Origin of the sequence: Micromonospora sp. DH13 (assembly GCF_020873825.1) — a bacterium.
Lineage (GTDB): Bacteria > Actinomycetota > Actinomycetes > Mycobacteriales > Micromonosporaceae > Micromonospora > Micromonospora haikouensis.
Map to the genome: position 1 here is coordinate 1 of NZ_JAHWGR010000020.1, position 115,343 is coordinate 115,343.

The following is a 115,343-nucleotide window of genomic DNA, read 5'->3' on the forward strand; positions in this document are numbered from 1 at the left end:
GGGGACGTGGACCCGGCCGGACGGCACCATCCTGCTCGTCACCGCCGGCGGCGACAGGGTAGTGCGGCTGTGGGACCCCAACAGCCTGCAACCCGCCGGCGAGCTCCACGGCCACACCGACGCCGTGAGCGCAGCGGCTACCTGGACCCGGCCGGACGGCATCACCCTGCTCGTCACCGCCGGCAACGACGCGTGCGCCCTGACATGGACGTCCGCATTCAACAAGGGCGTCTCTGTTTGACCGCTGGGGCTACCGGGCTTTACCCTCCGACGCATGCATACCTGTTTCGGCAGGTATGCGGGGTATGGGGGTTCAGATCCCCCCGGCGACACATCACCGGCCTGCTCAGCCAGGGTCCACCCGTTCTTGCGGGCCAAGCCCGAGACCAGCCCACACAGGTACTGCCGTGCCCGCCGACACGGCTCCGACCGGCGAAACCGCACCCCGATCCGAGCATGGAGCTGGTCCGACACCGCATGCCAACGATCGATACCAACGTCCGTCACGAGCTGACCAACGAACCCAACCCGAAGGGGATTCGCCTACTGCCGTTGCAGTACTAGGCCGCCGACCTCGCGGTGCGAGCAGGTCATCGATCCGGGGAGTCGGCTTCACAACCAAGCCGGCGGATCGCGGTAGGCACTTCAGCCATCCGAGCACCTGGGGCGCGGGGGCAGGGCCGATCGAGGGAACAGTCAGTCTGCCTGGGCGCGACCGCCTAGGGCTGCGGAGAGTCGTAGCGATATGGCAGATTGCCTGAGTGCTAAGAGTTGCGGTGCTTCGCTGTAGCCAGGTGATGTACGACCGCCTGTTCCGGGAACGTCCTTCACCTGACGCGGCGATGCGATCGTTCGCGTACCGGATCTTTCCCTGGGAGTCGAATCGCTGGCACGTCGGCGTTCTCTTGGCCGAGAGCGGGAACGAGCTGACCGTGGTAGGCGTCGGCTTGGTGCACCGGGGTCGCCAGGCCGCGACCTACGAACGGAATGTCGACGTCGAGGACGTCACCGCGACCAGCGCACAGATCCACGTAACCCGAATCAAAGACAGGCTCGGCGGGTTCGCCGATGCGGTGTCGCAGGACGGCCCGATCACCGAAGCCCGGGGACGACGGCTGCTTGACGCGCTTGTCGCTGAGTCACCGGACTTGAAGCCGGTCATCGCTCGGCTCGTACGTCGCATCTCTGACAGTGTCACCGCAGGCACGGCCGGGGAGCTGCAGGGTCTCCAGAAGGACGGCACCGGCGTATTGCTTATGGCGCGCGGCATGGACCGCAGCGAGTTACGCCAGTACGTACCTCAGCCGGCCGGCACCCCGTTCATCGCAGGTGTCTCTGGCGCTTCGATGATCGAACCAGGTCCCGATCAAGTGGTGCTGCCGTCGATCGAGACGTTGAGATATCAGAAGCTCCGAACTGACCCGGAACCGGAACTGAACCCGGAAGATCCTAGGGAAGAATCGCTCCAGCTCGGAAAGATCACCGAGGACCAGCTGATCAACCACGACGCTGATCGCGTGCCGTTTCAGGACTGGTTCCGGCTCCATGACCAGCGAGTTGGATGGCGCACCTTCACCGACGGCTTCAAGCGGATGGAGATCTTCAACGCCAACCGCAGCGACGCCGAGCACGAGATGGGCATTGACCTTATCTACCACAACGTCGCCCATGACAGCTTTGTGATGATTCAATACAAGCGAATGCGGCCAGAGGCCGACCTGGTATATCGACCAGACCACAACCTGTCCAGCGAGCTCGAGCGCATGGCGCAGGTCGATGAGGAATGCCGCAAGCACGACATTGATCCCAGCGACGATGTGCGGCTACTGTCCACGCCTTGCATGGTTAAGCTTTGCGCGCCCCAGACCGTGGTCCAAGACTCGATCGAATTGATCACGGGCATGTACCTCAGCCGGGAGCACTTCGAGACACTGCTATCCTCACCATTGTGCCAGGGACCACGCGGCGGCGTCTGCATGACCTTTGGAAACGTGCCCCGTTACCTGAACAACACTACGTTCGCCGAACTTCTCGGTGCCGGCTGGATCGGCAGTCGGGGGCGCGGAAGCGACTACGTCGGGCAACAGATTGCCGCGAGTCTCGAAGCCGGACGCTCGGTGGTTGCGGGAATCGACCGCACACCACGAATAGCCAGGAATCGCCGATCTCGATCACGGAAGCAATGAGCCTTTTCCAACCTGATCCCGCAGGTCAGGGATGGCGTTCGTAGCCCGGGGTCGATGAGGGCGAGGCCCCAGGTAAGACAGCAAATCGACCAAAACCCGATGCCCCGACCGGGAGCCTCGCCTGTGCTGTCTTACCCGTCCACGATCTCGTTGTCCAGCCGGACCCTGAACCACCTGGCCGACCGCATCCGAAGCCACCGCCACCAGCGCCGATCCAGGTGGCGGCGCCTCGACGCGGGACGGCAGGCACTGCTCGCCCTGGCTCACCTGCGCAACGGTGACACCTACACCCGCCTCGCTGCCGGATTCACCGTCGGCGTGAGCACCGCCTGGCGGTATGTCCAGGAAGCGATAGCCCTGCTCGCGACGACCGCCGATGACCTGGCCACCGCCATGGACCGGATCCGCCGACTGGCGTACGCGATCCTGGACGGCACCCTGATTCCGATCGACCGGGTCGCCGACCAGAAGCCGTACTACTCCGGGAAACACAAGCACCACGGCATGAACGTTCAGGTCATCGCCGACGCCGCCGGCCGCCTCATCTGGGCTTCGCCGGCACTGCCCGGCTCGGTCCACGACCTGACCGCAGCCCGAACCCACGGCATAATCGACGTGCTGAGCAGCGCGAACGTGATGGCCTTCGCCGACAAGGGCTACCAGGGCGCCCGCGGCAGCGTGCGCACGCCGTTCAAGCGGCGCCGCTTCCGGCCGAAGCTGTCACGCCGGCAGAAGGCCGTCAACCGCGCCCACGCGACGATCCGCGCCCGGGGCGAACGCGCGATCGCCACCCTCAAGACCTGGAAGATCCTGGCCAAGCTGCGCTGCTGCCCACGACGAGCGACCACGATCGTGTAGGCCATCCTCGTTCTGCACCACGTCGAAGCCAACCGCTACCCAGGATGAAAAGGCTGTGAAGGTAGGTGTTGGCTGGCCTGGGGCTGGCTGGCAGGGTCAGCGTCATGATCGCGGCTGGGTGTGGCTCATGAAAATGGTGGCCCCACGAGGTGCTCTCAGTGAGATCTGCCCATCCGGTCTGCGGTCGGGCGCCGGCCCTGTCCCTCTCGGTGGCTTGATCAGAAGCTTGCCCGGTCCGTTGCAGCGGATCGTGGCTCATCACAGTCCTGCCGCGAGAGCACACAGCCCGGGCCGACGCCGTCACGACGTCTTCCGGGAAGGCAGTACGCCGCAATGGCCATCGTTGCAGACCAGTACGACTTCGTCATCGGTGTGGACACCCACGCCGCCTCCCACACGCTCGCCTTGATCACCGCTGGCACCGGCGCGGTCGGGCAGCAGGCTCAGTTCCCGACCAGCCCGTCAGGGCTGCGCCGTGCCGTCGACTGGATCGAACGCCACACCCACCAGTCGCCGACGCTGATCGTCATCGACGGCGCCGGTTCCTACGGCGCCACCTTCACCGAGCAGCTTTCTGCAGCCGGCTTGACCGTCGCCGAGGCCCCCGACGTTGCGGCCACCACCCGGCGTCGCCGTGGCAAGAGCGACGCCGTGGACGCCGTCGCGATGGCTCAAGCAGCTCGCAGCCTCGACATCAACGAACTGTGCTGGCCACGCGCCGGCGGCGATCGCACAGCCCTGCGCGTCCTGACAGTGGCTCGCGAACAGATGAGCGGCGAACGCACCCGCGCGGTCAACGCGCTGACCGCGCTGCTACGCACCGTCGACCTCGGCATCGACGCCCGCCGCGCCCTGACCACCACGACGATCGCCACCGTCGCGGCCTGGCGCACCCGCAGCGACAACGCCACCCTGGCCGTCTGCCGCGTCGAGGCGATCCGGCTGGCGCGTCGCATCCGCGCTCTCGACGCAGAACTCGCCGCCAACCACACCGCGCTGCACGAAGCTGTCACCGCGCAAGCGCCACAACTGCTCGCCCTGCCAGGTGTCGGCGCCGTCGTCGCCGCCACCGTTCTGCTGGCCTGGTCCCACCCCGGCCGCGTTCGCTCCGAAGCCGCGTTCGCTGCCCTGGCCGGCGCGTCACCGCTACCGGCTTCATCAGGCAATACCACCCGCTACCGGCTCAACCGCGGCGGCGACCGACGCCTCAACCGAGCGCTCTACACCGTCGCGCTGGTCCGCATGGGCCACGACCCTCGCACCCGCGACTACGTGAACCGCCGCACCCGCGAAGGACGCACCAAACGCGAGATCATGCGCAGCCTCAAGCGCTACATCAGCCGGCAACTCTTCCGCACCCTGAACGGCGCCCACCCAGCCACCAGCACCACTTGACAGCTATAGAAGCATCTCAATGTTGCCGGTGCAGATCATTGAGGCGCTTGAGAAGTCGCAGCCCTACCAGTCCCCATGGGGCCCTGAGAGCAATCTGACCTGGTGGGTCAACGAGCTGGCCCGGAAGGACCGCCACCGAGTGCTCCACGTCGGGCTCGGCCGTGTTGACGAGCACCGCATCCGGGTTGCACCGCCAAGCGGCGTCACCATTCAGTTCGACGAGACCGTCGAGCCGTACAGCCACATCGAGCGGGAACTGGTGGTCGGGCGCTTCACTGTCGTGCGCGCAGCGGCCCGGACGTGGCAGCAGCGCAACCTCGGCAAGCATGGGTATCGACCCACCCGCGACTTGGCGGGTCTGCTGCACCGATAGGTGACAGGTGCAGCAGACCCGAGCCGCGCCGGCAGGCGCTGAGTTCTGGTTGGGGTTGCTGCTGCTACTGGCGAGCAAGGACAACCGCCCCCTGGCCGAGGCCGCCGGCGACACCACGCCGGACCGGATGCAACGGCTCCTCAACACGTCCGCGTGGTCATCGGTGATCACGATGGCGACGTCGGCACTAGCACCGCGCCAGAACAGCCTACTGCCAGCGAAGACACCGAATCTCCCAGCCACCACTGGAGTAGCCGCGCAGCCCGACGGGTCGGCCACTCAACAGCCGAATGGAATAATCTGGGGTGTGCGTACGCGGTGCTAGACGTAGTACTCTAACTGGGTCACCTGGGGCGGGAGTGGTAGGGTGCTCCGAGGATCGGGCCAATGTGGGGGTGGTGGATGGACGGGGATGTAGCCGCTCAGCCGACCATGCTCGTGTTGGCCCGGGAGTCGCGTGGCATGACGCAGGCCGAAGTGGCGGGCCGGATGAGTGGCCTCGCGGACGGTATGCAGGTCTCGCAGGGGTATGTCAGCAAGGCCGAGGCTGGACGGCTGGCGGTGACGGGCCAGAGGTTGGAGTTGTACGCGCAGGCGGTGCGGTACCCGGTGACCGTCTTGTGCGCCGACCCCGATGTGCACGGTGTCGGGGTCGGCCTGGTTCACCACCGCAAGCGCGCCTCACTCGGCGCCCCGACTTTGAGGCGTGTTCACGCGGAGCTGGCCTTCTCTCGGATGCAGGTACGGGCGCTGTGGAGCGCGGCCGACGTGCCACAGGACCATTCGTTTCGGCGCATCGAGCTGGATGACTTCAATACCCCTGCCGACGCGGCGATTACTGTCCGCAAGGAGTGGGGAGTCGCGGGCGGGCCGGTTACTCGACTCGTCGAGCTGATCGAGGAGGCGGGCGGGCTGGTACTCGTTCGGGACCTTGGGACTCGCGAGTTGGACGCGGTGACCCAGTGGGCGGACGGTGAAGCGCCGTTGTTCCTGTTTAACGCGCAGGCGCCCGCTGATCGATTTAGGTGGAGCTTGGCTCACGAGCTGGGTCACGTGTTCATGCATGACCAGCCTGGTGCTACCTCCCTTCAGGAGCGCCAGGCCGACGAGTTCGCCAGCGAGTTCCTCCTTCCGGCTGCCAACGTCAGGACGGAGCTGAAGGGCCGCTTGGACCTGAACCGGTTGGTCGAGCTGAAGAACCAGTGGGGTGTGTCGATGGCGGCTATCGCGCGTCGCGCCGCCGGGCTGGGCGTGATCACTGACTGGCAGTACCGCAATGTCATGGTCGAGATGTCCGCGCTGGGGTACCGCACTCAGGAGCCTGGGGATGTCGAGCGTGAGTACCCGTACATGGTGTCTAACGTCGTTACCCGCTTGAAGAAGGACGTCGGCCTGAGTGTCGACAAGATCTCGGCCCTCGCTGGGCTTCTGCCTGAGGAGTTCGAGGTCCTGTACCAGGCGGGTGACGTCGATACATATCGTGAGGTGAATCGATGACCCAACCTCCCGTCTGGTCGTCCCCCGCGCCTGCCCAGCCGGCTGCTGCGGCCCAGGCTGTATACGGTCGCGTCCTGCTGTTCGCGTCGCCACGGCACGGCGGGACCGTTCCTCAGTACCTGCATGAGACCCGTAGTGGTTACGGGCTATGCGGGCCAAAGGCCGGCCTCGTCGCCGCGAAGGTTCGACGCGATGGATACGAAGGGCTGCTGCTGGCTGATCCGGGTGCCTATCGCACCCAGGCGGCGACCGAGGAGGAGCCGTTCGATCTGCCGACGGGCCAGTTGTTCGGCGGCGACCTCGACACCGTTCTGCAGGACCAGTTCGATCGGGGAGCCAGTCTTGCCGTTGCGCCCTCGCGGTTCATCCACGCTGGGGATATGAGCGCCTTCAATGGGTTGGTGAGGGCGGCGCAGGCCGTCGAGCGGGATGACGTGATCATTCCGGTGGCTGTCGACGCCGCCTGGCTTCGCCCGGAGTTCCTCGGCAAGCTCACCGCTGGACTGCGTCGGATCCAGGCCGTCAAGGCCATCGCGCTCGGCGGCCAGGGCAACCCCATGGCGAGCTTCGCGAAGGCGACCGAGAACCTCCGGGCCCTCGTGGGTGAGGTGCCGAATCTTGGGTTGTGGTTGGGGGATCAGCTCACGGCGTTCGACTGTATGGCGTTCGGGGCCGCGTTCGCGGTGATCGGTGCGGGTGGTTCGCTGCGGCACGTCGTTCCGCCGTCTGAGGAGCCGGAGGCGAGGCGGCCGTTCAACCACACCCCGTCGGTGTTCATCCCCGAGATGTTGCGTTACAGCGTGGGCGAGTACATCGCGGAGAGGTACGCAAACTGCGCTGCTCCCCGCTGCTACTGCGCGGCGTGTGGCGACCGCAGCTTGGATTCGTTCAACAGCCGTCGTGGCGAGGTCCGAGCCGCCGCTCAGGCCCACAACGGTGCCGTGTGGACCAGCACGCTCGATGATCTCTTCGACCACGCGACAGCCGATGAGCGCCAGGTCTGGTGGAAGGGCCACTGCAGGGCAGCAGTTGAGGCGCAGAAGCGCGAGAGTCGGCGCATTGAGCAGCCGGGCGCCTTCAAGCCATCGAAGCCTCTCGCCAAGATGGCCGAGCTGCCGTTGTCGTCCGAGGTCTCGTCCACCGGCGGCTGAAAGTTCATACCACCTGGTGGTAAGCCCTCTCAAGGAACTGCCAGCCCGCAGCAGTGAACCGCTGACGGCGGAACTTTGCCGGCTCCGCTAGAACCTCGGTCCCGGCTTGATCCACTACTACGACACCAATGCCATAGAAGTTGGCCTGTAGCCGCACCTCGTCCGGGTCTGCGGGTCGCCGGTTCAGCACCATCGCACGGGCGCAGAAAGGCGCGAACCGGCCCGCTATCTCTAGCCCGACGCGCCAGGCCCGCGCGGCGACGGAGACCAAGGCGAGGTCGACCGCTACTGGAGGTACGGCCTCCCGGACGATCTCGCCGTTGACGATTGATACTGCCCCTCGCGGCGCACGCCGGAGGGCTGCTCGTTCCCACCGGGTCAGGGACGTGATCGGCACCGGCATGTGCAGCGGCAGGTCCAGCAGCAGATTCAGCACGTCCGGCGAGGAGATGGCGCCCATCTGCCTCGTTGCCCGTCTGTCGACTTCTTGCTGGTCTAGGCGATGCACGAGCAGGGCTTGCGTACGGAGGATTGGCACGAGCTTGCAGCAGAGGTCGGCTTTCGGTTCCCCGGTCGAAGCAGCCTTGACCGCATCTGCCAGAGCCTCTGCTGTGCCGATCATGATCTTCACCCTGCCTCACGTCGTTGACACGGAAGCCGCTGGGCCCCGCGTTTGTGATGTTGCCGGTACAAAGTCCCGCAAACTATGAACGAGTGAACCGATGGCAGCCCACACCTGTTCGCTACCGCACCGTTGGTACCACTGCCGGCGGTCCCCGGGAACCCTTGCGATGCGATCAAGCAGTCCAAGGCCCATCAGGTCCTTGACCGGCGCGTAGTACACGGCCGGCGCCACCCCGTGGATTCTCGCCACCTCGGTGAGGTTGATCCGGCCGTCCACCGCGCTGGCCAGGGCGCCGAGCAGCTCAAGCTTGTGCTGATTCCCGAACAGACACGCCGACAACCAGCGCTCGTTGCGTGGCCGCAGCTGACGCATGTAGGCAGATTACAGATTATGTATTTCATAATCCAGTCCCAGGTCCATTCATACAGGCAGCCCCGGCTTACATCCATGTATGCAGGTTTTCGCCCACTATGCCCGACTCGCCGTTGAAGGCTGCCCAAGAGGTGGGTTGGGAACGAAGAAGTGCCTCCTGATCAGGCAGGATAGAACCTGCCAAGGGTCCGATGTTCCTGCCGCGGAAGTCACTTGCTGGGTGACCCGTACCGCAACACATCCGAGGATCACGGTGACCAGAGGCGAACGAGGCGTGGTAGGTCACACCCGCACCCGACTACTCACCGATCTTGTCGCCGGCACGACCGGCCTGGCCAGTGCACTCAGCCGCTTCCTGGCCGGGCTGCGGCATCGCCGGGGCGGTCCTGACCCGGTCAGGGATTGCGGTCGATGTGGCGGCGATGCTCGCTGACGGCGGCGAAGCCATCTCCGATCCTGCGGTACTGCGCAACCAGGCCGGCCTGTTCGGGGTCGGTCGCGTCTGACCCGAATGCATGGCGGCTGTTGTCACAGCTCGACGAACGATGCTGGACGATCCGAGAGCTGCTGGGGCCCAAGCGCGTGAGATCGCCTGCGCCCAGCGCGCCGAGGTCCACGGCGACCTGCCCACGGTGACCGTGGCAGGCCGGCACGTCGCTGGTCTGGTCCTGGACATCGACGCCACTACCGCGCTCTGCCACTTCGAGAAGAATCCGCAACTCGGAACCTGGAAGAGGAGTTGTCCTCACTCCATGCGACGGCCGAGCACGCCGTACGCCCACGCTACGGCCTCGATGGTTCCCGCTGGCTCTGGTCACTGCCGCAGGGTTCCCCGGGCAGCGATGGGTGACGGTAGAGTCGCGTACCTCCGGGTGCTCCTTCCGGCGGGCGGACGGCCCGCCGACAACTGTGACGGGATTCGAAGCGCAGTGACGACGACCACGACCGTGCACGACGTCATCAAGGCGATCCGCGACCGCTCATCGAGCAATCGTGATCGTGGCACCGGTTTTGAGGAGTTGATGCTTCAGTACCTGAGCACCGACCCGCAGTGGACCGAGCAGTTCAGCCGGGTGTGGATGTGGGCCGACTGGCCGGGGACGGCACACGACAAGCGGGATGTCGGCATCGACCTGGTCGCGCAGGACCGGGAGACGGGTGGTTACTGCGCCATCCAGTGCAAGTTCTACGAGCCGCACCACACCGTCGAGAAGGCAGACATCGACTCCTTCTTCACCGCCTCCGGGAAGGGTGGCTTCACCCGCCGCTTGATCATCTCGACGACCGACAAGTGGAACGTTCACGCTGAGGCGGCGCTCGCCGATCAGCAGGTTCCGGTCACGCGGATCGGACTCGACGAGATCGCGCAGAGCCCGGTGCAGTGGCACATGCCTACCCTCGGTGACCGCGTCGAGATGACGCTGCGACAGAAGCACGATATCCGCCCCCATCAGCGTGAAGCGATTGACGATGTCTTCGCCCGCTTCGCCAAACACAGCCGTGGCAAGCTGATCATGGCGTGCGGCACCGGCAAGACGTTCACTAGCCTGAAGATCGCCGAACGGCTGCAGCGCGAGCGGGCGGTCGCTGGAGAGGCGAAGCACACCTCCGTGCTCTTCCTGGTGCCCTCCATCGCCTTGTTGTCGCAGAGCCTGCGGGAATGGTCGTACGAGTCCGAGGTGCCGCTGCGGGCGTTCGCGGTGTGCTCGGACACGAAGGTCGGAAAGCAGCGGGCCGCCACGGGCGACGACAACGACATGGCCACCTACGACCTGGCCCTGCCTGCCACCACCGACCCCGATCGCCTGATCGAACAAATGGCCAGCGTTGAGGCTGAGCCAGGGCTGACCGTGGTCTTCTCCACCTACCAGTCCATCGGCACCGTGGCGGCGGCCCAGCGCAGGGGTCTGTCCCGCTTTGACCTGGTCCTGTGCGACGAGGCCCATCGCACAACCGGTGTCACGCTGGCCGGCCACGACGAGTCGTCGTTCGTCCGGGTCCACGACGACACCTACCTCGGCGGCGACCGCCGCCTCTACATGACCGCAACCCCGCGGATCTACAACGAGGACACCAAGTCCGAGGCGCGCAACGCCGACGCGCTGCTGGCCTCGATGGACGACGAAGCCACGTACGGCCCTGAGTTCCATCGGCTAGGCTTCGGAAAAGCCGTCGAGCAGGGTCTGCTCACCGATTACAGGGTTCTCATCCTCACCGTGGACGAGGGCAGGGTCGCCAAGACGCTGCAGCAGGGCCTTGCCGGCGGGGGCTCCGAGCTGAGGCTAGACGACGCCGCGAAGATCATCGGCTGCTGGAACGCGATGGCGAAACGCACCGGCACGTTCGCCGACGGCTCCGGGTTCGCCGAGGGTGAGGCGCCCATGAAACGGGCTGTCGCGTTCGCCCGCTCAATTGCAGACTCCACGGCGATCGCCAAGCGTTTCACCGAGGTGGTCGATGCCTACGACGACGCCGACGACGAGGTGCTGCGCTGCGAGGTCGAGCACGTCGACGGCACGTTTAACACGCTGCGGCGTAACAAGCTGCTCGACTGGCTGAAGCAGGACCCGGGCCCGGCCAACGCGCGCATCCTCTCCAACGCCCGCTGCCTCTCGGAGGGCGTGGACGTCCCGAGCCTGGACGCCGTCCTCTTCCTTCACCCCCGCAACTCGGTGGTGGACGTCGTTCAATCCGTCGGGCGGGTCATGCGCCTTGCGCCAGGCAAGAACTACGGCTACATCATCCTGCCGGTCGCCATCCCCGCCGGTATGGCCCCGGAGAAGGCGCTCGCCGACAACCAACGCTTCAAGACGGTGTGGCAGGTACTCCAGGCGCTACGCGCCCACGACGACCGCTTCAACGCAACGGTCAACCAGATCGAGCTGAACAAGAACAAGCCCGACAACAAGATCGGCATCGGCAGCATCGGCCCAGGTGACGAGTCGTTCGGCGACCGCGACGGATCGAGCACAGCCGACAGCGCCGAAGCCGCCAAGGCAAAGGAAGCCCAGAGCGCCAAGCACATCCAGGAAGCGCTCTTCTCCGTCACCGACTGGCGAGAGGCGATCTACGCCCGTATCGTCGACAAGGTCGGCCAGCGGCAGTACTGGGAAGACTGGGCGAGGGACATCGCCCAAATCGCCGACCGTCACGTCACCCGGATCAAGGCCGCGCTGACTCTTCCAGAGAAGCGGAGCGCCTTCGAGGAGTTCCTCGGCGAACTCCGCGTCAACATCAACCCCGGCGTCAACGAGAGCGACGCTATCGACATGCTGGCCCAGCATATCGTCACCAAGCCGGTCTTCGACGCGTTGTTCAAGGACTACGGCTTCGCCGAGCACAACCCGGTCTCCAAGGCCATGCAGCGGATGCTCGATATCCTCGACGATCAAGGGCTTGACGCCGAGAGCAAGAAGCTCGAGGAGTTCTACCAGTCGGTGCGAGTCCGCGCCGAGGGCATCGACAACCACGAGGGCCGCCAGCGCGTTATCGTCGAATTGTACGACAAGTTCTTCAAGACCGCCCTGCCGAAGACCGCTGACGCCCTCGGTATCGTCTACACCCCCGTCGAGGTGGTCGACTTCATCATCCGCTCGACCGAGCAGGCGCTGAACAAGCACTTCGGTCGCTCGCTGTCGGACGAGGGCGTCCAGATCATCGACCCGTTCGTCGGCACCGGCACATTCCCGGTCCGCCTTCTCCAGTCCGGCTTCATCAAGCCAGAAGACTTGCTCCGCAAATACGCGAGCGAGCTGCATGCCAACGAGATCGTGCTGCTTGCCTACTACATCGCTGCCGTCAACATCGAGGCTGCCTTCCATGAACTGGCCGGCGGCGACTATCGCCCCTTCGAAGGCATCGTCCTGACGGACACCTTCCAGCTCGCCGAGGGTATTGCGAAGCTGGACGGGATGGACGTCCTCGAAGGCAACAGCGAACGCGCCAAGAGACAACAGAAGCAGAACATCACCGTCGTCATCGGCAACCCGCCTTACTCGAAGGGCCAGGAAAATCAGAACGACAACAACCAGAATCTGAAATACGAGGCCCTTGACGGGCGCATCAAGCAAACGTACGCGGCGCTCTCGACTGCCACCAACAAAAACTCTCTCTACGACTCCTACATTCGAGCGATTCGATGGGCGTCCGATCGACTAAAAGACGAGGGAGTCATCGCTTACGTCTCCAACGGTGGCTACATTGACGGCAATACGGCAGACGGCCTGCGAAAGTCCTTGGTTGACGAGTTCGATGAGATCTACTGCTATAATTTGCGCGGAAATCAGCGCACTGCCGGTGAGTTGTCTCGCAAAGAAGGCGGCAAGATCTTCGACTCAGGGAGCCGCAACACCGTTGCCATCCTGGTCTTAATCAAGGGCGGCAACGGCGGCGATGCAAACCTGGGATGCGCGTTGCACTACCGGGATATCGGCAACTACCTTAGTCGCCAGGAAAAGCTGCGGATCCTCGGCTCCCAAAGCCTGCACACGGTTGATTGGCAACGACTGACGCCGAACACGAATGGGGACTGGATCAATCAACGCGACGAGAGATTCGCAAAGTTCCAGGCAATCGGCGATAAGGCCGCAAAGGGCAAAAATATGCCGATCTTTGACCTCTACTCTCCTGGGCTCCAGACTAACCGCGATGCATGGGTCTATAACTACTCTCAAGAGCGGCTGGCGGAGAACGTAAAGTCGATGATCGGCTTCTACAACGAACAGGTCGTCGGCTTTACGCAGCACTGCAGATCAGCCGGAATCGTCGCGCCGAAGGCTGCGGATGCAGAATCGTACATAAACCGTGACCCTCGGCGGATAAGCTGGTCCTCAAGCCTGATCCTCAAGCTAGCTCAGCGCAAGCGAATCGAATACGATGCGGAGCGTTTGACTGTCGGCGCGTATCGCCCTTTTAGTCGCCAGGCAGTTTACTTCGATCAGGACCTCAATCATCGACCTGGCCGCCTTCCTCAAATTTTCCCCACGATGAAGCACGACAACTTGGGCTTCTACACCACGGGCACAGGATCAGATGAGCCATTCTCAGTGCTGATGTTTGACGCTGTTCCCGATTTGCATGCCGTTGGCACTAAGAGCGTCGGGCCGCACTTTCCCCGCTACTCCTATCAGAGACTTGGCGATGGGGACGGCCTCTTCGCCGTAGCCGAATACGTGCGTATCGACAACGTTAACGATGGTGCACTGCGCGACTATCAGGCGCATTACAACAATCCGGGCATCACGAAGGACGCCATCTTCTATTACGTCTACGGCCTGCTGCACTCGCCTGCGTACCGGGAGCGATTCGCGGCCGATCTAAAGAAGTCGCTGCCGCGGATCCCGAAGGTGGCCGACTTCAGCGGCTTCGCGGAGGCCGGCCGCAAGCTTGCCGATCTTCACGTCGGCTACGAGCGTGTGGAGCCATACAAGGGTGTTGTTGAGACGGTTGCGGGCGACGCATCTACCACTCCACTTAACGAGCTGTACCGAGTTGGCAAGATGAAGTTTGCCAGGACCAAAGGTGTGGTGGATCGGTCGACGATCCTTTACAACCACCGCGTGACCCTCAGCAACATCCCCGAGGATGCGTACCGCTACCAACTCGGCGCCCGTGCGGCCATTGAATGGATCATCGACCGGTACCAGGTCAAGACCGACAAGGACTCGGGGATCGTCAACGACCCGAACGATTGGTCTGACGATGCGCGTTACGTGGTGGACCTGATCAAGAGAGTCGTGACCGTCAGCCTAGAAACCATGAAGATAGTAGACACTTTACCCGATTTGGATGTCTTGGATTAGCGGTAGCGATGCTGAGCCAACCATGCTCACCCCGGCGTTGCGGGAGATCTACACCGCCCCCACCGTCGCGGCCGCCGAAGCCCGGCTCGAGGCGTTCGCCGCCGAGTTCGGCGACCAGTACCCGGCCGTCATCCGACTCTGGCGCACCTCGTGGCCGCAGTTCGTGCCGTTCCTCGACTACGACCACGAGGTCCGCAAGGTCCTCTACACCACCAACATCATCGAAAGCCTCAACGCCCGGTTCCGGCAGGCCGCCCGCCGACGCGGGCACTTCCCCACCGAGCAGGCCGCGATGAAAGTCCTCTACCTCGTCGTCCAGCAGAAACGGCCGGGCGGCAGCAGCATCACCCGCCGGGTCTACGGTTGGGCCAAAGCCCTCAACGCCCTGATCCTCGCCTACGGCGACCGAAGCACCATCTAACCATCTCGATCACACCCAACGGTCAAACACGGAAAACGCGGCTCTGTCTCACATTCGGTGGTGACGGTGAGTGCCGGTTAGCCGAGCAGGATGCGGTGTCGTAGAAGGTCGAACCCGGCGCGTCCGTACATTTGTCGCTTGATCAGTTTGGTTTTGGTGTTGACGCCTTCGGTGCCGCCGTTGTGGAACGGACGGGTCAGGGCGGCGTTGACAGCGGCGCGGTCCAGGCCGAGGCCGCGGGTGAAGGTGTGCAGGTAGGGCAGGTCGGTGGCCTTGACCTCGGCGATCCACGAGTCGAGACGGTCGTCGTTGCCGACTGCGGGCGTGAGGAGCGCGGCGAACGAGCCGATGAAGCCGGTCAGCGCGGTCATCTCCGGGCAGGCGGCGGTGAGGGCGTCGACGAGCGTCCGCGGGTGTTCTGTGAGCTGGTCAGGGTCGGTGAGGAGGTAGCGGGTCAGACGCCTGGGCGACAGAGCTGGGCGGTCGGCTTCGACCCGGCCTTGGGTGATGTAGCGGTAGAGCAGGTTCAGGCTGCCGGTGTAGCCCATTTCTCTGACCTCGGTCAGGAGTTGGGTGGCGCCGACGGCGGGATCTTGTTGGCGGCGGCGCCGTAGGTGCTCGCGGTAGGGGTCGACGAGGGTTGGCCGGTACTACGGTGCGCGGACCAGGCGTTCGGGTTCGCTGATCCGGGCGTAGCGTTTGACGGTGTTGAGGCCAAGGTTGAGCCGGCGGGCGCATTCGAGCAGGCCGACTCTTTTGTCGAGCAGGTCGTGGACCTGCTGCCACCGCTGCCGGGTGGTCACCGCCCGCTTACCCTCCTGAGGCGGCAGGCCGGCGGCGGCCCAGCACATGCTGTGCGCGGTGACCTCTTTGCGGACGGCCTCGGCGAGGTTGTGCCACAGATGCCAGCGGTCGGCTACCTGCACCGCTGCGGGCAGGGCGCGGCGGATCGCCTCGACGTAGGCGCCGCAGGAGTCCCAACACACCACCTCGACACCGGGATGCTCCCGCAGCCACGTCTGCAACGTGTGGGCCTTGCGGTCGGGCAGCACGTCGACGCGCTGACGGGTGACCGCGTCGATCAGGACGGTGGCGTAACGACGACGCCGGCACAGCGCGAAGTCGTCGACCCCGAGCACGCGGGGAACTCTCCGGTCGGGCAGCGGAACGCGTAGCAGCGACCGCAGGGCGGTGTGTCGGGACATGACGACCATCGCCAGGACCGACATCAGGCGAGCGCCGCCCCGGCCGGCCAGATGACGCCCCACCGCAGCGACCTGGGAGATCAGTCGGGGTGTGCGGCGCTGGTAACGCTCCAGAACACCCGGAAGCTGTTCGCGGAACGTGCGGCGGCAGCCCCGCGTCGGGCAGACCAGACGGCGCACGCATACCCGCAGCACCACCGGCCGGGCATCGACCGACACGTCCGCGAGAGTCCGCTGGTGATACCCGTGCACCCGGCCCGTCACCGCATCGCAGCCCGGACAGGCCACAGGCGTCTCAGAGGTCCGAGCCGCACCAGAATCCGCTCGCCCTCGTCCGTGACGTCATCGATCACCAGCGGGGACAACCCCGAGAACACCATCTTCATAAGATCATCGATCTCGCACACATGGTCTCAACGACATCAACCACCCTCGGTCACCACCGAATGTGAGACAGAGCCGAAAACGCCACACTCCCAAGCAACAACAAGTTGAGAGAGGAAGGATAGTTGGTGCCAACATATCTAAAGAATCTTCCCATCGCCGATCGCGACCGGGAACTCCAGACATTTATCCAGATGCAGGAAATAGCGAGTCTCGGCTGGCCAGAAGACGTGGTCAGGCAGTGGCTCTACGACCACGGCGGCCATCCCGACTTCCTCGTTGACTACAAAGCCCTCGACCTGAGCCGAATTCAGTGGACTCTTGAGGACGTGGCCGTCGCTGAACTTGAGACGATACCTACCGGGAGTAGCGAATAGGACACCCTCGATGAATTTGCAGGTAACCATCAGCGTTGGCTGAGCCTGCGTCCAAATAGAATCCGGGACGCTTGGGAGTTTCAGGGAACCTGGCTCGTTCCTCCAATCCTGATTTCTCGCGATCTTCTTCACCCCGCGCGGCGCGGCTTGCAGGTCATCGAGGGTCGGATGCGGATTGGCTTCCTCCAGGGCCGACGAGTCGACGGCTTCAACGTCGCTGATCGACACAAGGTATGGGTAGGGCGCGCTGGCCGCTCATCGTGAGCTGCGAGGGTTGCGCGGAGTTGGCTGTGGTCGTGGAGGTAACGTCGTCCGCGTCCATGATCAACGGGTCGACGGGGCTTTCGGCGCTGAGCCGGTAGCCGCCTTCGCGGCCGGCGACGGACTCGATGGGCAGCCCGGCGGTGTTGAGTTCTTCGATGTCGCTGTCGATGGTGCGGACGCTGACGTGGGTCTTCTACCAGTCGATCGGCCTGCCGTTGGCGAACAGGCCGCCAGTCGGCCCGTCGGGCGGCAGGGTAGCGAGCCACACGGGTGTGTCGGCACCTTCCTCAGGCGTCCGGTCGGTCTCGCCGTACGCCATCCTGGTGTTCATGCGTCCCGGTGAGCATGCGTTGACCAGGATGCCGGTGCCGGCGAGTTCGGCCGCGAGGACCCGGGTCAGCGCGTTGAGGGCCGCCTTGGACACGCGGTAGGAGACGTTTGTGTCGCCCATGGTGGCGAGCGAAGCGAGGTGGCTGCTGATGTTGACGATGCGGCCGTAGCCGTTCTTTTTCATCTCCGGCACGGCGGCGGCGCAGCAGCGCCAGGCGCCCAGCAGGTTGGTGTCCAAGGCGCTGCGGACCCGCTCGAAGTCGGGGCTCGCTGCGGTCTGGCCGCGGTCGATCGCGATGCCAGCGTTGTTCACCAACACGTCCAGCCGGCCGTGTCGCTTGGCGGTGTCGGCGAAGGCCCGAGCCACGCTGGCCGGGTCGTTGATGTCGAGTTGGTGGCCGCTGGCGGACAGTCCGCGCTTCGTCAGCTCGGACACCACGCGGTCGACGGAATACTCGTTCCGGCCGGCCAGCACCACATGCAACCCTTGCTCCGCCAGCCCACGAGCAATGGCTGAGCCGAGCCCACGGTTGGCGCCGGTCACTACGGCGACCTTAATGTCGTCAGCCATGATCAGACCCCCAGGGTAGCGAGCTGGTCATCGAGGGCGCGAGCGCGCGGGTCGGCCTTGGTGAACGGGAGCCGTTGCCGCACTCGAACGACGCGGCGCATGTTCCGTTCCGATGGCGCCTCACGGATCAGCGGTATCGCCTCCGCGACGAGCGACGCGGCGTGATCGGCCTCTCCGAGTTGGGTCTGCACCGACGCGCGGCGGATCACGTACGTGGCCCGGTCGCGGACTTTGGTGGCTGGGACCACCCGCAGCGTATGACTGAGGTACGCGTCAGCCTCTTTCGTTCGCCCCAGATCCAGGTAGCAGGTTCCGACCTGGGCGTTGAACTCGGATTCGTCGAAGTATCCGAGGAAGGCGGGCTCTGTGTCGGTCGACGTTACGCGATCAAACTCGGCGTCGGCTTGTTTGAGGAGGCGTTCGCATGCCTTGCTGTCGCCGATCGCTGCGTGAGCCCTGGCCTCCCGTAGCGCCAGCATCGCGGCGGCGCGTGGGGTCACCCCTTTAGCGCCCTCGTGGGCGCTTCGCGCCAGCTCCAGCGCCTCTCGGGGGCGGCCGAAGTCGTAGCACTGAAGGCTCATCGATTTGAGGATGTTGGCTCCCAGCAGTTGGTCGGCGGCGGCGTGTGCGGCGTGTAGTGCGGCGATCCAGTAGCGCTGCGCCGCTGCGTGCAGGCCAGCGTCGAACGATGCCCAGCCGGCCATCCGGCCGAGTTCTGCCGCCAAGGCGTACAGTCGTTGACCTACCACAGCCGTGTAGGCGGATCGGTCAAGGACATCCACCACCATGCCGAGTTCGGCGTGGATGAGGGTCCGGGCTTGGTCACCGCCTCGGGTCGCCTCCAGGAAGCGTAGTCGCGGAAGGCCCTCTTCCATCCGTTCGACCAGGTCGGCGGTGACCTGGCCGCCTCGTAGGACGGCGACGAGTTCTCGGGGTTCGATGGTCAGCCACGCTTCGGCGATGCCGGTCAGGGGCACGCCTGTGATCTTCATGAAGGCACGGCGGTCCACGTGTGCGTACTCCAATGCGTTGACGAGTGCCTGTAGTCCGCCCGACTGGGTCCATGCGAAGGAGATCGGGATCGGGTCACCGGCGGGGAGCCACTGCGGCCATGGTGCCTCCCGTACGCGATCCTGCGGAATGTCGAGTTCTGCGGCGAGAGCGAGCTGGCTTTCGAGATCGGGGACCACTCCCCAGTGCTCCCACCGCCACGCCTTCTCTCGTCGGGCGGCCATGTTCCGGCTGCGCTTCGCGATCGCAGTGACCACGTCCTGGTACGTCCACCCTCGTGCGGCACGCACGACGCTGAGCGGGTGAATGAGCCGATCCCGATCTAATGCCGGTAGCTGCGACGCCATCGATGCCTCCTCAATGCGTAAGCACTGTAATGCGCGCCCGCTTATCCGCTGAGGATCAACGGCCAAGGCCCGTTGAGAGACAACGGCGAGACTACGCCCCGGACCTGGTCAACCGCGTCACAGCGCGGTTGGCTGTGGTTGCCGGATCGCGTTCGTCTGGCGCTCCTGAGACGCCTGCTCGTCGTCACTGCCGGGGAGGGCGTGACGGCGGGCAGGACAAGACGCAGTGCTGGTAGCTGCGGGGGCTACCTGCCCACCCATCATCCCAATCCCATTGGAGGTTGCCATGAACAGCCTGCTCGCCGTTAGCAACGACCCGTTCGAGCTCGACGTGCAGATCGTCACGGAGGGTCCGGTCGCCGCCGCCCTGCTGGCCGACACGGACGACGGCTGCGACACCGTGAAGGGCAGCGACTGCTGACCAACACCCCCGCTGGTTCCGGCAGGCGATCCCCGATGCCTGCCGGAACCAGCACCCCACATCCAGCCATGTCCCCGAAGAAGCGCGTCGTGACGGTAGGAGGACGACTCATGTTTCGGTCGGTCGATGCCGCGACGATCCGCATTGCCGCTCACTCATGGCCCGACAGCCCGGCGCCTTGGCCGGACCGGAGCGACGCCTCCGGTATCGCGGACTGGTTGCAAGCAACGTGGCGGAAGGTCGGCCTGGCCGAGGCTGTCTGGTCCGCCAGCCCTGAGTTCGCTGCTCGCGTAGAAGCGGTCCTCCCCGCAGGAGGCACTACTCCGGACCGCGGGTGGCGGATGGCGTTGGCGTTGGCGCGGTACCTGATCCGTGCGCAGCGGCGTGCGACGCCCTTTGGGTTGTTCTCAGGGGTGGCGACCCTGCGGTTCGACACGGTGCCTGCGGTGGTGCCGGCAGGGCCGCCGGCGATCCGGGTACGTCCGGACGCGAGTTGGCTCGCGTCCTTGATTGCGCGCCTTGAAGCTGAGCCCGACTTGCGTCGCCGTCTGCCTGTGCAGGCGAACAATCTGGCGCTGGTGAACGGGCCTCGGATCGCCGTGGTGCGCCGGCCGCACGCCTCTGCACGTGCGGATTCGACCTCGGTGAGGAACACCGCAGCGGTGCGGCTAGCGGTGTCACTCGCCCGTGTCCCCTTGCCGTGGGATGAGCTGGTCGACACGGTCGCTGCTGCCTTTCCAGGCTTCCCACGCGCGTCCGCTGACGCAATGGTTGCCGGCCTCGTGGACCACGGCGTGTTGATCTCAGCTCTCCGACCACCATCGACGTGCACAGACCCGATCAGGCATGTCCTGGACACCCTCGATGCGGTGTTCGACGGTGCTCCTGAGGGACAGCGAGCCCTTCGGGTCGAGCTGCGCTCGCTGCACGGTCGTCTAGGTGGTACCAGCGCGGGGAGCGCGACGTACCTTCGTGGGCTCGCCGACCACATGCGCAGCGTGGCAACGGCCACCCAGCCGCTCGCGGTGGATCTTCAGCTCGCGGATCAGATCGCCCTGCCGGCGCAGGTGGCCGCCGAGATCGCGGCATCAGTGGAGGTGCTACGACGGCTGACACCAGATCCGGAGGGGCGGCCCGAATGGCGTGCGTACCGTGCCCGGTTCGTCGACCGCTACGGAATGACGGCGGTAGTGCCGCTCGCACGGCTGGTAGATCCGCTCGTCGGGTTGGGCTTCCCCGATCACTTCGGCACTGTGGCCGACGCGCCTGCCGCACCACTGTCCGGCCGTGACGAGCGCCTGCTCGCGATGGCTCAGCAGGTGGTGATCGACGGTGCTCGTGAGATGGTTCTCGACGACACGGTCGTCGAATGGCTCGCCGGCCCCAGCCGAGCCACGGGGCCTGTCAGCCCTCACGTCGACGTCTCGGCAGAGGTCCGCGCGGTCTCGCTGGAGGCGCTGACACAGGGATTGTTCACTGTCGCGTTGACCGGCATGGGCCGCTCGGCGATGGCGACGAGCGGGCGCTTCCTCGACGGGCTGCCCTACGCCGACCGGGAGTTGATGTGCCGGGAGTTCGCACACCTTCCGGTCGCGGTGGCCGGGGCCATGCCGGCGCAGCTGAGCTTCCCGCCGCGCAAGCTGCACGCCCAGAACGTGCTCAGCTCCCGGCAGGTACTCCCGTGGCTGGTCAGCCTGGCCGAGCACCGACCCGTGGCCGAGAACGTGCTGGGCCTCGACGACCTCGGTGTGACCGCCGGACGCGATCGGCTGGTGCTGGTGTCGATGTCGCGGCGGCGGGTGGTGGAGCCGACAGTGGCACATGCCGCCGCCGTACACACGATGCCGCTGCTCGGCCGGTTTCTCCTGGAGCTGCCGCGCGCCACGGATGCCCGGCTGCAACCGTTCGACTGGGGTCCGGCTTCCTGCTTGCCGTTTCGACCCGCGCTGAGGTACGGCCGGGTCCTCCTGGCAGCGGCCCGGTGGCGCGTCGACCCGACGTCCCTGCCCCGTGCGGACGCAGGCGATGACGAATGGTTGACCGCCTGGGAGGCGCTGCGCACGAGGCTGCGGCTGCCAGCATGGGTGCAGGTCGGCAACGGTGACCAGCGGCTTCGGCTCAACCTCGATCAGTCCATGGATCGTGCCCTGCTTCGTGCCCACCTGGATGCCAGCGCTGGACCGGTAACCGTGGTGGACGCAGCGAGCCCGGAGGACTTCGGTTGGCTCTCCGGCCGCGCCCACGAGATCGTCGTGCCCGTCGCCTCGAGGGCGGCGCCCGCTGCCGCGCCGGCTGCGGTTACCGCGCGAGGCGCATGGCCGCCGCCCGCTCCCCCCGAGCCGGTCATACCGGGTGCCGGCGGCCTGCTGTCCGCTTCTGTGGCCGTCGAGCCCTCAACGATGGAGTTGGTGGTGATGCGAGGGCTGCCAGCGCTGTTCGCCGACTGGCCCGAGCCGCCGCTGTGGTGGTTCGTGCGCATGCAACGCCCCACTCCGCATCTTCGACTACGACTGCACACCGATGACTATGGCGACACGGCGGTACGGGTCGGACGGTGGGTCGCCGGGCTCCGACAGCAGCGCCTTGCCGGCGATTGGAGCCTGGACACCTACCATCCCGAGTCCGGTCGCTACGGCTGCGGCACCGCGCTGGCAGCAGCCGAGAAGTTGTTCGCCGCCGACTCCACCGCAGCCCTGGCACAGCTGGTAGCGCAGCCCGAGTCTGGGATCGATCGGCGGGCACTGACCGCCCTGAGCATGGTCGACCTGGCCGCCTCGATGCTCGGCAGCCGCACCGACGGATGCGAGTGGCTGGTGGCGCGCCCCGAGCAGACCGGGCAGGCACCGGTCCAGCGGGACGTGCTGCATCAAGCGGTCGCCCTCGACCCGAGCGAACTTCCCGAGCCCATCCAGCGTGCATGGCAGGAACGCTCCAGGGCCGCAAACCGGTACGCCGCCGAACTGTCCGCCGTCGCCGGCCCGCTCACTCCAGCCTCGGTGCTCGCGTCGCTGATACACCTGCATGTTGTTCGCGCCCTCGGCCCCGACGAAAACGCCGAACAGCTCACGTATCGGTTGGCACGCCATGTCGCGCTGGCGGCGGTGCGCCGCCGGGTTCGCGCCGTAGGAGCATCCCGATGACCGAAACATCGCTGAGGACACCGTTGCTACGGGCGACAGAGGCGATGGCCGCATGCATCACCGACGCCCTGACCGAGCCGCCGCCTCCGGATTTCGCAGCGGACGACTACGGGCCACGCAGTACCCGCTGGTACGCCCAGTCGCTGTCCCGGGGTGCTGCCGGGGTGGCACTCCTGCACGGGGTACGAGCGCAAACGGGACACGGTGGGTGGGAACCGGTCCATGCCTGGCTACGACGCGCTACCGCTGACACGCTGAACAGCGGCAGCGGAGCCGGGCTCTGGTTCGGCGCACCCGCTGTCACCCACGCGCTGATCATGGCCATGCCGCGCTCCCGCCCAGCAGCGCTGGACGCGCTTGATCATGCCCTTGATGACCTGGTGGAACGCCGCCTGGCCACTGCCACGGCACGGCTCGCAGCGCGGGCCCGGCCCTCGCTGTCGGAGTTCGACCTCGTCCGTGGGCTGACCGGCCTGGGAGCCCACCTTCTGCGCCGCGCCCCGCATGGACCTCTGCTTCGGCGGGTGCTGGCGTACCTGGTCCGACTCACCGAGCCGGTGCAGAGCGACGACGAGGCGGGCCGGCTCGCGCCGGGTTGGTGGAGCGCAGACCCCGCCGATCGCGAAGGTTCGGAGCAGGGCGGGCATGCCAACGTTGGCATGGCGCACGGCATCGCCGGCCCGTTGGCTCTCCTGGCCTTGGCGATGCGGCACGACATTCGGGTGCCGGGGCACGCGGAGGCGATCCGCCGGATCTGCACATGGCTCGACCGCTGGCAGCAGGCGAGCCCTGGGGGCCCGTGGTGGCCAGAGAAGATCACCGTCGCCGAGTTGCACGCAGGAAAGCCCTCCATGAGCGGACCGGCGCGGCCGTCCTGGTGCTACGGCACCCCTGGAGTCGCCCGCGCCCAGCAGCTAGCGGGAATCGCTCTCGGCGACGCCGCCCGGCAAGAGGCGGCAGAAGAGACGCTGACCCGCTGCTTGGCCGACCCCCTCCAGCTCAGCCGGATCGTCGATCCGTCGCTGTGTCACGGCTGGGCAGGACTTGCCGCTACGGCCTGGTACGCCGCCGCCGACGCCCGGACCGCCAGCCTCCAGAACCAGCTGCCCCAGATCGTGCGCCTGCTGATCCAGCACGCCACGGACACCACCCCGGCACGATCCGGCTTGATCGCAGGCCCCGCCGGAATCGCCCTCACCTTGCACACCGTCGCGACCGGCACCGACGTCCGCTGGGCCACCAGCCTGCTGATCAACTAGACAAGGAGAGCGTCGTGGATCTCGATGCTGAACCCGACACCGAGCCACCAGGCGTGGCACCGGTGAGCCGATGGCGCCAGTTGAACCTGACGTTCTCGGACTGGCAGACCGCTGAGGACTTCGCCGCAACACGGCTCGCCGCTGAGCTCACCGCTGCAGAAGACCACCGGGCGATCACCGCCTTCTGGTTCATCCGCAAGAGCGAGACGTGGCGGCTGCGGCTCCTGCCCGGCGACCGGCTCGCCCAGGTCTACGCCCTCCTCGCCGCCATCACCGACGACGACCGCATCCGCAGTGTCACCGAGCCCGTCTACCGGCCCGAGGCGTACGCCTTCGGCGGGGACCAGGCAATGACAATTGCCCACACCCTCTTCCACGCGGACAGCCGCCACATCCTCGGCCACCTCGCCACCGCCGGCGGCACCCACCGGCGTGAACTCGCCGTCCTGCTCGCCACACGCCTCATGCGCGCCGCCGGACTGGAGTTCTCCGAGCAGGGCGACGTCTGGCGGCTTCTCGCCTCGCGCCGGCACCAGCCGAGCGCCCCCGCACCGAGTCCACGACTCATCGCGGCGGTGCAGCGCCTGATCACCGCGGCCGACGACACAGCCGAAAGCCCGCTGGCCGTCACCCCACGATGGCCACAAGCCCACAAGCAGGCGGGCGCGGACCTCGGCTTCCTCGACCGGCACGGCGCTCTGACCCGCGACCTACGCGAGGTGCTGACCCACCACCTTCTGTTCCTGTTCAACCAGCTCGGCATCTCCGCCGCCGACACCTGGCTGCTCGCGACGGCGGCCGTGACCGTCACCTTCCGCCACCCGTTCAACACCCAATCCGGCTATCAGCCCACCGCCAAGATCGACAGTAGGGTCAACGCAGTGAACACATCCCCCACCGCACCGGGACCATCGAGTGCCGCGACGCTGCGTGAACAGCTCGTCAGCACGCTCGAACAGCGCGAACACATCCGCTCCGCCGCCGTCGCGCACGCATTCCGTACGGTCCCCCGCGAGCAGTTCCTCCCCGGCGTCGACCTGGAGACTGTCTATACGCGCCGTCAGATCGTCACGAAACGAGACCCCAGCGGTGCGGCGTTGTCATCAGCGTCGAGCCCCAGCCTCGTCGCGGACATGCTTGAACAACTCGCCCCACAACCCGGCCACCGCGTCCTGGAGATTGGCGCAGCCACCGGCATCAACGCCGCACTGCTCGCCGAGCTGACCAGCCCCGGCGGCAAGGTCGTCACCATCGAACTCGACCAGGACCTCGCCGACGGCGCCCGCGCCGGCCTCGACCGCGCCGGCTACGACACCGTGAGGGTGATCTGCGGCGACGGAGCCCTCGGCGACCCCGATCACGCGCCCTACGACAGGATCATCATCACCGCCGGAGCCTGGGACATCTCCGCCGCCTGGTGGGAACAACTCGCCGACCACGGCCGCATCGTCGTGCCCCTGCGCGTGCACGAGAGCGGCCTGACCCGATGCTTCGCCTTCGACCGCACCAGCCCCCACCAGCTCGTCAGCACCACGACGCCGCTGGTCTGCGGATTCGTCCCCATGCGCGGCAGCACCGAACACACCGACCACCACGTACGCCTCGACGCCGACGTGGTCCTCAAACTCGACGCCACCGACCAGCCCGATCGCGCCGCCCTCGCCAGCGCCCTCAGTCACCCCCGGCTCGAACGCTGGACCGGCATCCAGGTCAGCGACGCCGACCCCATCGGCCACCTCGACCTGTGGCTCCTCGTCCACGCCAACACGCCGTTCGGCCGCCTCGGCGTCGGCGACACCGCCCGCACCAGCGGACTTGTCACCCCCGCCTACCGATGGGCCGGGGCCGCCATCTACCACGGCGGCACCATCGCCTACCTCGCCTTCCAAGAAGGCGGCGACGGCCACCACGAACTCGGCGCGATCGCCCACGGACCGGACGCCAACGCGCTCGCCACCGACCTGACCAACCTGCTCGACCAATGGGACGCCGCAGGCCGCCCCAACCAGCCCACCGTCACCGCCCACCGCGCAGGAAGCCAGCCCGCCGGACGCGGCGACATCAGCCGATCCGACACCATCCTCACGATTTCCTTCTGACCGCATCCACGCCGGGGCGGTGCCCTGTCCTGTCCCGCCCCGGCACCCCAGGGACGAGCGCAGCTGAGACGTCACGCACGACCTGGACCCACCTCGTTGCCATTACGCGGCCCTTCCGCAGCAGATGAGGACACCATGACTCCGTCTCTTGCCGCCACCATCGCCGCCCGCTTCCCTCTCGTCGCCCGCAAACGACCGCCCGCCAAACCACTGGATGCTCGGGTAGACCGGCTCGTCAGGCTCGCCGAAACCGCACACCGCGAATGTGACCCGGACAAGGCGTCCATGGTGTTCAACGGGGCCGCCCTCCTCGCCTCCGACTGCGGAGACCCCAACCTTGCCCGCGCCTGGTGCCGCCGTCACGCAAGCCTCTACCTCAACCAAGCCCCGCTGAACGGCTACACGGCCCGCTTCGCTCTCGAACCAGTCGTCAACCTCGCTCGCCTCCGCATTCGTGAAGGCGACGGCGACGGCGCGTACCGCCTACTCACCGAGCTGTACGCGGCAATCGTCAGCGGCACTCCCGCCCTCTTGGACGACCTGGAGATACACCCTCGGCAACTTCCCGCTGACCCCGAAGAACTCCGCCAGATCATCAGTTGGCTGCGCGGCACACTGCTCTCCGACGGAACCCGCGCTCTCACCCTCGCCGGACGGTGGGACGACGCCGTGGCCCATGTGCGCCGACACGACGGGATCGGACCTACCCTCCTTGACGGACGACAGGTCACGATCGTTGCCCACCTACTGCAGGACGAAGGGCCGGCAGCAGCAGCTCTCCTCACGACCACCAAGGTCGAAACGCCGTGGGAGCACGCGGTGCATGGACTCCTCACGACCTGGCTGGAACTGGCTGCGGGTCGCACCCCCGTCGACCACGCTGACCTCATCGATCGAGTGTCGGCCACACCACAAACCACCGGTCTCACCGTATTCCGCGTTCGCCTCGGACTGACGGCCCTGGACCTCGCGATGAGCGTGCCAACCGGTGTCGCAGACAGCCTGACCAAACGGTTGATTGCAGATGCGACCCACGACGAGGACGCCAATGCGGCGCGCGACCTCATCAATCATCCGGCCGTCACCTGCGAAAACCAAGGGACGCTGCGGGCTCTGATCAAGGCAAGCGGTTTAGGCCAAGGCCGTCTGCCAGCAGCAGCGGTTGATCGACTTTCCTCAGCGCTTGATATGGCGGAAACGGCAATAGATCACGGCGTCCATGCCCGCTAGGAGCACCGATTCACGCCACGGCAACCCAGTCGATCTTGCGATAGCCGGGCCTACCTAATTCTCGGAGCTGCAGTAAGCACAGAAGTCGCCGCTAAAGCAAGGGTGAAGACACTCCGCGCTTACGGAAGCTGGCGCCCGCCAGCAGATCTTTATCCTTCGCGGTGGTCTGATTTTGAAAGGGCATTGATAGTGAACGGCGCACCGGGTGCTCGAACGAGGGCTCCACGCAGTCCGAACGACTTGCTGCGGCACGCACGGCTGGCCATGCAGTCGCCGACGGGGTCAGGTCGTGCGATGTCGCGCCAGGAGGTTGCCGAGGCGATCAACGCGTGGATCTGGAAGCACCAGAGACGACGTACGTGCCTTGACAGCAGGTACGTCGGCAAGCTTGAGCGCGGCGAGTCCCGCTGGCCGAGATCGCCCATCCGGGCGGGGCTACGAGGGGTCTTCGGCGTGGACAACGACGCCGCGATCGGGCTACACGTCATCTACGGCTCCGGACGGCCGGCCGAGGCCGCGAAGACAGTGCCGGCTCCGGCATGGGAGAGGGAGCCGGAACCCAAACCGCTCACGTCGCCAAACGACCTTGCGGATGTAACGCCCACTGTTCATCTCGGCGTCGCGGCGGGCACGGCGGTCGTGGTCACGGTCGACAGCGGACATGGTGGGCTGGTCCGCGTCGCACTGACCGCGATACCCGAGGGCTTTTCCGACCTCTCGGTGCCACCGCTGCCTGCCAGCGGTGGCGCACGGGTGTACTCACTCGCCGAAAGACGCAGGAGAGCCTGATGGGGCAGCAGCCGGCCGAGTTGAGGCCCCACGCGTCCGCCCGCCACTTTCTCGGCGCGGAGCTGCGATGTTGGAGTCAGCAGCGCGGGCTATCGCTGGCACGGCTCGCGGCGCTGGTGTACGTGAGCCCGGACCTGCTCGGCAAGATTGAGAAAGCCGAGCGCGCGGCCAGCCTGGATGTCATGAGCCGCTGTGACCAGGCGTTGGAGACGGGCGGAGCGCTGGCCCGCTTGCGGCGATTCATGGACCAATCGGTGACGCAGCCACGAACGGATGCATCGGCGACGATGCCGACACGGTTCATGGTGACCATGGAGACCCTGCCTCTCGGGCCAGTCGACTCCGACGCCGCTCCTCTCGTGAACAGTGGCGGCCGATCGCGCTTGTACGCACTTCGCGGCGGACGGCACGGATGATCACTATGGATACCGTCCCGGAACCCGTCACTCCTGAACAGATTCGCGACCTGCAGAAGGCGCTGGGGCGGCAGTTGGCCCACTGGCGCAAGGCGGCCGGCATGACCCAGACCGCCCTCGCCAAACGGACGGCCTACTCCCGCAGTTCGGTAGCGAACGTGGAGATCGGGCGAAACACCACCACCCGTGGCTTCTGGGAGCGCGCCGACCGCGAACTCCGGGCGCAAGGTTCGCTGGTGGACGCGTTCGACACGCTCCAGGAACTGATCACCATGCTGCGGGCCCATAAAGCCTGGGTAGCCGAACACGAACGACTACTACGCCATCAGGCAGCCGTACCGCCGAAGCCACTACCCAGCCTACTGATCACGACTCCCGGCTGCGGATGCACGGTCACGGTTACTCGTTGGAGAGAGCGGGAAGTCCTTGCGTTGCGGGAGGCACTGCGGCTCAGCCTTGGGGCGTTCGCCGAACGGCTCCGCGTCGCCCTCTCGATCATCGTCGACTGGGAGGACCGCAGACAGCATGAACCGCCGAGTCTGGCGATGCAGGCAGCCCTCGACGACCTTCTCAAACTCGCCGACCAGGACGCTCGGACCCGCTTCGCACGGATTCTTCAAGTGCTGCCGATGAGGTCCACCGACCATGCCTGGGTGCCTCGAACCGGTCGTCCTGCGACGGTGACCGCACTTCAACGAAGCGAGGGACTACAGGCCGCGCGGTGAAGGGAAAACAATGGGCGGGCCGTTGACAGTCATCCCGGGACTGCGCCAGTCGGTCATGTTCGACGTGGCGGTGGCCCTCTACCGACGGCACACCATCGGGAGCCAGCCCAGGGTCTGCAAGGCGTGTGGACGGGCGGCACCGTGCCCGGTTCGGCTTCACGCCGAACTCGTCATAGCGACCACAGGCGTTGATCTGCAGCGATTCGAGGACGTTCCACAGCCGGGACACACCGGCTTCCGAGTCGGCGGTCGCGGCCGTCCCATCGATGATGATGCCCTCATGTACGAGCGTGATGGCGACTGATCCCGTCGTCACGCGTCACGGCAGCATCCTGCCCCGCCCGCGCCAACTGACCGGTGACGCTATGCGGCAATCACCACGGCCAGAGCCCAACCGGCCGCGAGGGCTGGCCCCATAGGAATCGACGGGTTCTTAACGTCGTTCGATCGTCGGATTCTGGCGACGGAAGCGATGGTGCCGTGCAGGAGCAGCCCAGCAAGGAAACCGAGCATCGCCGTATGCCAGCCCAGCCAGCCGAGGTTGAACGCGATGACGCCAACGAACACGACATCACCGAGGCCGAGCTGGCCGGGCAACGCCAAGGCGATGGTAAGCATGATCGCCGCTGCGGCGATACCCGCGCATGCAGCTCGAAGAAGCGGCCCGACATCGCTTCCGGCAAGGGAGGCAATGATGAAGAGCAGGCCAGACGCCACCCACAGCGAGCCGGTGAGGCGATGGGGCAGCCGCCGGCACCGCACGTCGATGATTGCCAGACCTACGCCCACCACCGCGAAGAGCCAGTAGGCCAGCAGTGTGACACCGAGAGGTATGACCACCCCGGTGACGGCGGCGGCGGTGGCGGCAAGAAGGGCGGTAACGATCACCTCTGTGGGGCGAGCGGGACTGCCGGTCCACCAGCCTGCGGATAGACGTACCGGCCCGGACTCGCCCGTTCCATACGCGACTGCAGCGATCGGCACACCGGCCATCGCGCCCGCGAGGCCGAGGCCGATCGCGGTTACGCCGTTGGTCATGGGTGTCAGGTCCGCTCGCCGCTCGCGCGGTGCTCCCGACTCCACCGATCGATCTCGCCGAGGAGGTCGAGCAGCTCGACGCCCCCATGAGTCAGCCGGTAGTCGGCACCGTCGTCGCCCTGGTGGTGCTCAACAAGGTCGTGGGCACGGAGGTAGGCCAGGGTGTCGGTCAGCGTGCGGGCGTGCACGACATCGGGACTGGCCTGAGACACCGCGTGATGAAGCTTCGAGTAGCGCAGTGGGCCTTCGTGGAGGGCGGTCAGTACCGCAACCGACAGCTTCCGTTTAGCCAGGTTGAGTAGGTGTTCGAGATCGTTCGTCAGCGCAACTCACCTCCCCCGAATCGAGCGCGCCAGCTCAAGACGACAGTCTATGAGGCCGCATAACTGTTCGGCGAGGGTTAAACGTGAGGAAAGTTTAGTCCATTATGGAATTCATTCGGGAGGATACGGATCTTTCCGGATGATCTTCGCAATCAATGCATCTCGAGTGGTGGGTCAGGTACCGGCCGGCCTCGGGTCCGAGGCTGTGCGCGATGCCAGCCAATGACGTAGCCGAAGGAGGTGGCCGAGGATGGCCGCCCCCCTGCTGGTCAGACAGAAGTGAGTGTCGGCGAGCGGCTCGCTGTCCAACGAGCCGGCGTGAGGGCCGGCCACGAAGCCGTCTGCCGCCATTGCCCTCAACAGGGCTGCAGGCTGGGGGGACTCAGCCGCGATCTGGGCAAAGTTGGCGACGCCGCCGCGACGGTGCATCGCTAGCAGCAACCCTAAGGCACCATGCCGGGCCAGCAGGGACAGCGTTTGCTCTGTTCCACTGTGATCGCCCATTGACCCTCCCCACCCTCCCGGCACAGTTATTTTCAGCCAATCGTGGTCACAATTGCCGTCTACTTATCTGTCGGGTAGGCGACAGCCATTTTGGATCGATTTGTAGCTATCTGGAGACCAATTTACCCATAGCGCGTATCTCCGGGTGCGCGAGTCCAGCCCTACTTGAAGCGCGTAGCCGCAGGTACGCACGTAGACATCACTGCGGGGTCAGGGTGTAGACACGACTCGTGACCTTGAGCGAGTCGGCCACCGACGGGCGGCGATCGCGGTCGCAGGCCGGCTTGCAGCCGGTCCGTTCACGAGATTTGGGAGGTATTGGCCGGTGCTGACCCGTCCGCTCGTGGCTTGTCTCGTCGGTGCGGCGGTGCTGTTCACCGCTGCTTGCAACTCCGACGACTCTGACCGGCCAGAACCGACTGCTCCAGCGACATCGCCAAGCCCTACGACCGTTGAGCCGAGCGCCACCGCTGGGAGTGACGCTATCGCCGCGTACCGGGGCATGTGGGATGCCTTCGTGGAGGCGGGCAAAGTGTCGGACCCTGACGCCCCCGACTTGCGCAAGTACGCCTCGGGCCAAGCGCTCAGGTTGATCGTCAATGCCCTCTACACCAATCGGGAGCAGAAGGAAGTGATCCTCGGCCAACTGGTGATTGACCCGAAGGTCACTGCTGTGACGCCCGCCGTGGACCCCGCGGAGGCCACGATCTTGGACTGCGTGAACGACGAGAAGTGGCTGGAGCACAAGGCGTCCGGCGGTCTGGCCAACGACGAGGCTGGCGGTCGGCACCGCACGACGGCGACCGTCGACCGGACGGCCGAGGGCTGGCGGGTCAGCTCGTTCCTCCTGGAGGAGGCGGGCACATGCTGACGGGAACACGACGATTCGCTGCTCTGGCCACCGTCGCGGCGGCTGTCCTCTTGGTGGGTCCAGCAGTCGCCTACGCCGGTGGCGGTACCGGTGGTGTGGAGTGCAGCAAGGACGACCCCCGACCGGTCTGTGACGTCAACGCCGGCACCCCCGGCCAGCCGAGCAACCCTGGAGGCGGCGGCAATGGTGGCGGAGGCCAGGGTGGGGATGGCAAGTGCCGCAACCCTGCCGGCAAGGAGATTCCGTGTGAGCGGGACGGTGCGTGGGCGGGGTCGGATGGTTGTTACTACGCGCCCACCGACCCGTCGCCGTTGACGATCGCGGCTCTCGGGGGTCAGCCTACGGGCGAGGGTGGTTGGTACATGCGGACCTGCTACGGCGACGGCAGTGCGCTCGGAGGTGTGGTGTGGATGGCGGGTGATCCGCCGGTGGTGTCTCCGGCGGTGTTGGCGCGGCAGGCGCGGGCGCGTCTTGACTTGCCGAGTGTCGTCATTCGGATGAATCCGCCTGGTGATCAGCTCGTCAACTTGCCGGCCTGGCTGGCGCTCGACCGGGGGTCGTGGGGAACGCGCTCGGCGACCGCCTCCGTTCCGGGTGTCAGCGTCACGGCGACGGCGCGGCCGGTGAAGGCGAGCTGGTCGATGGGTGACGGAGTGACGGTGACGTGCGGTGGACCGGGGACGCCGTGGGCCTCGGGTACCGATCCGGCGAAGGCGTCGCCTGACTGCGGGCATGTATACCGGCGGTCCTCGGCTGGCTCACCGGGTGGGCGCTACGTCGTGACGGTGACGGTCACGTGGGAGGTGAGCTGGGCTGGTGCTGGGCAGTCCGGCACGGTGCCGGGGTTGACCACGACCGGGCAGGTGCAGACGCGGGTCCAGGAGTCGCAGGCCGTCGTGCGTTAGGCCAACAAGTCAGTTCGTTCGAGCGCCGTTTCCCGAGGAGGACAAGTCATGGCGCTGGATTCCGTGCGCCCAAAATCACGTCTGGGCGATCGTGCGGCGGCTGCTGCCAGCAGTGCGGGACGTGGGTCGTGGCGGGCCGCTCGTCGGCGTCGCCGGTTGCCGTTCGTCGCGTTGGGCGGCCTGCTGGTGATCGTGTGTGTGCTGGCATATGCGTACGGCGCGGCGCAGCTCGGTGACCGGATGCAGGTACTCGCGGTAGCGCGCCCGGTGGCTGCCGGGCAGCCGATCACCGCTGCCGACCTCAAGCAGGTCTCCGCCGCCCGTGACCCTGGAGTTCGGTTGGTTCCGGCCGCGCAGGCGGTGGAGGTGGTTGGTCGCACGGCGGTGGTGCCGTTGGTGGCCGGCATGTTGCTGACGCCGGAGTTGCTCGGGGATGCCGCGTTTCCGCCGGACGGTCAGGTAACCGCCTCGGTGGCGGTGAAGCCGGGTCAGTATCCGCAAGGGCTCACGGCCGGTGCGAAGGTGTCCGTCTACGTCTCGGCCGCGCGAGACAGTGGTCAGCCCGCTCCGGCTGCCAGCTCGACGGCGAGCGGTTCGACCCCGGCGCGGTTGTCGGCCGTGGTGCTGGGGGTTGACCTCGCCGGGGACGGCCAAGGCTCGACGGTCATCACGCTTCTGCTGGCTGCCTCGGACGCGCCGCAGTTGGCGGCGGCTTCGTCCGGCGGGGTGGTGCTGATGCAGACCTCGCCGCTGGGGAGCTGACATGCCTGTGGTGGCGGTGACCTATGTGAAGGGTCGTCCGGGTTCGACAACGACGGCACTCGGGTTGGCCGCGGTCGCGCCCGAGTGGGCGCGGCCGGTGGTGGTGGAGTGCGATCCCGCAGGTGGGGACCTGATGCGCCGGCACCGGTTGGCGGCGGTGCCGAGCGTGGTGGACCTGGCCGCCGTCGCCCGAGGCGCGGCGAGTTCCGCAGACGTGTTCGCCGCTGTGTCGCAGCCGGTGTCGGTGGCCGAGGTGGTGGTGGCGGTGGTGGTCGCCCCGGCGGGTGGGGCGCAGACCCGCGCGGCGTTGCCGGAGTTGACCGGGAGCGGTCGGGCGGTGCTGGCTGCGCCGGATCGGGTGGTGGTGGCGGACTGCGGCCGGTTGGGGCCGGGCTCGCCGATGTGGCCGTTGCTGCGGCTCGCGGATGTGGTGGTGGTGCTGGCGCGGGCGAACGCCGACGAGATGGCCCATCTGCGGGAGCACCTGGGCGACCTCGTCGATGCGGGCGCTGGCCGCTTGGTGGTGCTGCTCGGCGCGGGCGGCGTGTATTCGGCGGCGGACGTGGCGGATGTCCTGTCGACTCACGTCGGGCAGGAGTTGGCCCGTGATCCGGAGGCGGTGAGCGTGCTCGGTCCGTTGCCGGACGACCGTCGGGCAGCAGGAGTGCTCGGCGGGGACCTCGTGGCCGGGCGGCGCTGGCGTCGTCTGCCGCTGATGGCCGCCTACGCGCGGCTGTGGACGGACCTCGGCCCGTACCTGCCCGTCGCGGCCCCGCAGGCGAGCGACGTACCCACGGAGGCGACGTCGTGACCGGCCTCTTCCTGTCGGCCCCGGGTGCCGGGGAGTCTGGCGAGGTCACGGTGGTGCGGCGGGTCCGTCGGGAGGTCGCCGAGCGGCTGACCCGGGCCACGCGGGCGCACGAGACGGCCACCGGTTCGTCAATGCCAGTCGACGAGCGCGCGGCGACGACCGGCCGGTTGATCAGTGAGGTTCTGGACGGGTACGCGACGGAGGAGATGAACGCCGGGCGGGCGCCGCTGCGCCCGGAGGTGGAGTCGCGGGTGGGTCGGGCGGTGGCGGACATGCTGCTCGGCGCGGGCGGCCTGCAACCGTTGCTCAACGACGAGCGGATCGAGGAGGTCAATGCCAACGGCTGTGACCAGGTGTTCGTTCGCTACAGCGACGGCAGGCGCGCTCAGGTCGGGCCGATCGCCGACTCGGATGCGGAGATGGTGGAGCTGATCCGCCGCCTGGCGGCTGATGCCGGGCGCGCGGAGACCGGCGGCGAGGGTGGCGAGGAGCGCCGCTGGGACCGGGCCGCCCCGGTGTTGAATCTGCAACTCGCGGACGGCTCGCGGTTGCACGCGATCATGTCGGTGACGCGGCGTCCGGCTTTGTCGATCCGTCGGCACGGCTACGTGAAGGTCACCCTGGCCGATCTGGAGCAGCTCGGCACCGTCAACCCGGTGTTGCGGGAGCTGTTGGCCGCTGCGGTGCGTGCGCGGTTGAACGTGCTGATCGCGGGGCGTACCGGTGCGGGTAAGACCACCCTCCTGCGTGCTCTCGCCTCGGCGATCCCACCGAGCGAGCGGATCGTCACGATCGAGGACACCTATGAGCTGGCACTCGACGCGGACAAGGCCGTGCATCCGGATGTGGTGGCGTTGCAGTCGCGGGAGGCCAACGTCGAGGGTGAGGGCGCGCTCGACATGAGCATGTTGTTCCGCTCGGGGCTGCGGATGTCGCCGGACCGAGTCATCGTCGGGGAGATCCGCGGGCACGAGGTCATCCCGATGCTCAACGCGATGTCGCAGGGTAACGACGGCTCGTTGGGCACCATTCACGCCTCGTCGTCGGCCGGGGCGTTTCACAAGCTCATGCTCTACGCCGCGCAGGCGCCGGAACGCCTGGATCCCGCCACCACCAATCCACTGGTGTCCGAGGCGGTTCACCTGGTCGTGCACCTGGGGTTCACCGGTGACAACGGGGTGCGGGCGGTGACGTCGGTGCGGGAGGTGGTCGGCGCTGACGGGCTGGCCGTGTCCAGCAACGAGATCTTTCGCCCTGACCCGGATGGGCGAGCGGTCCCGGGTGCGCCGCCATCGACCGGGCTGCTGTCGGCGCTGGTCCGGTGCGGCTTCGACCCGGGGTTGCTCGATGAGGCCCGCACCGCCCCGGGTGGGGGGTGGGCGTAATGGTGTTGACGGTGCCGCTGGCTGCCCTGCTGGGGGCCGGAACAGCGTTCGGGCTGCTGCTGGTCGTGGTCGGCCTGTCGCCCCCGGACAACGGGCCCGGCGACTCGAACACGGAGTCGTGGATGTCGAGGCTCGCCTCGAAGCGTGGGCCGGTCGACCGGCGTCGGGTAGCCCTGTTCCTGGCTGTGGGCGTGGTTGTCGGTGTGGTGACCCGCTGGCCGGTTGCAGCCGGCCTGGCAGCGGCCGGGGCGTGGATGCTGCCGCAGGTCATCGGCCCGGACCGCGACCACGCCCGCCGGGTGGCCCGGATCGAGGCCATCGCCACCTGGACGGAGGCGTTGCGGGACAATCTGTCCGGCGCGGCCGGGCTGGAACAGGCGATCACCGCCAGCGCGATCGAAGCCCCGGAGCCGATCCGTGAGGAGGTGACCCGCCTCGCGGTGCGCCTGCAGCGCAGTTGGCGGCTGCGTGACGCGTTGCGCGGGTTCGCCGCCGAGCTGGCCGACCCGACCGCCGATCTGGTGGTCGCCGGGCTGGTGATGGCCGCGCGGGGCAGCGCCGGGCAGCTCGGTGACGTGCTGGGAGAGCTGGCGGCGTCCGCGCGGGCGAAGGTCGCATCCCGGCACCGCATCGCCGCCGCCCGCAAACGCAACCGCACCTCCGCACGGGTGATCGTCGGTGCCACTCTGACCATGGCCGGACTGTTGGCGCTACTCAACCGGGGCTACCTGGCCCCGTTCGACACGGCGACCGGTCAGCTCGTGCTCCTGGCCGCTGGTGGGTGCTTCGCTGCCGCGTTCGTCTGGCTCGGCCGGCTCATGCGCGACCGCGATACCGCCCGTGTCCTGGCCGGTGTCGCCGCGCCAGTCGACGGCGAGGTGGTGCCGACATGACCGGGCTGGTGTTGCTGACCGGACTCGGCACTGGTCTCGGGTTGTGGTTGATGGTGGTGGGCTGGTTCCCCCGCCCGCCTCGGCTGGACAAGGCCCTTGACGCCCCGTACGGGATCGGCCGCGTTGGTGACGCCGCCGCCGAGACTCACTCGCTGGGGTGGTCGGGGCGGTGGGGTCGCCCGGCGGTGCGGTGGCTGCGTCGCACGGGTCTTCCCCTGGCCAGTATCCGCCGCGACCTCGCCACCGTCGACAAGCCGGTCGACGTGCACCTCGCCGAGCAGGCGACCGCGATGGTGTTCGGGCTGCTCCTGCCTCCCGTCGCCGCGACGCTGCTCGTCCTCGCCGGAGTGGATACCGGCGTGACGGTGCCCGTCGCCGCGTCGCTAGCGCTCGGCATCGCTGGGTTCCTCGCCCCGGAACTGTCGGTGCGCTCGGAGGCCGCAAAGCACCGTACGGCGTTCCGTGACGCCCTGTCGTCCTTCCTGGATCTGGTCGTCATCAGCCTCGCGTCCGGGGCCGGGGTGGACCAGGCGCTCGACGACGCGGCGAAGGTCGGCTCCGGCCCCGCCTACACCGAACTGCGGTACGCGTTGACCGAGGCGCGGTTGGCTCGGGTGCCGCCGTGGGACATCCTCGCCGCCCTCGGCCGCCGGGTCGCCGTCGCCGAGCTACAGCAGCTCGCCGCCACCGTCGGGCTGGCCGGCACCGAAGGAGCGAAGGTCCGCGCGTCCCTGCGCTCGCGTGCCATCGCTCTGCGCGCCCGGCAACTCACCGACGCCGAGGGCGAGGCGAACGCCGCGACCGAGCGGATGGCGCTGCCCATCGTCGCCCTGTTCGCCGGGTTCCTGATCTTCCTCGGCTATCCGGCGATGGCCGCCGTACTCGGCGGGCTGTAGGAGGCACCCCCAGTTCACAAATCCGGAACAGCCACGAGATTCCTTACCCGACTCTGGAGGAGCACGCCATGTCCGCTCTTGTCACCTACCTCGCCGCCGAGCTGCGGCACCGCTGGCAGGCGGTGCGCGACACCAAAGACGGCGGCTACTCCACCGAAGCCGTCCTCGTCACCGCCGTGCTCGTGACGCTGGCGATCGTGGTCCTCGGCATCATCGCGGTCAAGGTCACCAGCAAGGCCAACAGCATCGACCTCGGCTGACCGATGCCGCCGACCATCCGGGAACACCGCGCCGAGCGCCCGCCCTCCCCGGCGCTCGGCGCGGCCCGACGGCTGCGCGCCCGGTGGGGGCGCGTGACCGCTTACTCCGACGCGGGCGCCGCGACCGCCGAGTTGGCCATCGCTATGCCGCTGCTGCTGCTCATCGTCATGTTCGCCATCCAGGCCGGGGTGTTCATGCACGCCACCCACGTTGCCCAGAGCGCCGCGACCCGTTCGGCCAACGCCGCCGCCGGCTACCAATCCAGCGCTGCCGTCGGCCGAGACGCGGGCGAGCAGACCCTCGCCGCGATCGGCAACGGCGTACTCAAGGATCCGTCGGTGTCGGTAGCCCGCACCGCCACCGAGGTCCGCACCGAGATCACCGGCACCGCCGCGACCGTGGTCCCCGGGGTGCGGTGGACCGTCCGCGCCACCGTCGTACGACCCGTCGAACGCTTCGTGCCAGATGGAGCCACGCCATGACCTGGGCCGCTGCGTCAACCGGACTCCTCCGACTGCGGCAGGTCACCGCCCTCGGTGACCGGGGAGCGAGCACCACCGAAGCGGCCCTCGTTACCCCGCTGCTGGTGGCCGTCATGCTGTTCGTAGTGCTGTGCGGGAGGTTGGTCTCGGCACAGATGGACCTCGACGCCGCCGCTAGCACCGCGGCCCGGTCCGCCTCCCTCGCCCGCACCGACGCCGCCGCACGCGCCGAGGCAGACCGCGCCGCCCGGGAGACCCTCGCCGCCCGCTCTGTCACCTGCCGACAGGTCACCGTCACGGTCGCCACCAAAGGGCTCCGACCAGGCGGGGCGGTCACCGTGACCGTGGGATGCACCGTCCCGCTGTCCGACCTCGCCTTGCTCTCCGTCCCTGGTTCCCGCGTCGTGATGGCCACGGCGACCTCTCCCATCGATGTGTGGCGCGGAGGCCCTTCATGACCCCACCCGATGCCCGCTACTGGCAACGGCTACGCGAGCGTGCCGGAGACGACTCCGGCCAGGTGACCGCGTTCGCGGTCCTGATGATGGTCGCCCTGCTCGCCGTGGCCGGGCTGGTCCTCGACGCCGGCCTGGCCCTCACGCAGAAGGTCCGTGCCCTCGACATCGCCCAGGCTGCGGCCAGGGCCGGTGCGCAGGAACTCGACCTGTATCAGTACCGCACCCGCAACGTCGCGGTACTCGACCCGGCCCGAGCCGCGTCGGCCGCACGGGCGTGGCTGGCCTCGGCGGGCGCCACGGGCGAGGCCAGCGCGACCACGACCACGGTCACGGTGACCGTTCGGCGGACCAGCCGCACCCAGCTCCTGCAGATCGTCGGCGTGCGGCAGCTCGACGTGTCCGCCTCCGCGAGCGCCACCGCCGTGCAGGGCGTTACCGGCCCCAACACCTGAGCCGCACCTTGGGAGAGGACGACCGCGCATGTCCCGCACCATCGCCGCCATCGCCCGGACCGTGCTTGCCCTGCTCGCGCTCGCCGTGCTGGCCGGCTTCACCGCCGGGGTGCCATGGCTGCTGATCGTCGCGGCCGGCTGGCCCCTCGACTGGATCGGCTGGCCGCAGCCCGACGCGGTGCCCACGCTGACCGACCTACACGCCGCGATCACGAGCCCATGGTCGGACACCACGGTCTTCGCGCTGCTGGCCACGATCGGCTGGGTGCTGTGGGCGCAGTTCCTGCGCGACACCACCATCGAGATCATCGAGACGTCCGCCGCCACGAGAGCCAGCCGGCGCGGCCAGCCCCGCCCCCCGGCGAGTGGACGCGGCCCGATCCGCTGGGTCGCCGCTGTCCTCGTCGGCGCGATCGTCGGAGCCGTGCTGTTCGACGCCGCCCGCGCCGTCACCACCCCCACCGCTGGTGCGGCTGCCGCCGACGCCGCCGCACGCCGCCCGGCCGTTGCCGTCGCCCCGGCACACCCCGCCGCCCTGCCAACCGTGGAACACGGCCCACGCCCGGCGCTCACCATCGGCGTGTCCGCCACCAACGCCACCGGCCCGCTCACCACCCACCGAGACAGCCCTGCCACCGTTCCGTCCTGGGCACGAGACGCCCCGGGCGGCACACACCGCGTCGTCGCCGGAGACAACTTGTGGGACCTCGCCGCCAAGCACCTCGACGACCCGCACCGCTGGCGAGAGATCTACAAACTCAACCGAGGACACGAACAGGCCAACGGCTACGCCCTCACCGACCCCGACGAGATCCACGTCGGCTGGATCCTCGCACTCCCCGCCCACAAGGCCGCACCAGCAGCCACCCCGCCCCACACCCAGGACCCACCGCCCGACAGCCCCGACACCACCGCGCCCGAGGCCAACGAAACAGCCCCGGCCATCCCACCACCTGCGCCGCCGGCCAGCGCCACCACCCCGGAGCCGAGCCCTTCACCGCCTACCGCCGAACCAAGCGCACCCGCCGACTCGGCCGATGCCGCCACCCCCGCGCCGGACACCGACCCCTCCGACGACCAGCCGACCGACGCAGCCGGAATCACGCTGCCAGCGCAGGGCTGGATCAGCCTCGGCCTGGCCGCCGCCATCGCCGCCCTAGCCGCTCTGCTGCGCCTGCAACGACGCCGCCGCGCCCGGCTCACCTTCCCCGCACCGGTACGCACCGCGCCGCAACGCTCCCCTATGCCACCGTTTCTGGCCCCCGTCGACATCATCGGCAGCCGCCACCTCGGCCTCAGCAGCGACCACCGCCCCGCCAGCCCCGCCATTGCGGCACCAATCGGCGTCAACTCCGACGGCGCTGAGATGAGCCTGTTCCACCTGCCCGGTCCCGGCGTCGCCCTACACGGCAACGGAGCCGTACCAGCAGCCCGCGCCATCCTCGCGTCCGTCCTGACCAGCGGCGCGGTCGAGACCGCCAGCACCCGCCCGGTCGTGGTCACCACCGCCGACCTACTCGCCCAGCTCCTGCCCGAGGACGCCCCGACGGTCGGGCTGGACCCCGACGGCACCGCCTACGACGGAGAACGCCTCATCGTGCTCGCCGACACCGCTGCCGCGATCACCCACGCCGAGGAAGAGATGATCAGCCGCCGCCGGCTGCTGGACACCTTCGACGCCGAGACGATCACCGACCTCAACGCCCGCACCGACCACGCCGAGACGCAACCGCCGTACGTGCCGCTCATCGACTCCAGCCCTCGGCACGCCGCCCGTCTCCAAGCCATCGCCACCCACCGCGCCACCCTGAACCTGCACCCCGTCATCCTCGGCCCGCACGACGGCATCCCCACCATCGAGATCAACGCCGAGGGCGTCACCAGCAGCGACGACGAACCCTGCACGGTGGGACGGCTGTCCACCCTCGGCGCGGATGAACTCGCCGCCATCCTCTCCATGCTCACCGACGCGATAGCCCGCCCCGAAGCCGGCGCTGACGTCGACGACCCGCCCACCGAGACCTCGCCGGCCGCGGTGACCGTCGAGCCGCACGAGGCCGTACCGGCCCAGGCCGACGACGCGGCGGCCCTGGTCCGCCTCCGAGTGCTCGGCCCGGTCACCGTCGCCACCGACGCCGGTCCGATCGCCACCGGAATGCGCACCGGCTCCTACACCGCGCTCGCCGTCCTCGCCGCCCACCCCGCCGGCCGCACCCTCGACCAACTCGCCGCCGACCTACACCCCAACGCCGACCCGACCGCCGCCGTCAAACGCGTCCGCACCGACATCACCTCCGCCCGGCGAGTGCTCCGCGCCGCCACCGGCCACGACGAGCCCATGTTCATCGTCTACGACCCCGCCACGGGCCGATACCAGCTCGACCCGCAGACCGTCACCGTGGACCTCTGGCAGATGCTCACTGCCATCGACCAAGCCACCACCACCGACGACGACACGGCGATGCTCACCGCGCTACGCCGAGCCACCGAGCTGTATGGAGGTGACTTCGCCGAAGGCCACGACCACCCATGGGCCACCGACTACGCCACCAGCTACCGCCACCAGATCCTCACCGCCTACGCCCGCATCGCCGAAATCCTCGAACCCGACCACCCCGGCCAGGCCGTTGCCGCCCTCGAACGCGCCGCCGACCTTGACCCGGTCAACGAGGAGCTGTACCAGCGGATCATGCGCATCCACGGCCGGCAGCAGCGGCCCGACGCCGTGCGGCGCACCCTGCGCCGGCTGGAGGAACGCCTAGCAGACCTCGGCGACGCCGAGCCGTCCCAGGCCACTCGCCGCGTCGCCGAACGCCAACTCCGACCCGCCGGCACCGTTCCCGGAGGACGGCCATGACCGCCACGCGGCTCCAGCGAATGCAATGGGCCGTGCGGGCGACGCTGGCCCTCGGCGTAGCCGCCTCGGTCACCGCGAACATCCTGCACGCCCAACCCAACCCGATCTCCCAAGCCATCGCGGCATGGCCACCCATGGCACTGCTGATCACCGTCGAGTTGGTCACCCGGGTGCCCGTGCACCGGCGCTCACTTGGCGTCATCCGAGTCGCCGCCGCCTCGGCCATCGCCGCCATCGCCGCGTGGATCAGCTACCACCACATGGTCGGAGTCGTCGCCCGATACGGCGAGACCGGCACCGTGCCGTACCTCCTACCACTCTCGGTGGACGGGCTGATCATCGTCGCGTCAGTCTCCCTGGTGGAACTGGCCGCCCGCCGCCGCGAAGCCGAACCTCAACCGCACACCGTGCCAGCCGAGGCATCAGCGGCACCACCTCCAGGCCAGCCCATCGCATCGGCACCCGCCAAGCCCACGCCTGGGACCAGCGACACCAGCCCGCCCCGCCAGAGTCCACTGTCCGAACCACCTCCCCGTGAGGTCGACGAGTCAGCTCACGGCAGGACTCCTGGCTTTGCCGGCTCTCAGGACGACGCTCAGGAAGCGGAGGGCAGCGAGACTGATTCTGACCTTGACGCGGAACCTGACGATGACAACCCATTCGACGAGACCGACGGCATCGACGTCGACCTCGCCCCGGACCTAGTGCCGCTACTGCCCGCCGCCCGCACGGCCCGTGACGAGTTGACCCGCGAAGGCCGAACTGTCAGCCGGGATGCCCTCGCCCGACGGCTACGCCAGAACGGCCACTCCATCCGCAACAGCGCCGTCTCACAACTGCTCGCCACGCTGCGCCAGGAGACGCAGCCGGTCAACGGCGCCCGGCCCACGGCATCGGTCTAATCTGCCGACCTCAGCTCACCGCAGGATCAGACACGCGAGGATGCCACCCGTGGCCGAGCCTGCCAGAGCGGCCAGCGCCGCCCGCCCCACCCATCACGACTCCGGGTATTGATGTCCACACAAGCGAGGCGTACCCCTTCATAGCGTGTCTCGATTCGTGGACAGCTGCGCGTTCCGGTGGCTCGGGCGGGCTGTAGGTGTCGAGTCGGTCGGCGTACTGCGGCGGTGGCGGACTGCGCTGCCCTAAGGGCACGCGCGTGGACGCCCTACAAGTGCGATCTGGTAGTTGATCAGGCTAGCCCACAGGTGGTGCACCACCGATGCGTCCAAGACAGTGGCCGCACGCCGTTCAAGCGGTGCCGCTTCCGGCCGAAGCTGTCTGGTTGACAGTACGGCCGAACGGGCGCACGCGAAGCTTCGAGCCTGCGGAATGCACCGTTGTCACGCTCAAGGCCTGGAAATCATGAACAAAGCCGCCATGGCGTGCCACCGCCGCTGCCCTCGCTCTACATTATGTCAAAATCAACCGCCAATCACGCTAAAAGGTGGCGCAATGATCACGAACCCGATGCCTGCCTTGCTATGCACCCCAACCGGCCACAACCGACCTGCCACACGACTCCGACACTTATAGACGCCCTACACATCGGCTAGCTGACCTCGACGCCGATTACACAAAGTTCTGCTTGACGGAGATCCTGGAACGTTCGTACTGTGATCTTTCCATTGGCACTGGGACGGGAGAACTTAGTCGATGACTCCTGCACGCAAGCAGAAATTAGGAACAATCAGCAGATGTGCGAGAGTGAGAACTACCCGGTGGGGCAAGATATTCACCGCTGGAGTCGCTGTCGCAATGGCGGCGACCGCCGCAAACCAGATCCCTGCACGAAAGGCAGAGGCGGCACCGCAAAGCGCGCCTGACCGAGTTCTAGAGCGGCCGGACGAAATGGCCGCTCTGATCACTGCCCGACTGACAGGCAGCCGGGTTCGGATTACGAACATGACCACCGAGTCGGCCGAATACATCGCCTATCCGAATGGGCAGGTCGAGGCGACCGTGCATGCTGGCCCGGTCCGCATAATGCGCGACAACCGCTGGGTGCCGGTTGATCTTACTCTCACACCGGCTGCGGACGGTTCGGTGCGAGCGATCGCGCACCCGCTCGATCTGTGGATTTCAGGTGCTCGCTCGACCGCCGGGGAACTTGCGGCAGTCGGCAAGGGAGACAAGCGGCTCGCCTTAGGCTGGCCGGGCGCCCTACCAGCGCCTGCCCTCGAACGCAATCGGGCCATCTACCGGGACGTCGTGCCCGGCATTGACTTGGTCGTCGAGGCCACCCGGACCGGATTCTCCGAGTATCTGACCGTCAAAAATCAGGCGGCCGTCGACCGAATTCCGTCACTGACCCTGCCGGTAACAGGCAAAGGGCTGTCGTCGTTCACGCAGGATCGCTCCGGTGGGCTGACTCTGAAAGACGTCAAGGGCAAACCTATGGCGACCGTTCCGGCGCCAGAAATGTGGGACGCCCGCCGAGCGCCGGGATCCGACGAGCCAACCCGTAGGACGGTAATTGCCACTCGAGCCGATCGGCCCGGCCGAGATGCCAAATCCGCCGGCGACGGTCTAACCATGCGGCTTAGTCCAGACCTGAAATGGCTAAAGGACTCCGCGACCCAGTACCCGGTGACCATCGATCCGCAAATCAACCCACTCTACACCTCCTTTGATACGTATGTAAAGGAGGGCGACACGGTTGATCGCGGCGGGGCGAACGACCTGCAGTTGGGTTTGCAGGCAAGCTCTCCGGCTGTCAAGGCCCGAGCTTTCGTTCACTGGCCGACCTCAGCGCTGGCTGGGAAGCAGATCAACTCGGCTACGGTTTACTTCTGGAATTTCTGGTCGAACAGTTGCACGGCGACCTCCTGGGAGATCTGGACTACCGGGGCGGCCTCCTCGGCGACGCGGTGGGACACCCAACCAGCCTGGATTCAGAAGGAAGCGACCTCAACCGAGACCAAGGGCTTCTCGTCGGCCTGTGACGATGGCTGGGTGAGTATCAGCGGCACCAACTTCTTCCAAAGGGCGGCAACGGCGGGCCAGTCCACCGCCTACATGGGTGTGCGGGGCACGAACGAGAGCATCGCCAACAGCTTCAAACAGTTGCGCTCCCGCAACGCGGTTGACACCTCCCAGGTGCCGTACTCGGTGGTCGTATATAACTCCTACCCCACCGTCGGCACGCGTTCGACGGTGCCCGAATCCGCCTGTGAGACCGGCAGCAGCCGGCCGCAGATCAATAGCGTGACCCCGGAACTGAGGGCTGTCGTCACCGATGGTGATGCCTCATCGGTGAAGGCAGAGTTTGAGTGGTGGACCTTGAACGGGGCCACGAAGCTCGGTAGTGCGATTACGAGCACTGCAGCGTCTGGCACCACGCTCAGCGCCACAATCCCCACGGGTGTTCTGACCAACGGTTCCTCTTATAAGTGGCGAGTGCGGGGCAACGACGGAATCGTTGACGGCGCGTGGTCGTCATTCTGCGAGTTCACCACTGACACGACGCACGCCAGTCTGCCGATCATTAGTTCAACAACCTATCCGAAGAATGAGTGGGGTGGCGACGCAGGGGTTCCGGGCACTTTCACCCTTGACCCTAACGGTGGCAGCGATGTGGCGGCGTATGAGTACGGGCTTGACGTCAACCCGCCCGACAAAGTAATCAACGCGCCCAGTCTCGGCGCAGCGGCCTCAGTCACGCTGACTCCCGCGACCGCCGGCTGGCACACTCTCTACGTTCGCAGCCGGGACGCGGCAGGGAATCTGTCCAACATTCGCGGATACCCTTTCAAGGTAGGATCCGCTGCCGTCACATCACCGGAAACCGGCGACGTAACGGCAGCGAAGGTTTCTATCACCTCAGTCATTTCCCCAACCATCACGGGTGTCCGCTACCAGTGGCGGCGCGCTGGCGCCGACGCCTGGACAATCGTCCCGAAAGCTCACGTGACCTACGCCGTGGGTGGCGGAACCGTCGCCGCGTGGCCGATTTCCGCCTCAAGCGGTAGCATCCCGAAGGTTAACTGGGACGTGGCCGCCACACTTGCTGCTGCTGACCCGGAGGGAGTCCCTCGTGACGGGCCGCTTGAGTTCCGCGGCCAGTACGACAACGTGGGCGAGCCTGCCATCCGCATCACCTTCGATCGCAACCTTGCTAGCGCCGACACTAGTCAGGTCGGGCCCGGCTCGGTCAACCTCATGACAGGCAACTACCAGCTCACTCAATCTGACATTTCGATTGCAGGCCTTTCCGTATCACGCACGATGAACACCCGGCAGCCAGACGTCGTCGACCCTTTGTTCGGCCCAGGCTGGGTCTCTGGCGTCTTACTTAGCGACGCGGATTCGCCTTATACAAAGCTAGCGACCTACGACACCCTGATACAGATCACTCTACCGGACGGTTCGACCATAGGCTTTACCAAAGTCGACAGCACCGGTGCCGCCTACCAGCCGCAGGTCGGGGCGGAACAATACCGCTTGACCTACGACTCAACCAACAGCAGTTACACGTTGAACGACGGTGCCGGAAACACTGTGACCTTTACCCGCGCTTCCACCGATCCGGCCGGCATCTACATGCCGGCCTCGATCAGCACGCCAGGGTCAGGAAACACATCGACCTATTCCTGGGAGAAGGTCACCCTTGGAACTCAAGACACGATGCGGCCGACCCAGCTGTTAGCACCCGTTCCGGCCGGAGTCAGCTGTACCGCACTGGTACGCGGATGTAGGGCTCTCAACTTCAGCTACGCCACGACCACCACCGCCACGGGTACGTCGTCCAGCGCCTGGGGTGACTACGTCGGGCGAGTCAGGGAGATCTCCTACACCGCATGGGATCCGGACCTAAGTACGCCAGCGATGCGGACCGTTGTGGTGGCCCGGTACACCTACGACAACGCAGGCCGCCTTCGCGCCTTCTGGGACCCCCGACTGGACTACACCGATGGCGGAAGCACGCACACTCTGCGATCGACCTACGACTACAACGTCGACGGCATCGTCACCAAGATGACCCCTCCCGGTGAGGAGCCATGGGAGTTCACATACACCACCCTGCCGGCAGATCCAGGTAAGGGCAGGCTGTACAAGGTGGCCCGGTCCGCTCTAACCGCTGGTACGGCGGTAAGTTCGGTCGTCTATCGAGTGCCAACTTCTGGCAGCGGAGCACCCTACGACTTGTCCAGCACGCAGACGGCCCGTTGGGCCCAGTCGGAGCCACCGACCGACGCGACGGCAGTGTTTCCAGCAACCCAGGTACCAACCGGGGACCCCGCTAGCGGCGCGCTGCCCACCTCCTATGAGCGGGCCACGGTGAACTACCTGGACGCCAATGCACGAAGGGTCAACACAGCTCTACCAGGCGGCTACATCAGCACCACCTGGTTTGACGGCTACGGCAACCTGATCGGTGAACTGACCGCCGGCAACCGTCAACGTGCGCTCGACGCCTCAGCGACGGACACCGCGACGGATGAAGCGACCATCGCGATGAAACTCACCGATAGCACCATCTACTCAGCGGACGGCAAGCAGGTTCTGGAAACCTTCGGACCTGAGCATGATGTGATCCTGCCCTCCGGCGCGCTGGTTCGCGGTCGCACTCACACCAGGTACAGCTACGACGAGGGAGCGCCTACTACGGGTGGACCGTTCGATCTGCCCACGACCGAACGCGTCTCGGTCAGTTACATTGCTGGCGGGGAAACCGTCGACGGTGACACCAGAACCACCACCAGGCAGTACGACTGGAACCTGAAGCAGGTCACGCGAGTCACCGTGGATCCAGGAGGACTGGATCAGGTGACCCGGACTAGTTACGACTCCGCAGGTCGAGTCACCGCCAACACCACCGCTGGGGGCGGTAGCGTCGACAGCACACCAGCCACTCGAGTCAGCGTCTATTACACTGCTGTCGCCAATGCCACGCACCCCGAGTGCGGTGACCGAGCAGAGTGGTCAGGGATGATGTGCCGCAGTCACGTCGGTGGTCAACCTGAGATCGGTCCCGAGCTGCCAGCCACGATCACCACGTACGACATATACCAACTGCCACGCTCCAAGGTCGAGAGAACGGCAGCCGGCGAACTTCGCCGGACAGAATCAACCTACGACGCTGCGGGCCGGCTAGCGGAAGTCACGGTAACCGCTCCAGGCATGGGCCAGCCTGTAGAGAAACGTCGCAACGTCTACGCCCAAGCCAGCCCTCACCTGATCCGATCCCAGTCGGTTGACGCTACGGGAACGGTGACTGCTGAAGTTGTTCGCGACTATGACGCCCTTGGCCGCCTGGTGGCATATACCGACGCGGATGGGAGCATTACTACAACCACCTACGACATTGCCGGGCGCCCCGCATCGGCAAACGATGGAAAGGGCACTCGGACCTTCAGTTACGACGGCGGCAACGAACGCAGAGGCTTGCCTACCTCTCTCACCGACTCTCAGGTCGGCAATTTCGTTGGAAGCTACAATGCCGACAGTCAAGTGGTAAGCCAAACAATGCCCAACGGATTGGTCGTCACCGTCACCTCGGACGAACGAGGAATACCCACCGGCCTCAACTACGTCCAGACTGGCTGCGGTCAACCCGACTGCACGATCTTTACGGAGGCGGCTTCCTTCAACGCCCACGATCAGTGGCAACAACGGACCTCTTCTTTGTCTGGCCAGGTCTATCAGTACGACAACGCTGGAAGAATGACCAGAGTTGAAGACACCGTAGCTGGACAGTGCACTACTCGTAGCTACGGCTTCGACACCGCCACTAACCGGACCGAACTAGCAGAGTTTGGCCCGAGCCTTGGCGGCACATGCCAGACAACGGCAGCCAGCAGCACGCGCACCTGGACATACGATAGCGCTGACCGGGCCAACGGGACGGGATACAGCCTAGACGCCCTAGGGCGTACCCTTGTCCAACCTGCCGCCGACTCGGTTGAGCCTAGCGCTGGAGACAGCCAACTCACCTACTATGTCAATGACATGGTTCGCACCATCAGTCACGGTGGTCGCACCGCAACCTATGACCTCGACGTGATCAACAACCGTATTCGCTCATGGACTGACACCGCCGACGGCACTGTTAAACGCAATCATTACGCTGGCGACGGCGATAGCCCCGTATGGACAAGCGAAGGAAACAACAATTATTCACGCCCAATCGCTGGGCTCATGGGCATGGCCGGAATATTCCGCAACACCACCGGCGCCACCTGGACGATCCTGAATTTGCACGGCGACAACGTGGCTGGCGTGGCAGAGACTGAAGGCGGCCTGACTTACACCTCCGAACAGACCGAGTACGGCCAGCCCAGAGACCTCTCTGACGTCGGAACACGTCGGTATGGATGGCTCGCAAACGATCAACGAGCTGCAGACACGCCAAATGGTTTCGTATTGATGGGAGCACGGATCTACAGCCCAACCACAGGTCGGTTCTTGTCCGAAGATGCAATATACGGCGGGAACGCGAATCCCTACGAGTACTGCGTCGGCGATCCACTGGGCTGCTCGGATGTCAGTGGACTTAAGAGACTTTCCGTCAGCTGCTATAAATCTCGGTACCCAAACTGGTATTGCAACTTCACAGTCTCCTATACCCGCTGGGAGTCACAGACTATGAAGTGGTACTGGAGAATTTCGAGCGGCGTGGCAGGCATCTTGGGCATCGTAGCCGGATCAATCCTGCGCGGCCTCCCGGGAATCGCCATCGGCGCTCTCATTTGGGCCATCGGCAAGGCTGACGATTGGCTGGGAGGAAAGATCTCCGACCACCGCTGCGTTACGGTGAGTGGCGCCTATGGAGCAAGCTGGTGGGTCCCGTGGGCTTGGGCATACCCATACACACGCCGCTGCTGAAAAGGGGTGAATAGTTGACTCATCGATACCGCAAAACAAACAGCGCCTTATTCTTTGGGCTCGCATTTCTATGGATTGGTAGCGGAATCTACACTCTCGCCACGCGAAAAGGAGACGCATTTGCCGTCTTCTTGGGAATTCTGCAGATTGCGGCAGGAATTGCGACATCCTATTCGGGCGCGAGAGAACTTCGGCAAGGTCGGTCAACCGACAATCAACGGTAGGGTCTTCGAGCTGCGTTTAGGCTGACCACGATGAGATAGGCGGTGGGTGTGAGTTCGGAAGAACTCGCACCCACCGTTTCGTCGACTGGTTGCCGCGCAACCAGGCCAGCCTGTGTAGGCCCCAGCACCTCATGGCCTGACTCAGATGGCGACGACGCCGACGCCAGCCCCGGACGCGTGCCTGTCAGTCGCAACCCTGGCCTGGCACTGGCGGCGGTCTTGATCGCGTCGTCGAGGTCAGCGTGGATAGGCACGGTTGCCCGAATGGGCACCGCGCCGAACGCTGCCAGAAGGGATCACAGATGACCGATGCAACGCCCGGCCTCCGTACGATCGAGGTCGCTGACGATGTGTACGACGTGCTGAAGCGCACTGCCGACAGCCGAGACACCGACATCAACGGCGCGCTGCGCTACCTGATCGAGGTTCCGACGCCTCTGCCTGCCGCGAACGACGACGAAGACTGAACCACTCGTACGACAGGTGCCACCGGGACCGGGCTGACCCAACTCGGCGGCACCTGTCGCAATTAGGCCGTTTACTCGGAAGAGGTGCTGCTTGCCGCAGGCGCGGCGGCAAGCAGTCGCTGTGCTGTGCGCTCAGTGATGCCGAGCTGCTGAGCCAGCGCGACACCGAGGCCGCGCCGGTCACGCCCGGTGCGGTCGGCCTCGGCCAGGAGCGCGGTGGCGGCGGAGAGTCGAGGGTCGTCGGCGTAGGGGTGCGGTTTGCGGGCACCGGTGGTGCCGGGGGTGCGGCCGGTGGACTGCCGGCCCGTACGGACGTCGGCCACGGCCCACACGGTGCGCCGGAACCACAAGCGACGCACTCGCCCGTCCGGCAGTGTCTCGACTCGGTCGGGGTGGTCGTACAGGGTGTCGGGCAGGTTGCGGTACGAGCCGTAGCCGAGGACCCTCGCCGCCGTGCCCGAGCCGATGAGGTCGTTGGAGTCGCCGCGGCGGTCGACCCTCGTCAGCTCGGCGCGTTTCGCGGCCTGGTGCGCGGCGTGGAATGCCTCGATGTCGTCGAGCCAGAACCACTCCCGCCCGTCGTGCTGGAAGCCTTCAGGAAAGCCGAACCGGGCGCGGTGGCGGTGCCAGTGGTTGACCGTGGAGTACGCCGCGCCGGTGTGGGCGGCGACTCCGGCTCGGTCGAGGGCGGGCCGTCCGTCGATCATGCGTCGTGCCACGCCCCCATTCTCCCTCCGGTGGTGGCTCGCTGCCGGTGCCGTGCCTTCGACGGGTACGGCTCGCCGTAGGATCGGCGGCACGCCCCGGCTCGGGTAGAGGCGGCGTTGTGTCCGTAGGCGGCCCGGAGTGGGCGAGGTGGCCGGTCGGGGTTGCGCGCACCCTCGGGTGTGCCCGCCGGCCACCGACTCACCCCGGCTACTTCGGTGGGCGCAGCACCTTCCAGGCGACCTGCGCCATGCGGTCGATGCGCAGCGCGGCGAGTTTCGCCTGGGTGGCGGGTTTGAGCGCGTCATAGACGGTCAGGATCGCCGCGGCGGTGGTCGCGTCCACCACCACCCCGTCGATCTTGCGGAAGTTGCCGCCCTTCGCCTCCCGCAACAGCTCGATCACGCGGGGGTCGCCAGCGGTCGCGTCGTCGGGAAGCGCATCGATCTCGGCCAGAGACTCGCAGTCCGGGCAGGTGACGAGGTGCGGGTCCTCGGTCACGCGGCTCAACGGCACGTCGACTGCGCCACACACCGGCCCCGTCCGGCGGCGGCCCTTCGCGTGCGTGAAGGCAGGCCATCCGTTCCGCCCTGTGGTGTCGGTCATGGTGCCTCCCCCGTCGGGTGGGTCCAGATGCCGAGGGGGTGCCCCGGCGCGATGCGGCCTCGGCTGGGGGCGAGGGTGTCGAACACGTCGGAGTACCGCTCGTGGAGCTGTCCTCGGGTACGCATGAGGTGTTTGCCTCGGGTGAGCTTCGCGGGCAGGGATTCGACCACCCGGCCGATCAGCCCATACAGGTCCCGGGCCTCGATGAAGTCGGCGCATCCGTCGCACGCCGACCAGCCTTCGCCCCACGCCTGGGTGAAGGCGTGTTCGGTGTCGGTGCGGCGTACTCGTGCCGCGTGGTGCTGAGACTGGTAGTCGCCTGCGGCGATGACCTGTGCGGTGACTCGGCGGGCGTCGGTGATCTGGTTGGCGCACCGGTAGATCCAGGCGGCGTCGGGTGTGGAGCAGAAGTCGCACTCGATGATCGGGTCGGGGATCTCGGTGATGGGTACGGGCTCGGGCCGGTGGTCGCTGCGCTGGCCGCGCTGTTCGGCCGCGTGCAGGTACTCGACGATCATGCCGAGGTTGTTGAAGCGGATGTTGAGCGCGCGGCGGCAGCGGCGGCAGTAGAGCGACTCCGGGACCGGCGCCATGCCCGCGTCCGGCGCTGCCGGCTCGGGGCGGCAGCCGGCTTCCTCCGGGTGCGGAGGGCGCGGTGGCATTACTGGTCGCCTCCGTTCTGGTTGCGGGTGCGCTGCGGCCATGCGGGGTTGGCGGGGTCGAGGGTCAGCCCGAGGCGCAGGCTCGCGAGGTCGACCAGCCGCCGCAGCAGGCTCGCGCTTCCGGAGCTGAGGTCGGCGTCGTAGTCATGGGCAATGCGGCAGGCGAAGCGCAGCGCCACGCACGCGGCGGTAAGCGCGGACTCCAAGGCGGCGCGGTCGTCGGCCCGCGTGGCTCGCCTGACGTTCGCGGCTGGGTAGGTGCGCTCGTCGCCGTTGGGGAAGCGGAGGGTGTAGCTGCGGGCGTGGGTGGTGTGCGGGGTGGAATAGCGGACGTCGGTGACGGTGCCGAGGCGGTATTCGACCGGGTCGGTCGGCTTGATCACCCGGGCGGTGTCGCCGTACTCCATGGATCGGTACATCGGTACTCCGTGGTGAGTCAGAGGGGATGTCGGATGGTGTGCCGTGCGGCCCAGGGGTCGGACCCTGGCCGCGCGGCACACCGGCAACGGTCAGGACCGGGCGAGCGGTTGACCGGCGGAACCGTCCGGGGTGGCCGGTTAAGCGGCGGCTCCGGGCGGGGCGAACGGCGGGGCGGCCTTCACGTACGGCAGGCCGGGATCGAGCTTTTGCCCGATTCGGTCGAGGCTGACCGCCCCGTTGGCGGTCAGGTGCGCGCCCACGGCGAGGGCCTGCGCGCCGGTGAGCAGCACGACGAGGCGGCGGTCCGAGGTGTCGTGCACGTGCAGCTCGACGTGACCGTTGGTCAGTGGCCGGACCGGCATGAACCGCTCGACGTGCACCGCGCGGGGCAGTCCCGCGCGGATCGCCTTGACCAGCTCCCGCCAACGCTCGTCGACGAGTGCGTCGAATCGGGCGGCGCGTTCGGTCAGAGTGGCGTGTTCGGCGTGGCTGGTGGAATGTTCGGCCAGCGCGCGGGCGACCTCAGCCCGCGCGAACTGAGCGCACACTTCGTTGGCCAGCGCGATCACGGCCGTGTCGGTGGGCACCGAGGCGGGCGGTGGCGCGACGACCGGCTCTGTGCGGACTTTCGCCGTGCCGGTAGCGCTGTGCGCCCCGATGGCGGGGCCGGTCTGGGACTTCTTCTTACGGCGGAACCATGGCCAGCGCATGTCAGACCGCCAGCAGCTCGAACGCCCGGGCCTTGAGGTCGGCACCGGCACCGGTCAGCGCCCGGCTCGCCCGGACGAGGTCGGTCTTGGCGGGGGCGAAGTGGTCGACGTACTCGGTGATGGCCTGGTAGCCGGCCCACCGGGTGCCCTTGATCGCCTTCTGCGTGTCCGCGTCACGGATCAAGTACCGCAACGTGTTCGTGCGCTGCTTCGCGTTGTTGCGCGCCGTGTCGGAGGCGTCGTCCGCGAGGGGCCACACCTGCGCGACGATCTTTTCGAACTCGCCCATGGTCAACGACTCGTTGATCATCTTCTCGGCCTCGGCCTCGAACGCGTCGAACGCCTCCCACATCAGCCCGAGGGCCTGCCGCGCCTCGGAAATCTTGCTGGTCACGTTCGAGGTGTGCCGAAACGTGTACGAGCTACGCGACCGCTGGTAGGCGAGGGCCTGGGTGTTCGCGCACACGATCCGCACCGGAGTCGCGTCCAGACGAAGCGCGGCGGTGCCATCGTGAGAGGTGGTGGCCGCGAGGTACAGGTCCATGTCGTCCACCCCGGCAATGCGCATCGCCGTCGGCAGCTTCATAGTGACGAACACCGACCGGCCCTTGCGCATCGAGCCGGCGGTCTCGAAGTGCGCGCCGGAGGCGTCGACCAGAAGGTTGAGGGTCTCGGCGACCTGCTCGTTCTGCACCACCGAGTAGTCCTCGCCGACCACCCCGAGGTACTCGGTCTCGCCGGTGACCGGGTTGGTGCGCACGGTCATGTACTTGTCGGGGCAGTCGACCTTCGTCACCCCACGCTCAGTGACCTCGATGCCCTGAAGGGCGATCTTGCGGACCTCCCAGCCGCCGAGCCACGCCTTGCTCATGACCTCCTGAGCGGTCATGCATGAGTCGGTGACGGTGCCGAGTTGGTGCCAGGCGGTCAGCCGTGCGGAGGCGAAGGCCGTCTGGCCGTTGGCGAGGGTTTCCAGTTCGTGTGCCACGGCGGCACCCTTTCCAGGTTGTGTTTTGGCGGGCGGCGGGCCGGGGGTTGCCACCCGGCCCCGCCGTCACTAACAATGTTTCCTACCTCTATCGGCGGATCAAGACGATCGGTTCGAGTCGATGAAGGTTTCTGCGGCGAATCTGACGCCCGCCGCGCGGCGTGGCCTACCGGGTGTCGGGGGCCGGGCGTAGCCGCCCGTCCGGCCCATACAGGTACGCACGGACGGTTTTGAACGGGGCCGGTAGGTACACGGTGAACCCGTGTTCGGGGATGAACCGGGTCCGGTAGGCGCGGGTGACGCCCAACAGGTACCGGTCGGGTTTGTCGCCGTGCGACCCCGGCGGGATGATGCCCGCCCCGGGCCGGTCGGCACGGGCGCGGCGGTGCCGACCGAGCGCGATGTGCGGGCACAGCGACAGGGCGGCGGTCATGCACTCGGGGTGCCCCGGCGGGTCCGCGTAGCGCATCAACTCGGCCGCGCGAGGGCCGCCGAGGAACGCCACCCAATAGCCCATCGGCTCACCGCACAGCGAGCACCTTCGTTCGACCGCGAGGCGGGTGGAGACGCTGGCGTTGATCGTGGTGAAGTCCACGTGTGACCCGCCGCCGGTCGAGTCGGGGTGGATGTTGACCGGCGGGATGGGCAGGCCGCGCCGCGCGTCGTACGGGCGCGCGGCAAGCGACGCGGGGATATCGGGCCGGTCGGTGGCCGGGCCGGTGTCCGATGGGCCGGTCACGACGCACCGGCCGCACGGCGGGGCCGGGCGTCGGTCACGGTGATGTGCGGTTGCTGTGACCGCAATACGGCGTGCGCCTGTTCCCATTGCGCCTCGGTCAGGGCAGGGTGACCGGTTCGAGGTTCGCGGCGGTCATCGTCAGGGCCATGATGTCGGCCTCTTGCGCCGAGTCGAACACGGCCACCATGTCGCCCCCCGGCAACCATGTAGACGCGGGGGTCATCGGCGGGCCGGGGCACTGGGGCGGAACGGCGGTGTTCGGTCAGCCATCGGCCGACCACCTCGTCCGGGTCGCCGGTCAGGGTGCCGGTGTCGTAGCCCTCTCCATCGAGCCACGCGAGGTGATCGGCGACAGTCCAGTCAGGGTGGATGAGCCACGATTGCCGTACGGCCTGCCGCATGGTCAGGCGCGCCGGAGCGCCGACCGGGTCCGCCGGTTGTGAGCCGTTCGGGCCGGGCACCGGGCATAGCGGGGTGCCGTCGTGGTGGGACGTGGCCGGACGTGAGGCGAACCCGTCGAGGGGCCAGTCACGCGGCGGCATGGTCCGGGCCGGTTCCCCGCATTCGGGGCAGCGCAGCGACCCCGGCGCGGACGTCGGGCCGTGGGCGGCGTGGTCGTGGTCGGGGTAGCCGTGGGGGGTGGTCACGGTCTGTTCCTTTCGTGACGCGTGTAGATGGGCGTGCGGGTGCCGGGGCCGGGCGTGGTGCCCGGCCCCGGCGGGGCGGTAGGTCAGGCCGCTACCGGCGCGGCGGCGGCCTCGTCGGTGCCGGCCTCGTCGTCGGCGGCGGTGTCGTCGGTCTGCGGCGGGGCCATGAACGCGCGGACCTCGGCGGGCGGGGCGGGCGGGTTGTCCGCGAGGGCGTAGGTTTCCGGGGCCTCACGGGTCAGGATCAGCACACCGGCCCCGGCGAGCTTGGACATGGCGTTGCGGACCGCGCCGGGGCTACGCCCGCCGATCTCACGGGCGCCGGTGCCCGGGGTCACGTCGTGGCCGGTGCCGAGGTCACGCATGAACGCCTCGACCCGGTTGCGCAACTCGTTCTTGCCCAGCTTCACCGACCCGTCGCTGTTGATCTCACCCGTGGTGCGGCCGGTGCCGTTGGCGCGGCGGGCCGAGGGGCGGCGGATCTTGCGGGTGTGACCGCACGTCGGGCACGTGGTGTGCGTCGGGGCGTTGGCCGGGTCCACGGTGGCGAGGTCGCCGTCCCCGATGACCCACAGCTCGTTACCGTCGTCGTCAACGGGCAGGCGACGGGCGGCCCCGGCAACCTCCATCGCGGCGAGGATCGTGTCGCCCATCGCGACCGACAGACCGCTCTCGTTGATCGCCTCGTCGGCGGTGATGCCGTCGGGGTGCCCACCCAGCACACCGGCCATGATCAGCACCTTGAGGTCAGGCTGACGCGGGGCGACCGGCACCCCCGACACCGGCGCACCGGACACGGGGGCCTCCGGTAGCGCGGACTCGTCCGCCCCGCCGCCCCCGTTCGCGTCGTCGGCGGGGGCCGCCCCGTCGGTGGCATCCGGGGTCGCGTCGGTGGCGTCGTCGCCCTGGGTCGCCTCGTCGGTCGCGGAGGTCGCCTCGTCGGTCGCGTCCGGGGTCGCGTCGTCGCCCTGGGTCGCCTCGGTGGCGTTGTCGGCCGGAGTCGGCTCGTCGGTCGCGTCGGTGGTGACGGGCTGCCAGATGTCGGCGCTCTTGCGGTTGCCGTTGGTCGGGCCGGGGGTGCGGGTGGCGGTACCGTCGGCCTCCATCGCGGCGAGGGCCTTGGCGGCGGTGGACTGACCCACCCCGGCCTCGGCCGCGAGGTCACGGACGGTGATGCCGTCGGGGTGGTTGGCGAGGGTCCGGGCAACGGTGGCGGCGGTGGTCGGGGCGGTGTTGGCGTTGGTGGACATGGCGAATAAACCTCCGTGCAATAGGGGTCGGCAATAGTGATGCCGCGTGCGTGTGGTGCGCATTGTTTGCGGTTTCGCCGGGGCGGTTTTTGTTGCCCACGTCCATGGACCCTCTGCACGCGACGATTGTCAACCCCGTTGCGCAAGACTCTTTACGGGGACCACCCCGGGCCGCTTCCGTTCTCGATGCAGGAACCGCCACTGCCACCCGAAACACCATTTGACGGCCCCGTGTCCAACGCTGTGGCACGTTCGGCGCGGCTCCCTAGTGCCGCATAGGGCGGGCGGCGCGGGGGCTGCTCACACCGTCTTACGGGGTCGCGGTTTCCGGGTCGGAGCGACTACGCCGCGCGCCCGGCGGACCGGACGCGCGGCACTCACGGCAACCCACGGGGGCCTTCTTTGAATGTGCGAAAAATCACTTCATGAGTTTACAGTGCCACGCCTTTTCCGCGCATGAAAGGAACCGGGTCAACGGCATTGTCCTCGGCGGCGGGATAGCCTTCGTGGATTTCGTAGTGCAAATGCGGACCGGAAGAGTTTCCGGAACTCCCGACGTGGCCGATAGGCTGCCCCGCTATCACCGTCTGCCCTATCCGCACCATGGGCTGTCGCACCATGTGGCAGTACCGCGAAACGATGTTCCCCGCGTGCTGGATCTCCATATACCAGCCGCACCCGCCGAGCCCGGGGTAGCCGTCACGGTCGCACGGCATCGGGTCCCCGGTGGGTTCCCATGAGTCGCCCCCGACGTTGCACCGCACGCGTACTACGACGCCGCCGGACGCGGCCCGGATGACGGTGCCCTTCCCGGCCATGATGTCAACGCCGTCATGGCCGGGCCGCTCACCGGTGCGGAACCCGGAACCCGCCGTGCCCACCACCGGGCGCGTCCACCCGGCGGCACTGACCGGCGCACCGTCGCAGACGGGCAGCGTTCCGCCGGTGTACGCCGCAACGATCTCGGTTGCCCGCGTCTCGTGTTTGGCGTACGCGTCCGGGTACGCCGACCGTTGCACCTTCTGTGCGGCCTCGGTGAGCGGTAGCCGTTCCCATCCGGGCACCCGTAGCAACGCCTCGAAGAACGTCGCAGCGGCGTACTCGGGGTTCATGATCTGTTCCGGGGTGCCCCATCCTTGCGACGGTCGCTGTTGGAACAGCCCCAACGAGTCATGATCGTTGTTCGGGCCGAGGTCACCGTGATTGATCAACGACGACTCTTGCAACGAGGTGGCAACGGCGATCACCCACCCGCGCACCGGTACCCGCATCCGCTCACCCACGGCCACGATCACCCCGGCGTTACGGGCCTGTTCCGCCGTCAACCCCGCCGGGGTGGCACCCGGCACGGTTACCGCCCCGACGCAACTACCGCCGCCCCCGCCCCCGCCGAACACCGAGGAGACGACCCCGGCAGTAGCCGCCGTGAGCAACAGCAGCAACCCGGCGACCCCGACCGCGACCCACACGGCTAGCCGTCCCACGACCCACCGTCCCCGCCCGGTGCGGGCAGCCCGGCCAGCTTCACCCGGTTGGGATGCCCCACCATCCGCCACACCGGCCCCGCCGGGCCGCCGGACGCGGCGGCGTGGTCGGCGGCGGCGGTTGCCACGGTCACCCCGTCCGGCACCCCGGCCCGCCGGAGGTGGGCATGGAGGTTGGTCTCACGGGCGGTGGTGGGTAGCCAGAACAGCACCGGATACGCGCGGCGGGGCGGTAGGGCGGCGTAGTCGGTCAGCTTGCCCACGACCCGGGAAAGGGTTTCGGTGCCGAGGTCGGCCTCGATCCAGAACGGCACCGCCGGGCCGTTGTCGGACCACACGCCGTGTCCGTCCGGGCGGACCAGGTTGCCGCACGCCTCGCGGCAGCGTGCCTCGTTCCACCACCGCACCAACCGCGCCCCGGGGTGCGTGCGGGCGTGAGCCGTGAGCGCGACGAAGAACCCGTTCACCGTGAGCAGGTGCGCCAGTGTCGGGGACATGGCGAGTCGGGCGGTGGCGTCGCGTACGACGGCGGGACGGGGCAGCGTCTCGCCTCGTCCGGCCGCGATGAGGGCCGCGCCGACCGGGCCGAGGGTCCACCTCCACGCTTGCGAGCCGGGCCGCTGGTAGTGGCGGAACCGGTCGAGGATGTCTCGATCGTGAAGGGTGTTGAGGCGGTTGCGGGCACGGCCGACGGAACCGAAGGCGAGGTCGACGAGCTGGTCGGTGGTGAAGGTCCGGTGCTGGTCGAGCAGGTCCAGGAGGTGCCGGTCTCGGGGGGTGAGTCGGCCGAGTTCGGCGGCCACGACGGACGCCGTGAGGCGGGAGCTGCCGGTGGCAGATGTGCGGGTAGGAGGGATATCTCTTATCAGTCGGTTCCGGTCCACCGGTCCTCCTCACCCCCGTCCGCGTGCGCGTATGGCGTGTTCAAGGGGGTGTGTTCACCCGGCTGTTCGTGGTCGTTGGGTTGCTCGTTGGATCGCTCGTTAGAGGTCTCGTTAGACCACTCGGGGTGAGAAGCGAAGGTGTTGCGGCCTACCAGTTCCACCGCCGCTCCCTCGACGGGTGTCGACCGCTCGGCCGGTGCGGCAGCGGTCGCGGTCTCGCCGAGCAGCCGGCGACGTTCCTCGGCGGTGAGGCCGGTGTGGTCGCGGGCGGCGCGGCGCAGCTCGCCGGCTCGGCTCGGCAGAGGAGGTGACGGGGGCTCGGTGTCGGCGGTGACCGGTGGCACCACTCGGCCACGGGCGACCGGCCGCAGGACGACTTCGTAGCCGCCGAGGCGGATCAGGTCCCCGTCATCGAGGTACGGCCGTAGGTGCCGGGCCTGGTCGATGGCATCGCGGGGCGCGAGGGCGAAGTACACCTTGTTGCGGGCGTTGGCGTCGATCGCCTCCACCATGTCCCCGGACAGTTGGCCGAGGTACTGGTGGGCGAGGACGAACGAGGTGTGCAGACCACGGGCCTCGGCAAGCGCGTCATCGATCCCGATGGGCAGGTGCAAGAAGTTGTGGCACTCGTCCAGGACGATCATCGCGTCGGGACGGTCGTCCTCGGGGATGCGGGCGCGGGCGGTGGTGGCCTGCCACAAGCCCGCCAGGAGCAGCGAGCCGACCAGGCGGGTGCCGTCTTCGCCGATGACGCCCTTGGGCAGGCGCGCGAGCATGATGCCGCCGTCGAGGATGTCAGCGAAGGAGAACGTGGTCGCCGGCACCCCGAACAGGCTGTTCGCCATGGGGTGCGCCAGCACGAGACGCAGCCGGGACAACAGCGGGGCCACGAGCCCGGAGCGCGACGCGGCCGGCAGCTCGTTGAACCCCTCCCAGAACTCCCCGAGGGTGTTGCCTTCCCACGCGTTCAACCTGTTGGTGACGGCGTTGACCCGGCTGGTCCGCCACGTCGAGTCGGACAGCAGCCGCGGTAGCTGGGCGAGGGTGGCGCCTTCGAGGTGGGCGAGGGTGAGTAGACCGTGGTAGCAGATGTCGGCGGTCCGGTGCCCCCACCACCGCGACCACACTTTCGCCATCACCGCCGTGAGGTTCGCGGCCACGTCGTGCGCGCTGCCGCCGTGCACGCTCGGGTCGAGCAGGTTGATCGCCGGTGGCGCGGCCCGCTCGTCCGGGTCGATGAGGACCAGCCGGTCACCGCACGACTTCGGCAGCCGGGCCAACAGATCACGAATGAGGTCACCCTTGGCCGGGTCGAACGCCGCCACACCACGCCCGGCCTCGACATCGTCCAGGATCATCCGCATCAGCAGCGTCGTTTTGCCCGTGCCGGTCGGCCCGAGCGCGTGGACGTGGTACCGACAATCGGCCAGCGAGATCCCGACCCGCATCGGTGCCCCGGCGTTGGCGATGCCGATGACCTTGCCGCCCAGGCCATGCCGCTGATCGAGCGGTACCAGGTTGAGCCTGCGACCCTCGGCGCGGGTGTTCGACGCGGCCGCCTTGCTCTTGATCTTGTTCAAGGTGTGCTCCAAACGGTCGGCGGATCGTCGCGCTGTTCCGACTCGGCTGGTGGATCGGCGAGCGGCCGGCGGCGCGGGGCCGGGGTAGCGCGGAAGACCTCGCGGGTGGCGGCCCGACGCCGCGACGCCGCGCCGGGCAGGCCGTAGGCGGCCGGTTCGGCGGGCAGCCCGGCGAAGGCGGCGGCTTCTGCGACGGAGACGAGGCTCATGCGGGCCTCGGGCACCCATCGGTCGGCCGCCGCGCCCGCGCCGGAACGTAGCCGACGGCGGGTGAAGTGCGCTGACAGCAGCCCGAACCCCGAGCTGACATCGGCCGCCGCCGCGACAGCGGCGGCCTTGGCCGGGCCAGCGGCCACCGCGTGTACGGCGACGAGGAGGTGTGGTGCGTCGGCGTACTTCGCCCGTGCCTGCCGGGCCAGTTCGGCGGTGTACGGGTCGGTCGCGCCGGTGCGCCGCCTCGTACTCGGCGAGCCGCCGGGAGTGAAGATATCCAACACGCCGAGGATCAGCGCTCGCAGCCCGTCGGCGAGCAGCCCGGCAGCGCGGGCGGTTCCTCGGGCTCGGCGGGCGCGTTGGGGGTTGGTCATCGCGCGGCGGAGCAGCCGCAAGCGGTGAGCTGGTGCGCGGCCGAGGTGGACTTGCAGGAGCGCGCCGCCGGTGCGTCCGGCCGAGGCGAGCCCGCCGTAGACGGCCCGTAGCCGGTCCTCCTCGGGGGCGCCCGCGTCCACGCCTCGGCGCGGGACCGGTGCGGCGTCCTCGACCAAGGGCAGCCACTCTGGCTGGGTGGGCCAGACCGCGAGGACGGCCACGGCCCCGGTCGTCGGGACGGCCGGTGGGCTGGTCTGTTCGGCGCGGACGCCGGGCCAGCCGCGTTGCAGCAGCCGCACGACGGCGGTCGGGTTGACGCCCGGTGGCAGCCACAGCCCACACCGCATCCCGTCCGGGTCGGCGACGACCTCCCAGACGAGCCGGGCCGGGCGCAGCGCCCAGCGGCGCGGCGCGGGCAACACGGTGGCGAGCAGCCGCCAAAGTCCGATCGTCGCGGCGGAAGTGGCGGTCGCCGGTGGGGTGATCTGCAGCCACCGTGCTCCGGCGGCGTGCCGCTGCCAGACGCGCCGCCGCCACACCGTCCACAGGACTCGGATGGTGATGAGCGCGACCAGGGCGGCGAGGAGCATCGGCCACCGGTCGCGAACGAGATGCCACACAGCGCCGGTGGCGTCGTCGCCCCACGAGCCGCACAGCAGCTCACCCACGAAGGAGCCGGGCACGCCACCCTGACCAGGCACACACCCGGCAGGCTCCGGAGGCGGCGACGGCGGGGATAGGGACAGGACAGGGACGGGGACCATCGGAGACTCCGATCGGCAGGAGGAAAGAGGCTCAGCGGCGGCGGACCGGCAGGCCGGTGACCGGGCCGGTAACGATCAGCTCGTGCTCGGTGGCCGAGGCATGGCTGTGGAAGGCCACCCGCGCCGACCCGGCCGTGAGCAGAGCGTCTCCGCGCTGACAGGACAGCAGGAACGCCCGTTCGCCGTCGGTGAGCCCGAACGCCTCGGCGACGGCGTCGATCGCCTGGGGTGCCTGCCGCAGCAGCACCTGCGTGGCCGCGTTGCTGACCACGGCGCGGCCGGTCTTGGTGGCGAGCACGTCAGCGGCGTCCTGAGTCACGACGGTCAGGCCCACGCCGTACTTGCGGGCGGACTTGGCCAGGGTCTCCAGGAACACGCCGCCGCGACCGCCGGAGAGCAGTTTCCATGCCTCGTCTACCAGCACCATCCGCAGCACGTCCGGTCGAGCGCCGGAGGCGGTCGCGCCGCGTACGGTGCGCCAGATCGTGTCCAGGGTGAGCAGCGTGCCGACCGGGTGAAGTTGCTCGGGGAGGTCCTTGATGGCGAAGACCACGAGGTGCCCTCGGGCGGCGGTGGTGGTGGGGCCGTCGAACAGGCCCTTCATGCTGCCGGCGACGTAGGGGTGCAGGCGGGCGGCGACGCGGCGGCCGGCGTCGTCGGTGTCCTCCAGCGCGGCCATCACATCAGCGAGGAGCGGCGGCGGTCGCCTCCAGGTGCGCGGGTCGGTGGTGATGCCCTTGCCCCGGTACGCGGCCAGCACGGCGACGTCCAGCGAGCGGGCCTCGTCGCCGGGCAGGGGTGCGCTGACGGCGGTGTCACCGCTGCCCATCACGGTCACGAGCGTGTGCAGGAACCGTGCCCGGTCGTTGAGGGCGTCGTCGTCATCGGCCGGCAGGTCGAGAGGGTTGATCTTCACGCCGGCCGCGCCGAGGCGGATGACGGTACCGCCGACCGCGTCGGCCAGCCGGAGGTATTCGTCTTCGGGGTCGATGACGAACGCCTCCACCCCGAGGCACAGGTTGCGCAACAGGTCGAGCTTGGCCAGGTACGACTTGCCTTCCCCGGAGCGGGCCAGGATGACGGCGTTGTAGTTGGACTGCGCCCACCGGTCCCAGACGACGACCCCGGCCGAGTGCAGGTTGAACCCGAACAGCACGCCCATGCCGCTGTCTCCGGCGGTGTCGGGCAGGTCGGGGCTGGTGAACGGAAAGGCTGCGGCGAGGGCGTCGGTGTCGAAGACCCGCTTCATCCCGAGCGCGTCGAACGCCAGCGGTAGGCCACTGATCCAGCCCTGCAATTGCCGCCAGGTCACCGGCGCGGTGTCGAGCAGCAGGGAGGCGGCCAGGGACCGCACCTCGGCCACCCGGTCGGCGAGGTCGGCGGCGCTGGTGCCGTGCACGGTCAGGTACAGGCCGAGCCGGAACAACCTCGCCTCACCGCGCGCGAGACGGCCGGCCAACTCGGCGGCGTCAACCGCGGCGGCGTCGAGTTCCGGATCGTCCAGGCGGCCCTTCGCCGCGTCCTGCCGGCGCGAGGACTCGAACCGGCCGCGCTGCTTGCGCAGCCGCTCGGAGGCCACCGCCGGCGGGACCGGCTCGATGTGGAAGGCGGCGTCGACCAGGCCCGGGTAGGACAGGATCGGCTCGGCCCACCCGGGGCCGACCTCGGCCGGGTAGCCGACCACCGCCAGGGTCGCGCTGTAGCCGTCCCCTACCCGGACGTGCCGGCCGTCGACCTCGACGGCATCCGGCACCCCGGGCAGGACCGTGGTCGACTCTGGCAGGGAACGCCGCCGCTTCGGCAGCAGCGTGGAGAACGGGCTCACAGCTCGTCACCTCCGACAGATGTGGCGTAGGGCGTGACGGTCGGAGCGGTGGGGTCGAGGCTGGCCGCCAACCGCACCCCGGCGTCCGACCCATCGAGGACCCGGGCGGGAACCTCGCAGCCGCCGAGGGCGCGAACCACCTCGGCCGCGTGGTGCGCGGCGTGGTGCGCGCCGCGCCGACTCCGAACGGCGACGGTGACCTGCCGGTGCAGCAGCTCGCGCTGCCCGGCCAGGTCATCGAGAAACTGGACGTGCGCGCGGGCGGCGTCCTCCAACGCCGGGTGCGGCAGCCCTGGCGCGGCGGCGAGAAACCGATCGGCCAGGTAGGTCAGGTCCACCCGCTGTGCCCGCACCACGATCTGCGCCGGCCCGTCGAGGCTGTGCAGCCACCGCGCGAACCCGGCCACCAAGCCGTTCTGCTCTCCGGGTGTTCGCAGCCCGAAGGCGACCGTCGAGGCGGCGACCAGGCCTGTGGTGCCGTCCGGCCCGAGATCGATCAGCCCGTCGCCGGTGATACCTCGCGCGGGCAGCCGCAGCGGTGCGGGCAGCGGTAGCCGGTCACCCGGCCCGGCGGTGGTGGCAACCCACGCCGGGGCCGGGGTGACCGGTCCCTCGGCCGGCACGAGCCGGCGAGGGCTGCGGCGGTGCCGCAGCGCTGCGAGGACCCAGGCGTCGAGCGGGATGCCGTCCCGGCGGCCGACCGCGAGCAGGAACGCCCCGGCGGCGATCGGCGTCGCCGCCACGAGGAACACCAGCGGATGCACGAGCGTCGCCACCGCCGTCCACGCCGCGTAGAGCAGCAGTCCCGTGACGGTCAGGATCACCAACTGCCGTCCCGACATGCCGAACGCGATCCTGTCCGGCCGCTCGATGTCTGCGGGCACTCGAGCCCGCATCGGAGCCTCGTCGCTGCGGCGGTTCATCGCTGATCACTCCTCGGTTTCGGTGACGGGCGCCGTACCGGAGCGGACGACCGAGCCGGCGACGGGCCGGTACGGACGGTGGTCGGACCCATCGAGGGCGCACCGGTTGCCGGGGACGGCCTGGCCGCCGGGGACCGGGACGGGCGCGGCGGCGGGGACGGAACCACCGACCGGCGGCCGTCCGGGGACGGCGGTACGGACGGGGCCGGTGGACGGGGCCGGGCCGTGCTGGTGGTCGGTGCCCGCCGGGCGGCGGCGGTGTTCACAACCGCCGGGGTGCCCGCGTTCGTGGCCGCTTGCCCGCTGGGGGTGGCACGCCTTGCCGCTGTGGGCCGCGTTGCCGGGGTTGAGGCCCGTCGCGGCCTCCCGGCTGCCGGTGCGGCCGGAGCTGCGGAGAATACCGGTGTGACCGGGGCAGGTGGCCGGCGCGGGGCGGTCTGCGGCGCTGGTGCGGCCGAGAACGTCACCGCTGGTGCCGGGCCGCCGCGCGGGAGTTTCGGTGCCGTGGTGGTGGCGTCGCTGAAGGCGACCCGTGCCGGTGGCGCGGCTGGGGCAGGCGGACTCGGCTGAGGTGGGGACGGGTGGGAGAACGTCGCGGCCGGGACGCCGCCGGACGGCGGTGCGGATGGTGTGGACGGGGCCGTCGGATGGCTGAACGTGGGGGCCGCGTTCGTCCCGGACGGCGCGGGCAACGGCGTATGGGTGACGGGGGCGTGGCTGAAGACCACTGGTCCCGGTGGGGGCGGTGGGACGGGCATCGGCCCCGGACGGGGCGGGCGCGGTGGACGGGGGCCGCCCCAGGACGGACGGGGGCCGGATGGACGAGGGGCCGTCCGTCCGCCGGTCCGGGACGGGCTCGCGCCGAGGATGCCGGCCGCCGCACCCAAGGTTTTGATCATGATGAAGGCGTGGACGAGTTGCCCGAGCAGTCCTCGCCCGTTCTGGCCGAGTGGGCCGAGGACGAACTGTCGCATCCAACCCGGCAGCTTGATCAGCAGCCACAGCATCGTCAGGCACACCACGATGCCGAGGAGCCCTTGCCCGGTCGCGGGCACGCCCATCACGGTCGGTCCGGCGGGAGTGAGGAACACCTTGACGGCGGCCATAACGACGATGGCCTGACCGAGTTGCAGGCCAAGGCAGGCCAGCACGCAGCGCCACCACAGGTGGGCCAGGCCCTCGGTGAGCGGGCTGGCGTGGCAGAGCAACGCCGCCGGGCCGACACCGACCAGGATGACCAGCGCCGCCAGACGCACCACGAACGTGAACTCCAGGACGAGGCACATCACGATCACGGCGATGGCCAGCAACGCCATCAGGAACCCGCCGCCTTGCAGGGCGTCGTCCACGACCTGCCCGATCGCGGTCGCGGCGGTCGGCCCGTCGATCGTGTTCCCGGCGATGGCCACGGTCAGCGCGTTGGTCAGTTCGATGGCCTTCTGACCGATGATCAGGCTGCAATTGGCCAGCACCACGCCGACGGCGATGCGGGGTAGCACCTGCTTGAGGCCATACTGGGTTTGCAGGGTCTCGCGGGCGCTGACCAGAAAGCCTCCGGCGACGATGAACAGCACGATGACGCCGTTGGCGACGACCAGGCTGGTCGTCCAGATCGCCTTCACGTGCTCGTTGCTGGTGAGGTCGGGGGTCGACAGCCACGACGCGCCGAGGGCTTCCATCACGGGCTGGAGGGCCTGCTCGACGGCCCACACGACCAGGTCCACGACCGCCTTGCGGATCTGGCCTCCGATGTCGTACCAGGCCGGATCATCGCTGACAGAGGACTGACCGGGACTCGGGGCCGGGCCGGGCGTGGGCACCGGTGTTGCCGGAGGGGACGGCTCCACGCCCGGGGGGCGGACGCCGGGGTCAGGCACGCCGGGCATCGGCGGCGTGCCGGGTGCGGTGGAAGGCGGGCCGGGGGCCGGGCTGGGCTCGGCGTGCGCCGGCCCGGCCCAGGCGAGGGTCACGGTAAGTCCGGCGAGGATCACCAGGCCGAGCAGCAGCAACGCCACGGGTCGGACCGTGCGGCGGGGTCGGATCGCGAGGGTAGTCATCAGGCCACCCACGCGCCGACGATGGTCACGAACAGCGGCGCGAGCAGCGCGAGGGCGTAGCCGATCGCGGCGGACCGCAGCGCGAGCTTGGCCTTCTCGACCTCGCCGGGATCGCCATTGGCGGCCATGTAGCGCAGCCCGCCGACGGTCAAGAAGAGGGTGGCAACGGCGACGAGGATGCCGATCAGCCAGGTACGGATGTTGTTGGCGACCTGTTCGATCGACTCGACGGCCAGCACCACCGGGGCGGACTCGGCCGCGTACGCCACGTGGGGCACGGCGACGAGGACTGCGGTCACCGCGGCGGTGTTGAGGAGGACCAGCGCAGGGCGGACAGTTCGAGGACGGTGTCGACGCAGGCGGCGGACGAATGGCCGTCCGCGCCTGCCGGCCCCGAGACGGCGGCGGGCCGCCGCCTCGGGGCACGGGAAGGGGACGTGGTTCATGGGGTTGGGCACCTCCGGTGCGCGCGCCTGAGCAGCCCGCAGCGGGGCGTGGGTGCGCGAGTGGGCTTGGCGAAGGCGGGACCGGACGATGCGCTTGGTGAGGTGACCTGTGATACCGACCGGCGCGGCCGTCCTCCTCACTGGGAAGGCGGGTGAGCCGGGACCGTACGGGTGTCAGCGCCGTCAACGGGTCCGGTCGGAGAAGGTCACCTGCGCGGAAGAGTCCCGCACTAGGGGATTACAAATCCGGGCCTCGGATTGGAAACCCGCAGTTCAGATGGCCTGCTTCCGGGCGGCCGGGGAGCCGACCACCAGGGTCGAGGTGGCCTCGTTGACCGCATCGATGTACGGGTCGGACAGCTCACCGGACTCGATCGCGGCCTTGAGCCGGGCGACGGCGGCCGTGCGCCGCTTGTAGAGATTCCAGCGAGGCTGACCGGTCCGCTCGGCGTACTCGGTGAGGCTGACCTCTTCCAGGTACGTCGCGCCGATCAGCTCCGCCTCCTGGACGGTGATGGCCCCGGCGTTGACCGCGCGGGCGAGCACGAGATCCGGGTGCCCGTACGGGGCCGGCGGCAGCACCGCCCCGGGGGCGTGGTTCGGTGCCCCGGACGAGGTCGGCTCCAGGTCACGCAACTCCGTGCGGGCCTTCGAGAACGCGGCCGACAGCAGGTTCCCGACCAAGCCCGGCTTGGCCACATCGACCGTGCCGAGAGCCCGAAGGAAGTGCTCGACGATGGCGGCCTGCACGTCGCCGGTGAACAGCTTCGCCAGCAGGTACGCCTTGAACCGCAAGCCCGGCAGCGCGACTCCAACCGCCCCGGCACGCCACGCCGGGTCACCAGTCCGGGCCTGCCGCACCAGCAGCCGCCACGCGGCGTCTCGGGCGGCGTAACCGCAGGACGGGTGCATGAGGATCGCCGACAGCTCGGGCAGGGCGATGACCCGGCGGGGCAGGCCGTGACCCAGGCTGCGGCCGTCCACCGACAGCGGGCTCGGTCCCTGCCCCATCAGCCGGAACCGGTACTCGATGTCGTTGAGCAACGTCTCGCCACGCGGTCCGACAGCCGAACCGGAGAGGGGGGTACGACGGTCCATGGTGGTGCTCCCTCGTGATGACCGTGTGCCGTCCGGCGGGAGTGCCGGTCGGCGCTGTGCCACCACGCCACCAGGGCCTTTGAACAGATCATGAACACTGCTGATCTTGTTCAAGCGGGCTCGACACGTGTTCAACCCGGCCGTCGCCGATGCCCGTCGATGCGCCTCGGCGGCAGCCGGCCGAGACCCCGAGTCAGGCTGTTCAACCCGTGGTCAGGCTGTTCAAGCACTCCGCGCCGGCCGCAGCCGCTTCGAGACAGCAGACTTGAACACGCCCGCAACATATCCACCTTTACGAATAAAGCCGGAGGGCCGGGAGAGGCCACGAAACGCGCCCCGGGGCGATCTTGTTCAAGCCCGGAGGCGGGTCAGCCCGTCGGTGTTCAGGCAGACGAGGATCTTGTTCAACCCCTCGGGCTCGGGCAGGGTGGCGAGGTCAGCGCGCGGCAGGGCTTCCAATTCGGGGCTCGGATTTGTAATCCCCTAGTGTCAGCGCTCGTCGGCGGACGTGGCCCACACGCCCATGCCGAAGCCCAGTTCCACTGCCCCCGGTGCCCGGCCGCAGCCGGCACCGGTCGGGCTGCTCCTTCCCCGCACCCGCGTCCCGCGCACGCCTCGTCCGGCAGTGCCGGACTGGCACGGACTATCCCCGAACCACCTCGCCTACCTCATCCGCCGCTACACCCACGTCGGCGACGTGGTACTCGACATTGGAGGGCACCCCGCCGCCATCGCGGCGACCGCCTACCTGGACCGGGTACCGGCCCGGCTGTTCACCGGTCGCCACGGCGTGCACGTGCGGCTCCTCACGTCGGCCCCCGAACGCCGCGCCATGCGACGTCCCGGCCCAGGTGTCGACCTGGTCCTGGCGGCCCTGCCGCAGGGCGCACAGGGCCTCGCCGGAGACGGCATCGCCACCGCAATGAGCACGTGGCGGCCTCTGCTCCGCCCCGGCGGGTTCCTGCTGGTCGGACTTACCGCCTCGCAGCCTCAGCCGGGCGAGGTCAGCCGCCGCACCACGGTCATCGCCGCCGCCCGCGCGGCCGGGCTCTTCTACCACCAGCACATACCCGCCGTCCTCGTCCCGCTGCCCGAACACGAGCCACGCACCGCCCCGGAATACCCCGACGAGGCCGACGACGGCCGGCGTCTGCTCGCCGGCCGTCACCTGCCGACTTTCCGGGATCTGGTCGTGTTCGCCACCACCGCCACCGGTGAGGAGAACGCCCGTGACTGAGTCCCGTCCGCCGCTCCACACCGCCGGCCACCCCGGGTCCGAACCGCCATACCCCGATGCGTCCGACCTGGCATCCCTGCTTGCCGAGGGCTACCTCGGCTCGGTCTGGCTCACCGGTCAACACCCGTCTCGCGACTTGCGGCGCGGCCGATACACCCCGCAGTCGTTGACGCACCCCGGCAAGATGCTGCCGACCATTCCCCGGTACGCCATCCGCACCTACACCAACCCCGGCGAGGTGGTCCTCGACCCCATGGCCGGCATCGGCACCACCGTCATCGAGGCCATGCGCCTCGGTCGCCATGGCGTCGGCGTCGAGTACGAAGCCGAATGGGTCGCCCAAGCGGCGGACAACATCCGCCACACCCTCCAGGCCGGGGCATCGGGCCGGGGCGAGATCTACCACGGTGACTCGACCGCGCTGCCGTCCCTGCTGCCGGCCAGCCTGCACGGGCGGGTCTCCTTGGTGATCACCTCGCCGCCGTACGGGTCGTCCACCCACGGCCACGTCCGCACCCCCGGCCCGAGACGCGGCAAGGTCCGCAAGATCAACCACAGGTACGGCGACGGGGACAACCTCGCCTACCGTAGTCACCACGAGCTGGCTGACGGGTTCACCGCGATCCTCGCCGGCTGCCGTCAACTCCTGCGGCCCGGCGGACACGTCGTCGTCACTGCCCGGCCCTACCGCCGCCACGGCGAACTCATCGACATCCCCGGCATGGTCGCCGCCGCCGGCATCAACGCCGGCCTCGAACTCGTCGAAGAGTGCATCGCCCTCATCTGCGGCGTCCGCGACGGCATGATCGTCCCCCGCGCCTCGTTCTTCCAGCAGAAGAACATCCGCGACGCCATCGCCACCGGCGACCCGCAATGGCTCGTCCAACACGAAGACGTCTTGATCCTCAAAGCCCCCCTGATCTCCGAGAGTTCGGCCGAACCGACGTACTCGCGACGCGAATCCGTACTCGGTCAGCCGCACGCCCTCGGGCACCACTCAACATCGCCTCGGCCAGTCACCGACGACACGCGCCGTGATCACAGGCTTGATGCCTTCACCCCGCCACGCGTGGATCGACGTCCACAACCGGTGCCCCCCGCCGACGCGGATGGCACCACCGCACCCCCGGCCCACCCGGGCCGGGACGCTGAAAGGACATCCGACCCGTGCCGTTCCTACCCGCGTCCCCTACCAAGGTCCGTACGACCAGATGCCACCGACCACCGGCGGTCTGCCGACAACGACAGGGCGACCCGGCAGCCCGGCCCATCCGACGCGGCAGGCCGCCGATGACCGCGCCGACCGCCGCCGAGTGGCGGCCCGACCCTCTCTTGACCATTGATGACGTTGCAGCCTGGCTGGGTAAGCCGAAGAACACCCTCTACGCCTGGCATAGCCGAGGCAAGGGACCACGCGCCATCCGCGTCGGCAACACCCTGCGCTACCGACGCAGCGAAGTCGAACGCTGGCTCGACGCCCACACCGACCCGGAGCGATGAGCCATGGCACGCCCCCCTCTCCCGATCGGCACCTGGGGTGCCATCCGCACCGAGAAGCTCGGCCCCAACCGGTACTGCGCCCGAGCCCGATACCGGGACCACGACGGTAAGACCCGCGACGTCGAGGCCACCGATACCACCGGCCCGGCCGCCATCCGAGCGCTGAAGATCAAGCTGCGTGACCGCGTTGCCCCCAACGACGACGAGATCACCAGGGAGACCCACATCAGCACGCTCGCCGCGCTGTGGCTGGAGGAGATCGCTGCGGAGGAACGCATCTCGCCACAGAGCATCAGTAGGTACGAGATCAGCGTGCGCGTCTCGATCGTGCCCGCCCTCGGCAACCTACGCATCCGAGAGGCCAACGCGGGTCGCCTCGACAAGTTCCTGCGGAAGGTCGCCGAGGACCGTCCGTCAGCCGCTAAGAGCGCGAAGGTCGTCCTCGGCCAGATGTTCGCCCTAGCCGTACGCCGGGGTGCGCTCACGACCAACCCCATCCGCGACACCGGCCAACTACGAAAGCCGCGCAAGAAGGTAGTCGCCCTAGAGATGGAGCAACTGGACGACGTTCGCTCGGCGATCCGGCAGTGGCAGCAGCCCACTCCCGGCAAGTCGGGACCTCGACCCACCAGCGACCTGGCCGACATCGTCGATCTCCTGCTCGCCACAGGCGCCCGCATCGGCGAGATTCTGGCACTGCGCTGGGAAGACCTCGACCTCGCCGTCGAACATCCCGTCCTCACGATCAGCGGCACCATCATCTACATCAAGGGCAAGGGCTTCTTTCGACAGGAGTGGACGAAGACCGACGCCGGTTACCGGTCAGTCGTTCTGCCCAAGTTCGCGGTCGCGATGCTGATGACCCGCAAGCTCAACGCCGCCGACAACCCCAACGACGCGATCTTCCCCTCCCGGCGCGGCACCTGGCTGTCCCCGCCGAACGTGCGCCGCCAGTGGCGGGCAGCCCGCGCCGACACCAGCCTCGAATGGGTCACCCCCCACACCTTCCGCAAGACCGTCGCCACCCTCATCGACAAGGAGGCCAACACCGACAGCGCCGCAGCCCAACTCGGACACAAAACAAAGGAGACCACCAAGAAGCACTACATCGTCAAGCCCGCCATCGCCCCGGACAGTTCGAACATCCTCGAACAACTCGGCGGACGGCCGGAGCCAGGCGATCCCGAGCACCGCTACCCCGGCCAGAGCCGGACCGCATAGGCACGGAGGGGCTGGGTGGCGGCCAGTGCCGCTACCCAGCCTTGTCGAATTTGGTCGCCCGGGGGCGTTACTGGGGGGTTTTCGGGGGACGGTTCAAGACCACATAGATAACCATGAAGGCCCTGACCAGCTTCTTGCTGGTCAGGGCCTTGTGTTGGTGCGCCGCCAGGGACTCGAACCCCGAACCCGCGGATTAAGAGGTTGATCTTGATCGAGTCGTCTGGTCCAACGGGGTGGCGTGAGTCCATCTGTTCACGGTCAGGCCCCAGCTTCACGGGACGGCGTCCGACCCAGTCCATCGCGCGCTGGCCCCGTCCCATCGCGCGCGAGCACCCACGGAGACACCGCATGGATCATGACAAACAGCTGACCATGGATCACGGTAGGCCCTGGCCATGCTGGCGCGGAATCACTCACAGGGACTGGACCCACTCTCGCTCACCGATCGGGGGTCACGCGTACCTGAACGTCCTACAACGACAGTCGGTCGATCCATTTCTCGGCACATGAACGGCACCTAGAGTATTGCGGTGCTGACCCTCGGCGTCGACCTCGCAGCGGCGGACAAACGTACGGCGATGGCGACCATCGAATGGCTGTCGGACCGCGCAGTGGTGCGAGACGTGGCCCTCGACGTCGGCGACGCCCAGATTGTCGAGGCCAGCCAGGACGCGGACAAGGTCGGGCTGGACTGCCCACTCGGCTGGCCGGAACCCTTCGTCGCACTCGTCACGGCCCACCGGTCCGGCCACGTCTCCGTCGATGACGGCGATGCTGCGCGGTGGCGGCGTCGTCTGGCCTACCGGTTGACCGACGAGGTGGTACGCGAGACGACCGGCATCATTCCGCTCAGTGTGGCCGCGGACCGCATCGCTCATGCCGCTTTCCGGTGCGCCGGGCTGTTGGCGATGCTGGCCGCCGCCGGCCATGACGTCGACCGTTGCGGCGACGGCAAACTCGTCGAGGTCTACCCGGCTGCGGCCCTGTGCCGCTGGGGTCTGACGTACCGCGGTTACAAGGGACGGGGCCAGAAGACGCAGCATGCCGACCTCGTGACCGCGCTCTGCGCGGCCGCACCCTGGCTCGAGCTGGGTGCTTCCGAGGCGCTGTGTCGCCGCAGCCACGACGCCTTCGACGCGGTCGTCGCGGCCCTCAACGCGCGTGCCGCCGCGACAGGCAGGGCGACCCGGCCCGACGACGAGCAGCGGCAGGTCGCAGGGGTCGAGGGCTGGATCGCCCTGCCCACGGGGCCGCTCAGCGACCTTGTCGGCAGCACCGGAACCGGCGGGAGGCGCTCATGACCTCGGGGCTGAGTTGGCTGGACACGTCTCGCGAGGATCAGCAACGCATGCGCGAGTTGCTCAAGCTCTTCAGCGACACGGAGAGCCGAGACGAGCTGGGCATCGGTCAAGTCCGCGACGCGTTCAGCGACCTGCTGTTTCCCGGCACGTCGGTCCTGCAGAACCGGGCACGTTATCTATTGATCGTGCCCTGGTGCTACCAGGAGGCGCAAAAGCGTGGGCTACGTGGTGACCGCCTCACCGCGCGGGTCGACCGCAACGAGCGGAAGGTGATCGCCGCTCTGCTGCGCGGCAGCGACACGGAGGGCATGATCGGCAGGCGTGCCGGAGTCGGAGTCCGCACCCTGCCCTCGAACATCTACGCCGTTGCTCTCCAGGAGTACGGCATCCGCAGCAGTGAGGATGACACGGCACCGGACCGACGGCTGGTATCCCGGCTGGCCGAGGCTGATGAGCTGACCGAGCGGTCGCGCGGCAGCTGGCATCCGACCCTGCCCGGGGCACCGCCGAACTTTCCGCAGGAGGTCGAGGGTGGGCTGAGGTTACTCCCAGACGAGGCCCGTTGGCTGCGCGAGCGGATCATCGACGCGGTGCCCGGCACCCTGCTGGCGTACCTGCTTGAGCCCGCGCATCGCCCTGGGTCGGAGGGCGATGCGCCGTGGGACGAGCCGGTGGCGCTGGCCGCGCCGGAGCCGATCGGTTCCCTGGTTCGGGACGCGCAGCGCTTCTCGCTGGCGATGCATGGTGCGGCGCTGTTGTACAACCTGCTCGTCGCCGAGCGGTACGAGCAGGCGGGCCTGTCCGAGCATGAGGAGCCGGCGGCTCGCTACCGCGACAGCCTGTCGGAATGGAGCGGTCGGGTGTCGGCGGAGCAGAGCCTTAAGGGCTGGGATCGGTCGGGGATGTGGACGCGGCTGATCGAGAAGAATCCCCGGATCAGCACGAACGTCAAGGCCCGGCAGTTCATCGAGCGGTGGCTCGACGCGGTGACCAGCGGGGCTGCCGGCGAGGCGGCCAGCGACCCGGCCCTGCGGGATCTCGTCGGCGAGCGGGAGCGGTCGGTGAAGAAGGGCCAGTCGCGGTTGGTCAACGACAAGTTGTTGCGTACGTGGAGTGGCGCGTCGGGCAGTCGCCGGCTGGTGTTCCGTTGGCCGCAGGTTCGCCGGATCCTCGCCGACATCCACGACGGTTGCGCTACTGGTCCTTCGGAGGCTGCCGGTGCTCGCGCCTGACTCCCGCGCGCTGCTGCTCGACTCGTTGCGCCCACCGCCGGGGGCGCGGTTGTGCCGGGCGGTGGCGTTGACTTTCACCCTGGATCTGGAGAGCCTGCTGGTCGCACCGTTGGCGTTCGCCGCGCATGGCCTGCGGGAGTCGGCGGACCCGATCGCGGTCATGGAGGGTGTACGGCGCTGCGCGGACCGGATCGACGTGTTCTGTCAGGCGGGGCAGATCGTGGTGCCGTCAGGGGCGTCGGCGCTGTTGGCGTTCGTCGAGCCGATGGTGCATCAGGTGCGCCGGCCCAGGCCGGGTCACCTGTTCCACCCCAAGCTGTGGGTGCTGCGGTTCCGCGACGACACGACCGGAGAGGTGTCGCTGCGGCTGCTGGTGCTCAGCCGCAATCTGACCAGGGGTCGCAGCTGGGACGTGTGCCTTCGGTTGGATGGTGTGCCCGGCACCCGCCTGAGAAAGGACAACCGGCCTCTGGCCGATCTTCTGCGGCATGCGGTGCGGCTGGCGGTCACGCCGCTACCGGCCGCTCGGCACGCGGCGATCGAGGCGCTGTGCGAGGACCTGCGTCGCGCCGATTGGGAACCACTCGAGGATGCTCAGGGGATCGTCTTTCACGCCCTGGGGGTGCCTGGTAGCCGCCCGCCGGATTTCGCGGGGACTCGGCACCTGGTCATCTCGCCGTTCTGCACGCCGGGTGGCCTGAACCGGTGCGCGCCCAGCGGGGCGCTGTCGGTGGTGAGCCGGCAGGAGGCGCTCGACCGTCTGCCCGAGGAGAGCCTGGCCGGTTCCGAGGCGTTCGTGGTCAGCGCCTTGGCCGGTCTGCCCGCCGAGGAGGCGCCGCCGGGTCAGGAGGTGCTGCACGGGCTGCACGCGAAGGTGTACGTCGTGGAGAAGGGCCACCAGGCGCGGGTCCTGCTCGGCTCGGCGAACGCCACCGACGCGGCGTTCGGCGGCAACGTCGAGCTGCTGGTGGAGCTGATCGGCAGCCGGAACCGGTGGGGGATCAACGCCCTCCTCGGTCCCGACGCCGGTTTCCGGGAGATCCTCGAACGGCACGAACGCCAGGACGTCACCGAGCCGGAACCCGACACCGGTTTCCTGCGTGACCTCATCCGGGACATCGCTGCCATACCAATGTCGGCTACCGTCACGACCTCGGCCGGCGGCTACGAGATCCGGCTCGACTCGCAGGAAGCCGTTCCGAAGGTGACGGGCGTGCGGATCACCGCGCAGTTGCACACCCGCCGTGGGGAAGCTGTACCGCTGGTTCCGGGCCAACGGGTGTCCGCGGTGTTCGCCGGGCTCGCGTTGGCCGACATCACCCCGTTCGTCCTGGTGGTCGCCGAAGACGGCACGGGTCGGGAGCAGACCGTCGTCCTCGCCACTCTGATCGGTGACCCCGCCCATCGGCTCGACCACGTCCTCGCCCAGCAGATCGACACGCCGGAGAAGTTCCTGCGGTTCCTGCTGTTGATGCTCGGTCTCGGCACCGAGGCTGCCGCCGCCGTGACCGGCGACGCCGGCGGGCAGGGCATCTGGCGTACCGGCGGCACCGGCATCCTCGAACTGCTGCTCAACGCTCTCGTGGACCGCCCGGAGCAGCTCGACGACCTGGCCCGGTTGGTCGCCCGTATCGAAGCCGACGGCGACAGCAGGCGGCTGCTGCCGCCCGGCTTCACCGAGCTGTGGCGGGTCATCAACCAGGCACGGGACGCGAGCGCAGAGGCGGTGGGCCGGTGAAGCGGTACGACGCGGGGCCGGTCATGGCCGGCCTGAAGGACTTCCAGCGCGCCACCGTCGCGCATGTCGTCGACCGGTACTTCGGTGCCGACCCGACCCGCCGGTTCCTCGTCGCCGACGAGACCGGACTCGGCAAGAGCGTCGTCGCCCGGGGCGTCATCGCCCAAACCCTGCAACGGCTGCAGGACGACGACAGCGTGGAACGGGTCGACGTTATCTACGTCTGCTCCAACCAGGACGTTGCCCGGCAGAACATCGACCGGCTGCGGGTCACCGCCGACAAGACCGTCACCCTGTCCAGCCGGCTCACCCTGCTCGCCAAGCACGCACATCGCCTCAACGCGGCGACCGCCACCACCGGCAAGCCGATCAATCTGATCGCGTTCACCCCGGGCACCTCCTTCGACCAGGGCTGGCGGACCGGTGCCGTAGAGGAGCGGGCGCTGATCTTCCTGCTCCTCGAACAGGCCCACTCGTGGGACGGCTGGCGAACCCGAGCCGCGCTACGCGCGTTGCAGGCGACCGTCGCCACCCCTGAACGCTTCGAGGAGCAGTGCAACAAGCTCTGGGAACAGCTCGAAGGAGAGATCGACCCGACGATCGCCGAGGGGTTCCTGCGTCGTGCCCGCCACGACGGCCTGCTCGACGAGTTCGACGCGCTACTCGACGGCATCGGTCGACGCCCCGCCCTGCCCGACGCGCTGCGGGAGAAGGCCCGCACACTCACCGGTGCCCTGCGAACGGCGCTGGCCACCGCCGGCGTCGAGGTCCTCGACCCGGACCTGGTCATCCTCGACGAGTTCCAGCGCTTCCGGGAGCTCCTCGACCCGGACGGTGGCGACAGCGCTGAACTCGCCCGGCACCTGTTCGACCATCGAGCCGCCCGGGTGCTGCTGCTGTCGGCCACCCCGTACAAACCGTTCACCTTCGCCGAGGAAACCGGCGCCGGCGAGGACCACTACCGCGACTTCCGGCAGGTCCTACGCTTCCTCACCGACGACGAGCCCTGGCACGCCGACGTGACGAAGGCCTTCGAGGCGTACCGGGACGCCCTGGTACGCGGCGAACCCTGCGGGGACCTGCGCGACTGGCTGCGCACTCTGTTGTTGCGGGTCATGTGCCGCACCGAACGGCCCGCGCTGGGCCAGGACGGGATGCTGAGCGAACACCTCGACCTCGCCGACGACCTCGACACCCGTGACGTGCGCGGCTACGTGGCGATGCGCCGGGTCGCCGACGTTGTCGGCGCACGGATGTCGGTCGAGTACTGGAAGTCCGCCCCCTACTTCCTGAACTTCCTCGACGGCTACCAACTCGGCGACAAGGTCCGAAAAGCACTCGACGGCAAACCGGACCCCGACGTCACCGCGCTGCTGGCCACCGCGCAACTACTCGACGCCGACACGATCAACCGACGAGAACCCGTCGATCTCGGCAACGGCCGGCTACGGCGACTCGCCGCGGACACCGTCGACCGGGGCTGGTGGCGACTGCTGTGGCTGCCCCCGTCCCTGCCCTACCACACCCTCGACGAACCGTTCACCACCGCAGCGGCCGAAGGCATCACCAAGCGGCTGCTGTTCTCCTCCTGGAACGCCACCCCCACCGCGGTGGCCGGACTACTCAGCTACGAAGCCGAACGCAAGCTCGGCGGCCACGGAAAGGAAAGCCGGCACCTCGACTACCGCACCGAACACAACCGCCCAGCGGCCATGAGCGTCCTGGCAATCTTCTGGCCCCATCCCGCCCTGGCCACACTGTGCGACCCACTGGCACTAGCCCGGCAGCGACCGGACGAGACCACACCGCTGGCCGTGTTCGAACGAGAGGTGCGGGAAAGGCTGCTCGCTCACTCCTCCACCGATACGGCGGCCACCGACGCGACCCCCGCCGAGCCGTGGGAACTGGTCTTCCGGTGGCCCGGCGCCGACCCCGGCTGCGATGACGCCGCTGCCGCCCTGGGTACCTCCGCCGACGACGACGCAACAGCCACCGGCCTGGACCGGCACGTAGAGCGAGCCCGTGAGCTGGCCACCAACACCCACTACCCCGCAGCAGGCCACCTCCACGGTCTGCTCGGCAGCGTCGCGGCGATCGGCATGCACGCGCCGGGCAACATCGCCTGGCGGGCACTGTCCCGACTCATCCACCCCGACGACGCAGTCACCTCCGCAGGGCACTGGCGCGCCGCAGCGGTACTGGCCAACGGGCTGCGGTCCCTGTTCAACCGGCCCGAATCCGCCCAACTGCTCGACAGCCTGTCCATGGGCCCGGTCTACTGGCAGGCAGTGCTGCGCTACTGCGCCGCCGGTGATCTGCAGGCCGTCCTCGACGAGCACCTGCACACCCTACGCAGCGGTACCGCCGACACTCGCCTCGACGACGAGAAACTCTGTAGACTCGCCGACGAGGCGCGGCTGGCGATCGCCAGCCGACCGTCAACGTACGAAGCCTTCAACCCGCACCACCCCGCCGAGCGGATCAAACTGCCCGGCCGGTTTGCGCTGCGCTACGGCGGCCGTGGCGAAGAACAATCCCAGGCCGACCGAAAAGCAGTCGTACGCCGAGCCTTCAACAGCCCCTTCTGGCCGCTCGTCGTCGCCACCACCAGCGCCGGCCAGGAAGGCATCGACTTCCACCAGTGGTGCTCCGCCGTCGTGCACTGGAACACCCCCGCCAACCCCGTCGACTTCGAACAACGCGAAGGCCGCGTCCACCGCTTCGGCGGACACGCCGTACGCCGCAACGTCGCCGCCGCACACCGTGCGGAGGCCCTGCGCTCGCCCGAACCGGACGTGTGGAAAGCCCTCTACGACGCGGCACAAGCAGAATCCGGGGAACTGGGCGACTTCGCGCCGTACTGGGTGTTTCCCGGGCCGGCGAAGATCGAACGACACGTCCTGCCCTACCCACTCAGCCGCGACCAGGCAAAACTCGACCGGCTCAAGTCGGACCTGGCGACATACCGACTGGCGTTCGGCCAACCACGGCAGGAAGACCTGCTGAACCTGCTCCGACGACGCACCACTGACCCGGCCGGAGCACCCGACATCCTGGACCTGCGACCGGCTGTGGAAAGGAAACCTGAGTGACAGACCAGCAGCCTGGCAGCTCATCCTCACCGCAGCCCGCCAACTGGCGAACCGCGAGCCCACCTTCAGCCGAACGGAGCTGATCACTCAGGTCCAACGATTCGAGCCGACGCGGCGTTCCGATCATCCAAGGAATGACCCGGGACACCACCGGCGGCCCACCAAGCCCGTGCGGAACCCCGCTCATCCGCCTCAGCCAAGGTCAGTACACGCTCGAGCGCAACAGCCAACGACCCCCTTCCCCCGCACCTCAGCAGCCAGCGGTCCCGGCCGAACGCCCACAAGGGCACCTCTTCGGATTTCCGGTACGGTGAAGCCGATCATGCCGTCGCCGGAGCTGGTTTCCCTTTTGTGGCATGAGATCTCGCCGCAGCTTCCCGTCACGCTCGACCGAGACGGCCCGCGGCCGGACTGTAGACTCGGGCACCGGCTCGCGCGGCCGGCAGGAGGTGAAGGCGTCCGTGAAGCCATCGGTTGTGAGTGAACCAGGCGCCGCCGCGTGAGCATCTACGGCCTGATCAAGGTTGGCCCGTACACGGTGGCACGCATCGAAGAGGGCGAAAAGGGGCTCCTACTGGCGATTCTGCGCGACGACGCCATGATCGAGCCCGACGATGACGACTTCGCCGAGATCGCCTTTCGCATGCCCGGGCACCAGGTCGCAGACCGGCTCGACGTGATCGGCGTCGACCAGGCCACTGTGTTCGACGTATTGCGGGAAGCCGTCGAGTTCAAGAAGCAGTGGAACGCCAAGAACCCGAGGCAAATGGAGCTGACGGACCCACAAAGGACCAAGCGCAATCTCCTCGACGGTCTCGATGGTCCCACCTGGGTCGAGGCGACTCGCGCCGCTGCGATGGCTAGCGACCCTCACGGCCTCTTCAGTGACCACCAGACTGATGTTGATTGGCTCCTAGATTTACTCGGCTACCTGGACTACCGCTTTGCGTTACGGCTCGGGCTCTTGGCGTTCCCCGACGAGCAGGTAACGGTAACCCTCACCGACCGCGGTGAAGGATGGCTGGACGAACGAACGGAGACGATAGCGTCCCACTCCCTGCGTGTTATGCAGGTGCTGGGCTCCACCTACTCGCCCACTGTCGTGCTCACCGAAGGCCGCACCGACGCCGAGTTCCTCAGCGACGCGATGTCGATCTTGTACCCACACTTGACCGATCTGGTGCGGTTCTTGAACTTCGAGACCCGGCCGGACGCGAGCGCGTCGGCGCTGGTGAAGTCGATCAAGTCGTTCGCCGCAGCCGGGATCACCAACCGGATCGTCGCCCTTTTTGACAACGACTCCGCAGCGGCCGACGCCAGACGCGGACTCGACAAGGTACCGCTGCCAGAGAACATAATCGTAGACCGCTATCCCGACCTCCACCTGGCCCGCGACTATCCCACCCTCGGCCCACCCAGCAGCGATGCCCCGAACGGGGTTCTCGCCGCCGCCGACGTCAACGGGCTCGCCGGCAGCATTGAGCTCTACCTAGGTCATGACGTGCTGAAGGATGCGGACGGTAACCTGCGCCCAGTGCAGTGGACGTCGTTCCTGCCTGGCGTGCAGCGCTACCAGGGCGAGGTGATTGGCAAGGCGGCCGTTCAGCAGACGTACCGGGCCAAGGTCGCGGCGGCCCGACGCAATGAGGGCCGACCCCTGCGTGGCCAGGACTGGTCGGGGCTCAACCTGATCCTGCGCCGAATCATCCACGCGCACAACGAGGCGACCTGAGGGCCACCGCGCCGCCATGGACAGGACCAGGGTGACCGAGACGACCGCCGTGGAGATAGCCTTGCGGCGCCGGCGCTCGCGGGCTCGCCAAATGCCGGCCAGCGGTGTCGATCGGTCCTGCTTGCCCCTGAGCGTATCGAGGAACAGCGCTTGGGGCGTCCACCACACTGGCGTCATGGCCCAACCCATGACAGACCTCCCCCGCGTCTACGTCACGGTGCCTGGCGTCGAAGACCTGAGGAGCGTGATCATCATGTTGCGCGGCGCTGGCGCCAAGATCACCGGCCGACGACGGGAATTCGTGGTCGAGGGCCCGTTGACGGGGGCGCAGGCCGCTGCGACTTGGCAGCTCGCCGAGCAACTTGACAGCGGCGACGGCGACCGGCTCGATGTCCGGGTCGACCCGCCGGGCGATATTGAGGCGGCGCTAGATGTCATATGCCCGGGTGGCTGGGCGGCTGACAGCTTCTCCCGCCCCGAGGAGAGCTGGAGCAGCCCGGATCGCTGGTGGAAAGAGCAGCAGCAGCTTCATCTTCAGCGGAGGCGTCAAAGCTAAGGAGATCTGCCTGCTCGGACTGAATCAAACCCCGCCCTCCCTCTTCAGGCGGAGCCGACAATGGCGCCCCCCGGGTACGTCGGCAGAGCCTGTTTGCGCGGCACAACCATCGGGCGAAGGCCTTGGTAGAGGGCGGCGCGATCGGCGTCGGACAACCTAAGCAGGGCACGCCTGAGGTAGACACTCCATGCGTGCGGCTTGGGAAAGGCGTCCAGCTTTTCAACAACGGCTGCAACTCCAGACCACCTGGATAGGGCACCACGCCATCAATCTGTAGGTTGCATGCGGAGAAAAACTGACGCCCGGCGATTTCTATCGGATGGTCCAACCGGCGTACTGCCGTCGCGGCGGTAGCTGCGCCGATCACGCGGCCCCGATCGCGCATAGGGTTGCCCCAGGCACCACGGGACGCGTAGAGGAACAAGCCATCGCCCGGCGCGAGCCGCGCGACCTCGGCTCGTGGTGTTGCCGGTACGCCATCCGATGCTCGTGCAGCACCCAGCGGATGGCGTCACGTTCGCCGAGCGCGACCAGGTATGAGTCACTCACGCCGCACCCCCGCCAGACCCATCAACGGATCCTGGCTGCGTTCAGCCGGAGCACGCTGGCGTTGGACCCGATCTAATCGCTGGCGTTACCGCCTGGGCTTCAGGAAAACGAAGATCGCGATTAGCGCGGCGGCGAGGGCGCCCAGAATCCAAGCACCGAGGGTAAAGAGCATGTCCCGGGTAGCGGGGAAGATCAGGAGGATGACGAGGGCGATCAGGAGCCCTCGGAGCGGTGAGGGCTTCCTCTTCTCACCTTCCCTCCCCGCTCCGCTCACTCGAGCAGCTCCTCAATGGAGTGTCCACCCTCGTCGGCAAGCCGGAAGCGCCGACGCCGCAGCCGACTTGTCACGCTGGCGGCGAATGTCACGCCGTGCGCAAGCGGATGCATGGTCGGAAGCGTAGCCCCACGACCCTGGGCGAAGAAAATCCGATAGACCTAGCGGCGATGCCGTCGAGGGCAGCGCGGTGGGCACCCCGCCGCCTACGACCAGCCGCTTGACGCCATCCCCCATGGCCTTCTGCCCACGAGCGGATTTGCCGGCGAGGGGCGCCGCCGTCCCTGCACCTGCTCCCCCCTTCTCTATGGACTGACTGCTTGACGGTCAGCCAACCAGCCCGCACTATTGAAGGATATCTCGCCCTTAAGGCAGGAGAGGCTGATGCCGGGAGTGCAAGCGAACTTCGAGTGGCGACGGCTGGGCACCGCGACCATGATCGCCGACAAGGTGACATTTCCGAGCGGCCCGGCCGTGCCCGGCGTGTGGCGGGTGAGCGTAGGTCCACACGCCCACCATGGAGCCGCCAAAGATCTGCGGGCGGCGATGTACGCGTTGACCACTCCCGGCCCGACCCAGAGCACCAATCAACGGGTCAACGACGCCGCTCGAGGTGGCCTCACCCGCAGTCAGCTCGTGGTCGTAGACGTGATCACCAGCGCCCAAGTCAACATCCACGGGAAGCAGGTGCCGCTCAACCTGGAGCCGGACGACAACCGAGCGTTCATCAAGGCCGCCGCGATCCTGGCCGCTGGTAATCCGGATCCCGACCCCGGCTCCGCGAACTACCGGAGGGCACTGGTCGCCGCACAGCGAACCGTCACCGCCCTTGCGGGCACCGACATGATGGGGGCAGACACAAACGGCAAGCCGACCGAGCCCGACAAGCGTGACGTGAAGCTGATGCGCGAGGCAGTGGTCACGCTCACCGCCCTCGTCACCGAACACGATCGATACTGGCCGAACAGGTGGGGGCATGAGGGCAATCCCCCCGGCTCGCGGTAGCAGACGGCGGAGTGACGCGCACGTTCATCAGGCGGTCCTGGCGTAGTCGGAGAAGGGTCTTCGCCCTCGCCGAATATCAATGGCACGTCGTATACCGACAGGTCCGGCCTGGGCCGCGCGTACCGGACGCAGTGACGCCACCGGTGGTGCTCGTAGGCGGTGTCCACCTGAGTCCTACCGCGGCTCCGGTCTCTGACCGTGCAGGCGATAGGCGATTGCGCACCGTCTGCACGTCGAGGTCATGCTGCATGCCGTTGACAGTGAGCTCCACCGCACCCACTTTTCTGTGACGGGACTATCGCCTCAACCGGTCCAACCGCGTTCGCTCGCCTACATACATTGATAGCAAGTTCTGTATATGTAAGTTCATCAATTGCATACACTCCACAACGGAAGGACGCTGCTCGTTGCCTCAGCTACACAGGTTGCTGCCCAGAGTCGCTGCGCATCTCCCGTCGGAGGTGCGCGAGTGGGACCTGCCGGCGCGGGTAAGCAGCAGCGGCGTGCTGCGCCTTCTGATTCTCCGTCGTGGCGACGACCATGCGGCGATCCTCCAGTCGGCGGATGCGATGCTTGCGGACCTGAACGCCGTTCCGTCGGAACTGGTCCCCGCACAAGTGATCGCGGTCTGGCGGCTGGCCGCCGTGCTCGACGCGGTTGCCGTGGCACGCTGTCGCGGTGAGTTGTTGATGGCGTGGAGTTGGCTGGTGCGCGGCCTTGGCGGTGAAGCAGAGTTACCGGCTTCTCATTACACGACCGAGGGTCTTAACCTTCTCATCGAAGAAAGCCGTCACGGCGAGGTGACATCACAGGACATCCTCGCGGGCGTCGCTGAGCATCTGTTCGATCTGGCGACGAACTTCGGCTATCTGCCGGAACTGATGGACAGCCATGGCGAGCTTATAGGGGCGACCCTGCTGCTCAGCGAGCCTTCAGAGGCTGCGCTCGCTGCGGCTCCCATGGCGCTGACTTGGGCGCGGCAGCGGGGCAATCAGAAACTGGCGACCTTGACAGCGCAGTGGTGCGTCGCCGCAGCCGGAAAACCGGACGCGGACCCTGTCGTCGCTGCAAGGCTGCTCCACGCTGCGGCATTGACCTTGCCAGACGCCGCCTCCCGTCGCCAAGTGATCAACAACCTACTCGGCTCGCTACCTAGCGACGCGCCGGGACTGCTGCGGCTCCAACTGCTCGTCGACAGCGTCGAGGGCGACTTCGACTTGGTCAGCACGCGCCTTCCAATACTCCTCGACCACATGCCCCGACTTTGGGCGGAGCACCCCGACGATGTCGTACCCCTGCTGAGGGAACACTTCTTCAGAGCGCTCGGTCCGGTCATCACGGTGCTTGCCGAGCATGGCCGCGTCGGCGACTGCGTACGGCTGCTGCGGGCCTGGAACGGTCAGCCACCTGGTCGGCCGGCAGACCCAGTCGAGGACGCGGTGCTGCTCGTCATCGACCAGCCGGATGGGATGCGGTGGTCCTGGAGCGGCGGTTCCACTCTTATGCCTTTGGGGATGAGTCTCGCGAAGCTGACCGACACGATGAACGCGGCGCTCGGCACCTCGTACCAAGTTGTCGGCGGTGGCAAGCGCCAGCTGCGCGCCGCGCGTGACCATCTCGATTCTGCTGCCAGCGCAGCGTTTGCCGCTGCCTGTCGCCGCTATTTCCGAGTGGACCTGCCAGAACCGGCTAGAACTGCAGTCTCGGCACGGTCGCTGGCGATCTTTCTACCCGGTACACGCATACCTCACCAGGCCTTCATCCTGCCACGTTGGATACCCCCGATGCTATGGGCTAGTCTGAACTCGCCGCTGCCCGACCGGTGGCTCGACCGAGTCGTGCTCCTCGAGGGTGACACCGACCTCGCCTGCACCGAGGCTAGCCTCGTCACCGCCCTGCTCTCGCAGCTGGGATGTCAGGTCGAGCGGGTCGCCGCGTCCGAGGTGACGCCCGCACGGTTCGAAGCGGCCTACACCGATGCGAGCGCGGACGCCATCTGGCTGATCGGCCACGGGCGGTCGCCCATGTTCCAGCCGCAGCATTCACACCTCGCTTTGCCCGGCGGCGACACCGTGGGCATCGATCTTCTGCTCCGCCGCCCACCCGCACCTTTCCGACGTCGGCTGCTCGTTCTCAACGTCTGTGAGGGAGCAGTCACTGCGGTCACAGGCGGCCCTTCCCGGCGTGGACTTGCCGGCGCAGCCGCAGACGCCTCGCAGGCCGTCATGGCCCACCAATGGGAGATCAACGAGCGTGCCGCAGCCTGCTTCGGTGTGCTACTTGCCGCATCGCTGCTGGATCACCCGGACGACTACCGGGCTGGCTTTGGTGCCGCCATGGCTCGGTTCCGGCGGCCCTGGGCTGAAATCGAGCAGCTATTGCTGGATCGCGGGTGTCCTCCGGCAGAGGTGGAGCGACTCTCACCGGTCGTGGACTTTGCCGATCAGTTCTTTCACTATGCAGCGCCCGCGCTCTTCGCCTGATGCCAGCTTTCAGTCTCGTCCGCGCTGGTGGTGTAGGTGATGTTCCCCGGGTTTGGCGGAGTCGTCGTGGTTGGTTTCATGCCACGGATAGGGACATCGGTCGGACTCTCTCATACTCGATTGGGCTGAGCATGCCCAGTGAGCTGTGGCGGCGTTGCCGGTTGTGGAAGATCTCGAGGTACTCGAAGATCGCGTTGGCCAACTCGATCCGGGTGCGCCACCGCTGTCGATCGAGCAGTTCGGTCTGCATGCGGCCCCAGAACGACTCCATCATGCCGTTGTCGAAGCAGTCGCCGATCGAGCCCATCGACGGTGCGAGCCCGGCGTCGTGGACCCGGCGGGTGAAGGTCCAGGAGGTGTACTGAACTCCGTGATCCGAGTGGATGACCGTGCCCGGCTGCGGTTGCCGGTTGTTGATCGCCATGCCGCGCGTTGGTGACCAGAGTGGCGGTCTGCGTGGCATCGATCGACCAGCCGACGACCTTCCACGAGTAGGTGTCCAGCACGACCGCGCAGTAGACCTTGCCCTCCCTGGTCGGGTGCTCGGTGATGTCGGTGGCCCAGAGCCGGTTGGGCTCCACCCGGCGGAAGTCGCGGTTGACCAGGTCCGCCGCGGTCGGAGTTTGATGCTTCGGCCGGGGACGCCGGCGGTGGGGAAGGCCTTTGATCCCAGCCCGCCGCATCAACATCTCCACCGCGTTGTGGCCGACAACGATCCCCTGCCCGAGCCGCAGCTCCGCGTGGACCCTGCCTGCGCCGTACACGCCTCGCGACGCGACGTGGACCGCGCGGATCCGTTCGATCAGCCAGGCGTGCCGCAACGCCCGCGCCGACAGCGGCCGGCCGAGCCAGGCGTAGTAGCCCGACACGGAAACCCTCAAGACGCGGCAACACACGTTCACCGGCAACCCCTCAGCGGCCATCTGCTTGATGGCCGCGTACCGCTCTTTTGGGGGCACCGCCTCCTTGAGCAACTCCGCGGCACGACGGTGGACCGCGACTTCGGTCTCCAACTCGGCGATACGACGCCGCGCGGCGACCAACTCGACCTGGTCCCCCGACGTGATCCCGGGCAGCTGCCCGGTGTCGATCAACTCCTGCCGGCGCCAGGTATAGATGGTTTGGTCACTGATCTGCAGGTCCCGGACCAGGTCGGCCACCGATCGGCCGGCCTTCAGGAGATCAAGGACCTTGCGGCGAAACTCGGGTGGGTAACTCCTCGGCACGTCACTCCTCAACGAGCGAAACGCACGAAAGTCAACTAAACCGACTCCACCGAACCCGGGGAACATCAACCGCTCCATCAAAGCGGGGGGAACTCAATGCAGCGGGGCGAAGCCCCACTGGACCAGCAGCTTCATCGCTAACGTCCACACAGGATCACCAGGTCAGCCCCAGTCTTAGGAGTGAACCGCCTGACAGTCGTCGGGGACGTCAGCGGGGCGGCCACTCCCCGCGGTTGAGTCGCGTCAGCACGTCGTTCGCCTCCTTGAAACGCCAATTGCACACCCGTCCGAAACCGCCCACCGCGGAGGACTTGCAGACCTGCAACAGGGACGTCGCGTACTCGATCCAGTTTCGGTGCGGCGACGGGGCCTCCCAGTCGAACGGGTCGGGATCATCGCTGGCCTGGGCCGCGAGCAGGATCGCCCGGCCGCTGAGGAACTTGGTGACGAGCGGGGTCTTGCCGGTGCGGTCCTGCTGGAGGATGCGACAGGCATCGAAACAGTCGAAGGCCCGGCGGGTGCGTTCGGCCACCGCGGTGGCGTCGTGCTGCCCCTCGGTGAGGTCGGCCCGCCTCAGGTAGATCGAGCCGAGCGCCTGCAGGAGATCCACGTCGGTGAAGTTCTCCAACAGCAACTCGCCGAGCATCGAGGAACTCTCGTCCTCCACCACCATGGCGTCCTGCTGTTCCACGCCGTCGCCGTCCGCCGGCTCCGCGACCGGGCCGCCGTGGGACAGTTGCCGTAGCTGGGTTCTCACCTCCGAGCTGAGCTGGTCGGCGACCGATCTGTGGAAGACCGAACCGTACCGTCGGATGGTGAGGTACCGGCCGATGTTGCGGGAGTAGTCGTCCCCGATGATCTCGTCGAAGACCCGGTCGACCCGATCCCAGTCGACCTCCTCGTCCAGTTCCAGCGCGACCCGGTGGCGAAGCAGGGCGAAATCGGCGCGAAGCGAGCGCTCCTGGATCTCGTCGTCGAGCAACTGCCGGGCGTCCGTGAGCATCTGTTGGCGCTTCGACCCCGGCAGGCGGTTGTCGTACTGGGCCTGGGTCACCGCGCTCTCCACCGCGCCGTAAACCGCCCGGAGCCGGTCGTGCGCGTTGGTCGCCATCGTCACGAGCTTCTGGTATTCGGCAATCGCCTCGCCGTGTTCCCAGATGTAGCGGTGGAAATCGGCGATGGACGCCACCAGGGCCGGATTGTGTGGCCACCGATCTTCGGCCCGCCGAAGCAGCTCCCAGACCGCGCTGTTGTCGACATTCCTCCGCCAGATCACCGACTGCCACCGCTGGTACTGCCGTTCGAGGTGCACCTGCATCCGGCAGAGTTCGATCGACGGTCCGTACACCCGCTCGTGCCCCAGCAACGACCTCCGGCGCTTGCGGTACGCCTCCTCGAGCCGCTGCTCCTTGATCCCCCGGGGCAGCCGGCTGAAGTCCTCTCCCTCCCGGGCCGACGCGACGGTCAGGTTGCCCTCCTCGGACCACAGCGTGCGCATGCACCACAGGTCGAGCACGGCATGGGCCCGCGTCATCGGGCCATCCTGGTTACGCAGCCATTCCTGAGCGATCCCGGCTTCCCGCTTCAGCTGCGTCCGGGCGCCGCCCGGCGCATCCCGTGGCGGGCTCCACAGGATGACCGTCCGGAGCGCCTGAAGCCAGAGCAGATAGGCACGGGCAGCGGTCTCGCCGCCGGCGGTGGAGACGCTCAGATCGCGGCCGGTCTCGGCGAGGCTCAGCGCTCGGCGCGCCTCCGTGAGCGCCTCCTGGAGCTGGTCGTTGACCCGCAGGGTACGGGCCAGGAACAGGTGCGCCTCGACCTGCGCGATCAGCAGGGCCTGCTGCCCCTCCCGCTCCTCGGCGTCGCCCTGCAACAGCAGCGACAGGGATCGGCGCGCGGCGGTCAGCCGCCGGTCCGTCTCGACCAGACCACGGAAGGTCCCATGCATGAACCGCCAGACCGCGACGCGAACGGCGACCGGCCACGGACCGTGCGGCTGCCACGCCGTCGTGAGCTGGTCAAGCACCCCGGTGACGAACGCCTCCTGGTCGTCGGCCGCCCGGAGCTCCAGCGCCAGCACCGAGGCGGTGTCGATGTGCCGGGAACACCAGAGCGCGAGTTCGTCGGCGCGCGTGGAGAGGCCGAGTCCGGTCTCCGTACGCGCGAACGCCCGGCGCAGGCCGCTGATCCGGTCGGCGTGACTGTCGGCGCACCGCGCCTGCAGGCGACCCAGGCGATGCTCCATCTGCAGCTGGGTCATCCGCTGCCGGGTGTCCCGCGCCTCCGGGAGGAGCGTGAATATCTCCTCGGCCTTCCCCCAGGTGCCCCGGGCCTGGTCCCGCCGGCCGGCGTCGACCTGGGCCTCCGCGGTGTTGAGCAGCCAGGAGAGCACCACCAGCACACGGTCCGTCCGGCTGGCGCCGGCGGTGACGGCTCCCTGGTAGAGGGCGTCGGCTGCCCGCTCCCGCGCGGCGAGCAGACTCGTCGTCGACCGGAGCCGCCGGCCGGCCAGGAACAGGGTCGCGTCCACGGACTTGAGCAGGTGATAGGACACCAGGTCGGCAGGACACGCCACGATCGCGTCGGCGACCTCGGACGCGGCCCCCACGAGTCCGTCGAGTATGCCGGCGGCCATGCCCTGCTGCCGTGCGGCCACGGTCAGGCGCGCCGCCGCCGCGAGGAGACGCGCCAGGTCGACGGTGTCCGGCGAGAGATCCGATTCGACGGCGTCGACGGTCACCGGCGAGGTCGACTGCTCCGGGACGACGCTGAGGTACACCGCGTCACCGTCGTACGCATTGATCACGGAGAGCGCGTCACGCAGCCGCGGTAGCCGGCCGGCGGCGTTCTCGTCGATCCACCCGACCGCCCACCGGACCGCCTGGACGAGTTCCGGGACGCGGTCCGGACTCAGCTGGCTGATCGTGGTCTGGAGCGCCGTGCCGGCCCTGGCCAGTGCCTCGTCCAGCTCGTCCGGAGACGCCTCGCGCTCGGGTCCGGGAAGCGTGTCGATGGTCCGTCGGATCGTCGCCATGCCCGCCGAGTCCATGCCCTCGGCGCTCTCGTCGACACCGAGCAGGACGAGCAGAAGCAGGCGCAGGGTGTTCCGGCTGGCCGGGCCGATCCCGTAGGACGGCGCACCGTCCCGGGCCTCAGTCCGCAGGACTCGGGCGTCCGTGAGCTGCTCGATCTGGGCCCGGAAGCCCACGTCCGCAGATTGCAGGACCTGTTGGCTGACCGGCAGCCCCTCGGTCAGCGCCCAACAGATCAGGACAGCCAGCGGCCCGTGCCGGCGCCCGGTCGGCGACGGCTGCCGCAGCTTCAGGCCACCGGCGTCGCGCAGGGCCCGGAGCACCGTCGGCACGGAGCGGTTCAGCAGCGCGTCGACCAGGTTGCCGGCGACGAGTTCGCCGGTGTCGGTCAGCTGATGGTCGGCGATGAACCCGTCGACCCCGTTCACCAACACCCCGGGCAGCCGGACCAGCGGATCATTCAGCCGTCGCAGGACCTCGTGCTTGAGGTCGAGGCCGTCGAGCTCGATCTGCTCCGCGTCGAGCAGGTTGCCGAGCAGCTCGACCGCCTCGTCGTCGGAGAGTTCGCCGAGCGGGATCGGTGGCAGGTCACGAAGTTGACCGTCGCCGGTCAGGTCCAGTTTGGTGCGGGCCTTGACCACCGTCACGGCCCGACGGAAGTAGGGATCCTCCAGCAGGGTGTCCAGTTCCGCCCGCACCGCTGCCGGGTCGGGCCCGAGCCGTGTGCAGTCGATGTGGATGAGCAGTTTCCGGTCGCCCACCTGCTGCATCAGGCTGGTCACCAGCCGTCGGCGGCGCCCGTCCAGGCTGGCCATCGCCGCCGGCTCGATCGCGTCCCGTTCGTCGAGATGTTCGCCCAGCGCCCGGGACAGGCTCTCCAGCACCGGTTCTTCCGCGGTGGCGATGGGGATCTCCAGCCCGAGCAGGAGATCCTCCTCGTCGAACGCCCCGCGGGACCGGACCTCGGCGATCAACTGGTCGGCGAAGTGGTCCTTACCCGCCTTGAGCGGACCGGTGACGGTCAGCACGCCACCCGCGACGACTCGCTTGGCCCCGAGTTGGAGTTCGCGCTTCCGCCCGACGAACCGGGCATCCCGCTCCGGCCAGGCCAGCAGCCCGGGCAGGCCTCGTTGTCCACTGAACGGACTGGCGGGTGGCCTGGTGGCGTGGACGTTTCTAGTGACGGACGGTGGTCGGTACCGACGGTTCCGCAGCCACGGGCCGTCCTCCCAGGCCGCGTGGTTGGTTCTCGGCTCCCCCTCGAGCAAGGTCGCGGCGTGCGCCAGCACCGTCCTCGGAGACAGGCTCCGCCCCACCCCGGGCGAGCCTTCGAAGCCGGCGAGGAGCGCGGCGGTGAACCGGGTGAACTCCTCGTCCAACCGCGCGTTCCGGGCCGGCACCACGTCGGTGGCCGCCATCAGCAGCCAGCCGGCGGCCTCATTCACCGCCTGAATCTCGGCTTTGAGACTGCCGGCGGCGGCCCCGGAATAGCAGCAGTCGAGGATGAGCAGTTTCCGAGCAGCCGCCGATGACGCGGCGGCTTCGGTCAGCTCGGGAATGGACAACAGTGTGCTCGGCTGGCTCGGGTTGGCGTCTGAAGCGGCCAGATGGAGCGTGCCACCGCTGTAGAAGGCGTGACCGACGAAATAGATGAGCAGAATTCCGTCGTCATCCGCGATCCGGGCCGCGTTGGCGACCCCGTCGAGCATGTCGGCCTTGGACGGGTCGGCCTCGACGACGAGCCGGTAGTTGCCGCGTAGCCCCCACAGTTCCGGGTCGGCGAACGAACGACGCAGGGCATCGGTGTTCCGTGGCGCGGCCAGCACCGGCTCCAACGACGTGTTCGGATAGGTCTTGACCCCGAACAGCACCGCCGCCGACTGCGAGGGATCTACCCGATCCGACCCACTGACCATCGGAACCTCCTATCGGCGACCGCCGCCCCCTCTACTCGGCCGACCTGAGCGCCGCCACCACGGCGTCGACGTCTCCACTGATGCTCACCGTCTCGTGGCGGGCGCCATCGGGCAGATCGGTCCGGGTAATCTTCACGGAGAGCTGCTGGGCGGCCCGGCCACCTAACCGACTCTTCAGATAGTCGTAGAGGGCCTGCACGGTGAGCGGGAGCAGGACATTCTGCCCGACGAACTCGATCACCTCGGCCGCACCGAGCGTCTCCGGGCGGGGCGGCGGAAAAATTGTCCTGACCCGCGCCTGTCGGGTTCGGGGATCAGCGGCCAGCACCGACACGACGCGGCGGTTCTCGTCACTCTCGCCACCACGCACGTCAATCAATAACCGCATCGCTACCCCTTCACCCCGCCGGCAGAGCCATCGTCCATCCTGACAGACGAGGTCAACATCCCGCGATCGGATGATCATTGAGAACCTTCGTGTCGCTGTCCACGGCGACCGAGCACCCGCCGAGCACGCGGATGCACGTTAGCCCGGGGCGTACGCCGACAGGCGATAACCGCCGCCCCAAGACGGAGCCCAATGCTTCGGGCCAATGGTTCACCAAGTTGGTCCGGCGGCAGTCACGAACCCGCCGCCGGACCAGCCGGTTACCGCTGTCGTGCTTTCCTCCACGCCGCCGCGAACACCGGCTCCGGTTCCCACAGCCCGTCGTCGGGTCGCTCGACGAGCACGTCGAAGTACCGCAACACCTCCACCGACCGCGCACCGCCACATTCGGTTACCTCGAGCCAGGTGGCCAGGTCTTCGCTGCTCATCGGAGCGTTGTAGTCGAGCAGCGAGTCGAACGCGGCCGCCAGCGTCGGGTTGTTCGCCAGTCCGACCTTGTCGACGAACACACCGGCGACTTCGGCGCTGTTGAGCCTTGCTGCGGTGATCGCATCGCACACGCGGCGGGCGGTGCGTTCGGTGACCGCGAGCCGTGCGGCGTCGTCGAGTAGCACCGTCCATCCGCCGGTGGCCTCCAGCAGCATCTTCTGGCTGGCCGCGTCACCGAAACACGAGATCTCGTTGTCGACGACCCACGACCGCAGCCCGCCCGGCGACAGCCGTCGCAGCACGATCACCCGGTCGTTGACTTCCCCCCAGCGGCGGGACTGCGCAGTTTTCCGTGTTTGGTCTGGGTGTGGTCCGTTGGACAGGACGGAGTTCCTGTCCGGGAAGGACCCGCATTAAGCAGGAGGAGAATCAGACGCCTCCGGCATCGTGATGTAGCCGGTCTCGTCGAGCCCCTTGGGGTCTGGGTCTCCGCGTTTGACCAGTTCCATGAGGATAAGGCTGCGGAGCGCGGCGCGAAGCTGCGCCATGGTCATCCGGGGTTTCTCGCGGCTACCTCCGTCCCGCTCGTCGGCGAGGAGCATTGGGTTGAAGGCGTCACGGACGAACGAGACATCTCGCTTGCCTGCGTGGAGGAACCCAGACCGCGACTGGTACGCCATCTTGAACGCGGCTTTGACCTTGCTGGAATCTTCGGCAAATTCAGGCCCCCGTGGCACCGGATCTGACCAGGACCCCTCGACCGGCTGTGCTCCGGCGGGATCTGCACGTATGCCCCACAGGTAGGAGCGGACCGGTTGTGTCCAAAATCCGTTAGGTAGCCGAGTTGTTGCGTAGGTGGCGAACGTCTCGGCCAGTTTGATGTGTTGGTCCTTCATCAGCCGACCGCGGAGCGCTTGGGCCTGCTGATCGCTGAACTGCTGCTGGGCGATGAATTTCTCCCAGCCAGCGGCTTTGTCCCAGTCCTGCCAGTCGGAGGGCGGATTGCCGAATCGCTGTGCAAGGCACTCGATCCCGCCGACCGTCAGCGCGTACGCGCCGGCTAGGTCACGTGCAATTAGGAGCGTGGCGCAGTAATGCATGTGGATGGCGGCACTCACCGCCGCCATGTCGTCGTCCGGAAGGCTGGTCAACCGGGCGATGACCTCACGGAATCGGGAATCGATCTCCTCCCATGCAGGCATGGGTGCTCCAAGAGTCGAGTCGACCTGGCCAGTCACCGGAATCGCGAAGTGGTGATCCTGGTCCTCGACCTTCGCGAAGACCTCCGGCGCGACCTGGCATCGGCGATTGGCTACGAGGGTGAGTAAGGCTCCCAACATAGCTGCCTGCCCATGGAGATCGAGGGTCGGCTGTTCTGGCCCAACTGTTAGGTAGCGCAACAGGCTGACCGCGGATGCGTCCTCGCCGGGAATGTGAAGGAGGCTCTGTGGCTCGACCGCGATCAGCCCGTTGCCGAGGATGGGACGAACGCCGGGGTGAATCATCCGAAGTAGGTGCGAGGTCGGGGGTACCCCGGGCGCAGCGTTGCGCAAACCGTCGACCCATGCCTTCAGCCGGCTGGCACCGGTGGGATCGGCTTCATCCAACCTGGTCATAAGCGCTCCTCCTGGGACTCCTGCCAGGAGACTTGCCTCTGGCTGAGCTGCCGTTTGGTCTAGTGGGAGCACAAATGCAGTCACCGTCGATCAAGACGGCTCGTCGGGACCGACCAGGACCGAGCGTTAACTGCGGAGTCAAGGGGTTCAGGCGATCGCGTCCTCAATTAGGCCGTACGGCGGATGGTCCGCCCGTCCGGAGAAACGTACGACCACATCGTTCTCGACCTCGGCGGGCGGTGCGTTGTCGACGATGATGATCTGGGTCCCGGCCCCGCGGCCGGCGAGCCATTTGTGTAGGTGCTTATAGAAGTCCGCGATCGTGACGGTGTCGGCGAACTCGGTATCACGATCGCCGGTTTGGCCAAGGTTCTTCTGAGGGCTGTCTAGGAAGAGGAAGCCGGGGTGAGAGCCACCCGATTCCCAGGAGACCTCGAAGATCGCGAGTATCCATGCGAGGGAGATCAGGGTCCTGCCCCCGGAGGATGCTGAGGTGTATCGGAGGTCGCGCACGAACGGGATCAGTTCATCGTTCAGATAGGCGCCACTCAGTTTCGGATACCGCCAGTCGGCCAGGATCGCGGCGAACCGTTCGCTGATGGTCCGGATGATCGCGGCCTGGTCCGTCCGGTCTTGCCCAACATTAGCGAGTTCCTCGCGATGGGCCTTGACCGCTGCTTCCAAGCGGAGCACTTCGGTGGCTCGCCTGTCGAGGCTGCTGACCATCTGCAAGCCTGCCGCGGCGAGCTGAGTTGCGGCGGTGGCGTCTTGGCGCCGCCGGGCAAGAGCGTCACGTTCGGCGAGGTACGGGCTGATCGCCCGAGTGGTGACGTGATCAACTTCGGCCGCTGCTTGCTGTTCAGCGGCGCGAGCGGCTTGCACGCGCGTCCTGAGCCGGCTCACCTCGGCGTCCAGGTCATCCACGAATCTGGTCAGCTCGGCCAAACGTGCCTTGGTCGCGCGCAGTTCGGTGCTGACGTCGAACGGGCTGAGGGAGTTGTCGACGTCCGATAAGGCACCATCTTCTCCGCTCGGGCTGGCGGCCGTGCCGTTGATGGCGCCGTTCTGCTCCGGCACGGCTGGGGGCGCTATGTCGCCGAGAGTCAGCGTGCCCGTCGCATCGGAGACCGGGGCATGGCACAACCCACACGCCCCGTCTTCGACCTCGATGGTTCGCCCGAGGGCGGACAGACATGCTGGACAGACCTTGATCTGGAGCGGGTCGAAGAGCTGGTGGGCCTCGGTGAGCATGGTCAGCTTGGCGACGTCGGCGGCGTACTGTGCCCGCAGCGGAACCATCCGGCGCAACTGTGTCTCGCGGTCGCGAAGGACTGCAACAGCGCGGCGTGCTTCCTCCGCGGCTGCTTGATGTCGCCGCCTCTGCGCCTCGGCAAATCCCGCCGCCGCAGCTACGCGCTGGTCTATCGCGACCTGCTCACGAGCGAGGACAACCAACTCCTCGGCTGCCCGGTCGCGGGCCATCTCCAGCTCGATGCGGCCACCGAGTCGTTGTTCCTCGACCATCTGCTGCGCCGCTTCATACGCCACCCGGGCCCGGGCAAGCCGTGTCTCCAGGTCTCTGATGCGTTGTCCGAGGTCTACTACGCGGTCGTCGTGCACGTCGAACACCACGTTGACGACTTGGCGTAGCTTGAGCGCCTTCATGTGCTGAGTTTCGAACAGCAAGGACTTGCTGGCCACACGCTCGTTGGGCAGGAAGCACAGCCCCATCAGGTCTCGGAAACTGAGCGGGTCTGCGCCGGAGTTCGACTGGGTGGGGGCCTCGCGGAGCTGGACGCCTTCCAGTCCGCAGTGCATCAGCAAGAGGGAGGAGAGGCTATCCGGGCTGCCGGGCGGTCTGATCGGCCGTCGTTCGACAGGCGGGCCAACTCCGTCCTCGAGCGTGCCAGGGCGTAGGAAGACGTGGCCGGATTGATCCCCGAGGCCACGCTCGATGACGTAGGGCGTACCGGACAGTTCCAGCTCTACGAAGGCGTGCAGGACCTTCGCAATCACTTCCGGATGACGGGGATAGTCGCTCGCGCCCAGGCAGTAGTCGATGAACTCCAGGACGGTCGACTTGCCCGTGCTGATAGCGCCAGCGATGATGGACAACGAGTTGAGCTCGCCAGTTCCACGATCGACGAAGTTGACCTGGTAGTGGCGTTCGGGGCCGACGAGCCGTAGCCGACGGACTCGGATACCTCGTCTGCCCGGCGGCGACGCGGAGTTCGCAGGTGGTGTGGATGATGCCATCACGGCCTGGCCACGCTGTCTTCGGCCACGGCGTCCGGTTCGCTCAGCTGTTCGGGCTCGACGAACAGGTCGGCCAGGTCGATGCGGTGGGGGCCCGAGGACTGGCGAGTCCACTCGGTCACCCTCTCCCGCAGCGGTCCGGGCCGAACCTTCCTTAACCTGCGCACGACGATGGTCGCTGCGGACGTATAGGACCGCGCGTACATGGCGGTGAATCGCGTCGCCATGTCGACGCCGACGTTCGTTAACCGGTAAAGCACGTGGCCACGGACCGCAGTAGTCGCCAGATCGTAGGCGAGCAGGAGCGCAAGATCGTGCTTGAGCCGCTCTCGCCGGGTAGCGAACCTCTGCGCCGCGCTGGCGTAGGACAGCGCCCGGTCGTCAAATCCGGCCATGAGCAGCTCAAACCGGTCCGGGTCGTCATCGCTCGACGCCATCAGCAGGGGATTCGCGGCGATGAAGTCGTACGCGCCGAGCCGCTCCAGTTCCACGCCGTCTGGATGGAACTCGGCGACCACGTGCAGGAGAAGCACAAGTTGGGCCAGCCGAAACACCGTGTCGTCCTCCGGCACCGCCACGGGCGGCCGGTGGACGGCGGAGGCCGAGTCCGATGGCGCGCTCATGGGAGGACTCCAGCGTGCTCGGCGTCGGGGTTCCGCTGAGTCGGCACAGGCGCCTGCGCTGGCTGCTCGTCCCGATGCTTCACCACCACGTCTTCCCAGTGAGGCACCCAGCCTGCACGGCCATCCTCGACAATCCGGTGCATCATTCCGCACCGGTGCACAGGCGTCGACCGTAGCTCTGCCGGCCAGGAGTGGCCGATGCCACGAATCTGCCTCATTACTGATGCGTGCAAACCGGGCAGTCTCGGCCCTGCGGGGTGCGATTCGGCTACCTCGTTGAAAGACGTCTCCCAGATGCTGTGCACGGTCGCGTCCGCCTCGACGAGGGCGTTCACCTCAGCGGGCACATCCTTGTCGACGATTTCACGCGCGAGCAGCTCGGCGTTGAAGAACTCCAGCTTCGCCGAGCTGACCTGCTGGTGCCCGGCTTCCCGAAGTTGCCTGACGAACAGCGCGGTCTCCATCGCGGTCGCCTTCTCGGGCTCGACCTGGACCACGCCGGGTCGGTCCGGCTTCGGCCTTGCCGGGTTCTGGTACGGGTCGTAGTAGTGGCGCCGGACGTTAGCGGCGTCCGGCGAGATCAAGCGCTGCCGCAGCTCACCCTCGTGCCACAACTCGATCTGGACGTGGAAGTCCTTTTCGGCCTTCTTCTTCCATGTGGACCACCATTTGTCCGTCGGTGCGTCCATGCTCGCGGGAACGCACAAGATCCACTTGCGCACCTTGTGACCATGCTCTGCCGCGGCCTTCAGGGCAGAAGAGAAGGACTCGCGGATCTGGCCCTGGTGGGAGGCGGTCACCACCGGCATGAAGTACTTCGCCTGCCAGATCACGACTTGCCCGGCCAGGTCACCAACCACGACGTCGATACCCCAGTCGCCCGGGTTGGCTGCGATCAGGCGCGCGCCTCGGTACCACGCCGCCACCAACTCGCGAATCATCTGCTCGAAGTCGTCGCGCGCGCCAGCGGGGTTACCCGCTCGGAGTTCATGCGCGCGAAAATTGATCGGAGGCTCGCCGGCTGCCAGAACGAGCCCACTCTCCGACACGCGACCCCCTCCTCGACACCTTCGCCGACAGCATTGCAAGGTGGAGATCGCAAAGCAATCGAGGGTCGACAGGACGACACTTGCGCGGCTACCCGCTTGTCAGCTTGTCCTGACGCGGAGGAGTGGGGCATGACCGGGTCGCGGTAACCCTCGTATAGCCAGTGAGCCGGCAGCGAGCTCCGCGCCGCAGTGGGTACCTTTAAAAGAGTCGTCGGACATGCCTCTCCTGCGGCTACCGCGTCAGCGGCCGAGAACGCTGTCGACCAGCCGCCGCAACGCGTCGATCACCTCGACGGTGCCCTCGCCTGCGACGGTGCCCCGACGCCCACGGCGCCCACGAACCGCCACCACGAAAGCGGCCGTCACCAACACCCCGGCCAGCAGCCACGGCGCGATCAGCACACAGCCAGCCACCACCAGGCCGGCCACCGGATGCCCGACCACGGCACCACCGACCGCCGATGCCACCGCGCCACCACCGCTGGCGAGCGCGACCACACCCCACGCCGGGGAGAGCCCGGTCCCACCCGGACGCACCATGTTGACCACCACAACCCTCTTAAGATCGACTTCTGGGCATGAAAAAGCCCCGAGCTTCTACTCGGGGTCATCTACGGATCTAGGCGCTCAGAGAAGCCATCACCTTCTCTCGTCGGGGAAGCATCCGCTCGCACCGGTCACATGCCTGGCGCGGCGGGAAGCGAGTGCGGTGGCCAGCCGCGAGGTGCACGGAGCCACCGCGGCCCGCCTCGATCGCGAGGAGAGGGAACCGTGGCCCGAAGGGCTTGCCGAAGCCGCCGCCCAACACGAGCAGCGACCTGGTTGGACAGCAAAAAGGCGGCGCCGCTCATCGGCTCCGCCTCGACTGTGACTCCGTCTGAAATTTGGGCGCACTGCACCTACTGGCAGTAACTGCGACACGGAAACGCCTACCCGTCCAGCGCACCTCGGGAGCGCCCTGTTTGACCAGCTCAGAGCCGGTAGGAGAGGCTCGGTGGAGCCGCCTTGCGCCGAAGGCGGCCTGCTGGATAGCGACAACTAACCTTGTCGCTTGTGGACCAGAACCGCCAGGAGCTGTTCGAGCTGACCATGCGCCGCGCCGCCAAGCTGCTCGCCCAACACTGCGTCGCCCGGACCGCCACCTCCAACCCATTCTTCGACAGCCCACAGACCGAGCGCCGGGCCCACGCCTTGGCCGTCCTGCACACCTGCCGTGAGCTGACCGCACAGCTTGAGCGACTGTCCGAGGACGCGGCGCAGCAAGCCCACCGGGCACAGGCGAGCTACGCCGAGATCGGCGCCGCCCGCGGCGTCAGCCGCCAAGCCGCCCGGCAAGCAGCGGCCCGGCACAAACAGCGCCTCCAAGAACAACAGGCCGCCTACCGCACGGCGCGCCGCAGCGCACTGGACAACAACGAGTGGGAGAACCGGGAACACCAGCGGCTCGCGCAGGAGGAACGCGACGAGCGCTGGCCACCCCGGTCCTGGCGGTACCGGGCACCGGCCGGCTACCGCACCGTCACCCTCATCGACGGACCCGCGAAGGATCACACCATCCGGGTGCCCGTCGGTGACGACGCCTTCCCGTTCATCGACCGCTACGAGGTCTTTGGCCGGATCCACGACCGGTACGCCCGATACACCGTAGCCACGCCCGGTTCCAACCAGTACTCCTTTACCGGCGAGTACTTCATCCGCTGGTCATAGGGCCGGCAGCCACCGCAGCGCGGGGCCCCGGCGCATCCCGGGCCCCGACATGACAACAGCCCGGGCGCTGACGCGTCTCCGGGCTGCGGGCACACTCCACCTGAAGCTGGATGTGTGATGCGATTTTGCGTCCGACGCACGAGGGTGTCAACTCGGCGGGCTCAGCCGCCCCCACCTGCCGGTGCGCGCCGGTCCGCCCTTCGTGCGACGAGTAACAGCCTCCACGTGCGCGGCCTGGTCCAAGCGGTACCAGGTAGTGCCTCGACCCCGGCCGGACACATGGTGGCGGGGCAGCAGGCCGTGGAGCGGATCTGTGGGGCTGGCCGCCCGACGCGCCCAATCGCGTACCCGATCAGCGGTGACATCGGGCCCAAGCCGCTCAGCGATCTCGGAGGCAGTGCCGTACTCCTGGCCGTCGACCCAGATCATCCGTCTACCGTAATGGTCATCCTGATGCTGGCGCGGCTGCCGCCCCTGCAAGCGCCGACTGTGAGCAAGGGCACCAAACATGCCCTAGCCAGGGCATTCGCGGCCGCTGTCTGCACAGGCTACGCCACAGACCGTAGTGCTGGGCTCCATCGTCGCGACGCCAGGGCCAGCCGCCACCTGGTGGACGCGACTGACATCGACGGAGTGAACCAACCAACCTCGCGGCCGGCGTCTCCGTCGAATGACCTCGGTTCTAGCGGAGGTGCCCGCAGTTGAGCGAGCGAGTTCCACGGCTCGGCGGGCGTTCCTTGCCGCGGTGCAGGTGCCACTTCGCCGACGCATTGCAGGTTGCGGCAGTTGCTGTTTTGCCCGGGTTGGTGGGCGGCGAGTACGTCGATGGCGAGGCGCCACAGCAGTGGGTCGGTAACGTCGTCAGGCACTGAGGCAAAGTGTCCGGGTCGTTCGCGGCGCAGGTGTGGCATGGGGAAGCCCTTCGTGTGAATCGTCCCGATGGGCGTGTCGAACGATGCGCTGATCGCAGGGTTCTGCGGCCCATCGGTGATGGCCGCAACGATCCACGCTTACCTCTTCCCGAAGGTCAAGTCGTGTGACGCAGCGGCCAGCCGGCGGCCTCACCGGCTGGCCCAGCGCTGCCGATAACGGACGCACAGGCTTGTGCGGATTACGCCGGCTTTGTCGTGCCACGCCGACGTGGGACGACCGACGCGGTGGCTTCGGCGGCGGCGTGTGAGAGTTCGGGGAGGACGTCGCCGTAGAACTTGGCGGTGAAGTGTGGGCTGGAGTGGCGGAGTCGGTTGGAGATGACTTTCATCTGGATGCCGGCGGCGAGTCCCATGGTGGCGGCGCCGTGGCGGAGGTCGTGGAGTCGGATGGGTGGTAGTCCGGCTTGGGTGGCGAGGTGGTGGAAGTGGTCGGTGACGTCGGCAGGGTGGAGTCGGCCGCCGGTCGGGGTGGTGAACACCAGTCCGGTCTTGGTCCAGGCCGCTCCTGCGGCGAGGCGTTCGCGGTGGTGGCGTGCGCGGTGGGTACGTAGGACGGTGATGGTTTCGGTGTCGAGGGCGATGGTGGCTTCGCTGTCGGTGGTTTTGGGGGTGTCGATGGTGGTGGCCCAGCCGTGTTGGACGAGTTGCCAGCGGACGGTGAGGGTTTTGGCGTCGAGGTCGAGGTCGTCCCAGTGCAGGCCGCAGGCTTCGCCTCGGCGGAGGCCGGTGAAGGTGATGAGGTGGTAGAGGGCGTAGAGGCGGTCGCCTGCGTCGTGGGTGTGGTCGAGGAATCGGCCGGTGTGTTCGGGGGTCCAGATCATGACCGGGCTGGGGGTCTTGCCGGTGTCACGCCAAGTTTTGACGCGTTGGTCGGTCCAGACGGTGGGCTTGGGTGCTCGGGCGGCGGGTAGCTCGACCAGCAGGGCGGGGTTGATGTCGAGGTAGCGGTGGCGGCGCATGGCGTCGTTGAGGGCCTTGCGGAGGGTGGCGTGGATGAGGTGCATGGTCCTCGGTCCGACGACCCGCTGGTTCTTGACCTGGTCGCGTTTCGCTTGGTCGCGGCTGGCGCGCAGGGTGGCGATGGTGGTGTTGCGTTCGGCGATGGCCTCGTACATGGCGTCGATGTGACCGGGCCGGAGCCGGTCGATGCGCAGGTGCCCGAGGTAGGGAATCAGGTGTAGGCGGATGTGCCCTTCGTAGGAGCGGACGGTGCCTTTCTTGATGCTCTGGCGGCCGGCGAGCCAGTCGGTGAGGTAGTCGGCCATGGTAGGGAGTTCGGTGGGGGTGATGTCCAGGTGCAGGGTGCGGCGGACCTGGTCGGGAGTGGGGACGGGTGCGCCGGTCTTGACGGCGGTTTCGATGAGGTCGCCGGTTTTGACCATGACGTGGGGGTCGGTGGGGTCGGGGACGGCGAGGGCGGCGCGGATGTGGTCGAGGGTGGTGTCGGCGTCGGTTTGGGTGGGGTAGGGGCCGTGGCGCAGTGTGCGGCGGGTGCCGTCGTTGCGGGCGGGTAGGTCGATCTGCCAGTGCCATTGGCCGTGGTTGCGGGACCAGCCGCCGCCGGGCCGGCGTAGCTGGGGGCAGGAGCGTCCCAGGCGGCGGCCCGTGGTGGTGTCGCGGCAGCCGCAGCGTTTGAAGGTGGAGCCTTTCATCCGTTGTCTCCGGGGTGCTCGACGTGGTGCCGCCAGCGGTGGCGGGTGTAGTCCGCTGGTGGCGGGGTCGTTGCATCCACGCTCGACACCGGAGCGGGATCAAGTCGCCGGCCACCGTCGGGATCCGGGGCAGGCTGGTCGAGGAGGAGGAGTCGGAGGAGGCCGGTGACGGGGACGATGATGCGGGTGCCTGCGCGGATCAGTGGTGTGGGGAAGGTGTCGGTGGCGGCGAGGCGGTAGGCCTGGGACCGGCTGATACCGAGCACCGATGCAGCGGTGGGCAGGGTGGTGGCGGCACCGAGCGCGCGAATCCGCTCGACGGTCCACGGCACGTTGGTAGGCGTGTGGTGGCCGGCCGGTTGGGTGTGGGGGTCTGGAGTGGTGTGGGCGTTCACAGGGTGGGGTCTCCTGACTGCGGTAGAGGCGGTGCAGAGGTACGCGAGGTGGTAGGCATGGCGGGTTCTGGCGCTGTCGGCGGGGTACTGCGGCCGGCGGGTTCGGGAGTCTGCTGGCCGGTGGTGGGGGCTGGTGGGGCCTGGTCGGCTTTGAGGATCTTCAGTAGCTGGGATGCGCGGGTGTTGGACACGGTGTGGCCGGTAGCGCGCAGTGCGGTGGCCAGGGCGGCGCGGGTCAGCGGCCGGCCTTCGGCGGCGAGGTCCTCCTGGGCACGCCTGGCGACCAGGAGCAGGGCCTCGGTGTCGGTGGGGTGGGTGGACGGTCCGCGCCGGGACGGCCGACGCTGGCGGACCGGGCTGCCGGTCCGGGGGTGGTCCGGTCCGGTGTGCGGGTGGTCGTTGCTGGTGTCGGGGACGGTCCGCGCGGGCAGACGCCGGTCCCCGGTCGGCAGGGTGGGCTGGGCATTGCTGCGATCCGGCGGAAGCTGGCTTGCGGTGGCGATGGGCTGGTCCGCTGGTCGGGCGGTGGACGGGTGCGTGCCGGCTGGTGTGGGTTCGGGTGGGGTGTTGGTGTAGCCGAGGGCGATCTTGACCATGACCAGGAACCCGAGCGCGGGCACGGCTGCGGCGGTCCAGCCGATCGGGGACGGCTCGGCCTCCACGACCTGCGCCGCGAGGGACAGCGTCACCGCGCAGGCCAGCACCGTCCCTGGGAATGCTGTTGAGACCTTGGCTCGTTTGCGGCGGCGCAGTTCCAGGCCGGAGGCGATGGACATCAGCTCCAGCACGATCGCGTCTGCCCACGCCAACCAGCCCGGCTGCCCGTGAGCGGCGGCGACGTTGTGGACGTGGGTGAAGCTGGCCGCACCAGCCGCCGCACCAATCGCCAACATGATCACGACCTGGACAGCTCCCTCTGCCGGGTTCCGTCCCGGACCGGCGTCCGGGTCACCGGGTGCGGTCGTGGTCGCCCACCTCCCCCGGCCGGACCACCAGCACGCCCGGTCCACCAATGCGTGCGGACCGGACCAGCGGACGGACGGTCCCCGCGTGCCGGACCAGGAGCGTGGATGGCTCGGTCCGTGGCCGGTCCGCGGACCGGCCACGCGGGCGCCGGGACGATACCTCCGTCCGCTCGCTGTCAGGACTGTCCGGTTCTGTCACCGGTCTGTCAGCAGCCTCTAGCGAGACGCTGACAGACCGGTGACAGAACGACCCCGGGACTGTCGCCGCCTCACACGCCGGCCGCACGATGAAGGGGTCCGGTGGAGCGTTGTCGGTCATGCCGCCTCCCTGGTCGGGTCACGGTCGTCGAGGACCCAGGCCGACAGGTCAACCAGCGTGGACCGTTGTCCGCCGTCGCCGGCCACGGCCCATACCGCCTCGGCGGGGCACAGGCCCGTCGTGGTGGCGTGGTCGCGGGCACCGGTAGCCACCGGCACCAACGGTGGCGTCTCGGCCAGCATTCGGCGCAGGTTGCGTTCCCGGGCGGCGGAATGCAGCCAGAACAACACCGGCCACGCCCGCCCCATCGCGGCGAACCACTCCCGGTAGCCGACCAGCTTCCCGGTCAACACCGACAGCGGCTCACCACCGGTGTCGTACTCCACGAAGAACGGCACCCGGCCACCCCGCACCACCCACAGGCCATAGCCGTCCGGACGCACCCGAGGCTGGTAGGCGCGCACCAGAGCCGGATCCCCCGGCCGAGTGAACACTCCCGACCGCCGGCACGCCGCCTCCGACAACCACTCCCCCAACCGCACATCCGGATGAGTGCGGGCGTAGCCGGCGAGGCCGGTGAAGAAGCCGTTCACCCCCAGGCGATGCTCCAGGGTGCGGCTGGACGTCCACCGGCGCCGCTCCACTCGGGCGTGATCACGCCGAGGCGCACGCTCATCACGACCGGCCGCGACGACCTCCGCGCCAAGCTGGTCAATGACGTAGTGATACGGGTACGAGCCACCGTCCGCGCGCTGCGGACGGAACCGCGCCACCAACCGCAACCGGTACAACGTCCGCAACCGCCGCTGACAGAAATCCAGAGACGGAAACAAGGCATGCGCGATCTGGAACGACGTCAACACCCCGTGGTCGTAGAGCCAGCCCAACAGCACACGGTCACGAGCGGTCAGCTGGGACTGAACCCGAAGAACCGGATCATCCACCAGCCACCACCTCCCCTCCTGTAGGGAATGCCAGCCCCAGGGGGAGAGACCCGAGACCATGCAGGTCTGTCGCAGGACAAGCCAACAGCGCCGACAGCCAGCGTGACCTGCGGTGTAAGACACGACGGGGGGTCCGTTCCGGGGTCCGGTTGAAGACTGACCACAACACCGACACCAACCCAGACCCCGCAACGGGCACCGAAACGGAATCCGCCGCCGCCACCGGCACCAAGCCGGAGCGCACAGAGACGAGATGGACGAAGAACACAACAACTCCTTGATCGAGAACAATGAAGATGGGCGACGACAGTTACGACGCCGCAGGGGTACGCAGCCACAAGCCAGCGCTGGGCTACGGAAAGACACGCTGTGGAGTTGTCAACGAACACAGAACCCGGCGCACCAGCCGACCCAAGAACGGACGAGGACAGCAACGACCGACACGACCACCACATCGGCGGTCGCGGCAGCGGGAACAGCGGTAGCAGGTAGCGGCGGAGCAGGGCGGCAAGCAGCCACACCGACAACGGGCTCGTCTCGGCCTGACGCAGATGCTCTGGTGGCCGCAGCACCGCAACGGCCCGATGGAGCGTCGGCTCAACCAGCCGGAGAAAGATCCTTCATCGCGAACCCCCTGTCACCCAGAACCATCGACGGCCCGCCCACCCCAAGCCCCGAACGACCGGCAGCGCTCCCGAAGAAGCGTCACCAGACCGGCTAATCCAACCGGCGGGCAGACCGCCACGCGGTCACGTGCATACCAGTACGCCTCCGCCAGCAACACCCTGTCAACCAGCATCGCCAGCAGCCAAACGCCACGCTCCCGGACCCAGCCGGACGCAGTAGCACCCGTTAACCCGCACTGGCACCCAGTGGCACGGAATCCCGGCCGACACAGGCAGAAAAATCTTGACTTACACCCGTGCATGTCTCACTTCATGAGACGAAAATCCCGCCGCGAAGCACACTCGCGGGCCAGAGCACCCCACGCCATGCGGACTGAAGCCACAGCAAGCGCTCGCCAGCCGTCGTAGGCGCAGATCCCCAGCTCCCCGAACAGCCGACCTGCCCTTCCGGGAACGAGCCCTCGCCAGGATCGAGCCCGGAGAGGCCTGGCCGCATGACCGAGACGTCGACGACCTCCACCTCTCCTCTACCGCCAGCCTGACGCGGGTCCTGGTTCCCAGCTTGCCGGCGTAATCCTCAGGGACCAGGCCGGCCTACCACCCACCTCACCAATCTCGGGCCCTCCTCAGGCCACGCGCCCGGCCTGCCGCCACCCGGTCCCACATCCGGCGGTCAAGGTGAGCCAATCCCGCCACCTCGTGCCAACCGGCCAGCAAGGTCGAAGACGTTCACCCAAGCGCCGCAGGGCAACACCCTCACCACCGCAGCGCCAAGCGACCCGGCTCCGGGGGGACACGTTGATCGGCCGAAGGGCGCACGGCACAATCGCCAGGTGATCACCAGCGTGTTCTTCGATGTGGGCGAGACCATCGTTGACGAGTCCCGCGAGTACGGCACCTGGGCAGACTGGCTCGGCGTGCCACGCCACACGTTCTCCGCCGTCTTCGGCGCAGTCATCGCCCGCGGCCTCGACTACCGGGAAACCTTCCAGGTCTTCCGACCAGGATTCGACCTGGCCGAGGAACGGCAACGCCGCACCGCAGCAGGACAACCCGAATCGTTCACCGAAGAAGACCTATACCCGGATGCCCGCCCCTGCCTGGCCGCGCTACGCGCGGCAGGGCTCCACGTCGGCCTCGCCGGCAACCAGACAGCACGCGCAGAAACCATCCTGCGCGCCCTGAACCTACCGGTAGACGTGATCGGCACCTCGGACGGCTGGGGCGTCGAGAAACCCTCCCCCGCCTTCTTCGACCGCGTAGTCACCGAAGCCGGCTGCCCAGCCGACCAGGTCCTCTACGTCGGAGACCGCCTCGACAACGACATCCGACCAGCACAGGAAGCAGGAATCCCCACCGCACTCATCCGCCGAGGACCCTGGGGACACATCCTCGACGACACAGCGATCAGCGACCGCTGCCTGTTCCACCTCGATTCACTCACCGAACTACCCAACCTCATCCGCAAACACAACAAGCCGACCACTTGACCACCCGACGAGCCTCCCAACGGCTGCTAGCTCAGGAGTACGGGTTGAGCTGGACGAGTGTCCGACAGGCGATAGCGCTACTTCGGGCGGAAGGCTCGTGACATGGAACCACTGCGTGGCACCTTCGTTCGCGCTAACGAGCCGACCGAGACAGTCACTCTGTTCAAGGGTGACACGGCGTCTGCCCGGATGCCTACCTCGGCGGAGCGACGCGAATTCGAGATCGCCGAGGGCGTCCCAGCCATCGTGATCCTCCGTGGTGACGGCTCTTGGGAGACGTACACAGCTGATCGCATTTGCGTCCGCCGCTGATCTACGCACTACGAGTCGCCCCGGTTCCTGCTCGAACCGCATCGGCCTCGTTCCCTGGGTACTGCCTCGATACGGCGCCGTCCGCTGCTGCTCCTCTGACTGCTCGGCTTCGGTCGCTGCCGCTTCACCTCCGGCCTCTCGCGGCACGAGGACGAAACCTGACGGGACCTGTCGAGGGGCCGGCGCCAGGCCGCGCTGCGGCCATGCAAGGGGTGCCGAGGACTGCGATGATCGGCTAGCCTCCACCGTGGAGGCGGTGCTATGTCGATGTATGGCCGAGACGACGAGACTTGGGAACGCCTGACCGTGGCTGGGCTGGATTTCCTCATTGAGCGTGCGCGAATTGGGGGCGCCACTACCTACACGGAGCTCAATACAACGTTGACGCATCGAACAGGGATCCCAGGTTTTGACTTTGACCGTGAAGACGAGCGAGCTGCTATAGGACGCCTACTCGGCTTGATCGTGGAGCGGAACTATCCCGCTACAGGTCTGATGATCTCGGCACTAGTGCGATACCTCGACGCCAAATATGCAGGTCCTGGCTTCTATGCACTTGCGACGCAGTTGGGGTTACTCGGGCGAAACCCATCGAAGACTGCAAAGATGGAATTTTGGGTAGGTCAACTCAGAGCGTTGCATCGGCATTACTCGCATTCCCCGAACCCGTTGGCATCCTGATGCCCCTTACCGCATTGGTCCGCCTGACGTGCCGGCAAACACGCGCTTTTGGCGATGACTAGTTCGAGTTCGGTCTCCGCAGAGCCACAGGGTCAGCACCAGCTTGACCTCCTGTGTCGACTCACGCTAGCAGGTCAACAGGGTTCACACTCTTCGAATCGGCCATCACCTCCTCGCTTCCTTCTCTCACTTGGCCGTCTTGAAGTATCGACGCGATGGCCGTCTCTCATCTACGCAACAGGCTCATCACGGGCAAGCCCTACACCACTCCCATGGGCACAACGCAGCCGGGGCACTGGCAGAGCCGGCAGCCAGCGACAGCCTGATCCTATTGCGCCAGCCCAGGGAAGTGCAGAATGCCCTTCTCAGATATCCCTCCAGTTTGCGTCGTCCCATACTTCCGCACCCACCTGGGCCAGCTCGATATACCTGCCAATGACCCGCAGCCCGAGATCGGCAGTTTCGGTGACGAAATCTCGCATGCGTTGCTTTGCGCTATCCAGCCTTAGGGGGATCGGTCCGACGCGGTCGATCATATTTGGGAGCCCCGCAGCAAGGAGTGGGTACTCGTAGTTTGACCTTCTTCTCATTGGGGCCCTAATCAACCAGACATTCTCTTCTCTGCGCACCAGAATCACCAGAAGTTGAAAGACAGAGGAACCGTCATTGTCGCCCCACCTCGAAAGCAAGAGCGAAGTTGCGGCAGGCTCACCGAAGAACTGAGGAGGGAGCGGATCTACGTTAATCAGATCGATCAGCTCCTGGCTGGTTTGGTCCCCCATCGGCCTGCCAGCGCCTATACTAATATGAAGACTTCCGTCGGAGGCACTATTGATCTTACTGACCACCTCCTCCAACTTTTCCTTGAAGTCTAGAAAGACGAGCTGGCGAAGCATTACTTCTCTGGCATTCCGCTCTTGCTCTTTTAGCCGTTCGAACCGCTGCCGAACCATCGCCTCGTTGGCCGCGAGCTGGCGAGCCCGCGCTACCGCGCCTTCCAAGTCAAAGCTTGACGCGCCCGCCGCAACGTTCCGAGTGCCAGCGATACGATCGCCTACCCTCCGAATCTCCGAAAGAATAGCGTCCCAGTCGCTCAATCTCGTTCGTGGGTCTCTGTCCAGAAGCAGCTCGAACAGCGAGCCAAGTGGACTAAGCTCCACGTCCCTAGTCAGGACTTCAAGACGGTTCTCGGGATCGAGCTGGCGTTCCCTCGGCAACGCCTGACGGCCAGCAAGCACGGACCAGCAGAGCTTTCCGTAGGCATAGCAATCGGCAGGCCTCTGATCTACGTCCTCGTTAATCCCGGCTTCGTTTTCCGGCGCTACGTAGTTGCGGGGCCCGATCACCTCCCATGATCGAGTCAAACGCTCATCCTCAAGGCCGAGGCATAAGCCAAAATCTGCAAGCAGAACGTTACTCCCGGCACGCAATATATTCGACGGCTTTATGTCGCGATGCGCCATCCCAACGGAGTGGATCTGCTGCAAAGCAGTTCCGACGGCCAGAAGCAGCGCCAGCCGCCCCGGAACGGTCGATTGAGCTTCCTGGGCAATCTGCTCCTCAAGCGAACCGTCCGGATACCAGGGCATCACGAAAGATGGACTGTCGTCGTCCAAATACTTGGCTACGACCGGCGGCACCTGAAAGCCGAGCGTGGACAGCTGCTCCATAACCTCAACTTCGCGCACAAAACGGCTGCGTCGATTCTTGTTCTTCAGCCGCTTAAGTGCGTATAGCCTCTGATCATCGGGGCGCACGACCTGAAAGATGTAGGCTTGTCCGCCTTCGTTTGGCTGATCTTTGGGACTTGCCTTCATCCAAGGCGCGGGCGGCTTCCATGCCATCGTTCGCTCACCTCTGACTGTACAGGGCAACCTGGAGAGGATTCAGAGTAGTGGGAGGCGGCAGAAGCCACCAGCAAGTTCTGTCCGCGCCAACGCGGTGGTGCCAATGGACCCTGGAGCGGTGAACTGGTTGATCTTGAGACGTAACCTTGCTTAAGACACCCGCGGTTTCAGCAGACCGTCCAGCCACTGTTCTACGAGTTGTTGAGGATCAGCAGGAACCGGGCTTTAGTGTCGGTGTCAGCGAGTGCGAGTGTCTGGTCCAACGCCGCTTGGGCGGCCATCTTCGGCGGCGTGGGCGTACGTCGGTGTTCCCAGCCGGAGACGGTCGCGCCACTCGCTCCCAGGCGTTGTGCGAAGTCGTGGACGGTCATCCGCAGCGCCTCCCGCAATGCGCGGACTTCCCGCCCGGTCCACCGACCGACGACCACCGTCTCACACTGGCATCTACCCGGCTCCACCGGAACGCGCGAGCCCGCCGGAACGGCGGCAGCAACGAGGCGGCCAGCGCGTTGCCGACGCTCGCGGTCGCGTACCGATGCCTGCTGCTCGTGGAAGTCCCGCACCAACGCGGCCACCTGGTCGAAGGCGGCCAATAGCGCCCCGTTGGCACCGACTACGTCGTCGGCGTCGCACCAGAAACCCCGGACGCTCATGTCCCGGCCGGTCTCGGCGTTGGCCAGCGTGCTGCGCGAGTAGCAGATCTGCTTGGCCAGTTGCGCCTGCGTCATCCCGACAGCGGCACGCCATCCGGCCAGCTGCCGACCAAGATCCTTACGCTGCTCGGCCACCTGCCCCGAGGTGATCCCGTCCACCGCGCCGAAACCACCCGGCAGGCCCGGCGCAGACCCCAGGCCCCCACCCCGTGGGGTCAGCTGCACACCAACGGTCACCGACGCCACCACCGACCCGCGAACCGACACCCGGAGGACCGACCAATCACGGCGAGAGAACCATCCGTCAGAAGTGCAAAGTCGCCCGCCATCACGGTCAACAACCGGATGCGCGCATCGAGCTGCCCATTCAGGACAAGGGCCTGCGCGTCAGCACCGTCGGAGTGCCCCACCGCGAACGCGGTCGTATCGACGTGCAACCTTTCCGGCAACGACGCCGTCCCTGCGGCTGCGGCTGGTAGCCCACGACTGACATTCCACCGGGCCGCTGCGACACCAACAGACCCAACGAGTACGGTCACAAGCCGACCGACGGGCACTCCCCATCCGAAGGTCATTGAGCCCGTACCGCGAGGTGGAGTTCACCGACAGCCAGGTGGGCCAGGTCAGGCAACTGCTCCTCGGTGAGCGTGACCCCGTACAGGTTCGCGAGAGTGGTCTTCAGGCCACGCAGCGAGTTACCCCGCAGGTCGGCACCCTGGAGCTGACTCAATTCCAGTTCGAGGCGAGCCAGAATGCACGATCTCAGGAGGACCTTGGGGAGCCGGCAGGAGGACCAGGTGGCGTCGGTGAGGATGCAGTCGACGAACGCCACCGCTCCGCCAGCGGCGACCCGGCCGAAGGTGGCGTAGTCGAAGCGGCAGCCGTCGAACAGGACGTCCTTGAGACGGACGTCGGTGAGCCGGGTACCGGTAAACCGCGACCCGGTGACGAGGCTGCGCTCGATGCTGAGCCCGGACAGGGTGGCGCTGGAGAAGTCGGTGCGGACGATCTCGCAGCCGAAGATGGTTCCCCCTTCCCAGGTGCCCTCACTGAAGTCCGAGCCGGCGATCCGGCTACCCCGAACACGGATCTCGTCGAGGGCGACACCCCGCCAGGAGACGTCGTCGACGTGAGCCTCGGTGAGATCAGCATCGGGCTCGGTGGTGCTGTCGAGATCGTCGGGGTCGAGATCGGGGAGCAGGATCGTCACGTCGCCGACTGTGGTGGTTCGCATGGGTCCTCTACCTGTCGAACGGCGGTACGGACAGTCGCACCACGTAGCGGGATGATCTGCCGTTAGTGGATCACGTCGTTCTCTTGGTGCAGTTGTCCCAGCTCGGCTGGCTGTCGAACCTGGCCGCTTTGATCGACGTTACCGTCGGTCATGCCAGGTCGCGGATGCACAGCCGCCTGCCGCTGGCACAGCACCGCTCGGGCGTTTACCGGTCGGCCGAAGCGCCCGGCACGGGGTATCCAGCCTCAATCGCCCACAGAGCTTCCCGATGCCGTATGCAGGCGAATCGACGCCGGCGCGCTTTAACCACCAGGTAGCGCTGCACGACTGGCGGTCAGGGCGGCGACGCGTTCGTCGAGTTGGGTGCCCTTGCGGCTGTCGCCGAGTACGTTGCGGACGGCCCGGACCCGGTCGAGGCCGGTGCCGTACCAGTCCGTGTGTAGGGCATCGATGGCCTGGTTGAGGTACTCGGCAGCCCGGTCACCGTCATTGCCATGGGCGTTGGCAAGGTCGGCGAGGACAACGCTGCGCTGTTTGGCACCGGCCCCGGGGAGAGCGGCGAGTGCCTGATCCAGCTGGGTGGCGGCTTCCCCGTGGTCGTTATCGGCAAGAGCGGCGTAGCCGGCGAAGGAGTGCAGACGCGTGTTGTCGTAGAAGTCGAGCCATTCAGGCGGCACAGGGCTGCCATCAAGCGCTTTCGCTGCCAGATCAATGTGATGGCGGCTGGTCGCCGCTGCTCCGGCCCGGCCCTCGACCTCCGAGGCGACGCAGTGCAGCCAGGAGCGGACCATGGGGCTGACACCGTGCCAGGTGTGTTGGAGGGCTGCGTTGGTCAGCGTGCGGGCCTTCGCGGGATCGTGGCCGAAGGCGGGGATGAACGCCATGTGGCCGAGAACAGCTGCGGCCAGAGCATGGTCGCCGGCTTCGCGGGTGGCAGCGAGGGCGACGTCGTAGCAGCGTTCGGCGACGGCGGGCTGGCTGAGGTCGAAGAAGGCGAGTCGGGCGGTGAGCAGTGCGGACTCCGCGAGCGCTCCGGCGAGACCAGTCCGATCGGTTCCGGTTGCGGCACGGAGGAGCCCGATGCCGAGCTGAGTGTGGGCGTAGGCGGCCTCGTACAGCGGCCGGGCCGGGCTGGTCCAGTACAGCTCGCGCTGACAGCGCACGATCTGCCGGTACGAGTCGGGGTCGACGGTCTTGCCGCCGGCGTGTGCGGCGTGGGGATCGAGTGATAGCAGCGGCGCGACCAAGGGCAGCATGCTGGCACCGACGAGCGCGCGTAGTACGGACGCCCGGTCCCAGCCGTTGCCGTTGTCATCTCGGGTGAGCATGTCCCACAACCTCCTGAGCTCGTGCAGTGTTTCCGCGGCCGGGCGTACGGCCAGTTCATCGGGGGTGAGCAGGCCGAGGTCGCTCGCTGGCTTACCGAAGATCGCGACCAGGTGCTTGCGGTAACGCGGGTCTGGCCACCGTTCCCCGGTCTCCCAGCGTCGCACCGTGTTGGCGTTGAGCCCGGTGTCGGTCTCGCCTACGCGGCTCATCTCGGTGCGGATGCGTTCGGTGGTCTCCTCGTAGGACCAGCCGCGTTGGAGTCTCTCCCACGCGAGCTGCCGGTTCGGGGAATAGCGCCGTCCCGCCATCGCGCACCTCCGGACATCGCCTGTCGACGTGGATCACGCTAGCCACTGCCGCTACAGGTCGTCACTACCTGGTTGCGACTGGACGGGTAGTGGACGGTACCGGCCCACGGCGGGGAACGGTTCGCTAGAGCTGGACATCGAACGCCGCCGCTGCCGGTGGCACCGGTGTCCACCGATGACCGTCAACGGCATGGGGTTCATGGTGGTCGTACTGATCAGGACTGACAAGGCGTCGCCCCAGCTGGGTTCAGATGCCGTGATGGCTGTCAGCGCAAGTCCCGTGAGGTTGGTCCCTCGCCTGCGCACCGCCGTCGAGCCTGCGCAGGCGGGTGATCGGCGGGGTGCTCCCAGCCGCCGCCTCCCGGTGGCGGACCTGCCGGTCTTCCGGTGGGTCCGCCACGCCGCCGGCCGACTCCGCAGACCTGGCGCATGTCCTCGGCGATCACGGCGCGGCATGGGCGGGTCGGAAGCGGGACCGCGATGACGGTCTACGTCTCCCGTAACGCCGCTACGAC

Annotated in this window: 88 protein-coding genes and 5 pseudogenes (1 of these 93 running past the window's edge); 48 read left to right on the plus strand and 45 right to left on the minus strand. The window is 67.6% G+C overall.

The window, feature by feature from the left end; all coding sequences use genetic code 11:
• The coding region (locus tag LPA42_RS19405) for a WD40 repeat domain-containing protein (protein WP_228986768.1) at positions 1 to 241 on the plus strand (241 nt) is incomplete at its 5' end.
• A gap of 71 nt (positions 242 to 312) precedes the next feature.
• On the opposite strand, the pseudogene LPA42_RS19410 reads toward LPA42_RS19405, so the two are convergent.
• Positions 313 to 492 (minus strand): annotated as a pseudogene (locus tag LPA42_RS19410) (IS701 family transposase); the annotation flags it as partial.
• Positions 493 to 797: 305 nt separating this feature from the next.
• Between LPA42_RS19410 and LPA42_RS19415 the strand changes: the two are divergent.
• The 6 genes from LPA42_RS19415 to LPA42_RS19440 all read left to right on the plus strand — a co-directional run bounded on the left by LPA42_RS19415 (position 798) and on the right by LPA42_RS19440 (position 7,460).
• Positions 798 to 2,186, plus strand: a complete 1,389-nt coding sequence (locus LPA42_RS19415) for a hypothetical protein (RefSeq protein WP_228986764.1) — start codon at positions 798 to 800, stop codon at positions 2,184 to 2,186.
• 123 nt (positions 2,187 to 2,309) lie between these two features.
• Positions 2,310 to 3,044 (plus strand): transposase family protein, encoded by a 735-nt coding sequence (locus tag LPA42_RS19420; RefSeq protein WP_077940472.1) that lies wholly within the window; start codon positions 2,310 to 2,312, stop codon positions 3,042 to 3,044.
• 333 nt (positions 3,045 to 3,377) lie between these two features.
• Positions 3,378 to 4,439: an IS110 family transposase gene (locus LPA42_RS19425; protein WP_077940473.1), complete on the plus strand. Its 1,062-nt coding sequence runs from the start codon at positions 3,378 to 3,380 to the stop codon at positions 4,437 to 4,439.
• Between the two features lie 28 nt (positions 4,440 to 4,467).
• On the plus strand, positions 4,468 to 4,812 hold the full coding sequence (locus LPA42_RS19430; protein ID WP_077940474.1) for a hypothetical protein: 345 nt from the start codon (positions 4,468 to 4,470) through the stop codon (positions 4,810 to 4,812).
• 432 nt (positions 4,813 to 5,244) lie between these two features.
• Positions 5,245 to 6,309 (plus strand): ImmA/IrrE family metallo-endopeptidase, encoded by a 1,065-nt coding sequence (locus LPA42_RS19435; RefSeq protein WP_077940478.1) that lies wholly within the window; start codon positions 5,245 to 5,247, stop codon positions 6,307 to 6,309.
• Complete coding sequence (locus tag LPA42_RS19440; RefSeq protein WP_077940475.1) at positions 6,306 to 7,460, plus strand: hypothetical protein; 1,155 nt, start codon at positions 6,306 to 6,308, stop codon at positions 7,458 to 7,460. The genes LPA42_RS19435 and LPA42_RS19440 overlap by 4 nt, the downstream gene beginning before the upstream one ends.
• A 4-nt stretch (positions 7,461 to 7,464) precedes the next feature.
• Here the strand turns inward: LPA42_RS19440 and LPA42_RS19445 are convergent, their stop codons facing one another.
• Both LPA42_RS19445 and LPA42_RS19450 read right to left on the minus strand, forming a co-directional pair.
• Positions 7,465 to 8,091: a hypothetical protein gene (locus LPA42_RS19445; protein ID WP_077940476.1), complete on the minus strand. Its 627-nt coding sequence runs from the start codon at positions 8,089 to 8,091 to the stop codon at positions 7,465 to 7,467.
• A 6-nt stretch (positions 8,092 to 8,097) separates the two neighbouring features.
• The gene (locus LPA42_RS19450) at positions 8,098 to 8,457 is read right to left on the minus strand and encodes a hypothetical protein (RefSeq protein ID WP_144082847.1); all 360 of its coding nucleotides are present in this window, start codon (positions 8,455 to 8,457) and stop codon (positions 8,098 to 8,100) included.
• Between the two features lie 220 nt (positions 8,458 to 8,677).
• Here LPA42_RS19450 and LPA42_RS19455 point away from each other — a divergent pair.
• The 3 genes and pseudogenes from LPA42_RS19455 to LPA42_RS19465 all read left to right on the plus strand — a co-directional run.
• Positions 8,678 to 9,197: pseudogene (locus tag LPA42_RS19455) on the plus strand (IS1380 family transposase); the annotation flags it as partial.
• Between the two features lie 189 nt (positions 9,198 to 9,386).
• Complete coding sequence (locus LPA42_RS19460; RefSeq protein WP_228986765.1) at positions 9,387 to 14,258, plus strand: DEAD/DEAH box helicase; 4,872 nt, start codon at positions 9,387 to 9,389, stop codon at positions 14,256 to 14,258.
• 34 nt (positions 14,259 to 14,292) lie between these two features.
• Positions 14,293 to 14,679: pseudogene (locus tag LPA42_RS19465) on the plus strand (transposase); the annotation flags it as partial.
• A gap of 77 nt (positions 14,680 to 14,756) precedes the next feature.
• On the opposite strand, the pseudogene LPA42_RS19470 reads toward LPA42_RS19465, so the two are convergent.
• The 5 genes and pseudogenes from LPA42_RS19470 to LPA42_RS19485 all read right to left on the minus strand — a co-directional run bounded on the left by LPA42_RS19470 (position 14,757) and on the right by LPA42_RS19485 (position 19,168).
• Positions 14,757 to 16,270, minus strand: a pseudogene (locus tag LPA42_RS19470) (ISL3 family transposase).
• A 138-nt stretch (positions 16,271 to 16,408) separates the two neighbouring features.
• Complete coding sequence (locus LPA42_RS19475) at positions 16,409 to 16,873, minus strand: hypothetical protein (RefSeq protein ID WP_144082836.1); 465 nt, start codon at positions 16,871 to 16,873, stop codon at positions 16,409 to 16,411.
• Positions 16,854 to 17,090, minus strand: a pseudogene (locus LPA42_RS34745) (HTH domain-containing protein); the annotation flags it as partial. The gene LPA42_RS19475 and the pseudogene LPA42_RS34745, both read right to left, overlap by 20 nt.
• Positions 17,091 to 17,102: 12 nt before the next feature.
• Complete coding sequence (locus tag LPA42_RS19480) at positions 17,103 to 17,810, minus strand: SDR family oxidoreductase (RefSeq protein ID WP_077940457.1); 708 nt, start codon at positions 17,808 to 17,810, stop codon at positions 17,103 to 17,105.
• A gap of 2 nt (positions 17,811 to 17,812) precedes the next feature.
• The gene (locus LPA42_RS19485; protein WP_077940456.1) at positions 17,813 to 19,168 is read right to left on the minus strand and encodes a transcriptional regulator; all 1,356 of its coding nucleotides are present in this window, start codon (positions 19,166 to 19,168) and stop codon (positions 17,813 to 17,815) included.
• Between the two features lie 286 nt (positions 19,169 to 19,454).
• Here LPA42_RS19485 and LPA42_RS19490 point away from each other — a divergent pair, with 286 nt between their 5' ends.
• From LPA42_RS19490 to LPA42_RS19525, 8 genes are all read left to right on the plus strand, one after another.
• Complete coding sequence (locus LPA42_RS19490; RefSeq protein ID WP_016815038.1) at positions 19,455 to 19,589, plus strand: FxLD family lanthipeptide; 135 nt, start codon at positions 19,455 to 19,457, stop codon at positions 19,587 to 19,589.
• 110 nt (positions 19,590 to 19,699) lie between these two features.
• Positions 19,700 to 22,729: a lantibiotic dehydratase gene (locus LPA42_RS19495; protein ID WP_077940455.1), complete on the plus strand. Its 3,030-nt coding sequence runs from the start codon at positions 19,700 to 19,702 to the stop codon at positions 22,727 to 22,729.
• Positions 22,726 to 23,988, plus strand: a complete 1,263-nt coding sequence (locus LPA42_RS19500; RefSeq protein ID WP_077940454.1) for a lanthionine synthetase C family protein — start codon at positions 22,726 to 22,728, stop codon at positions 23,986 to 23,988. Before LPA42_RS19495 ends, LPA42_RS19500 begins: the two co-directional genes overlap by 4 nt.
• 62 nt (positions 23,989 to 24,050) lie before the next feature.
• Positions 24,051 to 26,087, plus strand: a complete 2,037-nt coding sequence (gene fxlM, locus LPA42_RS19505; RefSeq protein WP_228986742.1) for a methyltransferase, FxLD system — start codon at positions 24,051 to 24,053, stop codon at positions 26,085 to 26,087.
• A gap of 135 nt (positions 26,088 to 26,222) precedes the next feature.
• Positions 26,223 to 27,317, plus strand: a complete 1,095-nt coding sequence (locus tag LPA42_RS19510) for a hypothetical protein (protein WP_077940452.1) — start codon at positions 26,223 to 26,225, stop codon at positions 27,315 to 27,317.
• A 294-nt stretch (positions 27,318 to 27,611) separates the two neighbouring features.
• A complete protein-coding gene (locus LPA42_RS19515; protein ID WP_158229518.1) occupies positions 27,612 to 28,106 on the plus strand; it encodes a hypothetical protein in 495 nt (164 codons plus the stop codon).
• Positions 28,106 to 28,522, plus strand: coding sequence for a helix-turn-helix transcriptional regulator (locus LPA42_RS19520; protein ID WP_077940451.1), 417 nt, complete (start codon positions 28,106 to 28,108; stop codon positions 28,520 to 28,522). The genes LPA42_RS19515 and LPA42_RS19520 overlap by 1 nt, the downstream gene beginning before the upstream one ends.
• A 5-nt stretch (positions 28,523 to 28,527) precedes the next feature.
• Positions 28,528 to 29,247 carry a helix-turn-helix domain-containing protein gene (locus tag LPA42_RS19525; protein ID WP_096761761.1) on the plus strand — a complete coding sequence of 240 codons (720 nt, stop codon included), beginning with the start codon at positions 28,528 to 28,530 and terminating at the stop codon, positions 29,245 to 29,247.
• Positions 29,248 to 29,610: 363 nt separating this feature from the next.
• Here LPA42_RS19525 and LPA42_RS19530 read toward each other — a convergent pair whose 3' ends face one another.
• Positions 29,611 to 30,285, minus strand: a complete 675-nt coding sequence (locus tag LPA42_RS19530) for a prepilin peptidase (protein ID WP_077940449.1) — start codon at positions 30,283 to 30,285, stop codon at positions 29,611 to 29,613.
• Positions 30,286 to 30,290: 5 nt separating this feature from the next.
• A complete protein-coding gene (locus LPA42_RS19535) occupies positions 30,291 to 30,608 on the minus strand; it encodes a winged helix-turn-helix transcriptional regulator (RefSeq protein ID WP_308291154.1) in 318 nt (105 codons plus the stop codon).
• A 1,021-nt stretch (positions 30,609 to 31,629) separates the two neighbouring features.
• Between LPA42_RS19535 and LPA42_RS19540 the strand changes: the two genes are divergently transcribed.
• The 15 genes from LPA42_RS19540 (at position 31,630) to LPA42_RS19610 (ending at position 50,663) form a co-directional block, all read left to right on the plus strand.
• Positions 31,630 to 31,983: a hypothetical protein gene (locus LPA42_RS19540; protein ID WP_228986743.1), complete on the plus strand. Its 354-nt coding sequence runs from the start codon at positions 31,630 to 31,632 to the stop codon at positions 31,981 to 31,983.
• Positions 31,977 to 32,888: a hypothetical protein gene (locus LPA42_RS19545; RefSeq protein ID WP_077940445.1), complete on the plus strand. Its 912-nt coding sequence runs from the start codon at positions 31,977 to 31,979 to the stop codon at positions 32,886 to 32,888. Before LPA42_RS19540 ends, LPA42_RS19545 begins: the two co-directional genes overlap by 7 nt.
• A gap of 156 nt (positions 32,889 to 33,044) precedes the next feature.
• Positions 33,045 to 33,650: an SAF domain-containing protein gene (locus tag LPA42_RS19550; protein WP_077940444.1), complete on the plus strand. Its 606-nt coding sequence runs from the start codon at positions 33,045 to 33,047 to the stop codon at positions 33,648 to 33,650.
• A gap of 1 nt (position 33,651) precedes the next feature.
• On the plus strand, positions 33,652 to 34,461 hold the full coding sequence (locus LPA42_RS19555) for a hypothetical protein (RefSeq protein ID WP_077940443.1): 810 nt from the start codon (positions 33,652 to 33,654) through the stop codon (positions 34,459 to 34,461).
• Positions 34,458 to 35,846, plus strand: coding sequence for a CpaF family protein (locus LPA42_RS19560; protein WP_077940442.1), 1,389 nt, complete (start codon positions 34,458 to 34,460; stop codon positions 35,844 to 35,846). The genes LPA42_RS19555 and LPA42_RS19560 overlap by 4 nt, the downstream gene beginning before the upstream one ends.
• Positions 35,837 to 36,739, plus strand: coding sequence for a type II secretion system F family protein (locus LPA42_RS19565; RefSeq protein ID WP_077940441.1), 903 nt, complete (start codon positions 35,837 to 35,839; stop codon positions 36,737 to 36,739). The genes LPA42_RS19560 and LPA42_RS19565 overlap by 10 nt, the downstream gene beginning before the upstream one ends.
• A complete protein-coding gene (locus LPA42_RS19570; protein ID WP_077940440.1) occupies positions 36,736 to 37,635 on the plus strand; it encodes a type II secretion system F family protein in 900 nt (299 codons plus the stop codon). Before LPA42_RS19565 ends, LPA42_RS19570 begins: the two co-directional genes overlap by 4 nt.
• 68 nt (positions 37,636 to 37,703) lie before the next feature.
• Positions 37,704 to 37,895: a hypothetical protein gene (locus LPA42_RS19575; protein WP_077940439.1), complete on the plus strand. Its 192-nt coding sequence runs from the start codon at positions 37,704 to 37,706 to the stop codon at positions 37,893 to 37,895.
• Positions 37,896 to 37,988: 93 nt separating this feature from the next.
• Positions 37,989 to 38,378, plus strand: a complete 390-nt coding sequence (locus LPA42_RS19580) for a TadE family protein (RefSeq protein WP_077940460.1) — start codon at positions 37,989 to 37,991, stop codon at positions 38,376 to 38,378.
• Complete coding sequence (locus LPA42_RS19585; protein WP_077940438.1) at positions 38,375 to 38,836, plus strand: TadE/TadG family type IV pilus assembly protein; 462 nt, start codon at positions 38,375 to 38,377, stop codon at positions 38,834 to 38,836. Before LPA42_RS19580 ends, LPA42_RS19585 begins: the two co-directional genes overlap by 4 nt.
• Entirely contained in the window at positions 38,833 to 39,288 is a 456-nt protein-coding gene (locus LPA42_RS19590) for a pilus assembly protein TadG-related protein (protein ID WP_077940437.1), read from the plus strand. The genes LPA42_RS19585 and LPA42_RS19590 overlap by 4 nt, the downstream gene beginning before the upstream one ends.
• Before the next feature lie 28 nt (positions 39,289 to 39,316).
• Positions 39,317 to 42,145 (plus strand): BTAD domain-containing putative transcriptional regulator, encoded by a 2,829-nt coding sequence (locus tag LPA42_RS19595; RefSeq protein ID WP_228986744.1) that lies wholly within the window; start codon positions 39,317 to 39,319, stop codon positions 42,143 to 42,145.
• Positions 42,142 to 43,047, plus strand: coding sequence for a DUF2637 domain-containing protein (locus LPA42_RS19600; protein WP_077936324.1), 906 nt, complete (start codon positions 42,142 to 42,144; stop codon positions 43,045 to 43,047). The genes LPA42_RS19595 and LPA42_RS19600 overlap by 4 nt, the downstream gene beginning before the upstream one ends.
• Before the next feature lie 1,003 nt (positions 43,048 to 44,050).
• The gene (locus LPA42_RS19605; protein WP_228986745.1) at positions 44,051 to 49,972 is read left to right on the plus strand and encodes an RHS repeat-associated core domain-containing protein; all 5,922 of its coding nucleotides are present in this window, start codon (positions 44,051 to 44,053) and stop codon (positions 49,970 to 49,972) included.
• Positions 49,973 to 50,498: 526 nt separating this feature from the next.
• The gene (locus tag LPA42_RS19610; RefSeq protein WP_198956457.1) at positions 50,499 to 50,663 is read left to right on the plus strand and encodes a hypothetical protein; all 165 of its coding nucleotides are present in this window, start codon (positions 50,499 to 50,501) and stop codon (positions 50,661 to 50,663) included.
• A 71-nt stretch (positions 50,664 to 50,734) separates the two neighbouring features.
• Here LPA42_RS19610 and LPA42_RS19615 read toward each other — a convergent pair whose 3' ends face one another.
• The 17 genes from LPA42_RS19615 to LPA42_RS19695 all read right to left on the minus strand — a co-directional run bounded on the left by LPA42_RS19615 (position 50,735) and on the right by LPA42_RS19695 (position 69,039).
• On the minus strand, positions 50,735 to 51,370 hold the full coding sequence (locus LPA42_RS19615; RefSeq protein ID WP_077936323.1) for a hypothetical protein: 636 nt from the start codon (positions 51,368 to 51,370) through the stop codon (positions 50,735 to 50,737).
• Between the two features lie 208 nt (positions 51,371 to 51,578).
• Positions 51,579 to 51,974 carry a hypothetical protein gene (locus tag LPA42_RS19620; RefSeq protein ID WP_077936322.1) on the minus strand — a complete coding sequence of 132 codons (396 nt, stop codon included), beginning with the start codon at positions 51,972 to 51,974 and terminating at the stop codon, positions 51,579 to 51,581.
• Positions 51,971 to 52,567: a hypothetical protein gene (locus LPA42_RS19625; RefSeq protein ID WP_228986746.1), complete on the minus strand. Its 597-nt coding sequence runs from the start codon at positions 52,565 to 52,567 to the stop codon at positions 51,971 to 51,973. Before LPA42_RS19625 ends, LPA42_RS19620 begins: the two co-directional genes overlap by 4 nt.
• A 68-nt stretch (positions 52,568 to 52,635) precedes the next feature.
• Positions 52,636 to 53,055 carry a hypothetical protein gene (locus LPA42_RS34185; RefSeq protein WP_077936319.1) on the minus strand — a complete coding sequence of 140 codons (420 nt, stop codon included), beginning with the start codon at positions 53,053 to 53,055 and terminating at the stop codon, positions 52,636 to 52,638.
• 138 nt (positions 53,056 to 53,193) lie between these two features.
• Positions 53,194 to 53,625: a hypothetical protein gene (locus LPA42_RS19635; protein WP_228986747.1), complete on the minus strand. Its 432-nt coding sequence runs from the start codon at positions 53,623 to 53,625 to the stop codon at positions 53,194 to 53,196.
• Between the two features lie 142 nt (positions 53,626 to 53,767).
• Entirely contained in the window at positions 53,768 to 54,754 is a 987-nt protein-coding gene (locus LPA42_RS19640; protein ID WP_077936316.1) for a DUF932 domain-containing protein, read from the minus strand.
• Positions 54,755 to 54,920: 166 nt separating this feature from the next.
• Complete coding sequence (locus LPA42_RS19645; RefSeq protein WP_228986748.1) at positions 54,921 to 55,493, minus strand: hypothetical protein; 573 nt, start codon at positions 55,491 to 55,493, stop codon at positions 54,921 to 54,923.
• 730 nt (positions 55,494 to 56,223) lie between these two features.
• Entirely contained in the window at positions 56,224 to 57,390 is a 1,167-nt protein-coding gene (locus LPA42_RS19650; protein WP_077936315.1) for a MarR family transcriptional regulator, read from the minus strand.
• A gap of 431 nt (positions 57,391 to 57,821) precedes the next feature.
• Positions 57,822 to 58,874, minus strand: coding sequence for a M23 family metallopeptidase (locus tag LPA42_RS19655; protein WP_077936314.1), 1,053 nt, complete (start codon positions 58,872 to 58,874; stop codon positions 57,822 to 57,824).
• On the minus strand, positions 58,862 to 59,677 hold the full coding sequence (locus LPA42_RS19660) for a replication-relaxation family protein (protein WP_077936312.1): 816 nt from the start codon (positions 59,675 to 59,677) through the stop codon (positions 58,862 to 58,864). The genes LPA42_RS19655 and LPA42_RS19660 overlap by 13 nt, the downstream gene beginning before the upstream one ends.
• A 62-nt stretch (positions 59,678 to 59,739) precedes the next feature.
• Complete coding sequence (locus tag LPA42_RS19665; RefSeq protein WP_228986749.1) at positions 59,740 to 61,338, minus strand: type IV secretory system conjugative DNA transfer family protein; 1,599 nt, start codon at positions 61,336 to 61,338, stop codon at positions 59,740 to 59,742.
• Positions 61,335 to 62,609, minus strand: a complete 1,275-nt coding sequence (locus LPA42_RS19670) for a hypothetical protein (RefSeq protein WP_077936309.1) — start codon at positions 62,607 to 62,609, stop codon at positions 61,335 to 61,337. Before LPA42_RS19670 ends, LPA42_RS19665 begins: the two co-directional genes overlap by 4 nt.
• A gap of 112 nt (positions 62,610 to 62,721) precedes the next feature.
• Entirely contained in the window at positions 62,722 to 64,515 is a 1,794-nt protein-coding gene (locus LPA42_RS19675; RefSeq protein WP_077936308.1) for a VirB4 family type IV secretion system protein, read from the minus strand.
• Positions 64,512 to 65,438: a PrgI family protein gene (locus LPA42_RS19680; RefSeq protein ID WP_077936307.1), complete on the minus strand. Its 927-nt coding sequence runs from the start codon at positions 65,436 to 65,438 to the stop codon at positions 64,512 to 64,514. The genes LPA42_RS19675 and LPA42_RS19680 overlap by 4 nt, the downstream gene beginning before the upstream one ends.
• Complete coding sequence (locus tag LPA42_RS19685) at positions 65,435 to 67,453, minus strand: hypothetical protein (RefSeq protein ID WP_228986750.1); 2,019 nt, start codon at positions 67,451 to 67,453, stop codon at positions 65,435 to 65,437. Before LPA42_RS19685 ends, LPA42_RS19680 begins: the two co-directional genes overlap by 4 nt.
• Before the next feature lie 41 nt (positions 67,454 to 67,494).
• Positions 67,495 to 67,941, minus strand: coding sequence for a pilin (locus LPA42_RS19690; RefSeq protein ID WP_077936305.1), 447 nt, complete (start codon positions 67,939 to 67,941; stop codon positions 67,495 to 67,497).
• Between the two features lie 273 nt (positions 67,942 to 68,214).
• The gene (locus LPA42_RS19695; RefSeq protein ID WP_077936304.1) at positions 68,215 to 69,039 is read right to left on the minus strand and encodes a hypothetical protein; all 825 of its coding nucleotides are present in this window, start codon (positions 69,037 to 69,039) and stop codon (positions 68,215 to 68,217) included.
• A 523-nt stretch (positions 69,040 to 69,562) separates the two neighbouring features.
• Between LPA42_RS19695 and LPA42_RS19700 the strand changes: the two genes are divergently transcribed.
• From LPA42_RS19700 to LPA42_RS19755, 12 genes are all read left to right on the plus strand, one after another.
• On the plus strand, positions 69,563 to 70,276 hold the full coding sequence (locus LPA42_RS19700; RefSeq protein ID WP_077936303.1) for a hypothetical protein: 714 nt from the start codon (positions 69,563 to 69,565) through the stop codon (positions 70,274 to 70,276).
• Positions 70,277 to 70,343: 67 nt separating this feature from the next.
• A complete protein-coding gene (locus tag LPA42_RS19705; protein ID WP_228986767.1) occupies positions 70,344 to 71,570 on the plus strand; it encodes a TRM11 family methyltransferase in 1,227 nt (408 codons plus the stop codon).
• On the plus strand, positions 71,567 to 71,776 hold the full coding sequence (locus LPA42_RS19710; protein WP_077936300.1) for an AlpA family transcriptional regulator: 210 nt from the start codon (positions 71,567 to 71,569) through the stop codon (positions 71,774 to 71,776). The genes LPA42_RS19705 and LPA42_RS19710 overlap by 4 nt, the downstream gene beginning before the upstream one ends.
• A 3-nt stretch (positions 71,777 to 71,779) precedes the next feature.
• Positions 71,780 to 72,997 (plus strand): site-specific integrase, encoded by a 1,218-nt coding sequence (locus LPA42_RS19715; protein WP_077936299.1) that lies wholly within the window; start codon positions 71,780 to 71,782, stop codon positions 72,995 to 72,997.
• 530 nt (positions 72,998 to 73,527) lie between these two features.
• Entirely contained in the window at positions 73,528 to 74,298 is a 771-nt protein-coding gene (locus LPA42_RS19720; RefSeq protein WP_077936298.1) for a DUF429 domain-containing protein, read from the plus strand.
• Positions 74,295 to 75,530: a DUF6361 family protein gene (locus LPA42_RS19725; RefSeq protein WP_077936297.1), complete on the plus strand. Its 1,236-nt coding sequence runs from the start codon at positions 74,295 to 74,297 to the stop codon at positions 75,528 to 75,530. The genes LPA42_RS19720 and LPA42_RS19725 overlap by 4 nt, the downstream gene beginning before the upstream one ends.
• Before the next feature lie 109 nt (positions 75,531 to 75,639).
• Positions 75,640 to 77,268, plus strand: a complete 1,629-nt coding sequence (locus LPA42_RS19730) for a phospholipase D family protein (protein WP_228986751.1) — start codon at positions 75,640 to 75,642, stop codon at positions 77,266 to 77,268.
• A complete protein-coding gene (locus LPA42_RS34540; protein ID WP_077936295.1) occupies positions 77,265 to 80,360 on the plus strand; it encodes a helicase C-terminal domain-containing protein in 3,096 nt (1,031 codons plus the stop codon). The genes LPA42_RS19730 and LPA42_RS34540 overlap by 4 nt, the downstream gene beginning before the upstream one ends.
• Positions 80,361 to 80,859: 499 nt before the next feature.
• A complete protein-coding gene (locus LPA42_RS19740; RefSeq protein ID WP_077936294.1) occupies positions 80,860 to 82,092 on the plus strand; it encodes a hypothetical protein in 1,233 nt (410 codons plus the stop codon).
• A 175-nt stretch (positions 82,093 to 82,267) separates the two neighbouring features.
• Entirely contained in the window at positions 82,268 to 82,648 is a 381-nt protein-coding gene (locus tag LPA42_RS19745) for a hypothetical protein (RefSeq protein WP_144082550.1), read from the plus strand.
• Between the two features lie 1,207 nt (positions 82,649 to 83,855).
• Positions 83,856 to 84,476, plus strand: coding sequence for a hypothetical protein (locus tag LPA42_RS19750; RefSeq protein WP_158229379.1), 621 nt, complete (start codon positions 83,856 to 83,858; stop codon positions 84,474 to 84,476).
• A 461-nt stretch (positions 84,477 to 84,937) separates the two neighbouring features.
• Complete coding sequence (locus LPA42_RS19755; protein ID WP_077936290.1) at positions 84,938 to 86,959, plus strand: CHAT domain-containing protein; 2,022 nt, start codon at positions 84,938 to 84,940, stop codon at positions 86,957 to 86,959.
• Positions 86,960 to 87,035: 76 nt separating this feature from the next.
• Here LPA42_RS19755 and LPA42_RS19760 read toward each other — a convergent pair.
• The 9 genes from LPA42_RS19760 to LPA42_RS19800 form a co-directional block, all read right to left on the minus strand.
• Positions 87,036 to 88,185, minus strand: a protein-coding gene (locus LPA42_RS19760; RefSeq protein ID WP_096761586.1) for an IS3 family transposase whose coding sequence is annotated in 2 segments (ribosomal slippage) — positions 87,036 to 87,387 and positions 87,386 to 88,185 — 1,152 coding nt in all. Because the reading frame shifts where the segments join, the coding sequence is not laid out codon by codon here.
• A gap of 208 nt (positions 88,186 to 88,393) precedes the next feature.
• Positions 88,394 to 93,133, minus strand: a complete 4,740-nt coding sequence (locus tag LPA42_RS19765) for a caspase family protein (RefSeq protein ID WP_144082549.1) — start codon at positions 93,131 to 93,133, stop codon at positions 88,394 to 88,396.
• Positions 93,134 to 93,164: 31 nt separating this feature from the next.
• On the minus strand, positions 93,165 to 93,599 hold the full coding sequence (locus LPA42_RS19770; RefSeq protein ID WP_228986752.1) for a hypothetical protein: 435 nt from the start codon (positions 93,597 to 93,599) through the stop codon (positions 93,165 to 93,167).
• Positions 93,600 to 93,781: 182 nt separating this feature from the next.
• On the minus strand, positions 93,782 to 94,258 hold the full coding sequence (locus tag LPA42_RS19775; RefSeq protein WP_077936287.1) for a hypothetical protein: 477 nt from the start codon (positions 94,256 to 94,258) through the stop codon (positions 93,782 to 93,784).
• 105 nt (positions 94,259 to 94,363) lie between these two features.
• Positions 94,364 to 95,566: a hypothetical protein gene (locus LPA42_RS19780; protein ID WP_077936286.1), complete on the minus strand. Its 1,203-nt coding sequence runs from the start codon at positions 95,564 to 95,566 to the stop codon at positions 94,364 to 94,366.
• Between the two features lie 147 nt (positions 95,567 to 95,713).
• The gene (locus tag LPA42_RS19785; protein WP_228986753.1) at positions 95,714 to 97,681 is read right to left on the minus strand and encodes a DNA recombination protein RecN; all 1,968 of its coding nucleotides are present in this window, start codon (positions 97,679 to 97,681) and stop codon (positions 95,714 to 95,716) included.
• Between the two features lie 140 nt (positions 97,682 to 97,821).
• Complete coding sequence (locus tag LPA42_RS19790; protein WP_228986754.1) at positions 97,822 to 98,445, minus strand: hypothetical protein; 624 nt, start codon at positions 98,443 to 98,445, stop codon at positions 97,822 to 97,824.
• On the minus strand, positions 98,442 to 99,494 hold the full coding sequence (locus LPA42_RS19795; RefSeq protein WP_077936285.1) for a hypothetical protein: 1,053 nt from the start codon (positions 99,492 to 99,494) through the stop codon (positions 98,442 to 98,444). The genes LPA42_RS19790 and LPA42_RS19795 overlap by 4 nt, the downstream gene beginning before the upstream one ends.
• Before the next feature lie 240 nt (positions 99,495 to 99,734).
• Complete coding sequence (locus LPA42_RS19800; RefSeq protein ID WP_144082548.1) at positions 99,735 to 100,034, minus strand: hypothetical protein; 300 nt, start codon at positions 100,032 to 100,034, stop codon at positions 99,735 to 99,737.
• 513 nt (positions 100,035 to 100,547) lie between these two features.
• On the opposite strand from LPA42_RS19800, the gene LPA42_RS19805 reads away from it, so the two are divergent.
• Entirely contained in the window at positions 100,548 to 101,201 is a 654-nt protein-coding gene (locus LPA42_RS19805; RefSeq protein ID WP_077936283.1) for a hypothetical protein, read from the plus strand.
• Positions 101,202 to 101,348: 147 nt separating this feature from the next.
• On the opposite strand, the gene LPA42_RS19810 is transcribed toward LPA42_RS19805, so the two are convergent.
• From LPA42_RS19810 to LPA42_RS19830, 5 genes are all read right to left on the minus strand, one after another.
• On the minus strand, positions 101,349 to 101,630 hold the full coding sequence (locus LPA42_RS19810; RefSeq protein WP_077936282.1) for a hypothetical protein: 282 nt from the start codon (positions 101,628 to 101,630) through the stop codon (positions 101,349 to 101,351).
• Positions 101,631 to 102,312: 682 nt separating this feature from the next.
• Entirely contained in the window at positions 102,313 to 103,785 is a 1,473-nt protein-coding gene (locus LPA42_RS19815) for a site-specific integrase (RefSeq protein ID WP_228986755.1), read from the minus strand.
• Positions 103,782 to 104,180, minus strand: coding sequence for an AlpA family transcriptional regulator (locus tag LPA42_RS19820; protein WP_228986756.1), 399 nt, complete (start codon positions 104,178 to 104,180; stop codon positions 103,782 to 103,784). The genes LPA42_RS19815 and LPA42_RS19820 overlap by 4 nt, the downstream gene beginning before the upstream one ends.
• The gene (locus LPA42_RS19825) at positions 104,177 to 105,073 is read right to left on the minus strand and encodes a DUF2637 domain-containing protein (protein ID WP_228986757.1); all 897 of its coding nucleotides are present in this window, start codon (positions 105,071 to 105,073) and stop codon (positions 104,177 to 104,179) included. Before LPA42_RS19825 ends, LPA42_RS19820 begins: the two co-directional genes overlap by 4 nt.
• A 387-nt stretch (positions 105,074 to 105,460) precedes the next feature.
• The gene (locus tag LPA42_RS19830; RefSeq protein WP_077936281.1) at positions 105,461 to 106,348 is read right to left on the minus strand and encodes a replication-relaxation family protein; all 888 of its coding nucleotides are present in this window, start codon (positions 106,346 to 106,348) and stop codon (positions 105,461 to 105,463) included.
• Between the two features lie 1,459 nt (positions 106,349 to 107,807).
• Between LPA42_RS19830 and LPA42_RS19835 the strand changes: the two genes are divergently transcribed.
• The gene (locus LPA42_RS19835; RefSeq protein ID WP_077936278.1) at positions 107,808 to 108,464 is read left to right on the plus strand and encodes an HAD family hydrolase; all 657 of its coding nucleotides are present in this window, start codon (positions 107,808 to 107,810) and stop codon (positions 108,462 to 108,464) included.
• 1,358 nt (positions 108,465 to 109,822) lie between these two features.
• Here the strand turns inward: LPA42_RS19835 and LPA42_RS19840 are convergent.
• From LPA42_RS19840 to LPA42_RS19855, 4 genes are all read right to left on the minus strand, one after another.
• Positions 109,823 to 111,301: a protein kinase gene (locus tag LPA42_RS19840; RefSeq protein ID WP_077936276.1), complete on the minus strand. Its 1,479-nt coding sequence runs from the start codon at positions 111,299 to 111,301 to the stop codon at positions 109,823 to 109,825.
• 194 nt (positions 111,302 to 111,495) lie between these two features.
• The gene (locus LPA42_RS19845) at positions 111,496 to 112,116 is read right to left on the minus strand and encodes a helix-turn-helix domain-containing protein (protein WP_228986758.1); all 621 of its coding nucleotides are present in this window, start codon (positions 112,114 to 112,116) and stop codon (positions 111,496 to 111,498) included.
• 412 nt (positions 112,117 to 112,528) lie between these two features.
• Positions 112,529 to 113,191, minus strand: a complete 663-nt coding sequence (locus LPA42_RS19850) for a pentapeptide repeat-containing protein (protein WP_077936275.1) — start codon at positions 113,189 to 113,191, stop codon at positions 112,529 to 112,531.
• Between the two features lie 302 nt (positions 113,192 to 113,493).
• Positions 113,494 to 114,828, minus strand: a complete 1,335-nt coding sequence (locus tag LPA42_RS19855) for a transcriptional regulator (RefSeq protein WP_077936274.1) — start codon at positions 114,826 to 114,828, stop codon at positions 113,494 to 113,496.
• 480 nt (positions 114,829 to 115,308) lie between these two features.
• Between LPA42_RS19855 and amcA the strand changes: the two genes are divergently transcribed.
• Positions 115,309 to 115,343 carry the 5' portion of a multiple cyclophane-containing RiPP AmcA gene (gene amcA, locus LPA42_RS34190; protein WP_144082547.1) on the plus strand. 145 nt of this gene lie beyond the right edge of the window, so only the first 35 of its 180 coding nucleotides appear in the window; its start codon is at positions 115,309 to 115,311; the stop codon falls past the right edge of the window.

What these genes read in the sequence shown, in the direction of transcription:
- LPA42_RS19415 (WP_228986764.1), top strand. Translation starts at nt 798, where the DNA reads ATGTACGACCGCCTGTTCCGGGAACGTCCTTCACCTGACGCGGCGATG.
- LPA42_RS19425 (WP_077940473.1), top strand. Translation starts at nt 3,378, where the DNA reads ATGGCCATCGTTGCAGACCAGTACGACTTCGTCATCGGTGTGGACACC.
- LPA42_RS19435 (WP_077940478.1), top strand. Translation starts at nt 5,245, where the DNA reads ATGCTCGTGTTGGCCCGGGAGTCGCGTGGCATGACGCAGGCCGAAGTG.
- LPA42_RS19440 (WP_077940475.1), top strand. Translation starts at nt 6,306, where the DNA reads ATGACCCAACCTCCCGTCTGGTCGTCCCCCGCGCCTGCCCAGCCGGCT.
- LPA42_RS19450 (WP_144082847.1), bottom strand. Translation starts at nt 8,457, where the DNA reads ATGCGTCAGCTGCGGCCACGCAACGAGCGCTGGTTGTCGGCGTGTCTG.
- LPA42_RS19480 (WP_077940457.1), bottom strand. Translation starts at nt 17,810, where the DNA reads ATGGCTGACGACATTAAGGTCGCCGTAGTGACCGGCGCCAACCGTGGG.
- LPA42_RS19485 (WP_077940456.1), bottom strand. Translation starts at nt 19,168, where the DNA reads ATGGCGTCGCAGCTACCGGCATTAGATCGGGATCGGCTCATTCACCCG.
- LPA42_RS19490 (WP_016815038.1), top strand. Translation starts at nt 19,455, where the DNA reads ATGAACAGCCTGCTCGCCGTTAGCAACGACCCGTTCGAGCTCGACGTG.
- LPA42_RS19495 (WP_077940455.1), top strand. Translation starts at nt 19,700, where the DNA reads ATGTTTCGGTCGGTCGATGCCGCGACGATCCGCATTGCCGCTCACTCA.
- LPA42_RS19500 (WP_077940454.1), top strand. Translation starts at nt 22,726, where the DNA reads ATGACCGAAACATCGCTGAGGACACCGTTGCTACGGGCGACAGAGGCG.
- LPA42_RS19510 (WP_077940452.1), top strand. Translation starts at nt 26,223, where the DNA reads ATGACTCCGTCTCTTGCCGCCACCATCGCCGCCCGCTTCCCTCTCGTC.
- LPA42_RS19515 (WP_158229518.1), top strand. Translation starts at nt 27,612, where the DNA reads ATGTCGCGCCAGGAGGTTGCCGAGGCGATCAACGCGTGGATCTGGAAG.
- LPA42_RS19520 (WP_077940451.1), top strand. Translation starts at nt 28,106, where the DNA reads ATGGGGCAGCAGCCGGCCGAGTTGAGGCCCCACGCGTCCGCCCGCCAC.
- LPA42_RS19525 (WP_096761761.1), top strand. Translation starts at nt 28,528, where the DNA reads ATGGATACCGTCCCGGAACCCGTCACTCCTGAACAGATTCGCGACCTG.
- LPA42_RS19530 (WP_077940449.1), bottom strand. Translation starts at nt 30,285, where the DNA reads ATGACCAACGGCGTAACCGCGATCGGCCTCGGCCTCGCGGGCGCGATG.
- LPA42_RS19545 (WP_077940445.1), top strand. Translation starts at nt 31,977, where the DNA reads ATGCTGACGGGAACACGACGATTCGCTGCTCTGGCCACCGTCGCGGCG.
- LPA42_RS19555 (WP_077940443.1), top strand. Translation starts at nt 33,652, where the DNA reads ATGCCTGTGGTGGCGGTGACCTATGTGAAGGGTCGTCCGGGTTCGACA.
- LPA42_RS19570 (WP_077940440.1), top strand. Translation starts at nt 36,736, where the DNA reads ATGACCGGGCTGGTGTTGCTGACCGGACTCGGCACTGGTCTCGGGTTG.
- LPA42_RS19575 (WP_077940439.1), top strand. Translation starts at nt 37,704, where the DNA reads ATGTCCGCTCTTGTCACCTACCTCGCCGCCGAGCTGCGGCACCGCTGG.
- LPA42_RS19585 (WP_077940438.1), top strand. Translation starts at nt 38,375, where the DNA reads ATGACCTGGGCCGCTGCGTCAACCGGACTCCTCCGACTGCGGCAGGTC.
- LPA42_RS19590 (WP_077940437.1), top strand. Translation starts at nt 38,833, where the DNA reads ATGACCCCACCCGATGCCCGCTACTGGCAACGGCTACGCGAGCGTGCC.
- LPA42_RS19595 (WP_228986744.1), top strand. Translation starts at nt 39,317, where the DNA reads ATGTCCCGCACCATCGCCGCCATCGCCCGGACCGTGCTTGCCCTGCTC.
- LPA42_RS19600 (WP_077936324.1), top strand. Translation starts at nt 42,142, where the DNA reads ATGACCGCCACGCGGCTCCAGCGAATGCAATGGGCCGTGCGGGCGACG.
- LPA42_RS19605 (WP_228986745.1), top strand. Translation starts at nt 44,051, where the DNA reads ATGACCACCGAGTCGGCCGAATACATCGCCTATCCGAATGGGCAGGTC.
- LPA42_RS19610 (WP_198956457.1), top strand. Translation starts at nt 50,499, where the DNA reads ATGACCGATGCAACGCCCGGCCTCCGTACGATCGAGGTCGCTGACGAT.
- LPA42_RS19615 (WP_077936323.1), bottom strand. Translation starts at nt 51,370, where the DNA reads ATGATCGACGGACGGCCCGCCCTCGACCGAGCCGGAGTCGCCGCCCAC.
- LPA42_RS19620 (WP_077936322.1), bottom strand. Translation starts at nt 51,974, where the DNA reads ATGACCGACACCACAGGGCGGAACGGATGGCCTGCCTTCACGCACGCG.
- LPA42_RS19625 (WP_228986746.1), bottom strand. Translation starts at nt 52,567, where the DNA reads ATGGCGCCGGTCCCGGAGTCGCTCTACTGCCGCCGCTGCCGCCGCGCG.
- LPA42_RS34185 (WP_077936319.1), bottom strand. Translation starts at nt 53,055, where the DNA reads ATGTACCGATCCATGGAGTACGGCGACACCGCCCGGGTGATCAAGCCG.
- LPA42_RS19650 (WP_077936315.1), bottom strand. Translation starts at nt 57,390, where the DNA reads ATGTCCACCAACGCCAACACCGCCCCGACCACCGCCGCCACCGTTGCC.
- LPA42_RS19680 (WP_077936307.1), bottom strand. Translation starts at nt 65,438, where the DNA reads ATGAACCGCCGCAGCGACGAGGCTCCGATGCGGGCTCGAGTGCCCGCA.
- LPA42_RS19690 (WP_077936305.1), bottom strand. Translation starts at nt 67,941, where the DNA reads ATGAACCACGTCCCCTTCCCGTGCCCCGAGGCGGCGGCCCGCCGCCGT.
- LPA42_RS19695 (WP_077936304.1), bottom strand. Translation starts at nt 69,039, where the DNA reads ATGGACCGTCGTACCCCCCTCTCCGGTTCGGCTGTCGGACCGCGTGGC.
- LPA42_RS19700 (WP_077936303.1), top strand. Translation starts at nt 69,563, where the DNA reads ATGCCGAAGCCCAGTTCCACTGCCCCCGGTGCCCGGCCGCAGCCGGCA.
- LPA42_RS19710 (WP_077936300.1), top strand. Translation starts at nt 71,567, where the DNA reads ATGACCGCGCCGACCGCCGCCGAGTGGCGGCCCGACCCTCTCTTGACC.
- LPA42_RS19715 (WP_077936299.1), top strand. Translation starts at nt 71,780, where the DNA reads ATGGCACGCCCCCCTCTCCCGATCGGCACCTGGGGTGCCATCCGCACC.
- LPA42_RS19725 (WP_077936297.1), top strand. Translation starts at nt 74,295, where the DNA reads ATGACCTCGGGGCTGAGTTGGCTGGACACGTCTCGCGAGGATCAGCAA.
- LPA42_RS19745 (WP_144082550.1), top strand. Translation starts at nt 82,268, where the DNA reads ATGGCCCAACCCATGACAGACCTCCCCCGCGTCTACGTCACGGTGCCT.
- LPA42_RS19750 (WP_158229379.1), top strand. Translation starts at nt 83,856, where the DNA reads ATGCCGGGAGTGCAAGCGAACTTCGAGTGGCGACGGCTGGGCACCGCG.
- LPA42_RS19765 (WP_144082549.1), bottom strand. Translation starts at nt 93,133, where the DNA reads ATGGTCAGTGGGTCGGATCGGGTAGATCCCTCGCAGTCGGCGGCGGTG.
- LPA42_RS19770 (WP_228986752.1), bottom strand. Translation starts at nt 93,599, where the DNA reads ATGATCATCCGATCGCGGGATGTTGACCTCGTCTGTCAGGATGGACGA.
- LPA42_RS19780 (WP_077936286.1), bottom strand. Translation starts at nt 95,566, where the DNA reads ATGACCAGGTTGGATGAAGCCGATCCCACCGGTGCCAGCCGGCTGAAG.
- LPA42_RS19790 (WP_228986754.1), bottom strand. Translation starts at nt 98,445, where the DNA reads ATGAGCGCGCCATCGGACTCGGCCTCCGCCGTCCACCGGCCGCCCGTG.
- LPA42_RS19800 (WP_144082548.1), bottom strand. Translation starts at nt 100,034, where the DNA reads ATGGTGCGTCCGGGTGGGACCGGGCTCTCCCCGGCGTGGGGTGTGGTC.
- LPA42_RS19810 (WP_077936282.1), bottom strand. Translation starts at nt 101,630, where the DNA reads ATGATCTGGGTCGACGGCCAGGAGTACGGCACTGCCTCCGAGATCGCT.
- LPA42_RS19815 (WP_228986755.1), bottom strand. Translation starts at nt 103,785, where the DNA reads ATGAAAGGCTCCACCTTCAAACGCTGCGGCTGCCGCGACACCACCACG.
- LPA42_RS19825 (WP_228986757.1), bottom strand. Translation starts at nt 105,073, where the DNA reads ATGTTGGCGATTGGTGCGGCGGCTGGTGCGGCCAGCTTCACCCACGTC.
- LPA42_RS19840 (WP_077936276.1), bottom strand. Translation starts at nt 111,301, where the DNA reads ATGGCATGGAAGCCGCCCGCGCCTTGGATGAAGGCAAGTCCCAAAGAT.
- LPA42_RS19850 (WP_077936275.1), bottom strand. Translation starts at nt 113,191, where the DNA reads ATGCGAACCACCACAGTCGGCGACGTGACGATCCTGCTCCCCGATCTC.
- LPA42_RS19855 (WP_077936274.1), bottom strand. Translation starts at nt 114,828, where the DNA reads ATGGCGGGACGGCGCTATTCCCCGAACCGGCAGCTCGCGTGGGAGAGA.